Source organism: Bradyrhizobium sp. Unk1, from assembly GCF_059512345.1.
Window position 1 is genome coordinate 400,243 of record NZ_JCAMOP010000001.1, and the last position, 85,769, is coordinate 486,011.

Annotated in this window: 77 protein-coding genes and 1 pseudogene (1 of these 78 running past the window's edge); 42 read left to right on the forward strand and 36 right to left on the reverse strand. The window is 64.7% G+C overall.

Annotated elements, in window-relative coordinates:
* The 5 genes from AC5ZFO_RS01695 to AC5ZFO_RS01715 all read right to left on the reverse strand — a co-directional run.
* A protein-coding gene (locus tag AC5ZFO_RS01695; RefSeq protein ID WP_282518709.1) for a tripartite tricarboxylate transporter permease crosses the window boundary here: on the reverse strand, positions 1-649 show its 5' portion. 851 nt of this gene lie to the left of the window's left edge; only the first 649 of its 1,500 coding nucleotides appear in the window; its start codon is at positions 647-649; its stop codon lies beyond the left edge, outside the window.
* Entirely contained in the window at positions 649-1,134 is a 486-nt protein-coding gene (locus tag AC5ZFO_RS01700; protein ID WP_282518710.1) for a tripartite tricarboxylate transporter TctB family protein, read from the reverse strand. Before AC5ZFO_RS01700 ends, AC5ZFO_RS01695 begins: the two co-directional genes overlap by 1 nt.
* Positions 1,131-2,099 (reverse strand): Bug family tripartite tricarboxylate transporter substrate binding protein, encoded by a 969-nt coding sequence (locus AC5ZFO_RS01705; protein WP_282518711.1) that lies wholly within the window; start codon positions 2,097-2,099, stop codon positions 1,131-1,133. The genes AC5ZFO_RS01700 and AC5ZFO_RS01705 overlap by 4 nt, the downstream gene beginning before the upstream one ends.
* A 114-nt stretch (positions 2,100-2,213) precedes the next feature.
* A complete protein-coding gene (locus tag AC5ZFO_RS01710) occupies positions 2,214-3,056 on the reverse strand; it encodes an IclR family transcriptional regulator (RefSeq protein ID WP_282518712.1) in 843 nt (280 codons plus the stop codon).
* 216 nt (positions 3,057-3,272) lie between these two features.
* Positions 3,273-5,402 carry an acetate--CoA ligase family protein gene (locus AC5ZFO_RS01715; protein WP_282518713.1) on the reverse strand — a complete coding sequence of 710 codons (2,130 nt, stop codon included), beginning with the start codon at positions 5,400-5,402 and terminating at the stop codon, positions 3,273-3,275.
* 348 nt (positions 5,403-5,750) lie between these two features.
* On the opposite strand from AC5ZFO_RS01715, the gene AC5ZFO_RS01720 reads away from it, so the two are divergent.
* From AC5ZFO_RS01720 to frc, 3 genes are all read left to right on the forward strand, one after another.
* Positions 5,751-6,446, forward strand: a complete 696-nt coding sequence (locus tag AC5ZFO_RS01720; RefSeq protein WP_166105920.1) for a GntR family transcriptional regulator — start codon at positions 5,751-5,753, stop codon at positions 6,444-6,446.
* A gap of 74 nt (positions 6,447-6,520) precedes the next feature.
* Positions 6,521-8,254: an oxalyl-CoA decarboxylase gene (gene oxc, locus AC5ZFO_RS01725; protein ID WP_282518714.1), complete on the forward strand. Its 1,734-nt coding sequence runs from the start codon at positions 6,521-6,523 to the stop codon at positions 8,252-8,254.
* A gap of 147 nt (positions 8,255-8,401) precedes the next feature.
* Positions 8,402-9,679, forward strand: coding sequence for a formyl-CoA transferase (gene frc, locus AC5ZFO_RS01730; RefSeq protein ID WP_282518715.1), 1,278 nt, complete (start codon positions 8,402-8,404; stop codon positions 9,677-9,679).
* A 317-nt stretch (positions 9,680-9,996) separates the two neighbouring features.
* On the opposite strand, the gene bioB is transcribed toward frc, so the two are convergent.
* A complete protein-coding gene (gene bioB, locus AC5ZFO_RS01735) occupies positions 9,997-10,983 on the reverse strand; it encodes a biotin synthase BioB (protein ID WP_282518716.1) in 987 nt (328 codons plus the stop codon).
* Positions 10,984-11,288: 305 nt separating this feature from the next.
* Here bioB and AC5ZFO_RS01740 point away from each other — a divergent pair, with 305 nt between their 5' ends.
* Complete coding sequence (locus AC5ZFO_RS01740) at positions 11,289-11,471, forward strand: hypothetical protein (protein ID WP_282518717.1); 183 nt, start codon at positions 11,289-11,291, stop codon at positions 11,469-11,471.
* 184 nt (positions 11,472-11,655) lie between these two features.
* On the opposite strand, the gene AC5ZFO_RS01745 is transcribed toward AC5ZFO_RS01740, so the two are convergent.
* The 3 genes from AC5ZFO_RS01745 to AC5ZFO_RS01755 form a co-directional block, all read right to left on the reverse strand.
* Positions 11,656-11,880, reverse strand: coding sequence for a hypothetical protein (locus AC5ZFO_RS01745; RefSeq protein WP_282518718.1), 225 nt, complete (start codon positions 11,878-11,880; stop codon positions 11,656-11,658).
* Positions 11,881-11,934: 54 nt separating this feature from the next.
* A complete protein-coding gene (locus AC5ZFO_RS01750) occupies positions 11,935-12,177 on the reverse strand; it encodes a transcriptional regulator (RefSeq protein WP_282518719.1) in 243 nt (80 codons plus the stop codon).
* 97 nt (positions 12,178-12,274) lie between these two features.
* Positions 12,275-12,484: a cold-shock protein gene (locus AC5ZFO_RS01755; protein ID WP_028151479.1), complete on the reverse strand. Its 210-nt coding sequence runs from the start codon at positions 12,482-12,484 to the stop codon at positions 12,275-12,277.
* A gap of 556 nt (positions 12,485-13,040) precedes the next feature.
* Between AC5ZFO_RS01755 and AC5ZFO_RS01760 the strand changes: the two genes are divergently transcribed.
* Positions 13,041-13,730, forward strand: a complete 690-nt coding sequence (locus tag AC5ZFO_RS01760) for a hypothetical protein (protein WP_282518720.1) — start codon at positions 13,041-13,043, stop codon at positions 13,728-13,730.
* Positions 13,731-13,883: 153 nt separating this feature from the next.
* On the opposite strand, the gene AC5ZFO_RS01765 is transcribed toward AC5ZFO_RS01760, so the two are convergent.
* Together AC5ZFO_RS01765 and AC5ZFO_RS01770 are read right to left on the reverse strand one after the other, a co-directional pair.
* Positions 13,884-14,126, reverse strand: coding sequence for a helix-turn-helix domain-containing protein (locus AC5ZFO_RS01765; protein ID WP_282518964.1), 243 nt, complete (start codon positions 14,124-14,126; stop codon positions 13,884-13,886).
* 11 nt (positions 14,127-14,137) lie between these two features.
* A complete protein-coding gene (locus tag AC5ZFO_RS01770; RefSeq protein WP_282518721.1) occupies positions 14,138-14,698 on the reverse strand; it encodes a DUF2975 domain-containing protein in 561 nt (186 codons plus the stop codon).
* A 144-nt stretch (positions 14,699-14,842) separates the two neighbouring features.
* On the opposite strand from AC5ZFO_RS01770, the gene AC5ZFO_RS01775 reads away from it, so the two are divergent.
* A complete protein-coding gene (locus AC5ZFO_RS01775) occupies positions 14,843-15,280 on the forward strand; it encodes a DUF2147 domain-containing protein (RefSeq protein ID WP_282518722.1) in 438 nt (145 codons plus the stop codon).
* A gap of 183 nt (positions 15,281-15,463) precedes the next feature.
* Positions 15,464-15,907, forward strand: a complete 444-nt coding sequence (locus AC5ZFO_RS01780) for an SRPBCC family protein (RefSeq protein ID WP_282518723.1) — start codon at positions 15,464-15,466, stop codon at positions 15,905-15,907.
* Between the two features lie 273 nt (positions 15,908-16,180).
* Here AC5ZFO_RS01780 and AC5ZFO_RS01785 read toward each other — a convergent pair whose 3' ends face one another.
* Positions 16,181-17,512, reverse strand: coding sequence for an Hsp70 family protein (locus tag AC5ZFO_RS01785; protein ID WP_282518724.1), 1,332 nt, complete (start codon positions 17,510-17,512; stop codon positions 16,181-16,183).
* Positions 17,513-17,801: 289 nt separating this feature from the next.
* Here AC5ZFO_RS01785 and AC5ZFO_RS01790 point away from each other — a divergent pair, with 289 nt between their 5' ends.
* Positions 17,802-17,939 carry a hypothetical protein gene (locus AC5ZFO_RS01790; protein WP_282518725.1) on the forward strand — a complete coding sequence of 46 codons (138 nt, stop codon included), beginning with the start codon at positions 17,802-17,804 and terminating at the stop codon, positions 17,937-17,939.
* A 243-nt stretch (positions 17,940-18,182) separates the two neighbouring features.
* Positions 18,183-19,475, forward strand: a complete 1,293-nt coding sequence (gene oxlT, locus AC5ZFO_RS01795; RefSeq protein WP_282518726.1) for an oxalate/formate MFS antiporter — start codon at positions 18,183-18,185, stop codon at positions 19,473-19,475.
* A 79-nt stretch (positions 19,476-19,554) separates the two neighbouring features.
* Here the strand turns inward: oxlT (AC5ZFO_RS01795) and AC5ZFO_RS01800 are convergent, their stop codons facing one another.
* On the reverse strand, positions 19,555-19,752 hold the full coding sequence (locus tag AC5ZFO_RS01800; protein WP_282518727.1) for a hypothetical protein: 198 nt from the start codon (positions 19,750-19,752) through the stop codon (positions 19,555-19,557).
* On the opposite strand from AC5ZFO_RS01800, the gene oxlT (AC5ZFO_RS01805) reads away from it, so the two are divergent.
* The 11 genes from oxlT (AC5ZFO_RS01805) (at position 19,739) to AC5ZFO_RS01855 (ending at position 32,895) form a co-directional block, all read left to right on the forward strand.
* Positions 19,739-21,091 (forward strand): oxalate/formate MFS antiporter, encoded by a 1,353-nt coding sequence (oxlT, locus tag AC5ZFO_RS01805; protein ID WP_282518728.1) that lies wholly within the window; start codon positions 19,739-19,741, stop codon positions 21,089-21,091. The genes AC5ZFO_RS01800 and oxlT (AC5ZFO_RS01805) overlap by 14 nt on opposite strands.
* A 180-nt stretch (positions 21,092-21,271) precedes the next feature.
* Positions 21,272-21,700: a CBS domain-containing protein gene (locus tag AC5ZFO_RS01810; RefSeq protein WP_282518729.1), complete on the forward strand. Its 429-nt coding sequence runs from the start codon at positions 21,272-21,274 to the stop codon at positions 21,698-21,700.
* Positions 21,701-21,798: 98 nt separating this feature from the next.
* A complete protein-coding gene (locus tag AC5ZFO_RS01815) occupies positions 21,799-22,818 on the forward strand; it encodes a 2-dehydropantoate 2-reductase (protein WP_282518730.1) in 1,020 nt (339 codons plus the stop codon).
* Positions 22,818-23,603 (forward strand): fumarylacetoacetate hydrolase family protein, encoded by a 786-nt coding sequence (locus AC5ZFO_RS01820; protein WP_282518731.1) that lies wholly within the window; start codon positions 22,818-22,820, stop codon positions 23,601-23,603. The genes AC5ZFO_RS01815 and AC5ZFO_RS01820 overlap by 1 nt, the downstream gene beginning before the upstream one ends.
* Before the next feature lie 243 nt (positions 23,604-23,846).
* Positions 23,847-25,253, forward strand: a complete 1,407-nt coding sequence (locus tag AC5ZFO_RS01825; RefSeq protein ID WP_282518732.1) for a hypothetical protein — start codon at positions 23,847-23,849, stop codon at positions 25,251-25,253.
* A 177-nt stretch (positions 25,254-25,430) separates the two neighbouring features.
* Positions 25,431-25,634, forward strand: coding sequence for a hypothetical protein (locus AC5ZFO_RS01830; RefSeq protein WP_282518965.1), 204 nt, complete (start codon positions 25,431-25,433; stop codon positions 25,632-25,634).
* A 58-nt stretch (positions 25,635-25,692) separates the two neighbouring features.
* Complete coding sequence (locus AC5ZFO_RS01835; protein ID WP_282518733.1) at positions 25,693-26,343, forward strand: hypothetical protein; 651 nt, start codon at positions 25,693-25,695, stop codon at positions 26,341-26,343.
* A 320-nt stretch (positions 26,344-26,663) separates the two neighbouring features.
* Complete coding sequence (locus tag AC5ZFO_RS01840; protein WP_282518734.1) at positions 26,664-27,659, forward strand: NAD(P)H-dependent flavin oxidoreductase; 996 nt, start codon at positions 26,664-26,666, stop codon at positions 27,657-27,659.
* A 79-nt stretch (positions 27,660-27,738) separates the two neighbouring features.
* The gene (locus tag AC5ZFO_RS01845) at positions 27,739-28,707 is read left to right on the forward strand and encodes a zinc-binding dehydrogenase (protein ID WP_496121169.1); all 969 of its coding nucleotides are present in this window, start codon (positions 27,739-27,741) and stop codon (positions 28,705-28,707) included.
* Between the two features lie 255 nt (positions 28,708-28,962).
* A complete protein-coding gene (locus AC5ZFO_RS01850) occupies positions 28,963-30,336 on the forward strand; it encodes a cation-efflux pump (RefSeq protein WP_085400612.1) in 1,374 nt (457 codons plus the stop codon).
* 228 nt (positions 30,337-30,564) lie between these two features.
* Positions 30,565-32,895, forward strand: coding sequence for a PAS domain-containing sensor histidine kinase (locus tag AC5ZFO_RS01855; protein ID WP_282518736.1), 2,331 nt, complete (start codon positions 30,565-30,567; stop codon positions 32,893-32,895).
* Positions 32,896-33,001: 106 nt separating this feature from the next.
* On the opposite strand, the gene AC5ZFO_RS01860 is transcribed toward AC5ZFO_RS01855, so the two are convergent.
* On the reverse strand, positions 33,002-33,895 hold the full coding sequence (locus tag AC5ZFO_RS01860) for a LysR family transcriptional regulator (RefSeq protein WP_014496684.1): 894 nt from the start codon (positions 33,893-33,895) through the stop codon (positions 33,002-33,004).
* A 224-nt stretch (positions 33,896-34,119) separates the two neighbouring features.
* Here AC5ZFO_RS01860 and AC5ZFO_RS01865 point away from each other — a divergent pair, with 224 nt between their 5' ends.
* The 5 genes from AC5ZFO_RS01865 to AC5ZFO_RS01885 are packed head-to-tail and all read left to right on the forward strand — an operon-like array spanning position 34,120 to position 40,100.
* Positions 34,120-34,608 carry a formate dehydrogenase subunit gamma gene (locus AC5ZFO_RS01865; RefSeq protein WP_282518737.1) on the forward strand — a complete coding sequence of 163 codons (489 nt, stop codon included), beginning with the start codon at positions 34,120-34,122 and terminating at the stop codon, positions 34,606-34,608.
* Positions 34,605-36,161, forward strand: coding sequence for a formate dehydrogenase beta subunit (locus AC5ZFO_RS01870; RefSeq protein ID WP_282518738.1), 1,557 nt, complete (start codon positions 34,605-34,607; stop codon positions 36,159-36,161). The genes AC5ZFO_RS01865 and AC5ZFO_RS01870 overlap by 4 nt, the downstream gene beginning before the upstream one ends.
* A gap of 10 nt (positions 36,162-36,171) precedes the next feature.
* Positions 36,172-39,045, forward strand: coding sequence for a formate dehydrogenase subunit alpha (gene fdhF, locus AC5ZFO_RS01875; protein ID WP_282518739.1), 2,874 nt, complete (start codon positions 36,172-36,174; stop codon positions 39,043-39,045).
* Positions 39,046-39,049: 4 nt separating this feature from the next.
* Positions 39,050-39,877 carry a formate dehydrogenase accessory sulfurtransferase FdhD gene (fdhD, locus tag AC5ZFO_RS01880; RefSeq protein ID WP_282518740.1) on the forward strand — a complete coding sequence of 276 codons (828 nt, stop codon included), beginning with the start codon at positions 39,050-39,052 and terminating at the stop codon, positions 39,875-39,877.
* Positions 39,867-40,100, forward strand: a complete 234-nt coding sequence (locus AC5ZFO_RS01885; RefSeq protein ID WP_282518741.1) for a formate dehydrogenase subunit delta — start codon at positions 39,867-39,869, stop codon at positions 40,098-40,100. The genes fdhD and AC5ZFO_RS01885 overlap by 11 nt, the downstream gene beginning before the upstream one ends.
* Here AC5ZFO_RS01885 and AC5ZFO_RS01890 read toward each other — a convergent pair.
* From AC5ZFO_RS01890 to AC5ZFO_RS01950, 13 genes are all read right to left on the reverse strand, one after another.
* Complete coding sequence (locus AC5ZFO_RS01890; protein ID WP_282518742.1) at positions 40,057-43,044, reverse strand: bifunctional [glutamine synthetase] adenylyltransferase/[glutamine synthetase]-adenylyl-L-tyrosine phosphorylase; 2,988 nt, start codon at positions 43,042-43,044, stop codon at positions 40,057-40,059. The genes AC5ZFO_RS01885 and AC5ZFO_RS01890 overlap by 44 nt on opposite strands.
* Positions 43,041-44,495, reverse strand: coding sequence for a sensor histidine kinase (locus tag AC5ZFO_RS01895; protein ID WP_282518743.1), 1,455 nt, complete (start codon positions 44,493-44,495; stop codon positions 43,041-43,043). The genes AC5ZFO_RS01890 and AC5ZFO_RS01895 overlap by 4 nt, the downstream gene beginning before the upstream one ends.
* Complete coding sequence (locus AC5ZFO_RS01900; RefSeq protein ID WP_282518800.1) at positions 44,479-45,159, reverse strand: response regulator transcription factor; 681 nt, start codon at positions 45,157-45,159, stop codon at positions 44,479-44,481. The genes AC5ZFO_RS01895 and AC5ZFO_RS01900 overlap by 17 nt, the downstream gene beginning before the upstream one ends.
* Before the next feature lie 286 nt (positions 45,160-45,445).
* Positions 45,446-47,029 (reverse strand): Do family serine endopeptidase, encoded by a 1,584-nt coding sequence (locus tag AC5ZFO_RS01905; protein WP_282518801.1) that lies wholly within the window; start codon positions 47,027-47,029, stop codon positions 45,446-45,448.
* A gap of 314 nt (positions 47,030-47,343) precedes the next feature.
* The gene (locus tag AC5ZFO_RS01910; RefSeq protein ID WP_282518802.1) at positions 47,344-47,826 is read right to left on the reverse strand and encodes a cytochrome c-type biogenesis protein; all 483 of its coding nucleotides are present in this window, start codon (positions 47,824-47,826) and stop codon (positions 47,344-47,346) included.
* Between the two features lie 4 nt (positions 47,827-47,830).
* Positions 47,831-49,810 (reverse strand): heme lyase CcmF/NrfE family subunit, encoded by a 1,980-nt coding sequence (locus tag AC5ZFO_RS01915; RefSeq protein WP_282518803.1) that lies wholly within the window; start codon positions 49,808-49,810, stop codon positions 47,831-47,833.
* The gene (gene ccmE / locus AC5ZFO_RS01920) at positions 49,807-50,316 is read right to left on the reverse strand and encodes a cytochrome c maturation protein CcmE (protein ID WP_063984547.1); all 510 of its coding nucleotides are present in this window, start codon (positions 50,314-50,316) and stop codon (positions 49,807-49,809) included. The genes AC5ZFO_RS01915 and ccmE overlap by 4 nt, the downstream gene beginning before the upstream one ends.
* 37 nt (positions 50,317-50,353) lie before the next feature.
* Complete coding sequence (gene ccmI / locus AC5ZFO_RS01925) at positions 50,354-51,463, reverse strand: c-type cytochrome biogenesis protein CcmI (RefSeq protein ID WP_282518804.1); 1,110 nt, start codon at positions 51,461-51,463, stop codon at positions 50,354-50,356.
* Positions 51,464-51,594: 131 nt separating this feature from the next.
* Positions 51,595-51,864, reverse strand: a complete 270-nt coding sequence (locus AC5ZFO_RS01930) for a hypothetical protein (RefSeq protein ID WP_282518966.1) — start codon at positions 51,862-51,864, stop codon at positions 51,595-51,597.
* Between the two features lie 99 nt (positions 51,865-51,963).
* Positions 51,964-53,367, reverse strand: coding sequence for a hypothetical protein (locus AC5ZFO_RS01935; RefSeq protein WP_282518805.1), 1,404 nt, complete (start codon positions 53,365-53,367; stop codon positions 51,964-51,966).
* Between the two features lie 161 nt (positions 53,368-53,528).
* A complete protein-coding gene (locus AC5ZFO_RS01940; RefSeq protein ID WP_282518806.1) occupies positions 53,529-54,905 on the reverse strand; it encodes an ATP-binding protein in 1,377 nt (458 codons plus the stop codon).
* A gap of 92 nt (positions 54,906-54,997) precedes the next feature.
* Entirely contained in the window at positions 54,998-55,672 is a 675-nt protein-coding gene (locus AC5ZFO_RS01945; protein WP_282518807.1) for a response regulator transcription factor, read from the reverse strand.
* Positions 55,673-55,904: 232 nt separating this feature from the next.
* On the reverse strand, positions 55,905-56,060 hold the full coding sequence (locus AC5ZFO_RS01950) for a hypothetical protein (RefSeq protein ID WP_254117740.1): 156 nt from the start codon (positions 56,058-56,060) through the stop codon (positions 55,905-55,907).
* A gap of 235 nt (positions 56,061-56,295) precedes the next feature.
* On the opposite strand from AC5ZFO_RS01950, the gene ku reads away from it, so the two are divergent.
* From ku to AC5ZFO_RS02000, 10 genes and pseudogenes are all read left to right on the forward strand, one after another.
* Positions 56,296-57,282 (forward strand): non-homologous end joining protein Ku, encoded by a 987-nt coding sequence (gene ku / locus AC5ZFO_RS01955; RefSeq protein ID WP_282518808.1) that lies wholly within the window; start codon positions 56,296-56,298, stop codon positions 57,280-57,282.
* A gap of 60 nt (positions 57,283-57,342) precedes the next feature.
* A complete protein-coding gene (locus AC5ZFO_RS01960; protein ID WP_282518809.1) occupies positions 57,343-57,579 on the forward strand; it encodes a hypothetical protein in 237 nt (78 codons plus the stop codon).
* A gap of 195 nt (positions 57,580-57,774) precedes the next feature.
* Entirely contained in the window at positions 57,775-57,954 is a 180-nt protein-coding gene (locus AC5ZFO_RS01965; protein ID WP_282518810.1) for a hypothetical protein, read from the forward strand.
* 217 nt (positions 57,955-58,171) lie between these two features.
* A complete protein-coding gene (locus AC5ZFO_RS01970; protein WP_014496710.1) occupies positions 58,172-58,336 on the forward strand; it encodes a Flp family type IVb pilin in 165 nt (54 codons plus the stop codon).
* A gap of 350 nt (positions 58,337-58,686) precedes the next feature.
* Positions 58,687-59,100, forward strand: coding sequence for a hypothetical protein (locus tag AC5ZFO_RS01975; protein WP_282518811.1), 414 nt, complete (start codon positions 58,687-58,689; stop codon positions 59,098-59,100).
* A 132-nt stretch (positions 59,101-59,232) separates the two neighbouring features.
* Positions 59,233-60,909, forward strand: coding sequence for a thiamine pyrophosphate-requiring protein (locus AC5ZFO_RS01980; protein ID WP_496121203.1), 1,677 nt, complete (start codon positions 59,233-59,235; stop codon positions 60,907-60,909).
* Between the two features lie 102 nt (positions 60,910-61,011).
* Positions 61,012-63,525 (forward strand): GAF domain-containing protein, encoded by a 2,514-nt coding sequence (locus AC5ZFO_RS01985; protein WP_496121182.1) that lies wholly within the window; start codon positions 61,012-61,014, stop codon positions 63,523-63,525.
* 21 nt (positions 63,526-63,546) lie between these two features.
* Positions 63,547-63,738 (forward strand): annotated as a pseudogene (locus tag AC5ZFO_RS01990) (alpha/beta-hydrolase N-terminal domain-containing protein); the annotation flags it as partial.
* A gap of 128 nt (positions 63,739-63,866) precedes the next feature.
* On the forward strand, positions 63,867-65,543 hold the full coding sequence (locus AC5ZFO_RS01995) for a hypothetical protein (protein ID WP_282518813.1): 1,677 nt from the start codon (positions 63,867-63,869) through the stop codon (positions 65,541-65,543).
* Positions 65,544-66,015: 472 nt separating this feature from the next.
* Entirely contained in the window at positions 66,016-67,716 is a 1,701-nt protein-coding gene (locus AC5ZFO_RS02000) for an alpha/beta hydrolase (protein WP_282518814.1), read from the forward strand.
* A 3-nt stretch (positions 67,717-67,719) separates the two neighbouring features.
* Here AC5ZFO_RS02000 and AC5ZFO_RS02005 read toward each other — a convergent pair whose 3' ends face one another.
* Both AC5ZFO_RS02005 and AC5ZFO_RS02010 read right to left on the reverse strand, forming a co-directional pair.
* Positions 67,720-69,303 (reverse strand): MDR family MFS transporter, encoded by a 1,584-nt coding sequence (locus AC5ZFO_RS02005; RefSeq protein WP_282518815.1) that lies wholly within the window; start codon positions 69,301-69,303, stop codon positions 67,720-67,722.
* Between the two features lie 155 nt (positions 69,304-69,458).
* Positions 69,459-69,974 carry a YcgN family cysteine cluster protein gene (locus tag AC5ZFO_RS02010; RefSeq protein WP_496121185.1) on the reverse strand — a complete coding sequence of 172 codons (516 nt, stop codon included), beginning with the start codon at positions 69,972-69,974 and terminating at the stop codon, positions 69,459-69,461.
* A gap of 293 nt (positions 69,975-70,267) precedes the next feature.
* On the opposite strand from AC5ZFO_RS02010, the gene AC5ZFO_RS02015 reads away from it, so the two are divergent.
* The 3 genes from AC5ZFO_RS02015 to AC5ZFO_RS02025 are packed head-to-tail and all read left to right on the forward strand — an operon-like array spanning position 70,268 to position 73,722.
* The gene (locus tag AC5ZFO_RS02015) at positions 70,268-72,553 is read left to right on the forward strand and encodes a transglycosylase domain-containing protein (protein WP_282518817.1); all 2,286 of its coding nucleotides are present in this window, start codon (positions 70,268-70,270) and stop codon (positions 72,551-72,553) included.
* Positions 72,554-72,562: 9 nt separating this feature from the next.
* Entirely contained in the window at positions 72,563-73,141 is a 579-nt protein-coding gene (locus AC5ZFO_RS02020) for a DUF1214 domain-containing protein (RefSeq protein ID WP_212482826.1), read from the forward strand.
* Positions 73,138-73,722 carry a DUF1254 domain-containing protein gene (locus tag AC5ZFO_RS02025; RefSeq protein WP_282518818.1) on the forward strand — a complete coding sequence of 195 codons (585 nt, stop codon included), beginning with the start codon at positions 73,138-73,140 and terminating at the stop codon, positions 73,720-73,722. The genes AC5ZFO_RS02020 and AC5ZFO_RS02025 overlap by 4 nt, the downstream gene beginning before the upstream one ends.
* A 350-nt stretch (positions 73,723-74,072) precedes the next feature.
* Here the strand turns inward: AC5ZFO_RS02025 and AC5ZFO_RS02030 are convergent, their stop codons facing one another.
* Together AC5ZFO_RS02030 and AC5ZFO_RS02035 are read right to left on the reverse strand one after the other, a co-directional pair.
* Complete coding sequence (locus tag AC5ZFO_RS02030) at positions 74,073-74,765, reverse strand: glutathione S-transferase family protein (RefSeq protein WP_496121188.1); 693 nt, start codon at positions 74,763-74,765, stop codon at positions 74,073-74,075.
* Between the two features lie 40 nt (positions 74,766-74,805).
* The gene (locus AC5ZFO_RS02035) at positions 74,806-75,042 is read right to left on the reverse strand and encodes a DUF1127 domain-containing protein (RefSeq protein WP_282518820.1); all 237 of its coding nucleotides are present in this window, start codon (positions 75,040-75,042) and stop codon (positions 74,806-74,808) included.
* 130 nt (positions 75,043-75,172) lie between these two features.
* Between AC5ZFO_RS02035 and AC5ZFO_RS02040 the strand changes: the two genes are divergently transcribed.
* The 4 genes from AC5ZFO_RS02040 to AC5ZFO_RS02055 all read left to right on the forward strand — a co-directional run bounded on the left by AC5ZFO_RS02040 (position 75,173) and on the right by AC5ZFO_RS02055 (position 81,120).
* Complete coding sequence (locus AC5ZFO_RS02040) at positions 75,173-76,111, forward strand: transcriptional regulator GcvA (protein ID WP_282518821.1); 939 nt, start codon at positions 75,173-75,175, stop codon at positions 76,109-76,111.
* 295 nt (positions 76,112-76,406) lie between these two features.
* The gene (locus tag AC5ZFO_RS02045; RefSeq protein ID WP_282518822.1) at positions 76,407-76,685 is read left to right on the forward strand and encodes a metal-sensing transcriptional repressor; all 279 of its coding nucleotides are present in this window, start codon (positions 76,407-76,409) and stop codon (positions 76,683-76,685) included.
* Between the two features lie 13 nt (positions 76,686-76,698).
* On the forward strand, positions 76,699-77,868 hold the full coding sequence (locus AC5ZFO_RS02050; protein ID WP_282518823.1) for an efflux RND transporter periplasmic adaptor subunit: 1,170 nt from the start codon (positions 76,699-76,701) through the stop codon (positions 77,866-77,868).
* A 3-nt stretch (positions 77,869-77,871) separates the two neighbouring features.
* Positions 77,872-81,120 carry an efflux RND transporter permease subunit gene (locus tag AC5ZFO_RS02055; protein WP_282518824.1) on the forward strand — a complete coding sequence of 1,083 codons (3,249 nt, stop codon included), beginning with the start codon at positions 77,872-77,874 and terminating at the stop codon, positions 81,118-81,120.
* Positions 81,121-81,142: 22 nt separating this feature from the next.
* Here the strand turns inward: AC5ZFO_RS02055 and AC5ZFO_RS02060 are convergent, their stop codons facing one another.
* The 5 genes from AC5ZFO_RS02060 to AC5ZFO_RS02080 all read right to left on the reverse strand — a co-directional run bounded on the left by AC5ZFO_RS02060 (position 81,143) and on the right by AC5ZFO_RS02080 (position 85,593).
* A complete protein-coding gene (locus tag AC5ZFO_RS02060; RefSeq protein WP_496121191.1) occupies positions 81,143-82,321 on the reverse strand; it encodes an MFS transporter in 1,179 nt (392 codons plus the stop codon).
* Between the two features lie 28 nt (positions 82,322-82,349).
* Positions 82,350-83,570 (reverse strand): MFS transporter, encoded by a 1,221-nt coding sequence (locus AC5ZFO_RS02065; protein WP_496121205.1) that lies wholly within the window; start codon positions 83,568-83,570, stop codon positions 82,350-82,352.
* Complete coding sequence (locus AC5ZFO_RS02070) at positions 83,567-84,934, reverse strand: NAD(P)-binding domain-containing protein (RefSeq protein WP_496121193.1); 1,368 nt, start codon at positions 84,932-84,934, stop codon at positions 83,567-83,569. Before AC5ZFO_RS02070 ends, AC5ZFO_RS02065 begins: the two co-directional genes overlap by 4 nt.
* 49 nt (positions 84,935-84,983) lie before the next feature.
* On the reverse strand, positions 84,984-85,301 hold the full coding sequence (locus tag AC5ZFO_RS02075) for an ArsR/SmtB family transcription factor (protein WP_282518969.1): 318 nt from the start codon (positions 85,299-85,301) through the stop codon (positions 84,984-84,986).
* 91 nt (positions 85,302-85,392) lie between these two features.
* Positions 85,393-85,593: a GDCCVxC domain-containing (seleno)protein gene (locus AC5ZFO_RS02080; RefSeq protein WP_282518826.1), complete on the reverse strand. Its 201-nt coding sequence runs from the start codon at positions 85,591-85,593 to the stop codon at positions 85,393-85,395.
* Between the last annotated feature and the right edge of the window lie 176 nt (positions 85,594-85,769).

The following is an 85,769-nucleotide window of genomic DNA, read 5'->3' on the forward strand; positions in this document are numbered from 1 at the left end:
CCACCGCGAACAGACCAACCGCAAGCGTCGTCACCTCGACGCCGTCGAGCAATTCAGGAACGCCGAACGCAAGCCGCGCCTGACCGGTCAGCTTGTCGATGCCGACCAGGCCCAGCGTCAGGCCGATGAACAGGCTGGTCAGGCCGCGGATCGGAGAATCGCCGAAGGTCGCCGACACCGTGACGAAGGCGACGCACATCAGCGCGAAGTAATCCTCGGGACCGAAGCGCACGGCGAAATCGACCAGCCACGGCGCGAGAAACGCCAAGCCAATCGTGGCGATGGTGCCGGCAACGAAGGAGCCGATCGCGGATGTCGCAAGCGCCGGCCCGCCGCGGCCGGCCTTGGCCATCTTGTTGCCTTCGAGCGCGGTCGCCATCGAGGCGCTCTCGCCGGGCGTGTTGATCAGGATCGCGGTGGTCGATCCGCCATACATGCCGCCGTAATAGATGCCGGCGAACATGATCAGCGAGCCGCCGGGATCGAGCTTGTAGGTGACAGGCAGCAGCAGCGCGACCGTCAGGGCCGGGCCGATGCCGGGCAGCACGCCGACGGCCGTGCCGAGGAACACGCCGATCAGCGCATAGAGCAGGTTCATCGGCTGGACGGCGACCGCCATGCCGTGGGCCAGCGCGGCAAAGGTGTCCATCACAGCAGTCGCTCCAGCGGGCCGGTCGGAAGGCTCAGCGTCAACAGCCGGTCGAACGCGAGATAGATGAGAGTGGACATCACGAGAGCGATGATGCTGTCGACGAGGACGGCACGGCGCCCGAAGGCCGCCGACGTCGTGACGAACAGCGCCGACGTCGCCAGGATGAAGCCGCCGCCGAGGCCGATGATGGCAATGAGGAGCGCAAGGCCAACCAGGATCAGAACCACCGGCACGGGATCGGCGCTCTCGCGCGCCGGCAGATTGCCGCGCAGTGCGTCGATGAAATTACCGATCGCGAGCAGCGCGAGGCCGGTGGCGACCACGACCGGCATCGCCTCCGGTCCCATCCCGTACATCGCAGTGGATTGCAGCCCGCGCGCGTCCCAGACCAGCACCGCGGCGAGCACGGCGAGCAGCGCAGCAATGACGATGCCGGCGCGATCGACGCGCCGCGGCGGCTGGACGGGATCGCCTGAGGTCATGACTTGACCAGGCCGACCGATTTCAGCACGTCGGTGACGCGCACGGTTTCCTTCTTCAGGAAGTCGGCGAAGGCGTCGCCGCCGAGATAGGCGTCCTCCCAGCCCTTCTGCTTGAGGATCTCCTTCCAGGCGTCCGACTTCACCATCTTCTCGACCGCATCGCTCAGCGTCTTGCGCTGCTCCGGCGTGATGCCGGGAGGCGCGACCACCGAACGCCAGTTGGCGATCACGAGGTCGATGCCCTGCTCTTTGAAGGTCGGGGTCTCGCTGCCCGCGATGCGCTTCTCCGATGTCACGCCGATCGCGCGCAGCTTGCCGGACTTGATCTGCCCCTCATATTCGCTCAACCCCGAAATGCCCGCGGTGACCTTTCCGCCCAGGATCGCTGCCAGCGATTCGCCGCCGCCGGAGAACGGGATGTAGTTGATCTTCTTCGCATCGGCGCCGACGGCGCCGGCAAACAACGCCGCCATGACATGGTCGACGCCGCCGGCCGAGCCGCCGGCGAAGGTCACCTTGGCGATGTCGGCCTTCACTGCCGTGGCCAGATCCTGCGCGGTCTTGATCGGCGAATTCGCCGGTACCACGATCACCTGGATTTCCTCGGTGAGGCGCGCGATCGGCGTCACCTGCTCGAGCGTCACCGGCGATTTGTTCATGGCGAGCGCGCCCACCATGACGAAGCCGTTGACCATCAGCTGGTTGCCGTCGCCCTTGGCGCTATTGACGAACTGCGCGATGCCGACGCTGCCGCCGGCGCCGGGAACGTTGGTGACCTGCACGCTGCGCGCGACGCCCGAAGCGACCAGCGCCTGCTGCATCGAGCGCGCGGTCTGGTCCCAGCCACCGCCCGGGGCCGCCGGCGCCATCAGCTTGAGCTCGAGCTGCTGGGCCAACGCGAGCGTAGCTGCCGCAAGGGTCAGCGCGACGGCTGCGCCGACAAGGCGCGCGGGAAATTTGAACATGGGGGCATTCTCCAAGGCTCGTGCGGACGTCGTTGATCGGTTGCCGCATTGTGTCGTTTGGTCGCATATCAGCCAAAACGGCCGATGCTGTCCAGCGACAGGCCCGGTTCCTTGTTAGCCAGACTTCGGAATCACCCCGCCGAGCGCGACGGTCAATTCGCCGGCGACTTCGCGCACGATTTGGCCGATTTCCAGCAATCTGTCGTCGGTCAGGCGGCTGGTCATGCCCGAGACGGAAATCGCCGCAAGCGGCTCTGCGCAGTCGTTGTAGACCACTGCGGCAATACAGCGCAGGCCCATACAGGCTTCTTCATCGTCGAGCGCAAAACCCTGCTTGCGGATCTTCTCGAGCTCCTTGAACAGGTCGCCCGGCCGCACGATCGACTTCTCGGTCAGGCGGGGCATGCCGTGATGGCGGATGACCGCGCCGACGTCCTCGTCCGAATAAGTCGCGAGCACTGCCTTGCCGACGCCTGACGTCACCATGGCGACGCGGCCGCCGACCTGGGTCAGCGAGCGCATGATCTCGCGGCTCTCCATGCGGGTCAGCACGATGATGAACTCGTCGTCGACGACAGCGAGGTTGGCGGTCTCGCGGGTGAGATCGCGCAGCTTGCGCAAGTAAGGAATCGCCTGCGTGGAGAAATTACGCCGCCGGGCAAAGCTCGCGCCCACGGTAAAACTGCGCACGCCGACATGCCATTTGGACTCGGCGCGGTCGAACTGCACGAAGCGGCGGCTTTCCAGCGTCGCCAGCAGCCGGTGCACGGTCGAGGCGGACAGGCCGGTGCGCACGGCGAGGTCGCTGAGGCGATAGCCTTCGTCGTCTTCGGCCAGTGTTTCGAGGATCGACAGCGCGCGGTCGACGGACTGCACGCCGCCATCGCGCGCGTCGTGGTCGGCCTCCGATGGCGATCGAGGCTCGAGCGATTTGCGCCGGATCACGTTCTTGCTCATCGCGACCTGACCGTTCTCCCTCGCCCTATTCTTATTTCCCTCTCCCCGCTTGCGGGGAGGGGTCAGGGTGAGGGGGAGTCTCCGCGAGGACGGTGACAGTCAGACTCGTGGAGAGTCCCCCTCACCCGAATTGCTTCGCAATTCGACCTCTCCCCGCACGCGGGGAGAGGTGAATAACCACCCGCTCCGGATCATATCGAAGCGGCTTCGTCATACTCAGAGCAGCCCTGCTCCGCGCGCCCACTTGTACTTGGCGCCGAGCACCTCGACCGGAAGCTCGGTGGAGTAGGCGTAGGCCGGGATGCCGTTCTGGTAGAGATATTCGGCGGCTTCCTCGACCTCGACGTCGCCGGCGAGCGAGGCGACGATCGGCTTCACGAAGCCCTTGGCCTCCATCTCCTTCTTCACCTCGACCATGTTGCGGGCGAACACCATCGGCGGCGTGACGATGGTGTGCCAGTAGCCGAGGATCAGCGAATGGATCCGCTCGTCCGACAGGCCGAGCTTCACCGTGTTGACGTAGGTGATCGGCGGCTCGCCGCCGGTGATATCCACAGGATTTCCGGCCGCACCGAACGGCGGGATGAACTTGCGGAAGGCCGCATCCAGATCCGGCGGCATCGACATCAGCGACAGGCCGTTGTCGACGCAGGAGTCCGACAGCAGCACGCCCGAGCCGCCCGCACCGGTGATGATCAGGACGTTCTCGCCCTTCGGCGTCGGCAGCACCGGCACGCCGCGGGCGAATTCGAGCAGCTGCCGCAGCGAACGGGCGCGGATCACGCCCGACTGCGCCAGGACGTCCTCGTAGATCTTGTCGTTACCGGCGAGCGCGCCGGTATGCGACGAGGCCGCCTTGGCGCCGGCCGAGGTGCGGCCGGCCTTGAGCACGACGACCGGCTTCTTCTTGGAGACGCGCTTGGCGGCTTCCGCGAACGCACGGCCGTCCTTGAGGTCTTCGCAGTGCTGCGCGATCAGGTTCGTGTTCGGATCCTGCTCGAAGAAGGCGAGCAGATCGTCTTCGTCGATATCGGACTTGTTGCCGAGGCCGACGATCGCCGAGACGCCCATCTTGGCCGAGCGCGAGAAGCCGATGATGGCCATGCCGATGCCGCCCGACTGCGACGACAGCGCCGCGTGGCCCTTGACGTCGTAAGCCGTGCAGAAGGTCGCGCAGAGATTGGCCGGCGTATAGTAGAAGCCGTAAATGTTCGGCCCCATCAGGCGGATGTCGTACTTCTTGCCGACCTCGACGATCTCGGCTTGAAGCTCCGGCGCGCCGGCTTCGGCGAAGCCCGACGGAATCAGCACCGCACCCGGGATTTTCTTCTCGCCGCATTCGGTGAGCGCCGCCGCCACGAACTTCGCGGGGATCGCGAACACGGCCGTGTCGATCACGCCCGGAACGTCCTTGACGCTCTTGTAGGCCTTGTAGCCGAGGATCTCGGATGCCTTGGGATGGATCGGATAGATGTCGCCCTTGTAGCCGCCGTTGATGAGGTTCTTCATCACGGAGTTGCCGATCTTGCCGTCCTCGGCGGAAGCGCCGACCACGGCGACCGCCTTCGGCTGCATGATACGGCTCATGGCCGCGACGATCTCTTCGGTCGGGCGCGGCTTGGGCTTCGGCACATAGGCGAAGTCGACGACGATGCGCACGTCGGCGGCGATCGCGTCCTTGGCCGTCGCGAACACCGGGTTGAGATCGAGCTCGACGATTTCGGGGAAATCGGTGACGAGTTGCGAGACCTTGACGATGACGTCGGCGAGCGCCGTACGGTTCACCGCCTCGCCGCCGCGAACGCCCTTCAAAATCTCATGCGCCTGGATGCCGTCGAGCATCGAGAGCGCGTCTTCCTTGGTTGCGGGCGCGAGGCGGAAGGTAATGTCCTTCAGGACTTCGACCAGCACGCCGCCGAGGCCGAAGGCGACCAGCTTGCCGAACGAGCCGTCGGTGATCGAGCCGACGATGACTTCGGTGCCGCCGGCCAGCATCTGCTGCACCTGGACGCCCTCGATCTTGGCATCGGACTTGTACTTCTTGGCGTTGGAGAGAATGGTCTCGTAGGCCTTCTCGGCATCCTCGGCCGTCTTGAGGCCGACGATGACGCCGCCGGCTTCGGTCTTGTGGAGAATGTCCGGCGAGACGATCTTCATCACCACCGGGAAGCCCATCGAGGAGGCCATTTTGCCGGCCTCACCCGCCGACCTGGCCACGCCCTCCTTCGGCACCGGAATGCCGTAGGCGTCGCAGACCAGCTTGCCTTCCGGCGCGGTCAGGCTGGTGCGGTTGTCCGCCTTGACCTGGTCGAGCACTTTGCGGACGGCATCTTTGGAATTGGACATATGGCTTCTCCCTTGACCTCAGTTCGTTCTTTTCAAAGCGCGCGCATGTAGCGGCTGCCAGTGATGCTTGCCATTCGCCGCGCTCTGTTCCATGTCGCGGAACGGAGTGGCATAAAGCCCACATTACTCCGCCGCTTTGGATCAAAAATGGCTGGCGATGGCATTTGGTATGCCAGAAGCCAACTTGTCAAGCTGCTGCATGACTTAGAACGCCGCAAAAAATAGCCAGCTTGACATTCTGGCATGTGGTATGCCAAAAACTTTCCCGTTAATAATCCTGTAAAAGACGACTCCCACTGGAGGAGATTCGTCGTGTCACTGCGGAAACCAACCAAGGCGTTGCCGAACATGACCGAGGCAGATATCGCAATCGTTCGTATTGCCCCGGAGAGCAGCTTCAAGAACAAGGCGTATGACGCCTTGAAGGAAGCCATCCTCAAGATGGACATCTACTCGACGCCCGAGCCGGTGATGCTCGACGAGCGCGCGTTGTCCGAACGCCTGGGTGTCAGCCGCACCCCGATCCGCGAAGCCATCGCGATGCTCGAGCAGGACGGCTTCGTGAAGACGGTTCCGCGCCGCGGCATCATGGTGGTGCGCAGGACCAAGAGCGAGATCGTCGACATGATCCGCGCCTGGGCGGCGCTGGAGAGCATGGCGGCCCGCCTGATCACCACCACCGCACGCAAGAAAGACATCACGGCGCTGCGCGACTACTTCAAGGATTTCGGCAAGGACCGCCTGCCCGAGGATCACGTCGAGGAATATTCGCGCGCCAACATCGCCTTCCACCAGGCGCTGATCTCGCTGTCGGAATCGCCGGTGCTGGTCGATCTCACCAACGATCTGCTGCTGCACGTGCGCGGCTATCGCCAGCTGACCATCGGACGCAAGGATCGCACCGCCACTTCGCTGCCCGAGCATCTCAGCATGATCGAAGCACTGGAAGCGCGCGACACCGAGCTCGCCGAGAAGCGCGCCCGCGACCACACCCTTGGCCTTGCCGCTTACGTCGAAGCGCACGGTCAGGAACTGTTCACCTAGCAACGTTCACCAGAAGGGCGAGCCATTCGCCCACAAAGCCTAAAACGGCATATGAGACCAGGGAGACAAGGCCCATGCTGAATACCGCGACCAAGTCCGAAGCACCGGGCACCGAGCAGGAACTGACGGATGGCTTTCATCTCGTCATCGACGCGCTCAAGCTGAACGGCATCAACACCATCTATAATGTGCCGGGCATCCCGATCACGGATTTGGGCCGCATGGCGCAGGCCGAAGGCATTCGCGTGATCTCCTTCCGCCACGAGCAGAACGCCGGCTACGCCGCGGGCATTGCCGGCTACCTCACCAAGAAGCCCGGCGTCTGCCTCACGGTGTCGGCGCCCGGCTTCCTCAATGGTCTCACCGCGCTCGCGCACGCCACCACCAACTGCTACCCGATGATCCTGATCTCGGGCTCCTCCGAGCGCGAGATCGTCGACCTCCAGCAGGGCGACTACGAAGAGATGGACCAGCTCGCGATCGCCAAGCCGCTGTGCAAGGCGGCCTATCGCGTGCTGCATGCCCAGGACATCGGTATCGGTCTCGCCCGCGCCATCCGCGCGGCGGTGTCGGGCCGTCCGGGCGGCGTCTATCTCGACCTGCCGGCAAAGCTGTTCGGCCAGGTGATGAACGCCGATGCCGGCCAGAAGTCGCTGGTCAAGGTGATCGACGCCGCGCCCGCGCAGATCCCCTCGCCCGCTTCGATCAAGCGCGCGCTCGACGTGCTCAAGGCGGCGAAGCGTCCGCTCATCATTCTCGGCAAGGGCGCGGCCTACGCGCAGGCTGACGAAGAGATCAAGTCGTTCGTCGAGAAGAGCGGCGTGCCGTTCCTGCCGATGAGCATGGCCAAGGGCCTCCTCCCCGACACGCATCCGCAATGCGCTGGCGCCGCGCGCTCCACGGTGCTGAAAGAATCCGACGTCGTGCTGCTGATCGGCGCCCGGCTGAACTGGCTGCTCTCGCACGGCAAGGGCAAGAGCTGGGGCGAGACCCCGAAGAAGTTCATCCAGGTCGACATCGAGCCGCGCGAGATGGACTCCAACGTCGAGATCGTCGCGCCCGTCGTCGGCGACATCGGCTCGGTCGTATCGGCCTTCAATCAGGCGATCAGCACGGGTTGGACCGCGCCGCCGGCCGAATGGACCAAGGCCATCGTGTCCAAGCGTGACGAGAACGTCGCCAAGATGGCGCCGAAGCTCATGAACAACAAGTCGCCGATGGACTATCACGGCGCGCTCGGCGTGCTGAAGAACGTGATCAAGGATCACCCGGAGGCGATCCTCGTCAACGAGGGCGCCAACACGCTCGACCTCGCCCGCGGCGTCATCGACATGTACAGGCCGCGCAAGCGCCTCGACGTCGGCACCTGGGGCGTGATGGGCATCGGCATGGGCCAGGCGATCGCGGCGGCGCTCGAGACCGGCCATCCCGTGCTCGCGGTGGAAGGCGACTCGGCCTTCGGCTTCTCCGGCATGGAGGTCGAGACCATCTGCCGCTACAACCTGCCGATCTGCGTCGTCATCTTCAACAATGACGGCATCTATCGCGGCACCGACGTCAACAGCGTCAACGCCGATCCGGCGACGACGGTGTTCGTCAAGGGCGCGCGCTACGACAAGATGATGGAAGCCTTCGGCGGCGTCGGCGTGAATGCCACCTCGCCCGACGAGCTCAAGCGCGCCGTCAACGAGGCGATGGCCTCGGGCAAGCCGACGCTCATCAACGCGGTGATCGATCCGGCCGCGGGCTCGGAGAGCGGCCGCATCGGCAACCTCAATCCGCAGAGCGTTCTGCAGAAGAAGAAGTAAGGCATGATCCGGAAAAGCGCACAGCGGTTTTCCGAAGAGATCATGCCCAAACAAAAGAGCTGAAGCGCCAAGCGCGCTTTAGCCTCCTCTCCTTCAACCCTATTCCCTGCCGGGTGCAGGGGCAGACACAGAGTACGGAGCAATACGATGACCAAAGCGCTCAAGGGCGTTCGCATTCTCGACTTCACCCACGTCCAGTCCGGGCCGACCTGCACGCAGCTGCTGGCATGGTTCGGCGCCGACGTGATCAAGGTGGAACGTCCGGGCGTGGGTGACATCACCCGCGGCCAGCTGCAGGACATCCCGAACGTGGACAGCCTGTATTTCACCATGCTCAACCACAACAAGCGCTCGATCACGCTCGACACCAAGAACCCCAAGGGCAAGGAAGTCCTCACCGAGCTGATCAAGAAGTGCGACGTGCTGGTCGAAAACTTCGGCCCCGGCGTGCTCGACCGCATGGGCTTCCCCTGGGAGAAGATCCAGGCGATCAACCCGAAGATGATCGTCGCCTCGATCAAGGGCTTTGGCCCTGGCCCCTACGAAGACTGCAAGGTCTATGAGAACGTCGCGCAGTGCACCGGCGGCGCCGCCTCGACCACCGGCTTCCGCGACGGCCTGCCGCTCGTCACCGGCGCGCAGATCGGCGACAGCGGCACCGGCCTGCACCTGGCGCTCGGCATCGTCACCGCGCTCTATCAGCGCACGCATTCGGGCAAGGGCCAGAAGGTCACCGCGGCGATGCAGGACGGCGTGCTCAACCTCGCCCGCGTCAAGCTGCGCGACCAGCAGCGCCTCGCGCATGGTCCGCTCAAAGAATACAGCCAGTTCGGCGAAGGCATTCCGTTCGGCGACGCCGTGCCGCGCGCCGGCAACGATTCCGGCGGCGGCCAGCCCGGCCGCATCCTGAAGTGCAAGGGCTGGGAGACCGATCCCAACGCCTACATCTACTTCATCACCCAGGCTCCGGTCTGGGAGAAGATCTGCGACGTGATCGGCGAGCCCACCTGGAAGACCGATCCGAACTACGCCAAGCCCGCGGTCCGCCTGCCGCGCCTCAACGAGATCTTCGGCCGCATCGAACAGTGGACGATGACGAAGACGAAATTCGAGGCGATGGAAATCCTCAACAAGGACGACATCCCCTGCGGGCCGATCCTGTCGATGAAGGAGATCGCCGAGGACCAGTCGCTGCGCGCCACCGGGACCGTGGTCGAGGTCGATCACCCGACCCGCGGCAAGTACATCTCGGTCGGCAACCCGATCAAGCTGTCGGATTCTCCGAGCGAGGTGGAGCGCTCCCCGCTGCTCGGCGAGCACACCGACGAGATCCTGCGCAGCGTGCTCGGCTTCAGCGATCACCAGGTCGCCGACATCCACAAATCCGGCGCGCTCGACCCGCCGCAGAAGCAGGCCGCTGAGTAAGCGGATCTAGTTCAAGCCAAGAGGAAAGGGCCGCCCGAAGGGGCGGCCCTTTTTGCTTCAGAAGGCCGTGCGGTCGCGGCTCAAACTTAAAAACTGAAAAACAACCCCATGCACAGTAGCTAACCCCTTGGCCACAAGACGATTTCGTATTTTACGAAACGCCCTTTGACACGTCGGGCAAAACAGGTGCATTATGCCATGATCCGACAAAGCCAATATCCTGCCCGGCGAAGAGCGGCCGAGGGGTTGTTCGTCGGACAAACCACCCAACGGCCAGGGCATGATCGGGAAAGCGGCTCAGCGGCTTGCAAAAAAGGTCAGAGGGCCTCCAGCCCCAGCCGGCCAAACAACTTCCGATCGGCTTCGTCCTGCGGATTGCCCGCAGTCAACAGCGTGTCGCCGACAAAGATCGAGTTTGCACCGGCAAAGAAGCACAGCGCCTGCATCTCGTCGGTCATCGCCGACCGCCCCGCCGAGAGTCGCACGAAAGAGGCCGGCATCATGATACGCGCCAGCGCGACAATGCGCACGAACTCGATAGGACCTATCGGCGTCGCCTTCGCCATCGGCGTTCCCGGAATCGGGATCAGCATGTTGATCGGCACGCTCTCCGGCGCTTCCGGGAGGTTGGCGAGCGTGACCAGCATGTCGACGCGGTCCTGTTCGCTCTCACCCATACCGAGAATTCCGCCGCAGCACACTTTCATGCCGGCCTCGCGGACATGCTCCAGTGTGTCGAGACGATCGGCGAATGTGCGGGTGGAGATGACGCTCGGATAGTAGCGCTCCGAGGTATCGATATTGTGATTGTAGTAATCAAGCCCGGCTGCACTCAGCCGGTCGGCCTGATCCCGGTCGAGCATGCCGAGCGTCATGCAGGTCTCGAGCCCGAGCTCCTTCACGGCTCCGACGACCTCGACAATGGCATCCATGTCGCGCGGCTTCGGATTGCGCCAGGCCGCCCCCATGCAATAACGCGTCGCGCCGCTGTCTTTTGCCTTACGTGCCTCGGCAACGATCTTCCCGACCTCCATCAACTTGGAGGCTGCAAGAGCGGTCGCATGATGCGACGACTGGCTGCAGTAACCGCAGTCTTCCGGACAACCACCTGTCTTGATGTTCAGCAGCCGGCTCAACTGCACGCGATTTGGGTCAAAATGCTCCCGATGTACGGATTGTGAACGGAAGAGCAGATCGTTGAAGGGAAGCTGGTAAGCCGCCCATGCATCTTCACCGGTCCATCTTTGAGACCTTTGCGGCCTTTCCTTCGCGGGGATTGTCTCCCCGTCGTTCACACCGAACATTACACATCTCCTGACATTGCGGCGGGACCATCGCACTATCGCAAACCTGGCGCCAGTCCGCAGGGTCCCTGGAACATAAGCGGCGGCGTGCCGTTGTTAGCTAAGCCGGCGTGCTATCCCGACGTACGAGCAACGCAGCCGCCAAGGCGAGTAACTGAAACACATCGCAAAAGCATCTGCGCAACGCTGCAGAATTGGTCTTCTTCTCGCCCCGAAAGGTAGCAAGCCCACGCACAGCGTTTGCGGGTGGGAGGCGTCGGCCAGCACTTGTCCTGTCACAGCTTGTTGATCAAAACGAGGTCGAAATGTTGAGAGATCAATCCTCGGATCGGGCCAAGCGTGAAGCCAACAAGGCGTTCAAGCCTGTCAAAACGCAGAAGCCGATGAATGACTATGCGAAGGACCAGCACTCCTTCAACGAGAACCGCGAGCGCCTGAAGGCGGAGCGATTGGCCCGCGAGGCCAAGTCGGGAAACCGCTCCGAATAGGAAACGCTCTCTGGCTGGTTACGATCTTATGTCCGGGCGATTGAAGGTCGCGCTGAAGGCGCTGCGTCGAAATCGATGCCGGACCTAAAGCGCGATGAGATCGGAATAAATCGTCTCGCACTTTAGGTTATTGCTTGAGCATGATCTTTTCGGAAAACCGCTTCGCACTTTTCCGGCTCATGCTTTAGAGCATCGAGAGCACGACGATCCCGTCTTCGAGCTCGCCGGAAGCCAGCCGGCTCCGCGCAATGCGCTCGAACTCCGTCCGGTATTTCTGAAGATAGCTGAAGGCCTGTTTCTGCGTCTGGAACGTAGTCGCAAGGCGGCACATCTGCCGGCCTGCGCCAAGCGCGAGAAAGAAGGTGATTGTGCCGCCGCTGTCCGACTTGACCCTAGGCACGATCCGCACTCTTTGGCATGTGACCGGCCCTCTCCAGATTTTCGTCGGCGCTGTTGAAATCGACTACTGCGACAGCTTTCTCTTGCGCTTCGTCAGGGTCGGCGCCGGCAACGATGCTTGAAGAGTTGCATCGGCCGCTTCCTTGGCTTCGCGCAGCTCGCGAAGCCGCGCCATGTTCTTGCGAACATCGACGGCCTGTCTTTCGACGTCCGCCATGGCCCGCGTTCCCTCCTCGGCCGCCAAACGCTGACGGTTGGAACGCGCAATGCTTTGGGGTGACGGTTCAGCCGACTTCTTGCCGCTCATGCTTCACCCACTCCGACAACGGACAAAACCCGCTCAATCCCTGGGATCGAGCGGGCAGCGTGGCCGTTTCAGTACATCCGTGAAACGGCGCAGTATCTTAAGCCAGCGAGAGATTCTCTGCGCTGACCTTGCCTCGCATCTTGTCGGTCTTGGCCTCGAAGTTGACCTTCTGGCCCTCGGCGAGACCTGAGAGACCAGCCCGCTCGACCGCGCTGATGTGAACGAACACATCGTTGCCGCCGTCGTCGGGCTGAATGAATCCAAAGCCCTTTTGGCCGTTGAACCACTTCACGGTACCTGTCGTCATTATTCTTCTCCAAAGCGCATACGCGCATATTCCGCGTGACACTCACGCGGAACCAGATTCAATTCGTCGATGTCTCTGGAAAAGGAGCCCGCGGGCGCATTCAACAAGGCACAGCGGCTGAACGAACAAGCATCACGGTATACCCCATCATCGCCAGTTGCAAGGCTTGGCGGGATTTAATGCCTCATGGGCCGCAGTGGAACTTTTTCAACTTTGAGGATTCAGGCCCGAAAGGCGCCTGAGACAAGGTGAGTTGCGCGTTCGCAGCCGCGATTGGTGCCAGCTGACCGTGCTCGCCTGAGAGCGTCGACACGATGTCGCGTTATCGAGCGCTCACCGTACACCACCAGCAAGCTGCTCTCGGAAGAACCGCACCACTCTCCCTCCAGCCAAAATCGACTACGGGCACCGAAAGGCTGCCAAGCGCCACACGTGCGGGCACCACCGCGAAGGGATCGCAGATCGCACCTGACAGTACGGGGTCGGACTGGAAGCGTGAACGACTTGCTCCCGGCGTTGGCGTCAAGGCAAGGTGCTGGAAAACAGGGAGGTCAGCATGTCACTGCTCGGTAAGGCCGCCGTCGCGATGTGGTGGAGCGTCCGCCCCGAGCAGCGTGCGGAGTTCGGCGACTGGCATTCCCACGAACATTTTCCCGAGCGGATGAGCATTCCCGGCTTCCGGCGCGGATCTCGCTGGACCAGCACGACGGACACCGAAGGCTTCTTCGTGCTGTACGAGCTGGAGCGGTACGAGGTGCTCACGTCGAAGGGATATCTCGATCGGCTCAACGCGCCGACGCCATGGTCGACCAAGATGATGCCGCATCATCTCGGCATGGTCCGCAGCCAGTGCCGCGTCGCCGCCAGCTTTGGCGGTGGCGTCGCGACCTCGCTCGCCACCATCCGGCTTTCGCCGGAGGCCGGGCGCGAGGCGGAGTTGCAGACACATCTCTCGGAGATGCTCGGCAAATTGGCGCAGATGCCGGGACTGACCGGCGCCCACCTCCTCCTGACCGACACGCCCCGGACCAGCTCGCCCACCACCGAGCAGCAGATCCGCGGCAAGGACGGGGCCGCCGACTGGATCATGCTGCTGTCTGGTTACGATGCCGACGCGATCGAGCAGGTGACCGCCGACCGACTTTCGCCGGCGGCGCTTGGCGCTCTGGGCGCGCAGGACAATCCGACGATCGGCCGCTACCGGCTCGCCTTCACGATGACGCCGCAGGATGTGGCAGCGATCTGACGGATCGATCGTCCGGCCGGCCCGCGAGGTAGAGCTCTCACCAGGCGAACTCGATTCGAGTGAGCGCGCAAACGGCCAACCGTTGCACATGGATGATGTGTTTCAGGTTCTCGCGTGCAGCCCGAAGGCGCACAAGTCACGCCAGGCGTGAGCTCAGCTCCCCTCGCCTGCGTCCCCGTCGCTTCCCTCCTCGCCCGCGACATATTCGAGGATGTCTCCGGGCTGACAATCGAGCTCGCGGCAGATCGCGGCCAGGGTCGAGAAGCGCATCGCCCTCGCCTTGCCCGTCTTCAGGACCGACAGGTTCTGGATGGAAATGCCGATTGCGTCGGCAAGGTCCCCGAGGCGGCGCTTCCGCTTCGCAAGCATGACATCGAGGTTCACGACGATCGGCACCAGCATTCACCTCAGATCGTCAGCTCGTTTTCGGACTGCAGCAGGATGGCGTGCTCGATGACGAATTTCAGCGCCATCAGGAACATCCCGCCCGCGATCGTGCCGATGTCGAGGTTGTAGGACGGCAGGAAGAACTTGACGTCGCCGATCTCGTGCAAGGCATAAGCCACCGCGTTGCCGGTGATCAGGTCGATGAACGGCCAGATCACCAGAATGATCCCCATCCACCACACGCCCTGAAGCGTCTCGGATACGAAGATCCGGCCGCGTGCGAATCGGTGCACCATACGGTGCAGGATGCCGATCAACACGGCGAAGAACGAGAGCTGAAGCGCAAATAGCGTCCAGAACAACAGCTGTCCCGGGCGCGACATCTCGAGCGGATTGGCGACGAGGCCTGCGCATTTCACCTGGTCGGGACCAAGGCTCGCCGCGATCGAGGCGGAGGCGGTCGTGCTCCGGAGGTAGGCGAGCCACACCACCACCGGCAGTGCCGCCCAGATCGCCCAGAACGCAAGATCGAGACGCCGGAACCAGCTCTGCCGGGCCTCCCGTACCGATATCTCCGCCACACCCATCTCCAAGCACTCCGCAATTTCCAGGCAACCAACCTCCCCTAATATGCATGTTCCGTGTGATTGACCCAACCTTAAGCGCGATATATTGATCGTTTATCATGAAATATTTCATGACAATTTATCCAACATGGAGCCCCCATGCGTTCCACCCTCGTCCGGCACCTGCTCGCAGCGCTGTTGTCCATCTCCCCGCTTGGAAACGCCGAAGCCGCAACGGCCAGCGGTCCCGCCGGCGTCTGGCTGACACAGTCGGGCGACGCGAGGATCAAGGTGAGCCGTTGCGGCAATGCGCTATGCGGCAGGGTCGTCTGGCTGAAGGAGCCGATCGACAAGAAGACGGGCAAGGCGCAGCTCGACGACCATAACGGCGATCCTGCGTTGCGCGGCCGGAAGATCGTCGGCATCTCCCTGTTCATCGACATGCAGGCGGCCGGCGCCAATCAATGGTCGGGCAGGATCTACAATGCCGACGACGGAAAGACCTATGCGAGCACCGTCACCTTGCTGCCTTCGGGCAATCTCAATGTCCGGGGCTGCATGGGAACGTTGTGCGCGGGTGAAGACTGGACGCGGTGAGCGGCAAACCGATCCGAACAACTTCAAAGACAGCATCAAAGACAACATCCAGGGCCGCCGGTTTCGGCGGCCCCCGTTTATCTGCAATGCCATGTCGGATCGGCGGCATCCCGGTCGTCCTTGAGACATGAATGGGCCGTAGACGCCAAGGTCGGGCCCATCAATGCAAGAGGATGAAAGAACATGCCCAGCACTGTACGTCTGCACCGCGTTCTCTCGACCAGCCCGGAGAAAGTCTATCGCGCCTTCCTCGAGGCGGATGCGCTGGCGAAATGGCTACCGCCGAATGGCTTTACCTGCACCGTCCATCACCTCGAGCCCAAGGTCGGGGGAACGTTCAAGATGTCGTTCCGGAATTTCACGACGGGCAACAGCCACGCCTTCGGCGGCGAGTATCTCGAGCTCGTCCCCGGCGAACGGCTCCGCTACACCGACAAATTCGACGACCCCAATCTGCCCGGCGTGATCGAGGTGACCGTGACGCTGAAGAAGGTCTCGGTCGGCACCGAGGTTGACATCACCCAGGCCGGCATCCCCGACGTCATCCCGCCCGAGGCCTGCTATCTCGGCTGGCAGGAATCGCTGCGCAATCTGGCAAAGCTCGTCGAGCCCGAGATCAACCAGTAGCGGCAACATCAGTATCGTAGGGTGGGCAAAGCGCAGCGTGCCCGCCAATCTCTCTCAACCTCGGAAAGATGGTGGCACGCCCACCCTACGGCACTGACGCGCACCTTCATTGTGGCCATCCTTCGAGACGCCCGCTTTGCGGGCTCCTCAGGATGAGGAAGGAGGGCACGGCAGCAATTTCAGCGGGCGCCAATGCTGCTTAGCCTCATCCTGAGGAAACCGCGAAGCGGTTGTCTCGAAGGACGAGGCGCGCACTCAAATCGCGCAAAGGGCCTACGCGCCCGCTCTCGGCTCTATCCCGCCGCCTGCGGTCCAGCGATCGGGGTCGGGGCTATGTCCGATCAGCGCGAGGCCGTAGGCGATCGACTCGAACTGGTCGCCCGACATCAGCCGTTCGTTGCCGAACCGTTCGGCGAACAGCTTTCGGACGGCGGGCACGAACGAGGTCCCGCCGGTCAAAAACACCTTTTCCACCTCACGCGCGGTGATGCCGGCTTCGCCCAGCACCTTGTCGACCGTGGCACCCAGCCGGGCGATATCGTCGGCGATCCAGGTGTCGAAATTCTTCCGCGTGATGGTCGAGCCGATATCGACCCCGCCGCCCTTGAAGCGGAATTCCACCTGATCGTGCGCCGACAGCGCCACCTTGGCGTCGGACACCGCGCGGTACAGCGAGAAGCCGAGGTCGAGATCGACGATGGTGATGAAGTCCTCGAGCAGAGCAGGCTTCAGCGCGGTGCGCGCAAGCTCGCGGAGCTCGCGCAGATCGCCGTTGCTCTTCATCATCGCGAGTTGATGCCAGCGCGCGAGGTTGGTGTAGTGGCCGGTGGGGACCGGCAGCACCTTGTCGAACGAGCGGAAGCTCGACCCCTTGCCCAGCCGCGGCGAGACGACGTGGTCGACGATGCGGTAATCGAACGTGTCGCCTGCAATCCCGATGCCGGCGTGTCCAAGCGGCTCGGCACGCAAGGCACCGCCCACGCGCGAGAAACGCATCACGGAGAAATCGCTGGTGCCGCCGCCGAAATCCGCAACCAGCACGGTGGCATCGCGCTCCAGCCGGCGGGCGAACGAGAACGCGGCGCCCACGGGCTCGTAGACATAGCGCGCGTGGCCGGCGCCCAGGCGTTCGAATGCGGCCCGATAGCGCTGCATCGCCAGCGCCTCGTCGGGATTGCCACCGGCGAAGCGCACCGGGCGGCCGACCGTGATGGTTGACGTCTCGAAGCCGAACCTGTCTCCGCCATGGCGCGCCAGCGTTCGCAGGAACGCCGCCAGAATATCCTCGAACTTGTAGCGCTGCCGGAACACCTGCGTGGTGTTGAAGCTGCTGCTCGCAGCGAAGGTCTTGAACGACTGGAGGAAGCGGTAGACGTGGCGGCCTTCGAGGAACTGCTCGATCGCCCACGGGCCGCCCTCGGCCTGGGCTCCGGCTCCCGGCCGGTCCTCCCAGAAGCACAGGGCCGACACGTAGACGCTGTGCCGTTGTCCGCCGTGGTCGAAGCGGATGGCCTCGACCCGGCGGTCGTCCGCCGCGATCGCGACGACCGTGTTGCTGGTCCCAAAATCGATGCCGATCGAGACGGCGGCCGAGGCGCTCGACATGAAACACTCTGACAGTTGGTTGGAAGGGGGCAGACCACTAACGGCTTTGACCTGCCCTGCCAAGGCCCGGATCCGCAGGGATTCCGTCCAAATCCGCTCAAATGCGCGGCTTCAGCAGCCGTTTTGCAATTTTCAGCCCGGAACGGCCGCTTTAACGCATCATTATGCCGCAATGCGGGATGACGCATGCTGCTATGCAATGGCATGCATAGACAGTGGCATCTGGTATACATAAATTGCCCTTCGAAATGAGACAGCAATACTGACTGTCTCGAGAAAGGGAATTCCGATGTCCAAAGCCGCTTCCGTCGCGCTCGCCCCCTCCGCCTCGCTGTTCACCCGCTTCCTGGCCGCGGTCGACCGCTTCCTGATGGCGAGCGCCGAGATTTCGAATCACAACGGCGACCTGCCCCGCTTCGGCCTGTAAGCAGCGCCTCCCGCGCGGCAAGCGCGACGCGCCGGTTTCAGAACCGTCCACATGCTACTTTTGATGAATGGCCCCGCAGGACGGGGCCATTTCTATTTGCGTTGTCCGATTCACACGCCCAGGCCGCAAAGGTCTGCGGCATTTGCGCACGGTGAGCGGACCAGCGCTTGAACCTTGGCATAATGAATACAAGAATGCCTCTCCAGCGCTCGCAGAAAAATTAGAGGCGCCACGGGAGGCTTTATGACGGACATGGTGCAGGCAACGGCTCCAACCGCCGCGCGGGTTAGCGACACGTATCGCTGGGCGCAATTGGCGGTCGGTGTAGCGGCGATGGTGATGATCGCCAACTATCAATACGGCTGGACGTTCTTCGTCCCCGACATCCAGAAAAAGTTCGGCTGGGATCGCGCCTCGATCCAATGGGCCTTTACGCTCTTCGTGCTGTTCGAGACCTGGCTGGTGCCGGTCGAAGGATGGTTTGTCGACAAATACGGCCCGCGCATCGTCGTGCTGATCGGCGGCATTCTCTGCGCCATCGGCTGGGCGATCAACGCGCAGGCCACCACGCTCAACGGCTTCTATCTCGGCATGATCATCGCGGGCATCGGCGCGGGCGGCGTCTATGGCACCTGCGTCGGCAATGCGCTGAAATGGTTTCCCGACAAGCGCGGTCTTGCTGCGGGCATCACGGCGGCCGGCTTCGGTGCAGGCTCTGCACTGACCGTCGCGCCGATCCAGGCCATGATCAAGGACAGTGGCTTCCAGACCACCTTCCTCTATTTCGGCCTCGGACAAGGCATCGTCATCTGCATCCTCGCCTTCTTCCTGCTGGCGCCGAAGCCAGGCCAGGTGCCGGCCGTGGCGGCGAACGCCGCGCTGGTGCAGACACGTCGCAACTACCAGCCGACCGAGGTGCTGCGTCAGCCGATCTTCTGGCTGATGTACTTCATGTTCGTGATCGTCGGCGCCGGCGGCCTGATGGTGACAGCGAACCTGAAGCCGATCGCGGTCGACTGGAAGGTCGACAGCGTTCCGGTGACGCTGATGGCGGTGACGATGACGGCCGTGACCTTCGCGGCGACGATCGACCGCGTGCTCAACGGCCTGACGCGTCCGTTCTTCGGCTGGATCTCCGACATGATCGGCCGCGAGAACACGATGTTCATCGCCTTCGGCATGGAAGGGTTCGGCATCTGGATGCTCTATCTCTGGGGACACGACCCGCTCTGGTTCGTGCTGCTGTCGGGCTTCGTGTTCTTCGCCTGGGGTGAGATCTACTCGCTGTTCCCCTCGACCTGCACCGACACGTTCGGCGCCAAGTTCGCGACCACCAATGCGGGCCTGCTCTACACCGCAAAGGGTACCGCCGCGCTGCTTGTCCCGATCGCCAACTACATGCAGCAATCGTCGGGCACGTGGGACAGCGTGTTCATCATCGCGGCCGGCGCCAACATCCTGGCTTCGCTGCTGGCGATCATGGTGCTCAAGCCCTGGCGCAAGGTCGTGGTCGCGAAATCGACCGCCGCCGCCTGACGCGCACCACCACATCTAAACCAAGCACGACGCCCGGCCTCACGGCCGGGCGTTTTCGTTTTTACAGAACCCGCCTTGGCTACCGCTGATCTGAAGGGAACCGTGCACTTTTCTTGCGCTGCGTCACAAGATTGGGCTTGCCTTCTGGAATATGGTATACCAATGTCCCCGCCGCGCTTGCGACGATAAGCCACAATATTTGCGACACTGGGTCATCTTGCAATCCCAGGTCGCATTCAATCAGGCGCGTTGGGAGGTTATTGATGATTTCCAGCACGGACGGCGCCGTCACAGCCGCGCCTCTTCGCACCGGTTTCCGTTGGTTCCAACTCGCCATGGGCATCGTCTGCATGGCGATGATCGCCAACCTGCAATACGGCTGGACGCTGTTCGTCGATCCGATTGACGCCAAGTATCATTGGGGCCGCGCGGCGATCCAGCTCGCTTTCACCATCTTCGTCGTCACCGAGACCTGGCTGGTGCCGATCGAGGCCTGGTTCGTCGACAAATACGGTCCGCGCATCGTCATCATGTTCGGCGGCGTCATGATCGCTCTGTCCTGGGTGTTGAACTCCTACGCTGACTCGCTCGCCCTGCTTTACGCCGCCGCAGTCGTCGGCGGCATGGGCGCCGGCGCGGTGTACGGCACCTGCGTCGGCAACGCGCTGAAATGGTTCCCTGATCGCCGCGGCCTCGCCGCCGGTGCGACCGCCGCCGGCTTCGGCGCAGGCGCCGCGCTCACCATTGTGCCGATCGCGACCATGATCGTAACGAGCGGCTACCAGCACGCGTTCCTCACCTTCGGCATCGGCCAGGGCCTGATCGTGTTCGTGCTCGCCTTCTTCATCCAGCCGCCGCGGATCTCGATCCCGCCGAAGAAGAAGCAGCTCAATCTGCCGCAGACCAAGATCGACTTCACCCCGCCGCAGGTGCTGCGCGCCCCTATTTTCTGGGTGATGTATCTCGTTTTCGTCATGGTCGCCTCCGGCGGCCTGATGACCGCGGCGCAGATCGGCCCCATCGCGCACGACTACAAGATCGCCGACACGCCGGTGACGCTCGCGGGCTTCCAGATGGCGGCATTGACGTTCGCGATCTCTCTCGACCGCATCTTCGACGGTTTCGGACGTCCCTTCTTCGGCTGGGTCTCCGACACGATCGGCCGCGAGCACACCATGTTCATCGCCTTCGGCACCGCGGCGCTGATGCTGCTGACGCTGTCGGCCTATGGAAACATCCCTGTCGTCTTCGTGCTCGCGACCGCGGTGTACTTCGGCGTGTTCGGCGAGATCTACTCGCTGTTTCCCGCCACCTGCGGCGACACGTTCGGCTCGAAATACGCAACCACCAACAACGGCATGCTCTACACCGCGAAGGGCACGGCATCCCTGCTCGTCCCGCTCGCCAGCGTGATCTCGGCAACGTACGGCTGGAAGGCCGTGTTCGTGGTCGCGGTGGCGCTGAACGCGACGGCGGCGCTGACGGCGCTGTTCGTGATCAAGCCGCTGCGCCGCTCCTTCATCCTCGGCAAGGAAGCCGAGAGCGCGAATGCCGCGACGGGTAACGCCAAGACCGGCAACACCAAGACTGGCAACGCCAAGACCGAGACAGCGTAGCGACCACACGCCTTTCAATCGGTCGAAAGGGGCGCAGCGATGCGCCCCTTTTTGCATTTTGGCGTGATGACAAACGTCAGTATTGCTGCCGCAAGAATTTTCGGATCAGCCAAATCGAACGCTTGACGATTGGCATTATGTATACCACACTTCACCTGTCATTCACCCAGGGAGGTTGCAATGCTGGTCGGAGACATTCTGCGCAAAAAGACACCGCGCGTTGTCACGGTGCGAATGAACGAAACGGTGGGTATCGCCGCCAAGCTGATGCGCGCCAACAACATCAGCGCGCTGGTGGTCAAGGACGTGGTCCGTTCCGAAGGCAACACCGCGGTCGGCATGTTCACCGAGCGTGACGTGGTGCGCGCCGTCGCCGAGCATGGTGCCAACGCCATCAACGTCAAGGTCTCGCAGCTCGTGTCGGTGCAGCAGCTCGTGTCCTGCACCTCCTCAGACACGATCGAGCACGTCCGGCATCTGATGAACCGCAATCACATCCGGCACCTGCCCGTCATCGACGATTACAGCCTCGTCTCCGTCATCAGCATGCGCGACATTGCTGCTGCCGTTGACGAAGCGATCAACGGCTCGCCGCAAGCAGCAGCTTAGAGCGTCACACTTCCCCTGCGACGACCGGCCCCGGCTCGGACCTCTCCGAGCCGGACCGGATCTTTCGTCCCAAAATTCCGGACACCCGCGAGGATTTCATGAAGATCTGCATCTACGGCGCCGGCGCGATCGGCGGATATCTCGGGGTTCAGCTCGCACGCGCTGGCGCCGACGTCAGCCTGGTCGCGCGCGGCGCCCACCTTGCCGCGATGCGCGAGCGCGGTCTGACCCTGCTCGCGGGCGAGGAGAAGCACACCGTGCATCCGCGCTGCACCGACGATCCCGCCGAGCTCGGCGTGCAGGACTACATCATCATCACGCTGAAGGCGCATTCGATCACCGGCGTGATCGAGAAGATGCAGCCGCTGCTCGGGCCGCACACCCGCATCGTCACCGCCGTCAACGGCATCCCCTATTGGTATTTCTACAAGCACGGCGGCCAATACGAGAATTCGACGCTGGAGAGCATCGACCCCGGCGGACGGCAGTGGCGCGAGATCGGCGCCGAGCGCGCCATCGGCTGCATCGTGTATCCCGCCACCGAGATCGAAGCGCCCGGCGTGATCCGCCACGTCTACGGCAACAATTTTCCGCTCGGCGAGCCCTCCGGCGAAATCACGCCGGACGTGCAGCGCCTCGCCGATCTCTTCGTCGCCGCCGGGCTGAAAGCGCCGGTGCTCGACCGCATCCGCGACGAGATCTGGCTGAAACTCTGGGGCAATGTCTGCTTCAACCCGATCAGCGCGCTGACCCATGCAACGCTCGACGTGATCTGCACCGATCCCTCCACGCGTGCGCTCTCGCGCGCGATCATGGTGGAGACGCAAGGCATTGCCGAGACGTTCGGCGTCAAATTCCGCGTCGACGTCGAGCGCCGCATCGAGGGCGCCCGCAAGGTCGGCGCGCACAAGACCTCGATGCTCCAGGATCTCGAGCGTGGCCGTCCGATGGAGATCGATCCGCTCGTCACCGTGGTGCAGGAGATGGGCCGCCTCACCGGCATCGCCACGCCCGCGCTCGACTCGGTGCTGGCGATGGTGACCCAGCGCGCCCGCATCGCCGGCCTCTATGACGGCGTCTCCGCACCTGCCGATCCCCGTGCACTGGCGGTGGCGTGATGACGGGCGAGATGAAACAATGGCTGCGCTACCGCCATAGCGGTGCGACCGGGTTCGGCAGCCTGACGGCCTCAGGCATCAGCGTGCATGAGGGCGAGATGTTCGGCCGCCACGCAGCCACCGGCAAGATGCTGGCGCTGTCTGAGGTCGAGCTGCTCGCACCCTGCGCGCCCAGCAAGATCGTCGCGCTCTGGAATAATTTCCACGCGCTCGCCGCCAAGCTGAACCAGCCCGAGCCGCCGGAGCCGCTCTATCTGCTGAAGGCCACCACCAGCATCACGACGCCGGGCGCCGTGATCCGCCGCCCCTCTTATTACGACGGCAAGACCACCTATGAGGGCGAGCTCGGCATCGTCATCGGCAGGACCTGCGCCCGCGTCTCGCCGGCGGAAGCGGACAGCTTCATCTTCGGCTACACCTGCGTCAACGACATCACCGCCAACGACATCCTGACCAGCGATCCCACCTTCCCGCAATGGGCCCGCGCCAAGGGCATCGATGATTACGGCCCGTTCGGCCCCGTCATCGCAACCGGCCTCGATCCGGCCAAGCTCACCGTGCGCACCATCCTCAACGGGGCGGAGCGGCAGAACTATCCGATCTCGGACATGATCTTCACCGCGCAGGAGCTGGTCAGCAAGATCTCCCACGACATGACCCTGCTTGCCGGTGATCTCATCGCCGTCGGCACCTCGGTCGGCGTCGGCGTGATGAAGGAGCCGGTGAATATTGTGACCGTCACGATCGACGGCATCGGCGAACTGACCAACGAGTTTCGGCTCTAGCTCTCTGTCATTCCGGGCTCGCGACTTCGTCACGCCCCGGAATGATGACGGAGGGTGTGGGCCGCCACCACCCCAACTTCGGGAAAACCTGGCACTCTCCGCACCGCCCTCCACCGATCGGCTGACACCGGCGGCTGTGGATCGCGTTGGCTGACACGTCAGGCAATCCGCGCGCCCCTTGATCTCGGTTCCGCTCTCCAATAGCAACTATGGCGAGAATGTGTCCCGGGTGGGGAAGTCACGATGTGGCTGTTTTTCGTGGTTGCCTGGTTTGTCCTGCTAGCCGCGATCGCGATCCTCGCCCAGCAGGCGTTTGGTTATGACGTCGCGCACTTGCCTACGCTGTTTGCGGACCTGCCTATGCCGCAGCGTATCGCAACCGGCGCGATCGTGACGCTCGGGCTGGCGCTGATCGGCGCCCCCGCCTGGCGGCTCTCGCGTCAGGACCGGCGCCTCAATACCCTGCGCGACCGCCTCAAGAAGACCCGCGAGGACGTCGTCGTCGCCCACGCGCTGCAAAACCACCTCGACGCCACCGTCCAGCATCTGATCGAAAGCGATCCCCGGGAGGCCGTCTCCGCGCTCCACGACAAGCTGGGCGAGATTGAGCAGCGCGCGCTTCTCCAGCAGGGCCGCAACGAATCCACCGACATGCACGACCAGCTCGCCGAGATCCGCCGGCGCCAGCAGGGGGTACGAGAGATGGTCGGCAAGGTCGCCGATCAGCGGCGCGCGGTCGAGCCTGTTTTCACCGAGATCCGCGATCGCCAGAACCAGCTCGAGCGCTCCCTGCTCGACCTCGAGACCGACGACCGCAAGAACAACCTCGCCGACCGCCTGAAAGACGTGGCGCCCGACGTATCGGCGCTGCTGTCACGGGTGAACGCGGTCCAGGACACGTTCATGACCCTCAACCAGTACAAGGAAGATCTGGCGAAATCCCATGCCGAGCTGGTCCCGCTGCGCGCGTCGGACGCCGGCATCAATGCCCTGATCGGCGAGCTCGGCCTCAGCCATGACCGGCTGGCCAAGAGCATCGACGAGCTCGAGACCGGCGGCGAGGCGCCGCTCGACACTCGCGTCGAGACGCTGTCGAAGAACAAGATCGAGATCGAGCAGCGCCTTGCCCGCATCGACGACAACTTCAACATCCTGAAAGCGATCCGGCTCGATTTCGAGGAGCTCGGCCAGCGCCAGGCCCAGCTCGAACGCTCGCTCGCCGACGTGGAGACCGACCCCGACGGCAAGACCCTCGTCGACCGCCAGAACGCGCTGAACGATTTCGTCCTCCAGTCGCGCCAGCGCCTCGGCGCGCTGCAGGAAACGCTGGCAACGCTCAACACCTTCAAGACCGAGCTGTCGAAGTCGCAGGCCGACCTCGTCCCGCTGAAGGCGCCGGTGTTCGGGATCGAGGCAATGATCGCGGACGTCGGCACCACGCGCGACCTGCTCGCGAAAACGGTCGGCGAGATCGAGGCGAACGGCGACGTCACCCTCGCCTCACGCGTGGATGCCTTGACGAAGAGCAAGCGCGAAGTCGAAGACCGCCTCGCCCGCATCTTCGACAATTTCAACGCGCTGGATGCCTTGCGCAAGGATATCGGCGGCATCTTCTCGACGATTCGGAACAGCCTGAACCGAATCGGGTGAGTGCGCGCGGGCATCACGCAGCCCCCGAAACATCTGGAAACATCACATCTGTGTACGCCCGATCAATGCCGCCAACATGTCCCGCGCGCGCCGCAACTTGGTCGCATTCCGCCGCCCTTCTGTGAGGCGTGTCTGGGGGCACGGCCGTGCCGTGTTTGGACCAAACCTTCTAGGGGTATCACTGTGAAGAAGATTGTAATTGCTCTGGGTGCCACGCTTGCTCTGGTGACGGCTGCCAACGCCGCGGATCTGCCGCGCCGCCAGCCCGTGCCGGTCTATCCGGCTGAGCAGGCTCAGATCGGCAAGATGCCGATTGGCAAGAGCCCGATTGGAAAGACCCCGATCGGCAAGGCGCCGGGCCCGGTCGCGGCGCGCTACTGAGGCTTTAGCGAACGACGCGCAAAACCAGCGTAAGCGGCCGGTAGTCGAGGGGCACAGCGTGACGAACAAATCTGATCGATCGGGATCCTGCATCCTTGCGGGATTTGCCCTCGCGGCGATGCTCGCCTGCACGACCCCCTCGGCCTCGGCCCACGAAGCGAACAAGCGCGTTGCCGATGCCAATGCGCTTGCTACGACCGACTCCACATCGCGACCTCAGCCGCAATCGACGCGGCGCCCGGTCGCGCGCGCGGAGAAAGGTCCCTACTACGTCGACTTCCGCGCGCGGACGGCGGCGAGCTGGGGCCATGCGTTCGTCTGGTACGGCAAGACCAACGAGCGCGCCGTCGAAGTCGCGGGTCTCACGCCCGCCGGCGACACCTGGGCCTATGTGCTCGGTCACCTCACCTGGGTGCCAGCCGAAACCGGCGCGAGCTACGGCGATCTCGATCCGGACTATCTGACCGCGAACTATCGCGTCTATCTGAACGAAGCCGACGCCAAGCGCGTCTTCGCCTACATCAAGAAATTGCAGGCGAGCTCGCCGGTCTGGAATGCCGAGACCACCAACTGCACCGGCTTCATCGGCGATATCGCCGAGTTCATGGGCCTTGAGGTCCCCTACCGCTGGCAGCGCCCGGAAAACTTCGTCAACAGCCTCAAGGAAATGAACGGCGGCCGCCAGATGGTGCGGCTGTCGGCGGAGTAGCCGTTCACTCCATACTCGGTGTCATTGCCCGCGAAAGCGGGCAATCCAGTATTCCAGAGACAGCGAGGCTAGAGCCGAGAAGCCGCGGCGTACTGGATACCCCGCCTTCGCGGGGTATGACGGTGGAGTTTCAGGAAAGAGCTTGCCTCATCGGGCAACGGCGCCCCCAATTATCCGCCCTACGGAATCTCCCTCACCTCCCGCATGATCGCCCCGCCCTGACCGCACGCCCGCGCTGATAGACTTTTGCCACCCCCGGCGGCATCCTTCGGCCATCAACCGACAACAGAGCCTGCGGGCCGCCCGGGGGGAAACAGATCATGTTGCAGACACGGTTCACAAAGCTCGTCGGCGTCGAGCACCCGATCGTCCAGGGCGGCATGCAATGGGTCGGACGCGCCGAGCTGGTCGCCGCGGTCGCGAATGCCGGCGCGCTCGGCTTCATCACGGCGCTGACCCAGCCGACGCCGGAGGATCTCAGGAAGGAGATCGCGCGCTGCCGCGACCTCACCGACAAGCCGTTCGGCGTCAACCTCACCATCCTGCCCGCGATCAAGCCGCCGCCCTATGCCGAATACCGCGCCGCCATCATCGAGGCCGGCATCACCGTGGTCGAGACCGCCGGCAACAAGCCGCAGGAGCATGTCGACGAATTCAGGAAGCACGGCGTCAAGGTCGTGCACAAATGCACCAGCGTCCGCCACGCGCTCTCGGCCGAGCGCATGGGGGTCGATGCCATCTCGATCGACGGCTTCGAATGCGCCGGCCACCCGGGCGAGGACGACACCCCCGGCCTGATCCTGATCCCGGCCGCCGCCAACAAGGTCAAGATCCCGATGATCGCCTCGGGCGGCTTTGCCGACGCCCGCGGCCTCGTCGCCGCCCTGGCGCTCGGCGCCGAGGGCATCAACATGGGCACCCGCTTCATGGCGACCAAGGAAAGCCCGATCCATCAGCTCATCAAGGAGAAGATCGTCGCCAATGACGAGCGCGAGACCGAGCTGATCTTCCGCACTATGCGCAACACCTCGCGCGTCGCCAAAAACGATATCTCGACCAAGGTCGTCGCGATGGAGAAGGAAGGCGCCAAGTTCGAGGACATCCGCGAGCTCGTCGCCGGTGCCCGCGGCAAGATGGTCTATGCGACCGGCAATTCGGACGAAGGCATCTGGTCGGCGGGGCAGGTGCAGGGGCTGATCCAGGACATCCCGAGCTGCGCCGAGCTGGTCTCCCGCATCGTGCGCGAGGCCGAAGCCATCATCAGGAACAGGCTGGAAGGCATGATCGTTCATCCACAACGCGAAGCAGCGGAGTAAGAAGGACAACTATCGCCCGAGAGGCGAGGTGATACTCGCCGTCGCTTAAACAGATACATCAAGCGCAAGAAAGTAATTCATGAAGGCTTACGTCTACGGCCCTGGTGGAGCTACGATTTCCGACGTCGCTCAACCCACACCCAAAGGCACGCAGGTGCTGGTTCGTGTCCGCGCCTGCGGGTTGAACCGCGCCGACACCGGCATGCGCAAGGGCCACGCCCATGGCGCCGTCGGGGGTGCCGGCACCGTGCTCGGCATGGAATGGGCCGGCGAGGTCGCCGAGCTCGGACCGGATGCCAAGGGCGTGAAGATCGGCGACCGCATCATGGGCTCGGGCGGCGCGGCGTTTGCCGAATACACCCTGGCCGATCACGGCCGGCTGTTCCGCGCGCCCTCGAACATGAACTTCGAGGAAGCCGCCACCCTGCCCGTCGCGCTCGCGACCATGCACAATGCCGTCGTCACCGTCGGCGGCGTGCAGCCGGGGCAAGCCGTGCTGATCCAGGGGGCGAGCTCCGGCGTCGGCCTGATGGCGATGCAGATCGCCAAGCTCAAGGGCGCCAAGCTCGTGATCGGCTCGTCGACCGATGCCTATCGCCGCGGCCGGCTCAAGGAATATGGCGCCGACCTCGCCGTCGACTCCTCCGACCCAAAATGGGTGGACGAGGTGCTGAAGGCGACGAACGGCGAAGGCGTCGACCTCATCGTCGACCAGGTCTCGGGCAAGGTCGCGAGCCAGAACCTCGCCGCCACCAAGGTCAAGGGCCGCATCGTCAATGTCGGCCGGCTCGGCGGCACCCATGCCGATTTCAACTTCGACCTGCATGCCGCGCGCCGGATCGACTATGTCGGCGTCACCTTCCGCACCCGCACCATCGAGGAGGTCCGCGAGATCTTCGACGAGGTCCGCAAGGACATCTGGGGCGCGGTCGAGTCACGCAAGCTGCAGCTGCCGATCGACAAGGTCTATGCGTTCGACGACATCGACAAGGCGTTCGAGCACATGGAGGCGAACAAGCACCTGGGGAAGATCGTCGTGACGCTGTGACCCTGGCCGGGCGACGAGCGCGCGGTCTCGTAGGGTGGGCAAAGCGAAGCGTGCCCACCATTCCAGCTAGCGATCGCGAAAAGATGGTGGGCACGGCGCTACGCGCCTTTGCCCACCCTGCGAGAGCTGGGCAAGTGGCTTAAGCCCGCATTCAATTCAGAAGCATTCGCAATAGCTTCGCTCCTGCAACTCACTCGCGACTACAGCTGTGGATCGTCGCTTGATGTTCAGCCCTAGGCTGCTAAATCCCCGGCCATGAGCGCACAGCACAACAAGACCTCGGTCGCCGCGATCTCGATCTTCGCCAGCGGCGGCATGGCGGCGGCCAAGTTCGCGGTCGGCATCGCGATCGGCTCGCTGGCGCTGATTTCCGAGGCCCTGCATTCTTCGATCGACCTGGTCGCGACCATCATCACCTGGGCGGTGGTGCGGGTGTCCGACAAGCCGGCCGACGAAGAGCACCATTACGGCCACGGCAAGCTGGAGAGCATCTCCGCGCTCGGTGTCACCGCCCTGCTCTACGTGCTCGCCGGGGGCATCCTGGTCGAATCCTACAGCCGCCTGCGCGAGGGAACTCCGCCGCCGACCATCTCGGCCGTACCGTTCGTGGTGCTGGTGATCGACATCGTCGTGAACCTGTGGCGTGCCCGCGCCCTGCACCGCGCCGCACGGGAAACGCGCAGCCAGGCGCTCGCGGCGGACGCGCTGCATTTCGCCTCCGACGTGCTGGGCTCGTTCGCCGTGATCATCGGCCTGATCCTGGCCGCCCTCGGCTTCTGGTGGGGCGACGCCGCGGCCGCCGCCGCCGTCGCCGTGATGATCGCCCTGCTCGGCCTGCGCATGGCCGGCTCGACCGTGCAAACGCTGGTCGATCGCGCCCCCGAGGGCGCGCAGGAGAAGGCCACGGCCGCGATCCTCGGCGTGCCCGGCGTGATCGACGTCGAGCGGCTGCGGCTGCGCATGGTGGGCGCAACCATGTTCATCGACACCATCGCGAAGGTGCCGCGGACCTATCCGATCGACCGCGTCGAGGAAATCAAGCGCAAGGCGCAGGCGGCGGTCGACAAGGCATTCGGCGACGCTGACCTCACCTTCACCGCCGTCCCCGTCGCGCGCGACAACGAGACCGTGCGCGACCGCATCATGGTCATCGCCCACAATTCGGGCCTCGCCATCCACCACGTCACGGTGCACGACCTCGGCGCCAAGCTGATCGTCGGCATCGACCTCGAGGTCGACGCCGGGATGCAGCTCGACGCTGCCCACGACATCGCCAACACGCTGGAGCGCAGCATCCAGGAGGAGTTCGGCGCCGACGTCGAGGTCGACGTCCACATCGAGCCATTGGAACCGGAACTGCCGTTCGGGGTCGATGCCGTGCCGGAACGGGTGCGGGCCATCGCCTCCGCCCTGACGGAATATGCCGCCGGCGGCGAGATCTACGACATCCACAATGTCCGCGTCCGCAACACCGACGCCGGCGAGATCGTCAACTTCCACTGCCGTGCCACGCCCTCGATGAGCGTGATCAAGGTGCATGAGCATGTCGACGCGATCGAGCGCGCCCTCCGCCGCGCGTTCCCGAGCGTGAAGCGCGTGATCAGCCACGCCGAGCCGCCGCGGGCGTGACGCGAAATGTGCGGGGAGTCACACGTTCCCGTTTCGGACTCGCCGCGCACGTAAGTTTGCGGCCGCGCGATGCGCAAACTGCGCGTTGGATAAGAATAAATTCGCGTTAACGATTCGTTGACTCTCGACAGCCTGCGAAAACTGGATTCAAATCGGTCATGATTCGGAAGCGACGTGGGGCTGCTTCCGAACTCAAGTTGCAAGCAGGTTTTCCAGGGGGCAGAAGGCATGTCGCGTGCAGACGCCGCGAACGTGCGCGTCCAATCCGATTCGATCAAGGGATTGGCGCAATCGATCGCGAAACCTGCCTATCATCGGCTCCTGATCGCGGAGCCGGCGCTGCGCCGCGCCGTGCCGACGCTGATCATCGCGTTCCTGGTCACGATCTGTCTCGGCGCGTTCGTGCAGGTCGTCGATCAGACGCGTCAGAAGCGGCAGGTGCTCCGCCACGACATCTCGGCGCTGGCCGACCTGCTCGCCGAGCGGATCGATCGCCTGACCTCCGCGCGGCAGGAGCGGCTCAAGAATATCGAGAACCTGCCGACGCTGCTGCCCGATCTGATCCCGTCCTGGGGCACGGCCTCCGGCCGCCACGTCGTCGTCACCTCGGCCGGCGTCGACCGCCGCATCCTCGCCCGTATTCCGATCGACCGCGACCCCTCAGGCAACGACCGCCTGCTCGATGCGATCACCACGGCGCAACTGGTCGCGGCGCCGCCGCGCGACAACAACGTCGCCGACATGACGCTGCCGAACGGCAACGCCGCGATGGCGACCTCGCGGCAGATCAAGTCGCTGCCGGGCCTCGTCACCGTGATCCAGGAGCGCAACGAGCCGATCTGGGGCTCGGACGCCGCGCTCTCGGTGACGCTGTCAGCGACCACCGGCTTCGTCGTCCTGATCCTCGGCTTCGCCTTCCACTGGCAGTCGACCCGCGCCCGCGAGGGCGACCTCATCAACGACGCCGTGCGCGGCCGCATCGACACCGCGCTCAACCGCGGCCGCTGCGGCCTGTGGGACTGGGATCTGTCGCGCGGCCGGATCTTCTGGTCGCAGTCGATGTTCTCGATGCTCGGCCTCGACGGTCGTAACGAGCTCCTCACCTTCGGCGAGGTCAACGCGCTGGTGAAGTCCGACGACATCGACCTGTTCGAGATCGCCGACCAGCTCATCTCCGGGAAGATCGACCACATCGACCAGACCTTCCGCATGCAGCACGTCGACGGTCACTGGATCTGGCTCCGCGTCCGCTGCGAGAAGACGCACGGGGCGACCGATTCCAGCGTGCACCTGATCGGGATCGCCGTCGACATCACCGAGCAGAAGAGCCTCGCCGAACGCACCGTCGAAGCCGACCTCCGCCTGCGCGACGCCATCGAGACCATTCCGGAGGCCTTCGTGCTGTGGGACGCGGGTGACCGCCTCGTGCTCTGCAACTCGCACTTCCAGCGCCTGCACAAGCTGCCCGACAGCGCCGTCATCCCCGGCACCTCCTACGAGACCGTGCTCGAAGTCGGCCGCATGCCGGAGGTGCGCACCCGCCACAACGAGACCGCCAGCCAGGGACCGGGCGCGCGCACCTTCGAGGCGCAGCTCGACGACGGCAGCTGGCTGCACATCAGCGAGCGCCGCACCAAGGACGGCGGCTACGTCTCGGTCGGCACCGACATCACCCGCATCAAGGAGCACGAGCAGAAGCTGGTCGACAACGATCTGCGCCTGCGCGCCACCGTCATCGACCTGAAGCGCTCCCAGGCCGCCCTCGAGCGCCAGACCAACGAGCTCGCCGACCTCGCCGAGAAGTATCAGCGCGAGAAGACCCGCGCCGAGGAAGCCAACCAGACCAAGTCGAAATTCCTCGCCAATATGAGCCACGAGCTGCGCACGCCGCTCAACGCCATCATCGGCTTCTCCGAGATCATGGGCTCGGGCATGTTCGGCGAGCTCGGCTCGGAGAAGTACCAGGAATACTGCCAGGACATCCTGACCAGCGGCCATTACCTGCTCGAAGTCATCAACGACATCCTCGACATGTCCAAGATCGAAGCAGGCCGCATGAAGCTCGACATGGAAGAGCTCGACCTCGGACAGACGCTCGCGGAGTCCCTCCGTGTCGTCTCCGGCCGCGCGCAAGACAAGCATCTGACGCTCGACGCCGGGATCGAGAAATCGATCTCGGTCGTTGCCGACCGCCGCGCGACCAAGCAGATCATCGTCAACCTGCTTTCCAATGCGGTGAAGTTCACGCCCGACGGCGGACGCATCGTGGTGCGCAGCCGGCAGCTCGACGACAAGATCGTGCTGATGATCGCCGACACCGGCATCGGGATCGCGCCGCATTCGCTGGCACGGCTCGGCCGCCCGTTCGAGCAGGTCGAGAGCCAGCTCACCAAGACCTATCACGGCTCCGGACTTGGACTTGCGATCGCGCGCTCGCTGGCGCAGCTCCACGGCGGCTCGATGCGGCTGCGCTCGAAGATCGACGTGGGCACCGTCGTCCGCGTGACCCTGCCGCGCGATGCGATCAAGGCGGCGTCCGGGATGTCGGCTGCGGCCTAGAGCATCATCGGTTCTGATTGAATCAGAATCGAAACTCTCAATTCCCGCTTTAACGCGTTTTCTTCACGCGAACCGGTATCCACTTCGCTCGAAAACGCTGTTGACCCTACAATTGCAGCGACGGCGCGACCTCGCGCGCAACGTTGACCAGTGCGGCGATCAGCGGCGTCATCGGATCGCGCTGCGGGATCACCATGCCGATGCTGTAATTGACGTCGGGATCGGTGATCGGGATCGAGCGCACCGTATCGGACAGGCCGAGTGTCTCGGCGAGCTTGGCCGGCATCACGCTTGCCCAGCGCCCCGTCTTCACATGCGTGAACAGCACGAGCAGCGAGTTCGAGGTCAGGGTCGGCGTCGCCTCCGCGCCGACCGAGCGGAGCGCGCGGTCGATGATGCGACGGTTCTGCATGTCGGGCGTCAGCAGGCACAGCGGCACCTGCCCGACCTCCTTCCACGTCACCGTCTCGCGATCGCCGAACATTCCGTCCGGCGCGGTCAGCAGGCGATAGCTCTCGTTGTAGAGCGGAATGGTGCGCACCTTGCCGATCGGCTCGTTCTCGATATAGGTCAGCCCCGCATCGACCTCGAGATTTTCGAGCAGCCCCAGCACCTCGGATGAGGTCGTGGACTGGATGCGGAAGCGCACCTCGGGATGCTTGGCGCGGAACGGCGTCGTCAGCTGGGCGACCATGCCGAGCACGGTCGGGATCGCCGCGATGCGGATTTCGCCGGAGAGCTGATGCTTCAGCCCGTTGATCTCGTCACGCATGGCGCGGGCATCGCCCACGATCCGCCGCGCCCAATCCAGCGCCCGCTCGCCCTCGGGGGTAAAACCCTGGAAGCGGGAGCCGCGCTGGACCAGCATCACGCCGAGGATCTCCTCGAGCTGCTTGAGCCCGGTCGACATCGTCGGTTGCGTCACGCCGCAGACTTCTGCCGCGCGTCCGAAATGCCGCTCTTTCGCCAGCGCCAGCAGCAGTTCAAGCTTGTCGATCAACCGGTCGTCCCCTCGGATGCCATCGTGGCATGCAAGCTAGCACGGCAGGTCATTACCAACACGGAAAAACCGGCAAGCGGAACGCGATTAATTGCGTTTCCGTATCGCCCGATTGCGCTTCCGGATCGATCGGAATTCGCAATCGCAGCATGAGACAGCTTTATTGATCTTCGAACGATTCCAAATAGTTTGCGATCAAGGGACGCTCAATCTGAGAACAAAGAATGACAGCGGTTTACGAGCCTTCTTACGAGCCTTGGGACGAGAAGCGCGGCGCCGAGATCATCGCCGAAAATGCGAAGCAAGAGGGCGCGACGCTGGTCATCCTGCACGCCCTTCAGGAGGCGTTCGGCTATGTGCCGGAGGCGGCGATTCCCATGGTGGCGCAGGCGCTGAATCTGTCGCGCGCCGAGGTACACGGCGTGTTCACATTCTACCATGATTTCCGCCACAAGCCGGCCGGGCGTCATGTCCTGAAGCTTTGTCGCGCGGAGGCCTGTCAGGCTGCGGGGGGCGATGCTCTCGCTGCGCGCGCCGAGGCGAAGCTTGGCGTGCCCCTCGGTAACACGACCGCCGATGATCGCGTCACGCTGGAGCCGATCTACTGCCTCGGGCTGTGCGCGACCGCACCGTCCGCCATGCTCGACGGCCGCCTCATTGGCCGGCTCGATGAGAAGCGCCTCGATGCACTGGTTGCGGAGGCCCAGCGATGAGCATGCGTCTATTCGTCTCACGCGATGCGGGTGCGGTGGCCGTTGGCGCCGACGAGGTTGCGCTGGCGCTGGAACAGGCTGCGGCCAAGCGCGGCGTTACTGTCGAGATCGTCAGGACCGGCTCGCGCGGCATGTACTGGCTGGAGCCGCTGGTCGAGGTTGCAACGCCGCAGGGCCGGATCGCCTTCGGCCCGGTCACCGAGGCCGATGTGCCCTCCCTGCTCGACGCCCTCGCCAGCAACACGTCGCATCTGTTGCGGCTGGGCGCAACCGAGGAGATCCCCTGGCTGAAGCGCCAGACCCGCCTCACCTTCGCCCGCTGCGGCGTGATCGATCCGCGCTCGCTCGACGACTACCGCGCCCATGGCGGCTACAAGGGCCTCGAGCGCGCGCTGTCGCTCGGCTCGGATGCGATCCTCGCCGAGGTCACCGCATCCGGCCTGCGTGGCCGCGGCGGTGCGGGCTTCCCGACCGGCATCAAGTGGAAGACCGTCGCGCAAGCGAAGGCCGACCGCAAATTCATCGTCTGCAACGCCGACGAGGGCGACAGCGGCACCTTCGCCGACCGCATGATCATGGAAGGTGACCCCTTCCTGGTGATCGAGGGCATGACGACCGCCGGCATCACCGTCGGCGCGACCAAGGGCTACATCTACATCCGCAGCGAATACCCGCACGCAGTCGAAGCGATGAACGCGGCCATCAAGGCAGCCAAGCGTGGCGGCTATCTCGGCGACAAGATCGGCGGCTCGACCTACAGCTTCGATCTCGAAGTGCGGGTCGGCGCCGGCGCTTACGTTTGCGGCGAAGAGACCTCGCTGCTCGAAAGCCTCGAAGGCCGCCGTGGCCTGGTCCGCGCCAAGCCACCGCTGCCCGCGCATCACGGCCTGTTCGGCAAGCCGACCGTCATCAACAACGTGCTGTCATTCGCGGCGATCCCCTTCATCCTCGCCGAGGGCGCCAAGGCTTATGCCGATTTCGGCATGGGCCGTTCGCGCGGCACGATGCCGATCCAGCTCGCCGGCAACATCCGCCATGGCGGCCTGTTCGAGACCGCGTTCGGCGTGACGCTCGGCGAGCTCGTCGACGACGTCGGCGGTGGCACGTTCACGGGCCGTCCGGTCCGCGCGGTGCAGGTCGGCGGCCCGCTCGGCGCCTACTTCCCCCGTGCGCTGTTCGACACCCCGTTCGACTACGAAGCCTTCGCCGCACGCGACGGCCTGATCGGCCATGGCGGCATCGTCGTGTTCGACGACAGCGTCGACATGCGCAACCAGGCGCGCTTCGCCATGGAATTCTGCGCCATCGAATCCTGCGGCAAGTGTACGCCCTGCCGGATCGGCTCGACCCGTGGAGTCGAGACCATCGAGAAGATCATCCGCGGCGAGCGCGTCAGCGAAAATCTCGCGCTCGTCGAAGACCTCTGCAACACCATGAAATTCGGCTCGCTCTGCGCACTCGGCGGCTTCACGCCCTACCCCGTGCTCAGCGCATTGAAGCATTTCCGGGAAGATTTCATCCCGGCCCCGACCACGCTTCAGGCCGCGGAATAGGAGAACGACGATGTCTTTGATCGAAGAAATCGACTACGGCACGCCACGCTCCAAATCGACGACGATGGTGACGCTGACCATCGACGGCAACCAGGTCACGGTGCCCGAGGGCACCTCGATCATGCGGGCCGCGATGGACGCGGGCCACCAGATCCCAAAACTCTGCGCGACCGACATGGTCGACGCGTTCGGCTCCTGCCGCCTCTGCGTCGTCGAGATCGAGGGCCGCGCCGGAACGCCGGCATCCTGCACCACGCCGGTCATGAACGGCCTCGTCGTGCACACCCAGAGCGAACGGCTGAAGAAGCTGCGCAAGGGCGTGATGGAGCTCTACATCTCCGACCATCCGCTCGACTGTCTCACCTGCGGCGCAAACGGCGATTGCGAATTGCAGGACATGGCCGGCGCCGTGGGCCTGCGCGACGTGCGCTACGGCTATGAGGGCGAGAACCACGTCTTCGCGAAATCCCATGGCGAGATCAACGCCGCCTGGATGCCGAAGGACGAGTCCAACCCCTATTTCACCTACGATCCGTCGAAGTGCATCGTCTGCTCGCGCTGCGTCCGCGCCTGCGAGGAGGTGCAAGGCACCTTCGCACTGACCATCTCGGGCCGCGGCTTCGACAGCCGCGTTTCGCCCGGCATGAGCGAGAGCTTCCTCGGCTCCGAATGCGTCTCCTGCGGCGCCTGCGTGCAGGCTTGCCCGACCGCGACGCTGACGGAAAAGTCGGTGATCGAGATCGGCCAGCCCGAGCACTCCGTCGTCACCACCTGCGCCTATTGCGGCGTCGGCTGCGCCTTCAAGGCCGAGATGCGCGGCGAGGAAGTCGTGCGCATGGTGCCGTACAAGGACGGCAAGGCCAATCGCGGCCATTCCTGCGTCAAGGGCCGCTTCGCCTGGGGCTACACCAACCACAAGGAGCGTATCCTCAACCCGATGATCCGCGAGCGGATCGAGGATCCCTGGAAGGAAGTCTCCTGGGATGAGGCGTTCTCCTTTGCAGCCGCCAAGATGCGCGGCATCCAGAAGAAATACGGCCGCGACGCCATCGGCGGCATCACCTCGTCCCGCTGCACCAACGAAGAAACCTATCTGGTGCAGAAGCTGATCCGTGGCGGCTTCGGCAACAACAATGTCGACACCTGCGCCCGCGTCTGCCATTCGCCGACCGGCTACGGCCTGTCGCAGACCTTCGGCACGTCGGCCGGCACGCAGGACTTCGACTCGGTCGAGGACACCGACGTTGCGGTCATCATTGGTGCAAATCCCGCCTCGGCTCACCCGGTGTTCGCTTCGCGCCTGAAGAAGCGGCTGCGCCAGGGCGCCAAGCTGATCGTGATCGATCCGCGCCGGACCGAGATGGTGGAATCGCCGCACGTGAAGGCGTTGCACCTGCCGCTGATGCCCGGCACCAACGTTGCCGTCGTGACCGCGCTGGCGCATGTCATCGTCACCGAGGGCCTCGCCAACGAAGCCTTCGTGCGCGAGCGCTGCGACTGGGCCGAGTTCGAGGAATGGGCCGCCTTCGTCGCCCAGCCGAAACACAGCCCGGAAGCCACCGCGATCCTCACCGGCGTCGATCCGCAGGTGTTGCGTGAAGCCGCGCGCATCTACGCCACCGGCGGCAATGGCGCGATCTATTACGGCCTCGGCGTCACCGAGCACAGCCAGGGCTCGACCACCGTGATCGCAATCGCCAACCTCGCGATGGCGACTGGCAATATCGGCCGTCCCGGCGTCGGCGTGAACCCGCTGCGCGGCCAGAACAACGTGCAGGGTTCCTGCGACATGGGCTCGTTCCCGCACGAGCTGCCGGGCTATCGCCACATCTCGGGAGACGCCGTGCGCGACCAGTTCGAGGCGCTGTGGAACGTCAAGCTCAACCCGGAGCCGGGCCTACGCATTCCCAACATGTTCGACGCCGCGATCGAAGGCACGTTCATGGGCATCTACGTGCAGGGCGAGGACATCCTCCAGTCCGATCCCAACACCAAGCACGTGGTGGCGGCGCTGTCGTCGATGGAATGCGTCATCGTTCACGACCTCTTCCTCAACGAGACCGCAAACTACGCCCATGTCTTCCTGCCCGGCTCGAGCTTCCTCGAGAAGGACGGCACCTTCACCAACGCCGAGCGCCGCATCCAGCGCGTCCGCAAGGTGATGACGCCGAAGAACGGCATGGCCGACTGGGAGGTCACCATCGCCCTCGCCAAGGCCATGGGCTTCGAGATGAACTACAGCCATCCGTCCGAGATCATGGACGAGATCGCGGCACTGACGCCGACGTTTACCGGCGTCTCCTACGCCAAGCTCGACGAGCTCGGCTCGGTGCAATGGCCCTGCAACGAGAAGGCGCCGGAGGGCACCCCGGTGATGCATATCGGCGGCTTTGTCCGCGGCAAGGGCAAGTTCATCGTCACCGAATATGTCGCGACCGACGAGCGCACCGGCCCTCGCTTCCCGCTGCTGCTCACCACGGGCCGCATCCTCAGCCAGTACAATGTCGGCGCGCAGACAAGGCGCACCGAGAACGTGGTCTGGCATGCCGAGGACCGGCTCGAGATTCATCCGCACGACGCGGAACAGCGCGGTGTGCGCGACGGCGACTGGGTGCGGCTCACGAGCCGTGCGGGCGAAACCACGCTGCGCGCGGAGATCACCGACCGCGTCTCACCGGGCGTCGTCTACACCACCTTCCATCACCCGGACACGCAGGCCAACGTCATCACCACCGACTATTCGGACTGGGCCACCAACTGCCCCGAATACAAGGTCACGGCGGTGCAGATCTCGCCGTCGAACGGCCCGTCCGACTGGCAGAAGGCCTATGACGCGCAGGCGCAGCACTCCCGCCGCATCGCGCCGGCCGAGGCCGCGGAGTAACGGCATGCACGTGCCGGTCCAGGCCATCGACCGCGAGATCTGGCGCGACGGTGTCGCGTCCGAAGGCGCGCGGCTGATCCCGGAGGAGACGCCGCTGGCGCTGACCTATAACGGCGGCGCCTATGCCGTCATGATGGGGACGCCGCAGAACCTCGAAGATTTTGCGGTCGGCTTCAGCCTGGACGAAGGCGTCATCAAGTCGGTCGACGACATCAAGTCGCTCGAGGTGGTCCGCCTCGACGACGGCATCGAGCTGCGCATGTGGCTGGCGTCGGAAGATGCCGCGCACATCAGCGAGCGGCGGCGGCACATTGCCGGCCCGACCGGCTGCGGCATTTGCGGCATCGATTCGATTGCCGAGGCCGTGCGGCCCGCGGCCGTCGTCCCGCAGGGACAGACGTTCACGCCCGAGCAAATCATGGCGGCGATGCAGGCCATCGCGCCGCTGCAATCGATCAATCTGCAAACCCGCGCCGTCCACGCCGCCGCGTTCTGGTCGCCTGCCGGCGGCATCATCGCGCTGCGCGAGGACGTCGGCCGGCACAATGCGCTCGACAAGCTGGCCGGTTCGCTGGCGCGCAGCCGCACGGATGCGAGCGGTGGCATGGTGCTGCTGACCAGCCGCGTCTCGGTCGAGATGGTGCAGAAGACCGCCGCGATCGGCGCGCCGGTGATGGTCGCCGTCTCCGCACCGACCGCGCTCGCGGTGCGCACGGCGGAAGCCGCCGGCATCACATTGATTGCCATTGCCCGCCAGGACGGGTTCGAGGTGTTTTCGCATGGCGGCCGGGTTGTCGCCCGCCATGCCACGGAGGTTGCCGATGTCGCCTGACCGCTTGATCTACATGGCCAACCAGATCGGCACGTTCTTCCGCAGCCAGGGCCACGACAAGGCCGTGCCGGGCATCGCCGATCACATCAAGAAGTTCTGGGATCCCCGGATGAAGCGCACGATCTTCGCTCATCTCGACGCGGGCGGCGCAGGCCTGGAGCCGAACGTGCGCGAGGCGCTCACCTCGCTGAAGCAGACGACGTCCCTTCCAGCAGCGCCGTAAATACCCGCCTCACCTCGCTCTGCGTTTCCTTCACGCGCGCCTCCAGCGACGAGAAATCGGGCGCATCGCCGGCGCGCGCCATCACGCGCTGAAGGTCGGTGCCGGCGGTCTCGGGCTTGAAGCGGTCGCTGACGCAGAGCCGCAGGATCTGCGTGAGGTCGTGATAGAGCCGCGCCGCCGCGCGCAGGATCTCCGCCTCCGATTGCGGGAGCACGCCGAGCTTGGCGGCATTGTCCAGAACCTGAAGGGTACTGACGTCGAGAATTTCAGGCTTCTCATGGGCGTGCACGAGCTGGAGATATTGTGCGATGAAGTCGATATCGACCATTCCGCCGGCGGCGTATTTGAGATCCCAATGGTCGCTCTCGCCCTTCTCCTGCGCGATGGCGCGACGCATGTCGGCGACGTCGTTGGCAATGGTCGCCCGATCGCGGCGGCGGGTCAGGACATCGCGGATGATGCGCTCGATCCGCTCACGGAATTGATCCGAGGCCGACACCACGCGGGCGCGGGTCAGGGCCATGTGCTCCCAGGTCCAGGCCTCGTTGGCCTGGTAGTCCGCGAATGAGACGAGGCTCGAGGCCACCGGACCGGCGCGCCCCGACGGGCGCAGCCGCATGTCGATCTCGTAGAGCACACCGTAATTGGTGCGCGTGGTGAAGGCGCTGATCAGGCGCTGGGTGAAGCGCGCGAAGTAGTGGGCACCCTGAAGCGATTTTGGCCCGTCGGAGTCCGGATTGTCGCTGTCGAAATCGTACAGCAGGATCAGGTCGAGATCGGACGATGCCGTCATCTCGCGGCTGCCGAGCCGGCCCATCGCGATGATCGCGGTCTCCTGATCCTTGATACGGCCGTGTTGGGCGGCGAAGCGTTCGGCGACAAGATCGTGCACGGTGTGGACGGTGCCTTCGGCGACATCGGCGAAAGCCGTGCTCGCCTGCTGCGCCGAGACGGTGCCGGAGAGAATGCGCGTGCCGATCAGGAACAGGCTCTCCTGCCCGAACAGGCGGAGACGGTCGAGAAATTCCTCATAGGAGTCGGCGTCGCGCACCGTTGCGGCCAATCGCGCCGACAATTCCTGCTTGTCCGGCATCGCGCCGAAGAATCTGGGATCGATCAGGCCGTCCATGAGCTGCGGCTTCCGCGCCAGCATCTCGCCAAGCCGCGGCGCCGCGCCCAGCACCAGCGCCACAAGGGCTACGAGATCGCGGTTCTGGCCGAGCAGCGTGATCAGCCGGCCGCCAAGCTGGAGTGCCTGGAGAAACTGATCGAACGCCACGACGGCGCGATCCGGCTCCTCGGCACGCGCGAGGCCGTCGATCAGGGCCGGCACGAACTCGACGAAAGCGCTTCGCGTCTGGTCGTTGCGGAACACGCGGTAATCGCCGGTGATCCAGTCGCGTATGGTCTGCGCGAGTGCGGCCGGCTTCTTGAAGCCGAGCGTCGTCAAATATTGCAGCAGGCGCGGATCGTCAGGACCTGCGCGATAGTCGAGCGCCGGCAGTTTTGCCGTGCCGGTCGGGTCATCGCCCTCGAACAGTTTTTCGTAGTGTCCCTGCACGATCTGGAGCTGCCGCAACAGGTCGCGCGCAAAGGCTTCGCGATCCGGATAGCCGAAGAAGCGCGCAAAGCGCTCGACCGCCTCCTTGTCTTCCGGCAGCGCATGGGTCTGCTCGTCGGCGATCATCTGGAGGCGGTGCTCGACGCGGCGCAGGAATTCATACGCAATGGTCAACTCGTCACGCGCGGCAGAGGTGATCCAGTTGCTGGAGGCAAGGATATCGAGTGCAGCGAGCGTCGGCCGCACCCGCAACTCCGGATGGCGACCGCCGGCGATCAGCTGCTGCGTCTGCGCGAAAAACTCGATCTCGCGAATGCCGCCGCGGCCGACCTTGACGTTGTGACCCTCGACCGCGATCTCGCTCTGGCCGCGATAGGTCTGCATCTGCCGCTTCATGTCGTGGACGTCGGCAAGCGCGGCGAAGTCGAGATGCTTGCGCCAGACGAAGGGCGCGATTTCGGCGAGCAGCGCCTCGCCCGCTTTGGGATCGCCAGCGCAGGCACGCGCCTTGATCATCGCGGCACGCTCCCAGGTGCGCCCTTCCCGCTCGTAATAGTTCAGCGCGGCGTCTCGCGAGATCGCCACTTGCGTCGAGGACGGATCGGGACGCAGGCGCAGGTCGACGCGGAAGACGTAGCCGTCATAGGTACGCTGCTGGAGAATGCGCGCCATGCCCTGCGTCACCCGGACGAAGAACGGCTGCGGCTCGATGTCGGGCGCCAGCGTCGTGGCATCAGGATCGAAGAACACGATGAGGTCGATGTCGCTGGAATAGTTCAGCTCGCCCGCCCCCATCTTGCCCATCGCGAGCACGATCAGGCCGCAGCCTTCTTCCGGAGCTTCGAGATTGGGCGGCAGTATCTTTCCACGTGCGGCTTCCTGCCGCAGCTGATACTGGAGCGCCGCCTGCACCGAGGATACCGCGACATCGGTCAGCGCAGCCGTCACCCGCATCACCGGCCAGACGCCACCGATATCGCACAGCGCGGTGAGAAGTGCTGCTTCCGCCTTCATCCTGCGAAGCCGCCGCATCACCTCGGCTTCGTCGGTCGCCGCGAGCACCGCGTCCCTCGCCTCCGCGATGAGCGTGGCCAGATGCGCGTCCGGATCGCATTCGAGCAGCCGGATCAGGCGCGGCGCGTCGGCGCGCACGAGATCAAACAGATAGGGCGAGAATTCGGAGATGCCGGCCAAAATATCCCACGCGAAGGGATGGACCAGCAGGGCGTCGAGACGGGCTGATTGAGCCGGCTCAAGCTCGGCCAGCCAGTTTTCAAGACGTCGTTCATCAGTTGTGGAAGCGGCAATATGGGGAGCCTCCGCGAAGCGCGCGGCGAGGCCCTCTCCATGCTTGTCCGCGTTTCCCGGCGCGGAGTGGTTCATGCCACCTTCTGTGGCACATCCTGCATTGGCGGAGCAACCCTGTCGCCGGCACGCGCCGGGAGCACCAGCGTGGCGACGAGGCCGGGCTGGGCATCACCCAGCCGCAATTCTCCGCCATGCAATGTCGCAACCGCGGCGGCAAGGCTGAGACCGAGGCCGGAGCCCGGCAGCGTGCGGCTGGCTTCAAGCCGCACGAATCGCTCGACGACATGCTTGCGGTCGGCTTCGGGGATACCAGGGCCGCGATCGGTGACGCTGAGCAGCACCTGGTCGCCCTCACGCTTCGCCTCGATGATGATCTGCCTCGAGTCCATGCTGACCACGGTTCCACCGGTCTGCGCGACCGGCTTGCCGTACTTGATCGCATTCTCGACCAGATTGGCGAGCGCCTGGCTGATCAGCTCGCGGTTGCCGTGAACCGGCGTCGGATCGGCCTTGACCTTCAAGGTCATGCCGTCGTCCTCGGCGAGCGGCTCGTAGAGCTCGTGGATGCCGCCCGCGACCTCGGCGGCGTCGAAATCATCCATGTTGCCGCGCGCCTGTCCGGACTCGGCCCGCGCGATCATCAGCAATGCGTTGAAGGTGCGGATCAGCCCGTCGGATTCCTCGATGGTCCGCTCCAGCGCGGCACGGTAATCGGCCTCGCAGCCCGATTTCGCCAGCGCCTCCTCGGCGCGGTTGCGCAGACGCGTCAGCGGCGTCTTGAGGTCATGGGCGATGTTGTCGGAGACTTCCTTCAGCCCCGCCATCAGCGCCTCGATCCGCTCCAGCATGGCGTTGAGATTTTCCGCGAGGCGATCGAGCTCGTCGCCGCTGCGCCCCACGGGCAGGCGCCCGCTGAGATCGCCGGTCATGATGCGCTGGGCGGTGCCGGTCATCGCGTCGATGCGCCTCAACACCCTGCGCGCGACGAAGATGCCGCCGCCGAGGCCGAGCACGACGACAATGAGGACCGACCATTGCGCCGCCTTGGCGACGATGCCGAACAGGCGCCGCCGCTCGGCGAGGTCGCGGCCGATCAACAGCCGGAAGCCGTTTTCCAGTTCGGTGACGCGCACCAGCGCGCGATGGTCGCGGTCGTCCGCGTCCTCGATGCGCCGGTAGGCGGTCTCCGACCAGCCGCGCGTCGCCATCACGCCCGGCGCCAGCGAGCCGACATTGCCGGCAATCGCCTGCCCGGTCGGGGTCGTCACGAGATAGAGGTTGGCGCCCGGCCGCAGCGCCCGGTACTCGATCGCGAGCACGAGGCCGCGCAAGCCGCGGCGGCCGTAGATCTCGTTGATCTCCGAGGTCTCGGCATTGACCGTCTGCGTGATCTCCTCGGTGATCAGCCGCCGCGTGTTCCAGGCGAAATAGCCGAGCAGCGAGGCCGCGAACATCGCGAACAGCAGCAGATAGACCAGCGTCAGCCGGAATGCCGTGGTGCGGACGAGTTTACCGAATGCCGTCACGGATCATGTACCCGGCGCCGCGGATCGTGTGCAGCAGCGGCCGCTCAAAACCCTTGTCGATCTTGGAGCGCAGCCGCGAAATGTGCACGTCGATCACGTTGGTCTGCGGATCGAAATGGTAATCCCAGACGTTCTCCAGCAGCATGGTGCGCGTCACCACCTGGCCGGCATGCTTCATGAGGTATTCGAGCAGGCGGAATTCGCGCGGCTGGAGCGTCAGCTCGTCCTTGCCGCGGGCAACGCGATGAGACAACCGGTCGAGCTCGAGATCGCCGACGCGGTAGAGCGTGTCCTCGGCCGGACCGCCGCGGCGCCGCGACAGCACCTCGACCCGGGCCAGCAGCTCGGCAAAGGAATAGGGCTTCGGCAGATAGTCGTCGCCACCGGCGCGCAGGCCCTTGATGCGGTCGTCGACCTGCCCGAGCGCGGAGAGAATCAGCACCGGCGTCGAGTCGCCTTTGTCGCGCAGCGCGCCGATCAGGGACAGGCCGTCGCGCTTGGGCAGCATGCGATCGACCACCAGCACGTCGTAATCGCCGTTCTCGGCCATGGCGAGGCCTTCCTCGCCGTCGGCGGCGTGGTCGGCAATGTGTCCGACTTCGCGAAACGCCTTCACCAGATAGTCGGCGGATTCGCGGTCGTCTTCGATGATGAGGAGGCGCATCGTGCGTTCGGCGGCGGTCAAGGGGGTCAACCTTCTCTGAACATGGCGCGAGCGGCAATCGCATGCAAGCCAAGCAAACGGGACTTGGGCGAAAACCTGGGTAGGCAAAAAGGCGGGCGGTGAAGCTGGGGGGACCTCACCGCCCTAGGCCTTCCGACGGAGGGGGGCGTAATTCCACCGGAAGGTAGGCTGGGGGAGCGGGCCTTGCGCTGCTCCCCCGAAGGGCGTCGGCGGCGGGGGCGACTGATGCCGGCGACACCCCTCATCTCGTGGACCTCCTGAAGGCTTAGCCCTTGGCGATGGGCACCGCGACGAAGCGCGACTGGCCGCCGCTCTTCACGCGCATCAGGACGCTGTTCTTGTTGTCGGTCCGCGCCGTGTTGATGGCGTCGCGGACTTCGCCGGCGGTGCTCACGCTCTTGCCGCCGACTTCGAGAATGACGTCGCCTTCCTTGAAGCCGCGTTCGGCCGCGGCGCTCTTCGGATCGACTTCGGTGACTACGACACCTTCCTTGCCGGCGCCGGCCACGGAGTCGGCGGGCGCGACGGTCATGCCGAGCTTCGGCACGTCGGTGCCCTTGCTTGCACCCTTGCCGCTATCCTTGTCGGTGTCGGCCTTGGCCTCGACCGTGTTCGGCAGCTGGCCGAGGGTGAGGTTCACGACCTTGTCCTGGCCCTTGTGCAGCACGTTGAGCTTCACGGTCGCGCCGGGCGCCATCCCGCCGATGGTGCGGGCAAGCTCGCGGGCGTCCTTGACGGATTCGCCGTTGACCGAGGTGATCACGTCGCCGGACTCGATGCCGGCCTTCGCCGCCGGACCGTTCGCCTGCGGCTCCGCCACCAGCGCACCTTCAGCCTTCTTCATGCCGAGGCTGTCGGCGATATCGGAGGTGACAGGCTGGATCTGGACGCCGATCCAACCGCGGCTGACCGAGCCCTTGTCCTTGAGCTGGGCCACCACGCTCTTCACGGTGCTCGCGGGAATCGAGAACGCGATACCGACGCTGCCGCCGGAGGGCGAGTAGATCGCAGTATTGACGCCCATCACCTCGCCGTTGGTGTCGAAAGCGGGACCACCGGAATTGCCCTTGTTCACCGGCGCATCGATCTGGATGAAATCGTCATAGGGACCGTTGCCGATGTCGCGGCCGCTGGCCGAGACGATGCCCGCCGTGACGGTGCCGCCGAGGCCAAAGGGATTGCCGACCGCGAGCACCCAGTCACCGATTCGCGGCTTGCTGTCGGCGAGCTTGGCGAACGGGAAGTTCGAGCTGCCCTCGACCTTGATGAGGGCGAGGTCAGTGCGCTGGTCGGTGCCGATGACCTTGGCGGTATAGGTCTTGCCGTCGTCGGTCGTGACCTCGACCTTGTCGGCGCCGTCGACCACGTGGTTGTTGGTCACGGCAAAGCCGTCAGCCGAGATGAAGAAGCCGGAGCCCTGGCCTTGCACGACGCGGCCACGACCACCACCACCCTTCTGGCCCGGAAAACCATCCGGACCACCGAAGCGGCGGAAGAAGCGCTCCATCGGCGAGCCCGGCTGGAACGGCGAGGAGGAATCATCGCCGTCATCGTTGCTCGCGGTCTTCTCCTTGATGTTGACCTTCACCGAGATCACCGACGGCTTCACGCGCTCGACAATGTCGGCGAAACCGATCGGGCGTTCGACCTTCCGGACCTCGTTGTTGACCTGCGCATGCGCGGGGCTGGAGAACAGCTCGCTCGGCGAGGTCGACGGGCTGAAGCCGTGGACGGCAATCCCGAGGCCGGCGACGACCGAGGCCATCAGCGCGATCCTGCGCGCGGAGAAAACCGACCGGCGGGGCTGCCGGTAGGACGGAAGGTTCGTGAGGTCGGGACGGTCGGTCATGCAGGGATCTCCAAGGCCTTGAATTCTTTTGGTGCCAGGTGGCAGCACCTTACGAACCTGAAGATGGGGGCTCCCGCCTTACCGTGCGCTGGCGGCGGGGTTAAACTTTTGTAATGAAGGGTCGCACCGTTGCGGCAGTTTATCGCACGCCGAAAGTCGTGGCCTTACAGGAACTTAATCGAGTTCCCCTGACGAGCGCAGGACACGCCTTCGGCGAGATCAGCTCGCCCTGACGCTGACGATGAATTCGTCGACTTCACGCTTCAGGGTTTCGGCCTGCCGCGACAGGTCGACGGCGGAATCGCGCGCTTCGGCTAAGGCGACTTCGTCTCGTCCGACATCAAGGCGGCGAGCCGCGCCTCTTCATCCGCAGTGAGCGGCGGAGCTGGTAGGTCTGCACCGCTTCGCGCGCGCCGGCGGATTTGCAGCCAGAGCGCCAGGCCGCCGCCGACCAGCAGCAGCGGCGCGAGCAGCCACAACAGCACGGTCTGCCGCTCGAAGCGCGGCTTGAGCAGCACGAACTCGCCATAGCGCGCGACCAGGAAGTCGAGCACCTGCGAATTGCTGTCGCCGGCTGCGATCCGCTCGCGCACCAGCAACCGCAAATCGCGCGCCAGCGGCGCGTCGGAATCGTCGATCGACTGGTTCTGGCAGACCATGCAGCGCAGCTCGCGTGATAGGTCTCGCGCGCGTGCCTCCTTCGCGGGATCCGACATGATCTCGTCGGGCTGCACGGCGTGGGCGGCAGGCAAAGCCAGCAGCATGAGCGCAACGATCGTGACCATCATCCGCCGCATCGGATCACTCCGCCGGCTGAAGGCGCTGCTTGGCCCGCGCCGGCTTCGGTGCGCCGACCCGCAGGCGCCGGTCGGACAGCGACAGCATGCCGCCGAAGGCCATGAGCACCGGTCCCCACCAGATCAGCAGCACCAGCGGCTTGTGATAGATGCGCACCGCAATGGCGCCATCGGCAGTCGCGTCGCCGAGAGAAACGTAGAGCTGGCTCGCGCCGCGCGTCAGCAATGCGGCCTCGGTGGTCGAGGACCCGCGCGTCGTGAAGTTGCGCTTGGACGGCGTCATGACGCTGATCTTCTCGCCGTCGCGGCTGACGTTGAACTCGGCGATCATCTCGCGGAAGTTCGGCCCCTGACGCTGGGACAGGCCGTCGAGCTTGAGATCATAGCCGGCGACGTGTGCCACGTCGTTCTGCTTCATGGTCGCGATATATTCGCTGTTCCAGGTGGTCTCGCAGACGATCCCGATGAGCGCGATGCCGAGGCCCGCATGGGCGAACGCAGCCCCCCAGGCCGAACGCGGCAGGCCGCGGGCCCGGTGCAGCGTCGTTGCGAACGGCAGGCGAAACAAACCGGTCCGTTCGGACAGATCGGTCATGGCACCGCCGATGACGAAGACTCCAAGCCCGATTGCCAATGGCGCCAGCGCGCTGCCACCACGGGTCCAGGCCCAGACAATGGCGATCACAACGAGCGCGGCAACGCCCGCCGCGAGCAGCCGCTGGGTGACGCCGAGCAGATCGCCGCGCTTCCACGCCAGCATCGGCCCCAGCGGCACGGCGAGCAGCAGCAGCGCGAACAGCGGGACGAAGGTGAGATTGTAGAAGGGCGCGCCGACCGACATCTTGAAGTCGAGCGCTTCCATCGCCAGCGGATAGAGCGTGCCGAACAGCACGACCGCGCAGGCCACGCTGAGCAGCAGATTGTTCAACACCAGCGCGCCCTCGCGCGAGATCGGCGCGAACAGGCCGCCTTGCTTCAACGAGGTCGCGCGCCCCGCGAACAGCGAGAGGCTGCCGCCGATGAACAGGCAGAGGATCAGCAGAATGAACACGCCGCGCGTCGGATCGGTGGCGAAGGCGTGCACGGAGGTGATGACGCCCGAACGCACCAGGAAGGTGCCGAGCAGCGACAGCGAGAAGGTCAGGATCGACAGCAGGATGGTCCAGACCTTCAGCGCGTTGCGCTTCTCCATCACCAGCGCCGAGTGCAGCAGCGCCGTGCCGGCGAGCCACGGCATCAGCGAGGCGTTCTCGACCGGATCCCAGAACCACCAGCCGCCCCAGCCGAGCTCGTAATAGGCCCAGTACGAGCCCATCGCGATGCCGAGGGTCAGGAAGATCCAGGCCACCAGCGTCCACGGCCGCACCCAGCGCGCCCAGGCCGCGTCGATCCGGCCCTCCATCAGCGCCGCGATGGCGAAGGAGAACGAGATCGAGAAGCCGACATAACCGAGATAGAGCATCGGCGGGTGCACGGCGAGGCCGATGTCCTGGAGCACCGGATTGAGATCGCGTCCCTCGATCGGCGGATTGGCGATGCGCAGGAACGGATTCGATGTCACCAGGATGAAGAGATAGAACGCGCTGGCGATCCAGGCCTGCACGGCCAGCACATGCGCGCGCAGCGACAGCGGCAGATTGTTACCGAAGGCGGCGACCATTCCGCCGAACGACGCCAGGATCGAGACCCACAGCAGCATCGAGCCTTCATGGTTCCCCCACACGCCGGTGATCTTGTAGATCAGCGGCTTCATCGAATGGGAGTTCTCGTACACGTTGGCGACGGAGAAATCCGAGTTCACGTGAAGCATCACGAGCGCGATGAACGAGGCACCGACGAACAGCAGCTGCGCCAGCGCGGCGGAGCGCGCCACGTTCATCAGCGCGGCATCGCGCAAGCGCGCGCCGATCAGCGGCACGATGGACTGGATCAGCGCCAGGCCGAGGGCCAGCACCAGCGCGTAGTGTCCGGATTCCGCGATCAACGCACTGCTCCCTGCGGGTTGCCCTGCGCGGTCGTCGCCGCGGGCTTGACGCTGTCAGAAGCTTTGGCGCCGTAATCGTCCTTCCAATGCCCCTGCTTCTTCAGGGCATCGGCGACTTCCTTGGGCATGTAGGTCTCGTCGTGCTTGGCGAGCACGGTGTCGGCCTTGAACACGCCATTGGCGTCGAGCGCGCCTTCGGCGACCACGCCCTGCCCTTCACGGAACAGGTCGGGCAGGATGCCCTTGTAGGCGACCGGCAGCTTGGCGCCGCCGTCGGCAACCTCGAAGGTCACGGCGAGATTGTCGCCGCGCTGGAGCGAGCCGGGCTGCACCAGGCCGCCGAGACGAAACCGCTTGCCGGGCTCGACGTGCTTTTCGGCGACCATCGTTGGCGTCGAGAAGAACACGATGGAGTCGCGCAGAGCGTTGAGCACGAGCGCGGCCGCAAGCGCGAGCACTGCGAGGGAGCCGCCGATGATGGTCATACGTCGCTGCTTGCGCGTCATGGCGTATCCGTTCTCCGATCGCCTCGTCCCGACATCGTCATCCGTCGAGCCCGAGAGTCTTGAGGCCTTCGTTGAGCTGGCGCAGCCGCGCGGCATCGTTGGCGACCGCCTGTCGCGCGTCGGTCGATGCGCCCATTGCCTTGTCACGATCGCCCATCACGAGATAGGCGCGCACCAGGCGCAGCCAACCCTCGACATCATCGCCGTTCTGCTTCAGCCGGGTGGCCAGGCGTTCGACCATGCCGCGCACCATCGCGTTGCGATCGCCCTCGTTCATGTCCTTGGAGGCCGCGACCGTCTCGTCCGACAGCGCCGGCATCGTAGCGCCACCGCCGCCGACCCGCGCCAGCGAGGTCTGCACCAGAGGACGCCACGGCGCATCCGCCGGCGCTTTCGCCAGCAGTGCGCGCCAGATGTTGGCGGCGTCGTCCTTGCGGCCATCCTGCTCAGCGGCAAGCCCGAGGAAATAGTTCGCCTTGGGATCGTCCGCGTTCAGGCCATGCGCGCGCTCGAATTCGGTCTTGGCCTCGGCGGTCACCACGCCGCCAGCAGCGGCCGCGATCGCCTCGCCGAGATCGGCCCGGCGCTCCGAACTCTCGCCATTGTAGGTGAGCGAGTTGCGATAGGCGCGCACGGCATCGTCGAAGCGGCCGAGCCGCACCAGCACCGGCGCGAGCACGTTCCAGCCGCGCCCGTCGGTCGGATTCTTTTCCAGATGCTGTTCGACCTGCACGACGAGATTCTCCAGCGCCATGCCGGACCCAGCCCCGCGCTCCCGCTGCGCCAGGGGAAAGTCCTGAAGCCTGGGCGAGCCGAGCGGCATGTAGACGCTGATCGCAATGAGCGGCAGGCCGGCAAGCGCCAGCACGGCGGCCGCGCGGCGCCATTTGAGGCTCGATGTCGGTTCCGATGCAGGCTCGCTCCCGGCCGCGGCAAGCAGCCTGCGGCTGATCTCGACACGTGCGGCCTCGGCTTCAGGTGCGGCGATCAGTCCTGCGGCGAGATCACGCTCGATCTCGGCCAGCTGGTCCTTGTAGACCGCGACCTCGCTCCCCTGATTTTGCGCGCGTCCGCTGCGGCCGAGCGGCAGAAGCACGGCGAAAATCGCCGCGACCGTCATCAGCGCGAACACGAACCATAGCGTCATCTGGCAAGCTTCCGGCAGCGCGCGAACCGCGCCCATAGGTGGCTTTACACCACGGCCGGACGATGCGGCAATTGACAATTGTCAATTCGGCGCGACCGCACACAGTCCCGAAACCATGAAAATCCAACGGCTTAGCCGATCTCGAAGTCCGCGCTTTGAGCGGCGTCCTCGCCGTGCCCGTTGAAGGCCCTCAGGAAGTATGTTCCCGGCTCGATTACTTCAGGCAATCGGATGCGCAACGCCCCGACGGGAACGGGCGATGCGACCCTGGTGACGGTCTCAGGCAGCTGCCGGCCGCTTGCCTTCTCGATCAGCACCACCTTCGCGCCAACCATCAGCCTCTGATATTTGGCAACGATGACGCGGTTTTCAATTTCGATGGAGTTGATAAGGGGTTTCATGCGCCCACAGATAGAAATTCCAAAAATTTGCACGGCGACCGTAGGGCCGGCCACCGGCACCGTCAACCACAAATTGTGGTCACAAAAATATGCGCTTGATCAGCTTGCGCGCGACGATTTGCGCTCGCCCGTGGCCGCGTTCTCCGCGGCGCGGCTCATCAGCGACGCGTAATCATCGCCGAACAGCACCTGGCAGAAGCGGATCGCGGCCTGCACCTGCTGCTGTCGATAGGTGCGGACCTTGTGATCGGCCGCTCGCAGCGACTGCACCAACTGCTCGGTCGAGCGTTCGACATATTGCTGGAGATCGGAATAGGTGCGCAGCGTCACTTCATTGATCGCAAGCTCGCTCGCATAGTTGCGGCAGGTCGCGACGAAATCGATCAGCGCCGCGGTTTCCTCGACCTCGGTGCTGTCGATCCGCGCCCCCGGCGGAATGTCCTTCTCGGCGCGCTGGCGCAGGATGCGGCGGACCCGGCCGGGAACGCTGTCGATCTCCGATTGCAGCGCATTGGAGATGTCGGCCCGGATCGAGGTGAGCTGCTTGCCCCAGACGGAATCGTTGCGCAGATCGAGCTCCGTGCGAAGACCGCGCACGCCGTCATGCAGCGCCTTGAGATTGTCGGCGACGTTCTCGAAATGGCCGCGCTTGATGTCCATGCGCAGGATCGCGGCAACGCACGACAAATCATGCAAAGCGATCGTGACGGCCACGCCGTAGGGAGTCGCCGCGACGCGGATCTCGTCGTCGGACGCGGCAATCTTGATGGCGAGGCGGATGATCTGCCACGGCGCGGTCATCCGCTGCACGACCATCGACAGCGCGAAGGGCAGCATCTGCGGCGTCTGGAGCGCGGGGATGTTGAGCGTGGACGTCACTGACGCGATCTGGGCTTCGCCGAAGGCACGCAGGAAGCGCGGCAGCTTCTCGTTCAGCGTCGCGATGGCCTCCCGGACCTGAAGGACCGCTCCGATCGAATAGAGGTCCTCGATCACGTTGGGCGGGCCGACACGGGCGAGCGCGCGCGACTTGTCGCCGCCGCCGGGACCCGTCAGCCCGAAGATGGCATCCGCGGCCACCGCCTGGAGCCTCGAGGCGAGGGCTTCGACCTGCCCTGCACTGTCTGAAGCCGGCATGCGCGCCAGCGCCGCCTCGAATTCGTTGACCTTGTCGGGGGCGCCATCGCGGCCGAGCCATTGCCAGATTGGATGCAGCGACGAGCGACGGATCTGGCCGACCCTGACAGGGGCGCCGGTCTCGACCAGGAACGGTTCCAGCACCTGGAACAACAGCCGCGACAGATCGTCCGTGCGCGGCGGCGCAGCCTCGTCAACTTCGGTCTTGCGGACGATCTTGCGCAGCTGCTCGAGCACGAGGGTCGCCACAGCCGTGTCCTGGCCGCGCTCGAGCGCGCGCTCGAACTCCCGCATCAGCAGCGCCTGCGACTGCGGCGGGAGCTGCGCGAGGTATTCCCTCAGCCGCTCGATCGATGTCTGGCTCATGCGCCCGGGTGATGCACGATAAAATGGCAGACGTGGGATGCGTCCTGCGCGATCATAGATGGGGCCCACTTAAGAAGCCGTTTAGGAAGTCGCTGCGAAATAGCTCCGGTTTCGGCCGGATCGGTGCCAAACCAGTCAAATAGTCGTGGCGGAACAAAGGATTAAATTCCGGGGAGGATCAGCTCCGCCCGCAGGCCACCGGTCGGTGCGCCGCCGAGCGAGAGGCTGCCGCCATAGAGCGCGGCGAGGTCGGTCACGATGGACAGGCCGAGCCCCGAGCCGGGCTTGGACTCGTCGAGCCGCTGGCCGCGCCGGGAGACCTGGGCGCGCTCGGCCTCGGACAGGCCGCGGCCGTCGTCATCGACGATGATCCGCAGGCGCGGGCCGGCGCCCGCCTGGTGCGGCGCTTCCACCAGAACCTCGATGAAGACCTGCGAGGCCGCCCATTTGCAGGCATTGTCGACGAGGTTGCCGACCATCTCCTCCAGATCTTGCCGCTCGCCGCGAAATTTTGCGGACGGATCGGCCTTGGCCTCGACCAGGATGCCGCGATCGCGATGGATCTTCTCCATGGTCCGCCGCAGCGCCTCGATCACGGGCGCGACCTCCGTCACGGTCGCCACCACCGAGACGCGTGCCGCGATGCGCGCGCGCTCCAGATGATGGGCGAGCTGGTCGCGCATCACGTCCGCCTGCTCCATCACCTTGGCTGCGAACGGCTCGGTGGCGTGCGTGCCGGCCTCGTTCACGATCACCGAGAGCGGCGTCTTGATCGCATGGGCGAGGTTGCCGACATGGGTGCGCGCGCGCTCGACGATCTCGCGATTGGCATCGATTAGCGCGTTGGTCTCGCGCGCCAATGGCGCGATCTCGACCGGGAATTCACCTTCGAGCCGCTCCGCCCGGCCGGAGCGGATGTCGGCGATGGACTCGGAGATGCGCTTGAGCGGCGCGAGACCGAAGCGGACCTGGAACACCGTGGTCAGCAGCAGCACGATGCCGAGCGCGGTGAAGGTGCCGCCGAGGTAGTAGTCGAAGCTGCGCGTCTCGTCGAAAATCTCGGTGTCGTCGCCGGCGACGCTGACCAGATATTTGCCGTCCGCGCCGAGATCGACCGGCCGCTCCACCATGCGGAGATTCTGCCCCTCGGGCCCATCGACATAGGCGAGACGAATGCCGGCAGCGGTGAGCTCGGTGCCCTGCTCTTCCAGCTTCGGCAGCTTCTTGTCCCAGAGCGAGCGCGACGAGCGCACCTCCGGCTTCTCGGTATCGGTCCGCGTGATCTGCCAGTACCAGCCCGATAGCGGCAGCTCGAACAGGGGCTCGCCGAGTGACTGGAACTGACGATCCGGCGGCTCGTCGGGGGTCGCGACCTCGGCGATGAGGGTGCGCAGATAGAGATTGAGCCGGCGGTCGAAGGCGCGCTCGGTGGCGCTCTTGTAGACCGACGACAGGACCACGCCGGTGATGGCCAGGATCACCACGAGCCACGCCGTCGCCGACAGGAACAGGCGGTTGGCAAGCGAGCTAGCGGGCATCGGAAGGATCCCGGCAGGCGCGGGGGGGCGGGGCGTCGGACGTCATGGCCGGACCAAGGCCCCTGTTCGGCCGGCCGTCAAGTCCTGACGCCTCAACCGCCGGGAGCAGGCGGCGGGGTCAGGAGATAGCCAAGACCGCGGACGGTCTGGATGATGTCGACGTCGAGCTTCTTGCGGATGCGGCCGACGAAGACCTCGATGGTGTTGGAGTCGCGGTCGAAGTCCTGGTCGTAGAGGTGTTCGACCAGCTCGGTGCGCGACACGACGCGCCCCGAATGGTGCATCAGGTAGGCCAGAAGCCGATATTCGTGCGAGGTCATCTTGACGGGATTGCCGGAGACGCTGACCCGCCCGGTCCGGGTGTCGAGCGTGACGGGGCCGCAACTCAATTCGCTCTGGGCGTGGCCGGTGGAGCGGCGCAGCAGCGCGCGGATGCGCGCCAGCACCTCCTCCAGATGGAACGGCTTCGGCACGTAATCGTCGGCGCCGGCATCGAACCCCTGGACCTTGTCGCTCCAGCGGTCGCGCGCGGTGAGGATCAGGACCGGCATGGTGCGGCCGTTGCGGCGCCAGGCTTCCAGCACCGAGATGCCGTCCTTCTTCGGCAGGCCGATGTCGAGCACAACGGCATCGTAGGGCTCGTTGTCGCCGAGATAGTGCCCCTCCTCTCCGTCGAAGGCGCGGTCGACGACATAGCCGGCGTCCGTCAGCGCCTTGGTGAGCTGGCGATTGAGATCAGGGTCGTCCTCAACAACAAGCAGGCGCACGCTTCTCTCCAGAAATAGGCCGCATGAACACCGCTACAGATGAGCAATTCCGGCGTGAACTGAATATGAACGCGGGGAACCAACCGGGTTACTTTTTGGTCATATAGAGCTTCTCATGGGCCGACGCGACTGCGCCCGCCAGGGCCACCGGACGAGCCGGCGGGCGTGGCGGGCGCAATGTGCCGCGTTACGCGGCGAGTCGGAAGGTCCGAACCGTCCCGTCGACCGGCCGTCAGGTCCGGAAGAACACGAACCAGATGACGGCAAGGATCAGGATCGCGAGCCCGGTCGAGATTGCAAGCAGGGCCGCCACTGACGGCCCTGGCTCGCCCTGACGCGCCTCGGTGGCGGTTTCGACGATCTGATCGTGCTCTCGCGTGGCTGCCATAGTGCCCTCAATCTCTGGATGTCGGCTGCGGTGGTCGCAACCTCCTCGCAGCCTGATGTCCCGAGCCAACGCGTGATTGGATATGATGTTCCGGTTTTTGCCGCTGTATCGGGCTGCAACCGCGCGCCGGGCGGCCGGTTAACGCAGTTGCAAGATTCCGCAATCCGCCTTGCTATGATTCGTTGTTCCCCGATGGTATCCTCGTCCTCTGTCCCCGTTGCGTTTGGAGTAGCCCATGGCCCCCCGCGCCAATTGGAAGGGTTTTTTGCGTCTGTCGCTCGTGACCTGCCCGGTCGCGCTGTATCCGGCCACTTCGGATACCGAGAAGGTCTCGTTCAACCAGATCAACCGCAAGACCGGCCACCGGATCAAGTACCTCAAGGTCGACGCCGAGACCGGCGACGAGGTGACCTCCGAGGACATCGTCAAGGGCTACAAGGTCGACACCGACACCTATATCGAGGTGACCAAGGACGAGCTCGACGACATCGCGCTGGACTCCACGCATACGATCGAGATCGACGAGTTTGTGCCGAAGACCGATATCGACAGCCGCTATTTGATCCGCCCCTATTATCTCGTGCCTGACGGCAAGGTCGGCCACGACGCTTTCGCGGTGATCCGCGAGACCATCCGCAGCATGGACAAGGTCGCGATCGGCCGGGTCGTGCTGACCAACCGCGAGCACATCATCGCGCTGGAGCCGCTCGAGAGCGGCCTGATGGGCACGCTGCTGCGCTATCCCTACGAGGTCCGCAGCGAGAAGGAATATTTCGACGACATCCAGGACGTGAAGCTGACCAGGGACATGCTCGACCTTGCCAAGCACATCGTCGAGAAGAAGTCCGGCGCGTTCGAGCCCGAGCTGTTCGAGGACCATTACGAGACGGCGCTGATCGACCTCATCAACAAGAAGCGCAGCGGTGCACCCATCGCAGCGAAGGCCGCGCCGAAGACCGGCGGCAATGTCATCAACCTGATGGACGCGCTGAAGAAGAGCATCGCCAGCGAAAAGGACATGGCGCCCGCGGCCAAGGCCACAAAAGAGGCCGTCAGGGAGACCGTCAAGGGCAAGAAGCCGAAGAAGCGCGTCGAGGGCCAGCGCGAGATGCTGCTGCCGATCGCCGGCAAGGGCGGCAAGACAGCAACAGCCAAGGAAGCGCCCCCCAAGAAGGCCGACAAGCCAGTGCGCGCGCCGGCGCGGGCGAAGAAGGCCGGTTAGACGCAATCCGCGTCTGCAATCGCGCCGTGATGTCTCCCCTCGCCGATCGGCCGGCCTGACATGCCCTGGTCGACCGCGTTCGACGATCCCGTTCGCGCAAGTCACAAGCGCAAGCTGCTGACGCTGCAAGACGCGGCGGACTACATCATGCAGCTGCCTGATGACGCGCAACACGAGGCGCACTGGCAGACCGCCATCGAGACCTTGATCAACGCAGCCGAGACGGGCGGCGGCTGGGTGATGTTCGCCCGCATCGCGATGTTGCGGGCGCTGAATGCGGACGGCCGCGGCCGATGAGCGCCTTGGTTCTCATCCTTGGTTGTCGTCCCTGGCTATCCGTGCCGACCGTGACGAACAGGCTCAATAAACCGTTAATCGGCGCCCTCGTGTCCAGCACGACAGGGTATTCCTACGGGCGACAAAATTAACCGTTGGTTCCCCTTATGCGCAGCATGGTTCCGGCTCCAATCGAGCCAAGGTTCGCGTGCCCCCGTGCAGCAGGACGTCAGAAAGAACTACATCAGCATCGTGAACGACGCGCCTGATCACGAGCGCGCGGCGAGCACGGCGCCGCGGCCGCAGCCGGGCACGATGAAGGACTTCGTCGGCCGTCTCGCGACCGTGCTGAAACGCCGCCTTCCCGCCGCACCAGGCCCGACCATCACGCCCTGACAGGCGCACCGGCTCCCGCGCGTCCTTGCGGAGGGCCGTCGATTTGAATCCATTTGGATGGATCGATGGAACCTTAATTTAATGGATGCCATCGTATGTGACGGAGACGCGGCCGCCCGGGCTTCATTCTTCCCCCGCGCAGAAAAATCTATTCGATCTATTTACCAGTCCGAAAACGACGCTGCCACACATTGGATCGGATGAAGAGGAGTTGGCAATGACTTTGCTTAGGTCTTTCCTTGCCGATGAGACTGGCGCCACCGCCATCGAATACGGCCTGATTGCCGCCGGCATTGCGCTGGCGATCGTGACCGTCGTGAACAACACGGGCAGCCAGCTCCTCAACAACAAGTTCAACTCGATCAGCTCGTCGCTGAAGTAAAGGCCGCCTCGTAACGGCTGCCCTGGCCTGAGGCGACGTCCCTGCACGCGCCGACCCGGCGCGGCCGTCGGCGCACGCTTCCTCCCGGATCTCGTCACTGCGAGCGATAGCGACGCAATCCAGGGTCCTTCCGCGGAGGAATTCTGGATTACCTCGCAGCGCTCGCAATAGCGGTGGGTGGCCCGTAGCGCACTCAAACTCGTGTCCCGGACGCTACGCAACGTCCTTCAAGCAACCACATCTTTGCGCTCCCGCGCTTTGACGGCCTTTTGAGTCCTGATAGTCTTCGGCCCGGCGTGGTTCGACGGGCCATGCTCAATCATTGGACCGGAGCTGTTTGAAGGATGCGGATGCGAAGCGTGACGGTCTTGGCTCTCAGCCTCATGTTTGTCGGCGCCTGGTCGCACGACAGCGCGAGAGGACAGACTTCGGTCGCGCCTCCGGTTTCGCTTGCTCCGCCCAATGCATCGCCGCCGCGCGCGAGCGCCAAAACCTCCAGAATTCCGCCGGCGACATCCGGCAGGGAGGCTTCGCCACCCGTGATCGGCGGCCCTCCGCTGGTGCCGAATCCGGCCGCCGACTACGATGGCTTCAGCGTAGGCACCGTGGACGACAACGACGCCTCGAGCCAGGTGACGCCGCATGTGAGGTCACGCGCAGCAAAGGCCTCCAAGTCCAATCCGGATACTACCGGGCAGTCGTCGGTCGATCAGGAAGATGAGGCGTTGAAACGAAAGCTGACGATCTGCAAAAACTGCAAATAGGACGTTTGCCAGCCATTGGCGAAGCCGACCGGCGGCCGTAGCGGCTGCGGCAGCGCGCTGCATGGCTGACCTACCGCGACTGTCGCCTGCCCGTGCTTTACCCTCCCGCAAATTCCTGATCCTCTCTCCCCAATCGGCCGGACCAACCGGCCTGCGCCTGAGGAGAGAGACGCCATGAAGCTCGGCACCGCCATTGCGGAAATCATGAAGCGCGAGGGGATCGAGATCCTCTGCGGCTATCCAGTCAACCATCTGATCGAGCACGCGGCCAAGGCGGAGATCCGGCCGGTGATGGTGCGGCAGGAGCGCGTCGGGGTGCACATGGCGGATGCGATCTCGCGGGTGACGTCGGGGCGTTCGATCGGCGCGTTCTGCATGCAGCACGGGCCCGGCGCGGAGAACGCGATGGGCGGCGTTGCGCAATGCTATGGCGAATCCGTGCCCGTGCTGGTGCTGCCGATGGGCTATCAGAGGCGGCTTGCGCATATCGAGCCGAACTTCAATTCCAGCGAGGCAATGAAGGCGTTTTCGAAATCGTCCGAGCCGATCATCCTGGCTGCGGAGGTCACCAACATTTTCCGCCGCGCCTTCACCAAGCTCAAGAACGGCCGCGGCGGGCCCGTCATTGTCGAGATCCCCGCCGACATGTGGAACGAGGAGGTGCCGGAGCCGCTGAACTACACGCCGGTGCTGCGCACGCGCTACGGCGCCGATCCTGTTCATGTGAAGGAGGCAGCGGGCCTGCTCGTCAACGCGAAGCGCCCCGTGATCTATGCCGGCCAGGGCGTGCACTACGCGCAGGCCTGGCCGCAACTGAAGCGGCTCGCCGAGCGGCTCGCCATTCCCGTCACCACCAGCTTAGGGGGCAAATCATCGTTCCCGGAAACGCATCCGCTGTCGCTGGGCTCGGGCGGCCTTGCGGTGCCGCGCGCTGTTCCAAAATTCCTCGCTGAGGCCGATGTCATTTTCGGCATCGGCTGTTCCTTCACCGAGACCAGCTTTGGCATCGCGATGCCCAAGGGAAAAACCATCATCCACTCCACGCTCGATCCGAACCATCTCAACAAAGATGTGGAAGCCAGGATCGGCCTCGTCGGCGATGCCGGGCTCGTGCTCGATGCGCTGCTGGAGGAGATCGGCAAGACGGTCACGAAGGATCGCGATGCATCTGCGGTCGCGGCCGAGATCGCCGCTTCGCACAAGGAGTGGCTGGCGAAATGGATGCCGAAACTCACCAGCAATGACGCGCCGCTTAGCCCCTATCGCGTGCTCTGGGACCTCCAGCACACCGTTGACATCAAGAACACCATCATCACCCATGATGCCGGCAGTCCGCGCGACCAGCTCTCGCCGTTCTGGAAGGCGGTCGAGCCCCTCACCTATCTCGGCTGGGGCAAGACGACGCAGCTCGGCTACGGCCTTGGGCTGGCGATGGGCGCAAAGCTCGCAAAGCCCGACAAGCTCTGCATCAATGTGTGGGGCGATGCAGCCATCGGGTTCACCGGCATGGATTTCGAGACCGCGGTGCGCGAGCGCATCCCGATCATGTCGATCCTGCTGAACAATTTCTCGATGGCGATCGAGTTGAAGGTGATGCCGATCTCGACCGAGAAATATCGTTCGACCGACATCTCCGGCGACTATGCCGCGATGGCGCGCGCCTTCGGCGGCCATGGCGAGCGGGTGACGAGGCCGGAGGACATCATCCCCGCGATCAAGCGCGGCATCCAGAAGACGAAGGAAGGCGTGCCGGTGCTGCTGGAGTTCATCACCAGCAAGGAGACCGAGGTGTCGCGGCCGGGGACTTGAGCCGTTTGCACTAAGGCGGGGGCTCGGCGCTGGCTCCAGCCGCAAGAGATGTGATAATCGGGCTTGGTACCGCATACGCCGCGGCGCTTAGCCGGATTATCAATGACCGCGCCTCCCCAGGACAAGGCCGCCGAGCTCGAACGGCAATTGCGATCCCAAGCGGCCGAGAATGCCCGCCTGCAAGCCGAGCTTGCCATTGCGCGCGACCGCCAGAACGCCAGCATGGAGATCCTGCGCACCATCGCTAACTCCTCGGGCGATGCGGAGGGCTCGCTGCAACAGATCGCGGAAGCGACCATGCATCTGTTCGGCGCGCCGAGCGCCACCATTCACATTGCGGAAGGCGACGGGTGGTCCAGGGTCATCCGGGTCGGCGACAGCTCCATGCGCGTCGGCGCCGGCGTGCCGCTCGCCCAGCTCAAGATCGGCGGCCGCAACATGCCCGGCACCATCGTGGCCGAGAACCGGCAGGTTCATGTCCCCGATCTCGACAATGTCGATCCGGCCATCTCCGACTGGCCCGGCATGCCTCACGTTCGCGCCGCCGGCACGCGTTCGATGTCCGGCTCGCCGCTGCGGCTTGAAGGCAAGGCGATCGGCGCGTTGATCGTCTACCGCGACCGCCTCGCGCCCTTCACCGATGACGAGATGGCGCTGCAACAGAGCTTTGCCGACCAGGCCGCGATCGCGATCGAGAACGCGCGCCTGTTCAACGAGACACGGGAATCACTGGAACGGCAGACCGCGACCGCCGACATTCTGAAAGTGCTGGCGAGCTCGCCCTCCGACGTGCAGCCGGTGTTCGACGCCATCGCCGCCAGCGCCAACCGGCTGATCGGGGGCTTCACCACCGCCGTGCTCCGCTACATCGACGGCGCCGCGCACCTCGTGGCATTCACGCCGGGCGATCCGGCCGGCGACCGCGTGCTCCAGGCCTCGTTCCCGGTGCCGTTCGCGCAGTTCCCGGCGTACCAGCTCACGGCCCATGGTGAATCGGCGCAGCTGCCGGATACCGAGCTCGAGCCGGCGGCACGCGACATCGCGCGCGCCCGCGGCTTTCGCAGCATGCTGTTCACGCCGCTGATGAGCGAGGGCGAGGCCAAAGGCGTCATCATCGCCACGCGGCGGACGACCGGCGCGTTCGCCGAGCATCATGTGCGGCTGCTGCAGACCTTCGCCGACCAGGCGGTGATCGCGGTCAAGAATGTCAGCCTGTTCAACGCCACACGGGAAGCGCTGGAACGGCAGACCGCGACCGCCGACATCCTCAAGGTGATCGCGGCCTCGCCGGCCGACGTCACGCCGGTGTTCCAGGCGATCTCCGACAGTGCCAAGGCGCTGGTCGGCGGACATTCCTCCACCGTCACCCGCGTCATCAACGGCATGCTGCATCTGGCCGCCTTCACCACCGACAACGAGGCCGGCAACGCGGAGCTGCGCAGCTCGTTCCCGGCGCCGCTTGCGGCATCGGGCATTCACAGCCGGGTGGCGACGAGTGGTGAATACGCCTTCCGCAGCGACATGCAGAACGAGCCCGACCTCACGGTGGCGATGCGGGAGCTGGCGCGGACGCGCGGCTATCGCAGCATCCTCGTGATTCCGATGCTGCGCGACGGGATTGCAATCGGAACCATCGGCGTGACGCGCCCCGAGGCCGGCCCTTTCCCGGACAAGGCGATCAGCCTGCTCAAGACCTTTGCCGACCAGGCCGTGATCGCGGTCGAGAACACCCGCCTGTTCAACGAGGTGCAGGACCGCACGCGGGAGCTCGCCAGATCGCTCGACGATTTGCGCGCGGCGCAAGACCGTCTGGTCCAGACCGAAAAGCTGGCCTCGCTCGGCCAGCTCACCGCCGGCATCGCGCACGAGATCAAGAACCCGCTCAACTTCGTCAACAATTTTGCCTCGCTCTCGGCCGAGCTGACCGACGAGCTGAACGAGGTGCTTGCGCCCGTCCCGCTCGCCGCCGATCTGCGCGCGGAGGTCGACGAGCTGACGGGGCTGCTGAGGGACAATCTTGGAAAGGTCGTGCAGCACGGAAGGCGCGCCGATTCCATCGTCAAGAACATGCTGCTGCATTCGCGCGAGGGCGGCGGCGAGCATCGGCTGAGCGACATCAACGCGCTGGTCGAGGAGAGTCTCAACCTCGCCTATCACGGCGCGCGTGCCGAGAAGCCGCTGTTCGACGTGACGCTGAAGAGCGAGCTCGACCCGGCGGCAGGTTCAGCCGAGGTGTTTCCGCAGGAGATTTCCCGGGTGCTCTTGAACCTGATCTCGAACGGCTTCTATGCGGTGACCAGGCGCCAGATGGGCAGCGGCGCCGGTTACGAGCCGGTGGTGATCGCCGCGACCCGCGACCGCGGCGACAGCATCGAGATCCGCATCCGCGACAACGGCACCGGCATTCCGGAAGAGGTGAAGGCGAAGATGTTCAATCCGTTCTTCACGACCAAGCCGGCCGGCGAAGGTACCGGTCTCGGGCTGTCGATGAGCCACGACATCATCGTGAAGCAGCACGGCGGCACGATCGACGTCACGACAGAGCCCGGCGCGTTCACCGAGTTCACGATCGTGTTGCCGCGAAAGAGCAGCTTTCCGGACCCGACCAGAGGATAGCGTCGCCCGGGAGGTGGTTTCATGTATCCAGCCGGGCTCATCCGGCGACAATTGCTGTCGCTATCCGGCGTCGGCCTCACGCTGGGTGCGCTGTTCTTCGCGGCTGCGCTGACGCCGACGCTGATCCCGCGCAGCTATCTCACGCAAGGCGCCCTCGCCGGCGGCTCATTTGCGATCGGCTATTTCGCCGGTGTCCTGTGGCACCGGCTGTGGGATGCGACGACGTGATGCGTGTGAACTGCCTCACACACTACCCCCGCGTTTGGGTGTAGCGTCCCGGCAGGTCCTTAAGGGTCCACCAGTTCGAGACTGCGCCTCATTGCAATAGGGGAGTTTCGGAAATGGCAGGTTCTGTTCTTTTCATCATTACATCTATTTTTATTTTGGTTTGTAGCCCTGCCCTCGCCGATCAGGGGGGCGACTCCGCCGGCGACTTGCTTCCCCAAGTGGCACAATGGGCGATCACGTTGCTGGGATTGATCGTGGCGGCCCGACTGGCATGGCAAGCATTCGGCCGAGCCGTTCGCGTTGCCGACGTCCCTACATTTCCGAAGTACATGACGAGCCACCGGCAATACCTGCTCGGAAGCTCGGCCTTCGTCGTGTTCGCCTGCGGCTTCTTCCTACTGCTCGTTCACGAGAATCGGCAAGTGATCATGCTGGCCCCGCTGGTGCCGGCAATTCCGGACGTCATCCTCGAGGCAGTCAAGGCCCAATCACCGCCCTACTTGATCGTCGTCGCCGCTATGGGCGCCGTCTTCCTGTACCTTCTCACCAAGGAGGCCGAGTGGAACGCGCTTCTGATGATGCGCGACGTCATCCGTATCTGGATCAGCGTTCCCCAACTCGTCAAGCAGATCATAACGCAGATACGATTCTCGCTGCGCGTACCAGCTGCAGCAATTGCTGAAGTCATCGCGAGCGCGCCGGAAGTGGCAGCGGCGGACTTTCATAAAAGTCTGCCGACGCCCGACCGGATGTGGGCGGAGATCTGCTACATGAAGTGGTGGCTGATGCAGCGCCGCGAAGCCGGAAAGGATGCGATCTTCTTCACCGAGGACAGCTTCGGCTTCGACCAGCTCATTCAAAAATCTCAGTGGGCGTCGTATACGATGGGTCGATGGAAGTCCGGCACTGCGCCGGACCTGGATCTAACAACGTTCCCTCAGACCGTCACGGAACTTCACGACAATTGTGCCCGACTCGTTGCCTGCTATCTGATCTACCGCAACGGCGCTAGAAACAATTTGTGCGCCGAAGCCAAGGAGTTTGGAATAGACGTCGACGCCACGGCTCAAACCAATCCCTTGCGGTACTGGATCATCTACGCCATTGCGCTGATCTTCTCGGTCTACATCGGAGTCATCGTTTCGGCCGTCGCTTATGACCTCATCGACGGCCAGGGCATCGTTCTGAGACAGGACCCGAACCGCCTGCTGGCGTGGGTGCTGTATGCACTCTGCAACTACGGGCTCGCGATCATCGTGGTGCTGCTTCTGCGATGGATCTTGAGTGCATTGGGAGTCGATGCCAACCAGTCGCATCTGGTTACATATTGCTGGACCTTCCTGGTGTCGTTTGTCATCGGGCCAACGGGCTTGACCGTTGCGGTTCATTATTTCGGCCAGGCATCGCTGAGCCAGTTGCCGTATCCCGACCTCTACTTCAAAATGCTGCAATGGGGGCTGGGGCCGGCGCTCGTCTCGGTCTATATCTCTTATTATCTGGACAGACAGTCCTGCTCCGATCTGCCGGACATCGACAGTTCTGCTGCGACCCTGCGGCGACGATTGCTGAACTGCTTCGCCTTTGCGGTCGGAACGGTCTTCCTGTTGCTTCCGAACCTATTGTCCCTGACTGCGCCACCCGATGCGGTCTGGGTTGCGAGCAAGTTACAATTCATTGCTACCGGCACGACGTTTTTCACAGCCTTTGGTTTGGCGCTTGCGGCACAGTTTGCGCTCAAGAAGGAACCGCAGCCCCAGGCTTCGCTTCCCGGGGTGGTACGGACATCGTAGCCGCTGGATAATCTTGGTCAGGTAAGTAGCGCGCGCGTCGCCGACGCCGCGCTGCTTGCCGCAGCGGGCGGCCACCTGGGCATGGCTGACCTACCCCCTACGCATTGGGCCGAGCTTTACCGTCTCTCCGATTCCTGCCCCTCTAGAGAGCAATCGACCGGATCAACCGGCTCGTCCGGGGAGAGTGACACCATGAAGCTCAGCACCGCGATCGCGGAAATCATGAGGCGCAGGGATCGCGATCCTCTCCGGCTATCCCGCCAACATCGAAAAACTTGGCTCGACCAACATCTCCTGCAACTATGATGGTGCGCGCCTTCGGCGGTTATGGCGAGGGGGTGACGACGCCGGGGAAATCGTGCCCGCGATCCGTTGCGGCATCCAGGAGACGAAAGAAGGCGCGCCGGTGCTGCTGGGGTTCTTTGCCAGCAACTAGTCCGAGGTGTCGCGGCAAGGGACGCGAGGTGGTTTCATGAATCCAGCGCGGCTCATTCGGCGACAATTGCTGTCGCTGTCCGGCGTCGGCCTCACGCTGGGTGCGCTGTTCTTCGCGGCCGCGCTGACGCCGACGCTGATCCCGCGCAGCTATCTCACGCAAGGCGCCCTCGCCGGCGGCTGCTTTGCGATCGGCTATTTCGCCGGTGTCCTGTGGCGCCGGCTGTGGCACTATCTCGAACTGCCCGAGCCTTCGGCGCGCGCAAGATCAATTGCGAATGCGCTTGTCGCAGTCGGCTGCCTGCTCGTCGTCATCCTCGCCCTCGGGCGCACCGCCGAATGGCAGAACTCGATCCGCACCGTGATGAAGATGGCGCCGGTGGAGACGGCCCATCCGCTCAAGGTCTGCGCCATCGCCCTGATCACGTTCGTCGTGCTGCTGGCGCTGGGGCGGCTGTTCGCGTTTGTCGCCCGCTTTCTCGCCGCGCGCATACGACGCCTCGTTCCACGGAAGGTCGCGAACGTGATCGGCCTGCTCGCCGCGGCCCTGCTGTTCTGGTCGATCGCCAGCAATGTCCTGATCCGCACGGCGTTCAACGCACTCGACTCCTCCTTCCGCGAACTCGATGTTCTGTTCGAGCCCGAGCGGCCGCAGCCGACCGATCCCGGTCGGACGGGGAGTTCTGCGTCGCTGGTGAAATGGACGGAGCTCGGGCGCATGGGACGCCGGTTCATTGCCTCAGGCCCGACCGCAGCCGAGATCAGCGCCGTCACGGAAAGGTCCGCGCAGAATCCCGTGCGCGTCTATGTGGGGCTCGGCAGCCGCGACACCGCGCAAGCGCGCGCTAGGCTCGCGCTCGAGGAGCTCAAGCGCCAGCACGGCTTCGACCGCAAAATCCTGATCGTCATCACGCCGACCGGCACGGGCTGGATCGATCCGGCGGCGATGGATACGGTCGAATATCTCCACCATGGCGATGTCGCGAGCGTCGCGATGCAGTATTCCTATCTCAACAGCCCGCTGTCGCTGCTGTTTCAGCCCGAATACGGCGCCGAAGCGTCGCGCGCGTTGTTCGCGGAAATCTACGGCTACTGGACGACGCTGCCGAAGGACAAGCGGCCGATGCTGTATCTGCACGGACTGAGCCTCGGCGCCATGAACTCGGAGAAATCCGCGGAGCTGTTCGAGACGATCGGGGATCCCATTGGCGGCGCGCTGTGGAGCGGGGCGCCGTTCGAGAGCCGCATCTGGCGCTCGGTCACCGCGAACCGCAATCCGGGATCGCCGGCCTGGCTGCCGGAATTTCGCGACGGCCGCCTCGTCCGCTTCATGAACCAGAACGGACCGACGGTGCCGCGGGATACGCCCTGGGGGCCGATGCGCGTCGTCTATCTGCAATATGCCAGCGACGCGATTACCTTCTTCGCGTACCGCGACGCCTATCGGGCGCCGGCCTGGATGAATGCGCCGCGCGGGCCTGACGTTTCGCCGGAGCTGCGATGGTATCCTGTCGTGACGATGCTGCAGCTCGCCCTCGACATGGCGGTCGCGACCGCGACGCCGATGGGCTTTGGCCACGTCTACGCGCCCGAGCATTACGTCGATGCCTGGGTCGCGGTGACAGATGTCAATGATTGGTCCGCCGAAGCACTCGCGCGGCTCAAGGAACAGCTTGCGGCGAAGGCGCGAAAGACGAGCGCGGGTGATGCCGACGACGATCCCGATCGCGGCGGCTAACCCCTACTCCGCCATCTCCACCTGCTGCGTGACGGAGGGGCCGGCGAGCGGCCGCTCCTCCATCATGATCAGGCAGAGCGCAGCGGTGGTCATCAGCGCGGTGGCGGCGCCGAAGACGTAGCGGAAGGCGTGCCGCATGTCGTCGGCGGGAATGACGACGGCGCCGGCGGCATGATGCTCGCCGGCCAGCGGGACGTCGGCGCCGAGCGCGATCAGCAGGATCGCCGCGAACGCCGCGACCGTGAATGAGGACATCAGCGAGCGGAAGAAGTTCATCGCGCCGGTGATGGTGCCGACTTGCGGGCGCGCGACCGAATTCTGCAGCGAGACCACGCAGACCGGGAAGGTCGTGCCGAGCCCGAGCGCGAACGCGGCCATCAGCGTCAGCAAGCCCCACAGCGGCAAGGTGGTGACCGTGAGGCCGAGGCCGCACAGCGCGGCCCAGGACGTGCCGATGATGGCAACGCGCTTGTAGTGTTTCGCGCGCGCCATGGTGCGGCCGGCAATCGCCGCGCCGCAGGTCGAGACTGCCGCGAGCGGAATCAATGCGAGCCCCGCCTCGCTGGCGCTGAGATGGTAGACCGACTCGTAATAGAGTGGCAGCTGCACGGTGAGGCCCGTGATCGCACCGAGCCCGCAGCCCCCGGCTGTCATGGCGAAAGGCGCCACCGAACCCGTCAATAGCTTCAACGGCAGGAACGGCTCGTCGGCCCGCCGTGCGTGCCAGACGAAGGTGACCGCGAGCGCGACGGCGCCGCCCACCATCGCAAGCACCGTCGGCGAGAGCCACGGATAACGCGTGCCGCCCCAGGTCAGGACCAGCATGAAGACAACCGCAGAGGCCATCAGCAGCACGCCGCCGAGCCAGTCGACCTTGCGCTTGCGGTGGAACACCGGAATCTTCTTCATCTTCGGCAGCAGCATCGCGATCGCTGCGGCCGCGAGCGGGAGATTGATCCAGAAGATCATCGACCAATGCAGATGCTCGGCGAACACGCCGCCGATGACCGGGCCCAGGATGCCGCCGACCATCCAGACGCTGGAGAAATAGGCCTGGTACTGGCCGCGCTCGCGCGGGGAGACGATATCGGAGATCACGGTCTGCACGACAGGCATGATGCCGCCGCCACCGAGGCCCTGAAGGCCGCGCGCCAGGATCAGCATCGGCATGCTCGGCGCGATCGCGCACAGCACGGAGCCGGCGACGAACAGGCTGAGCGAAATGATGATCATCACGCGCCGGCCGTAGATGTCGCTCAGCGTCCCGAACACCGGCGCGACCGCGGTCGAGGCGAGCAGATAGGCGGTGATGACCCAGGAGAGATTGGAGACGTCGTGAAACTGGCGCCCGATGGTCGGCAGCGCGGTCGCGACGATGGTCTGGTCGAGCGCAGCCAGGAACATCGTCAGCATCAGGCTGATCACGATGGTCCGGACCTCGTCCTGCGACAACGGCGCCGGCGGCGCGAGCGAGGGCGCGTCGTCGACGCTCAAGACCTCGCTGGGAAGGCGGGACAGCTCTTCGGCAATGTCGTCAGGCAACGCCTGAATGTCGGCAGAACTGCTCTGCCGGTCGAACTTGTTCATCTCGATCGGAAGCCGTGAGGCGGCGCAACGCCGCGAAGGATTCGTTCTATGCAGGCAATGTAGAGAGGAAAGTTCTTCTCAGGCAGGCACCGCGGCGCATGGGTGCATCCCGCCGCGGGGTCATCGCGATGACGTGATCCGACGTCGCAGGCGGGTCAGTCCTTCGGACGTCGCTTCAGGCGTGCCCGTTTCGGCAGCTGCGCCGGCCATTGCACGATGTGGTCCTCGAGCTCCTCGTCCGGGATCTCCTCCTCGCTGCCCTCGACCCGGCCGCGGACGGAGACGCCGGCTTCATGAACGGAGTCGGGATCGCCCGAGACCAGCGGATGCCACCAATAGAGGTCGCGCCCTTCCGCGACCAGCTTGTAGCCGCAGCTCGGCGGCAGCCAGTTCAGGGTGCGGACATTGGCCGGGGTCAGCCGGACACAGTCGGGAACCTTGGCCGACCGATTCGGATAGTCCTTGCACCCGCAGGTCCCGGCATCGAGCAGCTTGCAGCCGACATGGGTGAAATAGATATCGCCGGTATCCTCGTCCTCGAGCTTGTTCAGGCAGCAGCGGCCGCAGCCGTCGCACAGGCTCTCCCATTCGGCCGTCGACAGCTCTTCCAACGTCTTGGTTTTCCAGAAGAATCCTTCCTGGCCTGAAGGTCGTTTGGAAGCTGCGGTCATGCGTCTCAACAAGGGTTCGAAAGAGCTACGGCTCGTTCCATCTACGGCGTGCGGCCGGGACGCTGCAAGCAACGCCCAATTGAGGCCCGTAATGAACCGGGGTCAATTAGGCCTGTTGTTCAAAATCGCGAGCCTGACCATTGGTTTATAGGCCCTGCTCGGCTAGAAGGAACAGCAAGTCCCCTCGGACGCGAAACCGGCGCCTTGGGTTTGCCGTAACATTCCCTCAAGACGTCTCGGTGCCGCCCGGCCGGGTGCCTGAACGCTGTCGAACCGAGCCTCAAGGGTTCTAGGTGGTCCAGAACACACCATCCAACTGGAAGAGCCGCATCCGGAATTTCTTTCTGGATCTCGACGCGCGCATCGATTCCTCGCTGTTCTCCTCCGCCAAGGGTATCCGCGAGCTCTACGAGCGCTACTCGACCTTCATGGACCGCTTCTATGTCGGGCGGTGGAAGCGCTGGGTGTTCATCGAGCCGCTGTCGGAGGCCGCGACGCTGGGCCTCGGCGGCCTGGTCGTGATGCTCACGCTCGCCATCCCCGCCTTCCGCGAGACCGCGGACGAGGACTGGCTGAAGAAGTCCGACCTCGCGGTGTCGTTCCTCGACCGCTACGGCAACCCGATCGGCAGCCGCGGCATCAAGCACAACGACTCGATCCCGCTGGAAGACTTTCCGGACGTGCTGATCAAGGCGACGCTCGCAACCGAAGACCGCCGCTTCTACGAGCATTTCGGCATCGACATCGCCGGCACCGCGCGCGCGCTCGTCACCAACGCCCAGGCCGGCGGCGTCCGCCAGGGCGGCTCCTCGATCACCCAGCAACTCGCCAAGAACCTGTTCTTGAGCAACGAGCGCACCATCGAGCGCAAGGTCAACGAGGCCTTCCTCGCGGTCTGGCTGGAATGGCGCCTGACCAAGAACGAGATCCTCAAGCTGTATCTCGACCGCGCCTATATGGGCGGCGGCACGTTCGGCGTCGACGGCGCGGCCCACTTCTATTTCAACAAATCCGCGCGCGACGTGACGCTGGCGGAAGCCGCGATGCTCGCCGGATTGTTCAAGGCGCCGACAAAATACGCCCCGCACATCAACCTGCCCGCGGCGCGTGCCCGCGCCAACGTCGTGCTCGACAATCTCGTCGATGCCGGCTTCATGACCGAGGGCCAGGTGTTCGGCGCCCGCCGCAACCCGGCCTTCGCAGTCGATCGCCGCGACGAGGCCTCGCCGAATTACTATCTCGACTACGCCTTCGACGAGATGCGCAAGCTGGTCGACACCTTCCCGAAGTCGTACACCGAGCGCGTCTTCGTGGTGCGCCTTGCGATGGACGCCAACGTGCAGAAGGCCGCGGAAGACGCGATCGAGAACCAGCTGCGCCAGTTCGGCCGCGACTATCACGCGACGCAGGCCGCGACCGTCGTCTCCGATCTCGACGGCGGCATCCGCGCCATGGTCGGCGGCCGCGACTACGGCGCGAGCCAGTTCAACCGCGCCACCGACGCCTACCGCCAGCCCGGCTCGTCGTTCAAGCCTTACGTCTACACCACCGCGCTCCTCAACGGCTTCACGCCGAACTCGATCGTGGTCGACGGTCCGGTCTGCATCGGCAATTGGTGTCCGCAGAACTATGGCCATTCCTATTCCGGCGCGGTGACGCTGACGCAGGCGATCACGCGCTCGATCAACGTCGTGCCCGTCAAGCTGTCGATCGCGATCGGCCAGAAGGAACAGCCGAAGGCGCCGAACCCGGCCAAGCTCGGCCGCGCCAAGATCGTCGAGGTCGCCCGCCGCTTCGGCCTCAAGGCGCCGCTGCCCGATACGCCGTCGCTGCCGATCGGCTCGGACGAAGTCACCGTGCTCGAGCACGCCGTCGCCTACGCCACCTTCCCCAACCGGGGCAAGGCGGTGACGCCGCATTCGGTGCTGGAAGTGCGCACCGGCGCCGGTGATCCGGTCTGGCGCTGGGACCGCGACGGTCCGAAGCCGCGACAGGCGATCCCGGCCTCCGTTGCCGCCGACATGGCCGGCATGATGAGTCACGTCGTCAGCGAAGGCACCGCGCGCCGCGCCGCGCTCGACGGCATTCCGACCGCCGGCAAGACCGGCACGACCAATGCGTATCGCGACGCCTGGTTCGTCGGGTACACCGGCAATTTCACCTGCGCGGTGTGGTACGGCAATGACGACTATTCGCCGACCAATCGCATGACCGGCGGCTCGCTGCCGGCGCAGACCTGGCACGACATCATGGTCGCCGCGCATCAGGGCGTCGAGGTCCGGGAAATCCCCGGCATCGGCATGGGCCAGAAGCTGCCGCCGCAGCCGGTGGCAGCGCAGGCCAATGCGGCACCGAAGGTGCTGGAGACCAAGCCCGGCCCGCCGCCCGTGCTGACCAAGCGCGGCGCCGACGTCCTGGTGCGCGTCGAGAAGCTGCTCGATGACGCCGCCAGGACCGCGACCAAATCAACCAGCAACGACGCCAACGCGGCCAAGCCGGCCTCGTCGACGAGCGCGCTCGCCTTCCCGCAGAACTATGCGGAAGAGAATGCGAATGCATCCGTCCCGCGCAAGAACTGATCGAAACCCGTGCGGCTGATCCTGATCACATTGACGGCCCTTCTGCTCGCGAGCGTGGTCGGCGTCGGCGCGACCTGGATGACGACGACGCGCGGCACCGAGATCGGCGCGCTGACCATCGGCCCCTGGACCGCCCGCCCCCGCACCGGCACCGCCGACGTCGATCCCTATTCGCGCGCCACCATCGTGCGCAACGGCGAGCTGCCGATCGGCACCGGCGACGGCGTCGCCTTCACCGCGACCGCCGACGAGAAGAAAAAGGCGCTCGACGGCCGCTGCGACGTCGTCGTCTCCGGCGTGACGCCGCCGGCGCGGTTCTGGACGTTGACGCTGTACGACCGCAAGGGCCACCTCGTCGCCAATTCGCTGCAGCGCTATGGCTTCACCAGCCAGGAGATCGTGCGGCAGTCCGACGGCTCGTTCGAGATCCGCATCGCCTCGCGCTCGCGCGCCGGCAACTGGCTGCCGACCGGCGGCATCGAGCGCTACGCGCTGATGCTGCGCCTCTACGACACCCCTGTCGGGGTTGCGACGCGCACCCAGCGCGATGCGCCGATGCCCACGATCAAGACGGTGGGCTGCTCATGATCCGCCTGCTGTTCACAATCGTCGCGGGCGTGGTGCTGGGCCTCGTGGTCCATCTCGTCAGCGTGCTGGCGCTGCCGCGGATCGCGACACAGGACGCCTATTCGCGGCTGACGCCGATGACCAAGCTCAACGCCGTGACGCAGCTTCCCCTCGCCGATCCCAACAATTCGCCGATGCCGTTCATGGACCCGGCCTTCGCGATCGCGATCTGCCGCTACGACCTCACAAGCGGGCCGCTCAAGCTCACGGTGCCGGTGAGCCAGGCCTACACCTCGGTGTCGTTCTACACCCGCAACGAGATCGCCTATTACGCCATCAACGACCGCTCCGCCGGCAAGAAGGTGATCGAGCTCGACCTCATGACCGAGCCGCAGCACAACGAGCTGCCCGAGGACGAAGAGATCACCGCGGCCGACCGCCTGATCATCGATTCCCCTGCTACCACCGGCCTGATCGTGATGAAGGCGCTCGCCGCCGAGCCCGGCCTGATGCAGCAGGCGCAAAGCTCGCTCCAGGCTGCGACCTGCGCACCGCAGACAGAAGCGCCGGCCAAGGCCGAGGCACCGCGCGGACGGCGTTGACGCCCGGCCGTTTGGGCACGCTCAAAACAAAAACATGAAAAACAACCCCATGCACAGTAGTGGGGGCATTGAGACTGCTAGCTAATTTGAACGACCGATCAGCAGCAGCGCGACCTCAGCAGCGAGACCATTTTGGCCGCCTTTGACACGTCGGGCAAAACACTGGCATGATGGCAACATCGAAAGTTCGTAACACCCGCGGCGGAGCAATCCGCCGCGCTTTTTTCATGTCGTAGCACAGGTTACCGTGATCTAAGGATCACCGTCGTCCCCCGCCGCTCGAAAACGCAATCCACTGCGTCGGGTAGCTGGCGGAAAGTCCCTGCCCCCAGTGTCAGTCCAAGCCTAGATCAATATCTCGGGCGGTGCGACTTCGCCCACTCGCGGGCATGCGCAATGGGCGCGCGCGGCGGCAGGATCGCGCGCAGCTTCTGCGTCGTCGGCAGGCTCTCCATGCGCTCCCGCCATCGACAGAAGGCCGGATATTTCGGGTACATGGCTTTGCCTTCCTCCGTCAGGCTGAACGCAAAGGTGCTTGGCAAAAGGTAGAAATCCGCGATCGAGAGTTCTGGACCGAGGAGGTAGTCCCGACCATCGGCGAGCTCGCGCTCGATGGCCACGAGTGCGGTCTCGACCTTGGGCAGTGCGTGCGCCACCACCTTCTCGTCGGATGCAATCCCGAGCTCGGGAAACACCAGCCGCTCGTGGGTCACATGGTAGATCATGTAGGGATAGACGTAGGAATCGACGACACCGATCCATTGATTCATGCGAGCCCGCGCGTGCGGGTTCTGCGGCGTCAGCCGTGCTCCCGCGAACACCTCGTCGATGTAGCCGACGATGGCGCGCGTCTCGTAGACGGTGAAGTCGCCGTGCCGGAAGATCGGAACGCGGTTGAACGGATGGAGCGCGAGATGCTCGCTCCTGCCCATCACGGGCTCGAGGTCCTCGAAGCGGTAGGCCACGTCCTTGTGGGTGAGGACGAGCCGCACGATGTTGACGAACGTGCTGCGGGGAAAGCCGTAAACGATGGTCTCGGACATGTTTTCTCCTCCCGGTTCGCTTGCTGTCGATCGGGTTCGATCAGCGCCAGAACGGCTTGTTCGCTTGCTCCAAGGCCTCTTCCCGAGTGAGCCCGAGATCGGCAAGGAGATGGGGATTGTCGGCAATCGCGCGAAGATCGTCGCGCTGATTTATCCGCTCGATACGGGCAAGCCATCTGCCGATCAACGGCTGCCATGAATTTTGTTTATGATCCGCGGCCGCCGCACTGCGTCGAACTCGCGCCGGAAAACCGCGATCGGCAATAGGTATTGACATTTATTGCCTCCAAATCCCATGATTTCGTGTCGTGGCCCGCCTGCATAGGGCCGGCAGGGCAAAGTTCGCAAAGCATCGTTTCTCGGGCCAGCCCCAATTTTTCTCATGAAGTCCCTCAGGAAGGTTCGTCATGCGCCCGCGTTTGCCACCGCTGAACGCACTAAAGGCCTTCGAAGCCGCAGCCCGCCACGAGAGCTTCACGCGGGCCGCCGAAGAGCTGTGCGTCACGCAAGGTGCGGTGAGCCATCAGGTCAAGGCGTTGGAAACGGAGCTCGCCATCAAGCTGTTCAGCCGCGAGCGCCAGCGCCTGATCATCACGGAAGCGGGTCGCGACTATCTCGCGGTGATACGCGATGCGCTGGACCGAATTGCCGCGGGTACGGAGCGGCTGTTGCAGCGACAGAACGCAGGCGTGCTCACGGTCAGCACGTCCCCGGATTTTGCCGCCAAATGGCTGGTGCATCGCCTCGGCCATTTCGCGGAAGCGCATTCGGAAATCGATCTCCGCGTCTCGGCAACGATGCATCACGTCGATTTTGCGCGTGAGGAGGTCGATCTTGCGGTCCGCCATGGCGATGGAAACTGGCCGGGCCTCGATGCCACAAGGCTCTGCACGGAACGGCTCTTCGCCGTATGCAGTCCCAAGCTGCTGTCGGGACGCCGCCGCATCGGCGGGGTCGCGGATATCCTGAGATTTCCCCTGATCCACCTCGACAGCAGATCCGACTGGGCAGATTGGCTACGTGGCGTCGGCATTGACGACGCCGATGTCACGCATGGTCCGGTGCTCAATCGCGCCAGCATGGTCATCGATGCCGCAATCAACGGCCAGGGCATCGCCCTGGCCCGCACGACATTGGGCGCCTGGGACCTGATCAATGGACGGCTGGCGCTGCCCTTCCCGGAGTCAGTGCCATTGTCGAAGAGCTATTGGATCGTCTGCCCCAAGGCGACCGCGTCACTTCCGAAGATTGCGACATTTCGTGACTGGCTGCTCGCGGAGGCCGCGAGCGACCTGCGCCTGCTTAAATCCTTCACCGGGACTTCAAAGGCAGCGAAGCGGCGATAAGGCCCTCGTTTCCGGCGATTTTCTCACCCGCGGATGGATGCTCCGGATTGGCAAGCCACCGGAACCAAGCCTCCCTTTCGAACCAAAATATTGCCGAGCCGTCAGACCCTCAGGCCGTCAACCCGAGTTTGCGCGTGTTCGACAAGCATCAACTAGCTTAGCTGTCACTGGGGCGTTCACCCGGCAAACAGGTTCCTGCGGAGCGCAACCTCCCGTGCTGCTGCAATCCGCCCAGCGGGAGGCCTTGGCTGCGCAGTCGTTATGGATTATCCCCTCCCAGGGGATAGGATAAACCATGACGCAACACGTACACGAGAGTCATTCGCACATCGTCAAGCGCCTGAAGCGCGCCGAAGGACACCTGCGCACGGTCATCGCGATGTTCGACGACGGACGATCCTGCCTGGACCTCGCCCAGCAGCTCCATGCTGTCGAGAAGGCGATCTCCGAGGCCAAGAAGGCCCTGATCCACGATCACGTCGACCATTGCCTGGATGCAGCCGCCAACGGCGGCTCAGGCAAGTCGACGAAAAGCGTTCTCGCCGAGTTCAAGGCGATTTCGCGATACTTGTAGCGCGGAGCTTTCGATGTTTTTGGCCCACGGTTCCGCTGCAGCGATCCTGTCGGTTTTGCTCGCCGTCACCAACGTCACCTCGCAGGCGTTCGCACAGTCCGCACCGGCAAAGCCGGAAGGAAAGCCGGCTGTGATCGTCATGGACGACGAGCGCATCAAGCTCGCCGAGATCGAACTGCGCGAGGCGGGCCCCGCTCCAATCGCGAGGCGTCTGATGGTGCCCGGCACCATCGTGCCTGACGCCGGGCGGGTCGCCCATGTCTCGGTCAAGCTCTCCGGCACGGTCGCCGAACTGCGCAAGAACATCGGAGACGATGTGGTCAAGGACGAGGTCCTCGGCGTTCTGGAAAGCCGCGAGGTTGCCGACGCCAAGAGTGAATACCTCTCGGCAAGACTGTCCAACGAATTGCAACAGGAACTGACGGCGCGCGACAAGTCGCTTTGGGAGGGGCGCGCGGTTCCCGAGCAGCAATACATCAAGTCGCGCAACGCGGCGGCGCAGACTGAAATGCGCTTCGGCATCGCACGCCAGAAGCTGATGGCGCTGGGCGTCACCGATGCCGAAATCGCCGGTCTGCCGCAGGCGCCCGACGGATCGCTGCGCAGTCAGAACATCCGGGCGCCGATCTCCGGGCGCGTCGCCGAACGCAAGGTCGAATCCGGCACGGCGGTGGGGCGCGACAGTCTCGAAACGGAGCTGTTCGTCATCGTCGACCTCAGCCGCGTCTGGGTCGAGTTGGCGGTCTCCTCGACCGACCTGCCCCTGGTGAAGGAAGGCCAGCCGGTCGATATCGCGCTGCGGGGCCTCTCGGAGACCGGCGCCGGCAAGATCGTGTTCGTCAGTCCCTTGCTCGACAGGGAGACGCGCTCTGCTCGCGTCGTGGCCTCGCTGCCCAATCCCGATGGTCGCTGGCGACCGGGATCATTCGTCACCGCGGGCATTGCGGTCGAGCGCCGCGACGTGGCCGTCGCCGTCCCGTTTGCCGCCGTCCAGACCGTCGATGGCCGCAAGGCGGTCTTCGTCCGGACCAGGCAAGGTTTCGAGAAGCGCGACGTCGTGCCGGGGCGGCGCGATGGTGCCGTCGTCGAGATCGTCTCGGGACTTTCCGCCGGCGAGACCGTCGCCAGCTCGAATACCTTCTCCCTCAAGGCCGAGCTTTCCAAGCCCGGCGATGAGGACTGAGCGATGATCGAACGGATCGTCGAATTCTCCGTCCGTCGGCGTTGGCTGGTCCTGCTGGTGACGCTCGTCGCGGCGGCCTCCGGATTCTGGTCTCTGACCAGGCTCCCCATCGACGCCGTACCGGATGTCACCAATATCCAGGTCCAGATCAACGCGGCCGCGCCGGCGCTGACGCCCGTCGAGATCGAGAAGCAGGTGACCGTTGCGCTCGAAACGGCGCTCGCCGGCATGCCGGGGCTGGAGTCGACGCGCTCATTCTCGCGCAACGGTTTTGCGCAGATCACCGCCGTGTTCGCCGACCGCACCAATATCTACTTCGCGCGCCAGCTGGTCGCGGAGCGTCTCAACGAGGCCAAGGCCAGCCTGCCGCCTGGCGTCGATGTCCGGATGGGACCGGTTTCGACCGGCCTCGGCGAGATCTACTGGTGGGCCGTCGAGTACGAGAAGCCCGGCGCGTCCGCGCCGGTTCGCGACGGACGACCGGGATGGCAGAGCGACGGCAGCTATCTCACACCGGAGGGTGAGCGGCTGACCGACGATTTCCAGCGCACCGTTTACCTGCGCACGGTGCAGGACTGGATCGTCCGGCCACAGATGAAGACCGTTCCCGGCGTCGCCGGTGCGGACGCGATCGGCGGCTTCGTCAAGCAGTTCCAGGTGCAGCCGGACCCCGCAAGGCTGGTCGGTTATGGGCTGTCCTTCAAGCAGGTCGTCGATGCCATCGAGGCCAACAACACCAGCCGCGGGGCGAACTACATCGAGCAGAACGGCGAAGGCCTCGTCGTGCGGGCCGCCGGCCGCGTCGAAAATCTGGAAGACATCGAGCAGATCGTCGTGACGACGCGCGGCGGCGTTCCCGTTCGCATCAGGGACCTTGGCGAGGTCTCGATCGGAAAGGAATTGCGAACCGGCAGTGCAAGTGTCAACGGGCGCGAGGTCGTGCTCGGCACCGCCTTGATGCTGATCGGCGGCAACAGCCGGACCGTGGCCGCGGCGGCCGACGCCAAGATCAAGGACATCAGCAAGACCCTGCCGCCGGGCATTTTTGCCCGTACCGTCCTCAACCGGACGCAACTCGTGGATGCGACGATCCACACCGTTGCCAAGAATTTGGCCGAGGGCGCGCTGCTCGTCATCGCCGTGCTGTTCCTGCTGCTCGGCAACTTCCGCGCCGCGCTCGTTACCGCCTGCGTCATTCCCATCACCATGCTCATCACCGCAACGGGGATGCTGCAAGGGCGCATCAGCGCCAACCTGATGAGCCTCGGTGCGCTCGACTTCGGCCTGATCGTCGACGGCGCCGTCATCATCGCCGAGAACAGCCTGCGTCATCTCGCCGAGCGCCAGAGGGAGCTTGGCCGCGCGTTGTCTCTGGACGAGCGCCTCGACACCGTGAAGGTCTCGACATCGGAGATGATCCGCCCATCGGTCTACGGCCAGATCATCATCATCCTGGTCTACACGCCGTTGCTCGCCTTCACCGGAGTCGAGGGCAAGACCTTCGAGCCCATGGCCTTGACGGTGATGATCGCGCTGGCCGTCGCCTTCGTCATCTCGCTGACTTTCGTGCCGGCCGCCGTGGCGATCGCGATCACCGGCAAGGTCAACGAGCGCGAGAACATCCTCGTCCGGACGCTCAAGCGCTGGTATGCACCCCTGCTTTCGGGTGCGATCGCGAGGCCACTGCCCGTCGTTGCCGCCGCGGCCCTGCTCTTCGTCGGCGCCGCGCTGTTGTTCATGCGGCTCGGTCAGGAGTTCACACCGACCCTGGACGAAAAGAACATCGTCATGGAAGTGAAGCGCATCCCAAGCACTGCGCTTGCGCAATCGCAGGCCATGCAGCTCCTCATCGAGCGGCAGATCAGCAAGTTTCCCGAGGTCGCCTTTGTGTTCTCGCGCACCGGCACGCCCGATCTCGCCGCCGATCCTATGCCGCCAAACGCATCGGACACCTACATCATCGTCAAGTCCCAGGACGAATGGCCCGATCCCGCCATGTCGAAGGATGACCTGATCAAGAAGATCGAGGCCGAGGCCGGAAAGCTGCCGGGCAACAAGGTGGGATTTTCGCAGCCGATCGAGATGCGGTTCAACGAGCTGATTGCGGGCGTCCGCGAGGACCTGGCCGTCAAGGTTTTCGGCGACGACTTCGTCCAGATGCAACGGACCGCGGGCCAGATCGCCGATGTGGTCCGCAAGATCGACGGCGCCGAGAACGTCAAGGTCGAGGAAACCTCGGGTCTGCCCTTCCTCGAGATCAAGATCGACAAGGCGGAGATCGCGCGGCGCGGCCTCAGCCTGGCGGCCGTGCAGGATCTGATGCAGACCGCCATCGGCGGCACGGATGCCGGTCTGGTGTTCGAGGGCGACCGCCGCTTCAAGATCGTGGTGCGCCTTGCCGATCCATTGCGGAACGACATTCCAACCTTGGAAGAACTGCCGATTCCCCTTCCCCACGCCAATCCCGACGCGCCGGCCGCCTCGATCCCGCTGCGGACGATCGCCTCGTTCGAGCAGACCACCGGCTACAACCAGATCAGCCGAGAGAACGGCAAACGGCGTGTCGTCGCAACAGCCGAGGTCCGCGGCCGCGACATCGGCTCGCTGGTGTCGGAAGCACAGGCGAAAGTCGTCGATCAGGTGAAGCTGCCGGCCGGCAGCTATCTCGCCTGGGGCGGCCAGTTCGAGAATTTCGCGGTCGCCCGGCAACGGCTGGTGTTCGTGGTGCCCGGGGTGTTCGCCCTGATCTATCTGCTGCTATTCGGCGCACTTGGCTCGGTGCGTGATGCTCTGCTCGTCTTCAGTGCCGTGCCGCTCGCGCTCACCGGAGGGATCGCGGCACTGTGGCTGCGCGGCATGCCGTTCTCGATCTCCGCGGCCGTCGGCTTCATCGCGCTTTCTGGCGTCGCCGTTCTCAACGGGCTCGTCATGCTGACGCAAATCCGCAAGCTGATCGCCGAAGGCGTCGAGCCGAAGACCGCCATTGGCGAAGGCGCGTTGACGCGATTTCGTCCCGTCGCGATGACTGCGCTCGTGGCCTCGCTCGGCTTCGTCCCGATGGCGCTTGCGACCGGTACTGGCGCCGAGGTTCAGAAGCCGCTGGCGACCGTCGTGATCGGCGGCCTGCTGACCGCGACACTGCTCACGCTGGTCGTGCTGCCGGCGCTGTACGCTCGCTTCGCCGTACCGCGCACGCCGACAAAACGCAGCAATGCGCCGCCGGCCCTCGTCCACGACCACGCCGCCGAGTAAAGTTGGCACTTCCCTCGCGCGCTCACGGTCGCCGCTTCTCCGGGTGAGCCGCCCGCGCCCACAGCAGCGCGAACGGCCCCAACGCGATTCCCGCCGCAAGAACGATGAACGCCAGCAGCCAGCCGGTCGCGCTCTGCGGGCCGCCGGCCGCGTCGAGCGCGGCGCCGGTTCCCCAGGCTCCAACCGCCGACAGACCGAAGCCGACCGTCGAGTGCAGAGCCAGAGTTGCACCACGATATTCGGAAGTCGCCGCGGCAGACATGCCGGCAGTCAACGCACCTGAATCGGCGGGCACGGTCAGGCCATAGGCGAGCAGTAGCAGTGCGAGCACCCATGCCGGCGCCGTCGCGTTGAGCCCGATGATAAGTGCGACGCAGGCCGATGCGATCATGACGATCGTGATCGCGCGATGGCGGCCGAATTTCAGCGCGGCCTCGTTGCCGAGGATGCTTGCGGGCATCGAGATCACCGCGAAGCAGAAGCTCAGCACGACGGGACTCAACCAGGACGGCGCGCCCTGGTGCGCAACGACGAAGGTCCAGAATCCGACGAGCCAGGTGCGGATGCCGTAAAGCTCGAAGCAGTGCGCGCCGTAGCCGAGGATGTAACCGAGCGCCTCGCGGTTGGCGAAGACGGGTGCGAAGTTGAGCAGACGCCCCGCCTTCGGCGCGGGCCGCTGCTCCCGCATCAGAGGGCACGCGATGACCATGGCGACGGGACCAAAGCCGGTGACGAGGAAGGCGGTGCGCCACCCCCAGCGGTCGGCGATCAGTTGCGCCACCAGGAACGAGAGACCAACGCCGACCGAGAAGCTCGAAGTGTACAACGTAACGGCGCGCGAGGTGTCGCCGGCGGGAAGCCGGTCCGTCAGCGCCTTCAGGCCCGGCATGTAGGCGCCGGCAAATCCAAGCCCTGCAAGGGACCAGATCGCGGTCGCCGACCAGAACCCTTGCGCGAAGATTCCGAACGCTGCGGTCGCGAGCCCGCTGACGATCGAGCCCCAGAGCAGGACAATCCGCGCGTCGATCCGGTCGGTCAACGTCGTCAGCACGGGTACCGCGAGCATGTAACCGAACGCGTAACCGCTCGCCATCAGGCCGCCTTCGGCGGCGGAGAGGCCCCACTCCGGCATCAAATGCTGCGCCAGATTTGCGGACAAGGTCACATGCGGCAGCAGGTTGCCGACCTGCCCTATGCACATCACCGCAATCAGAGACCGGCCGCCGAGCTTACGAATTTTGTTCTCCCACCTGAAGCGGCGTTGATGTTGCCTGCTCCGTGCGAAGCAGCAAGAGCGCGAAGAAGGCCGAGACCGAGACGAGCGCGCTGATCCACAGCGCACTGCTGCCGATGTGCTCCACCATCAGCCCCAGTGCGAGCGGCGCGGCGGCACCCGTCAGTCTAGAAGGCAGCGAGATCACGCCGACGCGCTTGCCGAATCCGGCCGGCCCAAACAGCGCCAATGGAAGTGTACCACGGGCAATGGTGATGATGCCGTTGCCCGCTCCGTACAACACCGTGAAAGTCGACGCGAGCAAGGGGCCGCCTACCACCAGCGCAACGACACCGATCGGATTCATCAGCATGGCCAGCCTCGCCGAGAGCAGCGGGTGAAACCGGGCGAGCCATCCTGCCTCCAGAAGGCGCGCGCCGACTTGCGCAGGCCCAACCAACGCTCCCGCGAGCAAGGCCTGAGCGGGTGTCGCGCCAAACGCAACCAGCATGGTCGGGAGAATGGCCGAGATTCCCGAACTGACGAAGCTTGCTGCCGCGAACATGTAAGCCAGCAGCACCATCGCGAAGGTCTCGCTCTGGCGTCCGGATTGCTGGATTGCACCCGGCCCCGGTCGAGCCTGCTGGTCCAACGGAACGGCGCGCGGCAGCGAGAGATTGAGCGGCAACGCAACAGCGATATGGATCGCCGCCCATACCTGGCAGGCGACGCGCCAGCCGTACTCCGACGCGAGCCAGGTCGTGAGGGGCCAGCCGAGCGTGCTGGCGAAACCGGCGATCAGCGTGATGCCGGCGATGGTTCGCCGTGCATGGGTACCGTAGATGCGCGCAAGCGTCGCGAAGGCCGCTTCATAGAGGCCCATGCCCATGCCGATCCCGAGCAACGCCCAGGCCGCAATCAGCACCGCCACGCCATGGGCCACGGACAGCAGGAGCAGGCCCGCCACAAGCACGAGGTTCGAAATGGCAAGCAGGCTGCGTCCGCCAAACGTATCGATCGCATGCCCCACGCGCGGGCCGAGCAGGCCAGAGATGACGAGCGCTCCCGACAGCGCGCCGAACACGTAAGTCGGCGCGAGACCGAGATCGCGCGCAATCGGCGCGGCCAGGATGGCCGGGAGATAATAGCTCGACGCCCATGCAACCGTTTGCGCGGTGCCGAGCGCGAGCACGATGGCGAGCGGACCTCGGGCTTGGCCCGCAGGAAGTTGCGTCATGAACAACCGCACCCCGAAGCACCGGCCTTCTTCGCCGTTTCGTCGGCGGCACAGCAGGTGGACAAATCCTCCTTCGCACTGCCGCCGCAACATCCCGATGCAGCTCCGGCTGCCTCGACACCACCACGCGTGCAGACGCCGGTCTCCGGCAGCACAAGCTCCACCCTCGCCGCCGCCTCCTTGTCGCCGGCGAGGTCGGCCGCAATCGAGCGAACCTGCTCATAACCCGTCATCATCAGGAACGTCGGCGCACGGCCATACGACTTCATGCCCGCCATGTAGAAGCCCGGCTCATCATGCGCGAGCTCGCGCGCACCGTGTGGACGCACCGTGCCGCAGCTATGCTCGTTGGGATCGATCAGCGGTGCGAGAGCGACCGGTGCCTCGATGGCGGGATCGAGCCGCAAACGCAGTTCAGACAGAAAGGAGAAGTCTGGACGGAAACCCGTCGATACGATCAGTTCGTCCACGACCACGCTTCGCCCACCGCAACAGGCCCCTGCCGCGATCTTGAGGCGACCCTCGGAGTCCAAGAGGTGCGTGACGCCGAATTCGGTCTCGACCCTGATCTTTCCGGAGGCAACAAGCGCGGCGAAGGCGCTGCCGAGTTCGCCACGTGCGGCGAGTTTATCGTTGCGGCCGCCGCCAAAAGCCTTCGCGGGATCGGCGCCGCGCAACAGCCAGACCGGCTGCGTGCCCGGCACTTCGTCGGCGAGATGCACAAGATTGATCAGCGTGCCCACCGCTGAATGGCCCGCGCCGAGCACCGCAACAGTCTTCCCGGCATATTTGGAACGGCTGGCACCCCACACATCCGGCATGCCGTAGGCAACTCGGCCAGCACATTCATGTTCGCCGATCGCCGGCAGGCCGTTGCGTCCGGCCGGATTGGGGGAGAACCATGTGCCTGAGGTATCGATCACAGCATCTGCACGCAGAACCTCGGGCCCCTTGCCGTTCTGATAGCGGATTTCAAAAGGCGCCTGCTCTCTGCCCTTGGTCTTTGCCTTGTCGAAGCCGACGCGGCTGATGGCCGAGACGCGGCTGGCGGTCCGGATCACCTCGCGCAGCGGCGTGCGTGTCGCGAGCGGCGTCAGGTATCGATCGAGCAGTTCGCCGCCGGTCGGATAGGATTGCGGGTCCGGCGAATTCCATCCCGTCGGCGCAAGCATCCGCGCGGCGGCCTTGTCGACATTGTACTCCCACGGCGAGAACAGCTGGACCTGCTGCCACTGGCGGGCCGCGTGTCCGGCTTCGGGTCCGGCCTCCAGCACAATGGCGGACATGCCTCGTTCGAGCACGTGGGCTGCCGCAGCGAGACCGACGGGTCCTGCCCCGATGATGGCTACCGTCTTCTCACTCATTCGGCTTATCCCATCTTTCTAGAATCATCGAATAAGTCGGCCAAAAAAGTCAGGCCGCCGTCTTGGCATCCTTGCACTCGGTTTCGTCGGCACAGCACTCCGACACCAGGAAATCCACCAGGCCCCGCATCCCGTCGTAGTTCGCGTGGCAGACGAGCGTCGTGGATTCGCGGACCTGACTAATCAGCCCGACCGCAACCAGAGACTTGATGTGATGAGACAGCGTCGATGCCGGGATCTTCAGCTTGTCCTGCAAGCGGCCGACGGGCATGCCCGATCGTCCAGCGCGGACCAGGGCCCTGTAGATCTGAAGCCGCGTCCGGTTACCCAGGGCTTCCAAGCGTGCTGCTGCCTCGTCGATCTTCATGACCATAAGATGCGCCGATCGGCCCTCGTCGTCAACCGTATTTCTAGAATATTGGAAATATAGGAGAGACCCCTCCCCGACGAGAGCGGCTTCAGCAGCACTTTCCGTTTTGCTGGATCGGCGGACAAGGAACCGATCCGTACGAACAGAAGACGCAGCAATCGCCGCTCGTCGGCTTGAGCCGGGTGCCGCATCCCTTGCAATCGTAGAAGAACTGACAGGCGTCAGTCGGCATGGTTTCGGCTGACGCGTGATGACAGACCGGACACGTGATTATCGATTGCGTTTGCATTGCCGGCTTTCCTCGATCGCAAGCCACGACGCATTCTAGACGCGCCCAGTTCGGAAATTCAATTGACGCTTCATCATCATTTCTATAAATCTGGATATTACGTGATTATCGATTGCGTTTGCATTGCCGGCTTTCCTCGATCGCAAGCCACGACGCATTCTAGACGCGCCCAGTTC

Coding starts and splice junctions, on each gene's coding strand:
- AC5ZFO_RS02040 (WP_282518821.1), top strand. CDS start 75,173: ATGCGCCCGCGTTTGCCACCGCTGAACGCACTAAAGGCCTTCGAAGCC.
- AC5ZFO_RS01815 (WP_282518730.1), top strand. CDS start 21,799: ATGAAGATCTGCATCTACGGCGCCGGCGCGATCGGCGGATATCTCGGG.
- AC5ZFO_RS02060 (WP_496121191.1), bottom strand. CDS start 82,321: ATGTGCATAGGGCAGGTCGGCAACCTGCTGCCGCATGTGACCTTGTCC.
- AC5ZFO_RS01890 (WP_282518742.1), bottom strand. CDS start 43,044: ATGAACCACTCCGCGCCGGGAAACGCGGACAAGCATGGAGAGGGCCTC.
- AC5ZFO_RS02080 (WP_282518826.1), bottom strand. CDS start 85,593: ATGCAAACGCAATCGATAATCACGTGTCCGGTCTGTCATCACGCGTCA.
- AC5ZFO_RS01850 (WP_085400612.1), top strand. CDS start 28,963: ATGAGCGCACAGCACAACAAGACCTCGGTCGCCGCGATCTCGATCTTC.
- AC5ZFO_RS02065 (WP_496121205.1), bottom strand. CDS start 83,570: ATGACGCAACTTCCTGCGGGCCAAGCCCGAGGTCCGCTCGCCATCGTG.
- AC5ZFO_RS01740 (WP_282518717.1), top strand. CDS start 11,289: ATGTTGAGAGATCAATCCTCGGATCGGGCCAAGCGTGAAGCCAACAAG.
- AC5ZFO_RS01910 (WP_282518802.1), bottom strand. CDS start 47,826: ATGCGGCGGATGATGGTCACGATCGTTGCGCTCATGCTGCTGGCTTTG.
- frc (WP_282518715.1), top strand. CDS start 8,402: ATGACCAAAGCGCTCAAGGGCGTTCGCATTCTCGACTTCACCCACGTC.
- AC5ZFO_RS01855 (WP_282518736.1), top strand. CDS start 30,565: ATGTCGCGTGCAGACGCCGCGAACGTGCGCGTCCAATCCGATTCGATC.
- AC5ZFO_RS01755 (WP_028151479.1), bottom strand. CDS start 12,484: ATGACGACAGGTACCGTGAAGTGGTTCAACGGCCAAAAGGGCTTTGGA.
- AC5ZFO_RS02005 (WP_282518815.1), bottom strand. CDS start 69,303: ATGAACAAGTTCGACCGGCAGAGCAGTTCTGCCGACATTCAGGCGTTG.
- AC5ZFO_RS02045 (WP_282518822.1), top strand. CDS start 76,407: ATGACGCAACACGTACACGAGAGTCATTCGCACATCGTCAAGCGCCTG.
- AC5ZFO_RS01960 (WP_282518809.1), top strand. CDS start 57,343: ATGCCCTGGTCGACCGCGTTCGACGATCCCGTTCGCGCAAGTCACAAG.
- AC5ZFO_RS02010 (WP_496121185.1), bottom strand. CDS start 69,974: ATGACCGCAGCTTCCAAACGACCTTCAGGCCAGGAAGGATTCTTCTGG.
- AC5ZFO_RS02070 (WP_496121193.1), bottom strand. CDS start 84,934: ATGAGTGAGAAGACGGTAGCCATCATCGGGGCAGGACCCGTCGGTCTC.
- AC5ZFO_RS01760 (WP_282518720.1), top strand. CDS start 13,041: ATGTCACTGCTCGGTAAGGCCGCCGTCGCGATGTGGTGGAGCGTCCGC.
- AC5ZFO_RS01930 (WP_282518966.1), bottom strand. CDS start 51,864: ATGAAACCCCTTATCAACTCCATCGAAATTGAAAACCGCGTCATCGTT.
- AC5ZFO_RS02030 (WP_496121188.1), bottom strand. CDS start 74,765: ATGTCCGAGACCATCGTTTACGGCTTTCCCCGCAGCACGTTCGTCAAC.
- oxlT (WP_282518726.1), top strand. CDS start 18,183: ATGACGGACATGGTGCAGGCAACGGCTCCAACCGCCGCGCGGGTTAGC.
- AC5ZFO_RS01780 (WP_282518723.1), top strand. CDS start 15,464: ATGCCCAGCACTGTACGTCTGCACCGCGTTCTCTCGACCAGCCCGGAG.
- AC5ZFO_RS02075 (WP_282518969.1), bottom strand. CDS start 85,301: ATGAAGATCGACGAGGCAGCAGCACGCTTGGAAGCCCTGGGTAACCGG.
- AC5ZFO_RS01705 (WP_282518711.1), bottom strand. CDS start 2,099: ATGTTCAAATTTCCCGCGCGCCTTGTCGGCGCAGCCGTCGCGCTGACC.
- oxc (WP_282518714.1), top strand. CDS start 6,521: ATGCTGAATACCGCGACCAAGTCCGAAGCACCGGGCACCGAGCAGGAA.
- AC5ZFO_RS01840 (WP_282518734.1), top strand. CDS start 26,664: ATGTTGCAGACACGGTTCACAAAGCTCGTCGGCGTCGAGCACCCGATC.
- AC5ZFO_RS02035 (WP_282518820.1), bottom strand. CDS start 75,042: ATGTCAATACCTATTGCCGATCGCGGTTTTCCGGCGCGAGTTCGACGC.
- ccmI (WP_282518804.1), bottom strand. CDS start 51,463: ATGACGCTATGGTTCGTGTTCGCGCTGATGACGGTCGCGGCGATTTTC.
- AC5ZFO_RS01950 (WP_254117740.1), bottom strand. CDS start 56,060: ATGGCAGCCACGCGAGAGCACGATCAGATCGTCGAAACCGCCACCGAG.
- AC5ZFO_RS01845 (WP_496121169.1), top strand. CDS start 27,739: ATGAAGGCTTACGTCTACGGCCCTGGTGGAGCTACGATTTCCGACGTC.
- AC5ZFO_RS01715 (WP_282518713.1), bottom strand. CDS start 5,402: ATGTCCAATTCCAAAGATGCCGTCCGCAAAGTGCTCGACCAGGTCAAG.
- AC5ZFO_RS01825 (WP_282518732.1), top strand. CDS start 23,847: ATGTGGCTGTTTTTCGTGGTTGCCTGGTTTGTCCTGCTAGCCGCGATC.
- bioB (WP_282518716.1), bottom strand. CDS start 10,983: ATGTTCGGTGTGAACGACGGGGAGACAATCCCCGCGAAGGAAAGGCCG.
- AC5ZFO_RS01775 (WP_282518722.1), top strand. CDS start 14,843: ATGCGTTCCACCCTCGTCCGGCACCTGCTCGCAGCGCTGTTGTCCATC.
- fdhF (WP_282518739.1), top strand. CDS start 36,172: ATGTCTTTGATCGAAGAAATCGACTACGGCACGCCACGCTCCAAATCG.
- AC5ZFO_RS01885 (WP_282518741.1), top strand. CDS start 39,867: ATGTCGCCTGACCGCTTGATCTACATGGCCAACCAGATCGGCACGTTC.
- AC5ZFO_RS01720 (WP_166105920.1), top strand. CDS start 5,751: ATGACCGAGGCAGATATCGCAATCGTTCGTATTGCCCCGGAGAGCAGC.
- AC5ZFO_RS01905 (WP_282518801.1), bottom strand. CDS start 47,029: ATGACCGACCGTCCCGACCTCACGAACCTTCCGTCCTACCGGCAGCCC.
- AC5ZFO_RS02050 (WP_282518823.1), top strand. CDS start 76,699: ATGTTTTTGGCCCACGGTTCCGCTGCAGCGATCCTGTCGGTTTTGCTC.
- AC5ZFO_RS01995 (WP_282518813.1), top strand. CDS start 63,867: ATGGCAGGTTCTGTTCTTTTCATCATTACATCTATTTTTATTTTGGTT.
- AC5ZFO_RS01940 (WP_282518806.1), bottom strand. CDS start 54,905: ATGCCCGCTAGCTCGCTTGCCAACCGCCTGTTCCTGTCGGCGACGGCG.
- AC5ZFO_RS02025 (WP_282518818.1), top strand. CDS start 73,138: ATGATCCGCCTGCTGTTCACAATCGTCGCGGGCGTGGTGCTGGGCCTC.
- oxlT (WP_282518728.1), top strand. CDS start 19,739: ATGATTTCCAGCACGGACGGCGCCGTCACAGCCGCGCCTCTTCGCACC.
- AC5ZFO_RS02000 (WP_282518814.1), top strand. CDS start 66,016: ATGAATCCAGCGCGGCTCATTCGGCGACAATTGCTGTCGCTGTCCGGC.
- AC5ZFO_RS01700 (WP_282518710.1), bottom strand. CDS start 1,134: ATGACCTCAGGCGATCCCGTCCAGCCGCCGCGGCGCGTCGATCGCGCC.
- AC5ZFO_RS01790 (WP_282518725.1), top strand. CDS start 17,802: ATGTCCAAAGCCGCTTCCGTCGCGCTCGCCCCCTCCGCCTCGCTGTTC.
- ccmE (WP_063984547.1), bottom strand. CDS start 50,316: ATGACGCGCAAGCAGCGACGTATGACCATCATCGGCGGCTCCCTCGCA.
- AC5ZFO_RS01985 (WP_496121182.1), top strand. CDS start 61,012: ATGACCGCGCCTCCCCAGGACAAGGCCGCCGAGCTCGAACGGCAATTG.
- AC5ZFO_RS01865 (WP_282518737.1), top strand. CDS start 34,120: ATGACAGCGGTTTACGAGCCTTCTTACGAGCCTTGGGACGAGAAGCGC.
- fdhD (WP_282518740.1), top strand. CDS start 39,050: ATGCACGTGCCGGTCCAGGCCATCGACCGCGAGATCTGGCGCGACGGT.
- AC5ZFO_RS01710 (WP_282518712.1), bottom strand. CDS start 3,056: ATGAGCAAGAACGTGATCCGGCGCAAATCGCTCGAGCCTCGATCGCCA.
- AC5ZFO_RS01870 (WP_282518738.1), top strand. CDS start 34,605: ATGAGCATGCGTCTATTCGTCTCACGCGATGCGGGTGCGGTGGCCGTT.
- ku (WP_282518808.1), top strand. CDS start 56,296: ATGGCCCCCCGCGCCAATTGGAAGGGTTTTTTGCGTCTGTCGCTCGTG.
- AC5ZFO_RS01975 (WP_282518811.1), top strand. CDS start 58,687: ATGCGAAGCGTGACGGTCTTGGCTCTCAGCCTCATGTTTGTCGGCGCC.
- AC5ZFO_RS01785 (WP_282518724.1), bottom strand. CDS start 17,512: ATGTCGAGCGCCTCGGCCGCCGTCTCGATCGGCATCGATTTTGGGACC.
- AC5ZFO_RS01750 (WP_282518719.1), bottom strand. CDS start 12,177: ATGAGCGGCAAGAAGTCGGCTGAACCGTCACCCCAAAGCATTGCGCGT.
- AC5ZFO_RS01970 (WP_014496710.1), top strand. CDS start 58,172: ATGACTTTGCTTAGGTCTTTCCTTGCCGATGAGACTGGCGCCACCGCC.
- AC5ZFO_RS01935 (WP_282518805.1), bottom strand. CDS start 53,367: ATGAGCCAGACATCGATCGAGCGGCTGAGGGAATACCTCGCGCAGCTC.
- AC5ZFO_RS01900 (WP_282518800.1), bottom strand. CDS start 45,159: ATGCGCCTCCTCATCATCGAAGACGACCGCGAATCCGCCGACTATCTG.
- AC5ZFO_RS02055 (WP_282518824.1), top strand. CDS start 77,872: ATGATCGAACGGATCGTCGAATTCTCCGTCCGTCGGCGTTGGCTGGTC.
- AC5ZFO_RS01810 (WP_282518729.1), top strand. CDS start 21,272: ATGCTGGTCGGAGACATTCTGCGCAAAAAGACACCGCGCGTTGTCACG.
- AC5ZFO_RS01820 (WP_282518731.1), top strand. CDS start 22,818: ATGACGGGCGAGATGAAACAATGGCTGCGCTACCGCCATAGCGGTGCG.